This is a genomic window from Chelativorans sp. Marseille-P2723 (genome assembly GCF_902809845.1).
Lineage (GTDB): Bacteria > Pseudomonadota > Alphaproteobacteria > Rhizobiales > Rhizobiaceae > Chelativorans.
This window is the reverse complement of record NZ_CADDWI010000008.1, coordinates 388,114-503,456: the sequence shown is the minus strand read 5'-3', so window position 1 is coordinate 503,456 and position 115,343 is coordinate 388,114. Positions and strand designations below refer to the sequence as shown.

Here is a 115,343-nt window from a genome sequence, read left to right as displayed (position 1 = left end):
AAAGGAGAAGGTGATAAGAGTCCGCTTTCGAGCCTGACGGAAGCCTTCGCTATTCTCGTGGCCGCTGCACGCCCGAGATACTTTGTCATGGAGAACGTAAAGGGACTTCGTAACTCCGAGGTCTACCGACGAGCACGTGCGATTTTTGAGCGTGGCGGGTATGGTCTCACTGAAACTGTATTGAACGCTTCCTATTTCGGCACTCCACAGAACCGAGAGCGTCTCATCTTGGCCGGGTGCTTAGACGAGACAGACGGGTGGCTCCACGCATACTTGAACCAGTACAAATCTCGTGAACCCATGACGGTCGCGGATCTGTTGGGCAACGACTTTGGAACCCAGTTTGAAGATTTTGCCCTGGACCCAGAATGTTCAGACCTGGTGTCAAAGGATAGTTCCGAATACAAGAGTTATCGGTTGCGCAAGCGCGATCTGAAATGCTTATCAGAGCGAGACCCGAACACACGCTTTTACTACCGTTCACCCGGAGGCGCGGCCTCAGGAGCGATTCAGAGAACCGACAGGCCCTCCCCTACCCTTATCCGTACATCGACTGACCGGCTGTCGAAGAATTATCGGCCGACCGTTGGTGATCCTGTCGATCTCAGGAAGCTGCAGCAGCTGACGTTTCATCAGTTCTCGCGCCTCACGGGATACCCTGAGTGGTGGGATTGGAAGCTCCCCTCGCCAGAAGACGGGGGCTTGTCCGAAACCGAGGCTGCTCCAGTCGGCGGCAGCCGGCAGCAGATGCTGGCGAATTCCGTTCCTCCACCGCTGGCCCAGGCGATAGGACGCGCGATTGTCGACCATGCCAGAAGAATGGTTCCGGCCAATCCAATCGAACCCAAGGCGATTGCGGAAGCCGAGTGGAGGATGAAAGCTGTCGAACTCAAAAGGTACAAACGTTGGCTTGAAACTGCCAAGGGATTACGGGGCAAAGACATCAGTCAGGAACTTTCGGACCTCCGCGCCGCCAAAAAGCTTGTGCACGTGCGGAAACTCGGAAGCGCAGAAGAAGAGCTGAGGGCCTTTAACTCTCTGCCAGCGACAGCGGCAAATAGGATGTCCATCGTAAGGAGGTCACAACTGCGCAAGGCACTGGTGAACCTCGCGGAGTTCGAGCTGTTTCAAACTTACGTGCGCGCCGAACTCTTTCCTGACGACGATCTGATGTACGCTCGTGGTGCTTTTGCGGCAATGCTGGACCCGAACGTCCAATACGAGCAGATGGTCGAGAGCCTGCAGGAAGATGAAAAGCCGTTGCCGAAAACGTTTCTGCGTCAGTCTCAGCTTCCGGAAACATAGCGCAGGACCGCTGGTTGACGCCAAGGATCATGATCTCTGCACCCTGGGGTACGTACTCGCTGGGACCATGCGAAGCAGAATGCGCCAATTATCCATCAAGATGGCTTCCCCCGTCAGACCGTCACGGTCGATAGAGGCTAATGGTTTTCGATTGGACCGCCCTTCGACAACAACTTGTTACCTATCGGCGTCGCCGTAGCACGAGACAAGCTGACCGTGAACTCACGGCCATCGTCGACAATTCGCTGCGGTCCCCTTTGGGAAGCCGCCGCAAGCAGAGCATCGAAATGCACGCGGGCATCCTCGACCATCCAAGAATTCGAATCCTTTTGCTCAAGGCCTCTCCTGGATGGATTCTTTGCCATAGGAAATCCTTACACGCCTTCGCAGGATCGCGCGTTCTGAACTAGCAACCAAACTGGGACTGAGTCCCAGAACCGATGTTACTACGGATGTGGCGCGAGAGCCCATAGAAGAATTCGCGAAGCCTGCGAAAGCCGAAAGCCCATGTCGAATCCATTATTGATTTGGCCGCCGATAGGTGTAGTGGCTCGAGATCTATCCAGCCGCTTCGGAGCCCGAAGCGGTCGTTTATCTCATCTGTATGAGCCACACCAGCGCAGCCTTTTGGTTACAGGCGTGTAGTAGAGGCCTGCGAGCGTTTCACCTGCACGCTCATCCTCCATCTGCCATCGCATCACACGGTCGGTCTTGAACGCTCGCTTCGTCGCGGAACCTAGCTTAGCAATTTCCCATCCCTGTTTTTGCTTCTTTGAGACGTGATCCCATGCCTCCAAATATTCTCGCATGCGTGCTTCTACTGCACATCTCAACTCGAACGCGGCGTAGAAAAGGTACTTTGGATCGTTCTGTTGCAAGCAGCTTTCTGCTCGTTTGATATAAGCACGCGCCGACATCCCGTAGCTCATGGGAAATCCTCCTCGTTTGGGCTCCCACTGTAGCTGACTGCAATCTACCACCACCTTTGGGGTTAATGCGTCCACGGGCCGACGATCACTCAAGCCCCGGGCTGAACTTCAATACTCCGGAGGGCTTTCGTTCACCAAACGCAAGCCACTGAACCAGTTGGCTTGGAAGGTCGCGATACACGAGCCCGTTGCCCGACCCGAAACCGAAGCGGCTGTAAGTAGCGAGGATCGCCGATCAACACGCAGCCATCGGCCCTCATCTGCCGCAGCCGAGAGAGACCTTCCTTCACGAGGGCACTACCGATACCGGTTCTTTGAAGGTGCGGCCATACGGAGACCGGCCCCAAACCGAACCATCCATCACGGTGCCCGTCGACGAAGACCGGCGAAAACGCGATATGGCCGAGGAGCCCAGCATCACCCGTCGCGACCAGGGAGAGTGTCAAGTCTCCATCTTCCCGCAGAACGGTAATGGCATCGGCCTCGGTCCCATCGCTGAACGGCATCGGATCGAAAGCTGCCTTCGTCAGACGATATATGGTTTCGTAATCGCTCGGTGTCTCGGCTCGGATTTTCATTTGGCCATTTAGCACCGGAGTTCCCCATTTGCGAACGGCAACAAAGACCGCGACAGGGCCGACCGGCGCGCTCACCTCGGCTCCGGAATGAGGGAGCATTCTACGTCATGGTCGGGTGGAGAATTGCCGTTCGGCGAGGATGAGACGAACGGCGTGGTAGCGGACCAAGCGGTCGTCGCCACGCTAATCGCCGAATGACGTGTTCGGGGCCGTGAGCTGACTCGCCGCTTATGGGTGCCAAGTCGGCGAAGCAGACATTCGCCCAAGAGAGGTGCACACACTCTCGAGAAGATGGATTCGCAGTCCCAACGTAAATAACCCTTCTTCGACGCAAATATTTCGTTCATAATTTTTGATATTCTTTTCTTAAAATAGCCAACGCCAGTTCCCCTTCAAACGCATCGTCCTGACCCTGGACCAACCACCAAACTAAGATTATTGAAGCAAAAATGTGAGGGTTATTTGCTGATTTCATATAATTCAGAGCTTATACGGGATATTTGTTTTCATGCTTCCACTGCGATAGAATATTTGGGAGAGGAGGCGGCTATTTCTTTACAGGCGCGGCATTCTGATATTCAAGCGGCAAGCAATATATTTGAGCTGCTGGTCGGGCAGGTATCCGTCGATGGAAACCTGTGCACTCTAATAGTCCCGAATCTCCTTTCAATCGTGATGGCTCCCAATTATCCAGTTGCGGATGACGGCAGCCTGTACGATTGGTCAACGGTCGGACGGGTTAAGCTGATGGGGATCAATGATGTTAAATGATGGAACCGTTGAGAAACCGGACTGGGTGTCCCCGCCGGGACACACCATCGTAAGCATCCTCGAAGAACGCGAGCTAACAGTCGAACAGTTTGCCCACATAATCGGACATAGTGCGGCTGTGGCACAGAAAATCCTGGACGGTTCGCGTGCTATCGATGTGGATTTAGCGCGCCGCCTAGCGCGGGCCATCGGCGCTTCAGAAAACTTTTGGATGGCACGGGAACACGATTACCGGGCAAGCTTGACGGAACCAGAGAATGTTAGGGTCAGCAGTTTAGATGACCTGATTGGCGGGCTCCCGCTAAGTGATATGCAGAAATTCGGATGGATCGAGACTCCTCGATCCAGGGGCGATCAGATCGCAGAATGCCTGAATTTTTTCGGTGTTTCATCGCTCGCGCAGTGGCAAGGGCGATATGAGAATGCATTTCAACAAGCAGCCTATCGACGGTCGACAGCATATGCATCTTGCGAAGTTTCAACGACGGCCTGGCTCCGCCAAGGCGAAATAGAGACCCAAAATGACAAGGTATCGGACTGGTCGCCGAAAGCGCTCGAAAGCCAGATTCCTCAATTCCGAAGACTGACATGGTACAAGAGTCCGGAGCTATTCTTGCCGAAACTCAAAGCGGCCCTTGCCGAAGCCGGGGTAAAGTTCGCAATTGTCAGGGCTCCCAAGGGGTGCTCTGCGAGCGGTGCGGTGCGGATTCTGGCAGATGGAACGCCCCATATTCAGGTCAGTTTTCGCTACTTGTCCGACGATCAATTCTGGTTCTCGCTGTTCCACGAGATCGCGCATCTGCTTCTCCACTATGATAAAATGCCAATATTGGAGAACACTGAGCTAACGGAAGAACAGTGCGAGCAGGAAGCGAACGAGTACGCCGCCCAGGTCATTGTCCCAGTATCGTATCGTGAAGAATTGCTCTCGCTCGGTGGTTCACGATTTCCGATTATCGAATTTGCAAAGAAGGTCGGCGTAGCGCCGGGCTTGATAGTAGGTCAACTCCAGCATGAGGGCATCATAGGATTTAACCAGATGCAACGTCTCAAACGTCGCTTCCGCTGGACAAACTAGCCCCGGAAATAAATGTAGTCCGCCGGGCTTTTTTGCCAGTTGCACAGCGCATCTTCGATTGCCTGCGGGCTGACATCCATATGCTCGGCCAATTCCACACATGCGGTTTCGAGTTGCGCGACACTCAGGCCATTGCCGAACAGCAGACGCGCCCCCGCTTTCGGACCGGTCGATTGAGCGATGTAAGCTTTGTCGGGAAGGATCGGAGCGATCAGCAGATTACTGAGATTGCACAGAAGGTCGAACTTGCCTAGCCTGCCAAGCTTGGCAACCTGATCGAGTTCGCCATGGAGACATGCGAAAACATCTTTTGGATTTTGGCCGACCCGCTTCTGCACATCGCCAATCAATGCCTGATGGGAGCCATACGCAGCAATCCACTGAATGTAGGTTGCAACGGCATGACCGGTGCCCTTGGGGCCCGGTTTTAGAGTTTCAAACTTGCGGTGATTGCCAAAACGCCGGGAACGTCCGGCGCTGGTGACATGAGGGTAGTTCGCCTGTAGCCAATTTGAAATTGCCATAGGGTCTTGGCTCGCTGAGGCCCAATCCCAGACGCCGCCCTGCCCGAACCGGCCATAGAAGTCCTCGGTCAGATTCCAGCCATCGGTCTTGTGCTTCCCGAAGTGGGTCGCCAGGTAGACCAACCAATAGGCATCGTCTGTTCGTCCCGTCTTATGCAACGCGGCCGCACCGCCAAGAGGCTGGAAGCTCCCTGAATAAGGAGTATAAAGACTAGCTGACCCGGCTCTGATCGACGTTATACGAAGATACTCGATCCGGCGGATGCTGTCGACAAGTTGCGCAACCAAAACCGATTTGCGCTCAGGGCTATTCAGACCCACGAACGGGAATTGGGCATTGGGAAAATTATCTAGCAAATCGGAAATTTCGTCGGACTTTTGTTGGTCCTTAATTCTTAACGCCATCATCATCACCTAAATCGAGTTTGTCTTGAATCATTACGGGTGCTGGCGCTTTCGGCAACTTTTTTGGACGCTTAATAAAGAAGTTTCTGTAAAAATTATTATTTATATTCGAGAAGTTATCCTCAAGCGTCTTCTGCCCCCTTCTAAATCTTGAATCCGCGAGGCGAAGGAGTACAAGTGCCAAATCACGCCAGTATTCTGGCAGCTTTATCTGCGCCGCCGCTGTGGTCTTGCCGCTTCTGATCGACTGTTCGATATCGAGAAAAGCCTGAAGGTTGGCGAGCTGACAGCCGGAAGGCATTTTTGGCATCGCGAATGTAGGACTTTGGAATCCTTCATCGAGATAGGCGGAAACCTTGTCCTGGTCACGCTCATAGAGATGCAAACTCGTCGCGAAATGATGATATTCGCCGACCTGGATACCGAGGGAACGGGCAACAAGCTCTTGGATCATCGTGAAACAGAACACGTCATGGGGAAAGCCCAGATAGGCGTCATTGGATCGCATCATCGCAACGAGATGCAAGCGTTCACGTCTGCGAATAAATTGCAGGGCTATGGTGCAGGGGGCTTCCTCTTTCCCCGGTTCAAGATCGCTTGGCTCAAGAATGGAAATCACCGCGCGGCGCGTGTCAGATTTTCGCCGTAGCCGGTCGATCACTCTGTTAATCTGGTCGAATGAGCGGCCAAATTCACCTGTGCCAATAAGGCGAGGTCCATAGGCTTCTTCAAGCGACCCTTTGGCTCCTTCGGGAGGATAATCGGGCAAATAGAAGCGAATGAAATCTAGGTCGGCACTCCCAGCCATATACCAGCAAAATTCCGCCAGCGCTGAAATGAGTCTTCCGCGTGTTGCGGTGGCGCTGATTCGGGCGCGAGGGTCTTTAAGCAAAATCTTTTGCCCTAGAAGATCTTGTCCTTTTCCTTTGCTCGCTTCGAACGTGTCAGTGCTCTTCGAAAGCTCGCTGTAGAGCTTTCGCATTATTTCATCCAAGTACCGCCCTTCTATCATCATAACTCAGCAATTTAGCCGATAGGTTTGATTCGAAAAACTCATTCAGTCGTCGGCCTTCCGTATTAATCGGTGCAACCAGCAGTCGCTCTACAAGCCAAGCGGTCGGGATTGTCAGGCTACGATATGGCTTGGACAAGCCTCTTACGGCAGGGCGCGCGGGGCACCTATTTTCGCACTGAGTATCCGCTTCCAGGAGGCGAAGGTTATCAACTGAAGATAGTAATCAAAGTCGGATTTCCGCCTGTTCTGGTATTGGGTCCTCTCCGAAGAAACGTCCGCTTCCGAGTTGCCCGAGCGCGCTGACCTGAGGGCGCGTTGTGGACAAAGAAATATCTATATGTATCTGTCCGCGACTTGTCGGGCGTAACAAACCACGCGGTACCAGACAATTGCTCGTAATGTTCTACTTCCAGTGCCTGGCGTGGCGGTAGGCCCCGTCGGTTATAAGCCTCACTTTAAGGTGATAGCGATGTCGAGTAACTTCAGGCAAAGGGCGGAAGAATTCATCTCCGGCCCATTGAGCCGCGATGGGCTCGCCACGCTCCTGAGGGAGTGTGTCCTGGACGGAGGGTTGGAAGCGTTGACGTCCGTGTGCCGTCTCTACGAGGACATGTACGATGGCATTACCTTCAACATGGAGGTCAAGGGCCCGGCTGCCGCTGCTTTGCTAGCATGGAGAGAGAATGGGTTGCTCGCTTTGACGGAGGCTGCGAAGCGAACACCTACCGGAAAGAACTCGGGATTGGCAATGCAGTTTCTGGCAATGGCCGCTTCCGGCGATGTGTCAAACCGCCTCTTCCGGATCGATCCGATTGTCGACGAGAAGGTAGACGCCGCGGCAAATGCTCCGGCCGTTCGCAAATTGGCGAATACAATGCTTGTTGATCTCATCCTTTCGTTCGACGACGACGATGTCGCCTTACATGTCGGCACCACGCTCATGGGCTTTTCGTTTTCGCAGGCGAAAGCCGCCAAGCAATTGGTTACCGCAGTGTCTAGGCGGTGGATGGCCATGAGCACGCCGGTTCTTGATGAATTTGACGAGTTGATCAAAACTCGCCCATCCGATGAACCCGCGTTCCAAACGTTCTTGACTCGTCACCCGCAACTCCTCGACCCGCTCGCGCATGAGGTTTGGCCGCAGCCGAACCTGTTTGGTTACAGGGAGCCCGACTTCATCGTAAAAAGGGCGGACGGTACGTACATGGTGGTGGAGATCGAATGTCCCAGCAAAACACTGGTTACCGCTGGAGGACAAATCTCCGCGAGCGTGACTCACGCCGAACAGCAAGTAGCAGACTATCGACGTAACCTGGTCCGGAAGTATCCCGACATCAGGCTACATATGCCGGACTTTCAGGAGCCGGACTGCCTAGTCGTCATCGGCCTTGAACGCGATCTGAATTCCAATCAGTTGCAGGTTCTCCATGACGCGAACCAGAGCGGCAATCACCTGCGGATAGTCGGCTTTGACTGGCTTCTCGAAAGAGGGCGCACTATCGCTGCGAACGTGGTGCAGCACGGTGTGGAAGTTTCCGACTTGCGTGTAGTCTGATTATGTATCGCAAAAATTGTCCGTCTCAATCGGTGCAAAACCCTCGACTTCAGAACGAAGGCGTTCGAGTACGGATTGCACCCACTTCCTATGTAATCTCAGGAGAGCTTTACCGGGTTCTGGCATTTGGTTCGGATACCCACACTGACCGCTTTCGGGGACTGCGCCAACGGCATTGAATTGCTGAATTGTAAGGCGCGAAGCCGCCGTTCGTAAGGCGTGGCGGGAACGACCGGACCGGGCTCGAAGTGTGAATTCGAGCTCGCCGAACGAACTTCCGATCAGGGTCGACAGCGGTAATTCAGCTGCTCTCACTGCAGTCTCACAACCCTGCGCCCGGTCTCATGAAAGTGAGCTTGTCGCAAATAGTCCGAGCCCGCTCTCATTTGATCTGAGCCAAAGTGGATTTATGGTCAAATAATGTGAGCCAGAAACCGCTATGATTTCGCGCCCGAGCGCGGATGATCTCAAGCCACTACAGATAAGCAAAGAGGAGCCGGCCGGAAGTCATCCTACACCACGCGTCGATCAACCTCTTAGAAGCGAACGTTCGAAACCGCCGGAGCATGGCCGCGACTCCCGAGCATTGTCTCCACAATGAGGTTGCCGCGGCGCTCCCCTAATCCTATGCAACTAATTCACATGATGAAAAAGCCGGGAAGCATGTCACCTCAAGATCTTTCGAGATGACACCGCGTTAAGCACGGAATAGCCTCACACATGGTTTCGGGGGATTGGTCAGATACGGAGAATGACGCAGTTGTCGCGGCTTATTTCGCGATGCTCAGCGATGAGCTCGCTGGCCGTCCATTCAACAAGGCTGCCCAGAATCGATTGTTGCAGGAACAGATCGGACGCAGCCGAGGCTCGATCGAGTTCAAGCACTGCAACATATCTGCCGCCGCCAAGGGGTTCGGGCTGCCAATGGTCAAAGGCTACCAACCCCGGTTTAACTTTCAGATGTCTTTGGCCGAAGCGATCTCACGCTGGCTGGCTCGGCATCCTGAGTGGGAGGCTGCCCTACACAATAGGCAAAAACCGGGACTGGCAGAGGCTCCGCCACTTTTCATCGGCATTGCTCCAACGCTGAAGAACACTCCTCCGCCCGATGAACTTGTCCAGATGCAAACCGTCGCCCGCCGTTTCGATGTTGCCGGACGCGACGAACGAAATCGGACCTTGGGCCGTGCAGGCGAGGAAAGGGTCTTTCACCACGAGTGCAGCCAGCTTCGCCAGTACGGTCGCGACGACCTTGCCCGTCGAGTCCGCTGGGTATCGCAGGAAGATGGTGACGGGGTTGGCTACGACATCGCCAGCTTCACGGCTGACGGGCGTGAGCGCCTGATCGAAGTGAAGACGACCAACGGTTGGGAACGCACCCCCTTCCACATTTCGCGAAACGAGCTTGAGGTTGCCGAATCCCGTCGTGAGGACTGGTATCTCTTCCGCCTCTACGATTTCGCGCGTTCGCCCAAGGCCTTCGAGTTACGCCCACCGCTCGATGCCCATGTCTCGCTGACAGCAACCAGTTTCCAAGCCAGCTTCCAATGAACAAGCAGGCAGATCATCCCACGCGACATCACTTCGGACGCACGACAGGCATCGACTACTCCGGTGCCGAGACGGCCGAAGCCAGCCTCAAGGGATTGCGTGTGTATCAGACAGTTGGCGACGGTACCCCCGAAGAGGTTCCACCGCCGCCAGGCCCGAAGAAATACTGGACCCGGCGCGGACTGGCGGAATGGTTGATCGAGACACTGGATGACAGCGTACCGACCATCGTCGGGATCGATCACGGCTTTTCGTTCCCGATGCGGTACTTCGAGCGGTACGGGATTCCGCCAGATTGGGTCAGCTTCCTTGAGGACTTCTGCGAGCACTGGCCGACGGACAGGCAACATACTTATGTCGATTTCGTACGTGGCGGAGTGGTCGGAAACGGCGCTGCCCGGCTGGGTGAACGGCATTGGCGCAGATTGACCGAAGAAGCGACGGGCTCCGCGAAATCCGTGTTTCATTTTGACGTTCAGGGGTCAGTCGCCAAATCCACGCATGCTGGAATTCCCTGGCTGCTCCGGATCAAGGAAGCACGGCCAAGCCTTCACTTCTGGCCGTTCGACGGCTGGATCCCAGAGCCTGGTGTCTCGGTTATTTTCGAAGCCTATCCGCGGCTTTGGAGTGCAAACTATCCCGTGGAGGACAGAAGCTCCGATCAGCACGATGCCTATGCAGTTGCCCGTTGGCTCCAAGAGGCAGGCCGGAACGGGACGCTGCTTCGCGCGTTCCGTCCGCCCAAGCCTGAGCACGTAGCAATGACCGCGAGAGTTGAGGGATGGATTCTGGGCGTGGAATGGGCTCCGAAGCCAAGGAATCCGAAGGCCCGAAACAAAGCACCCAATCGCAATCGTAAGACGACCGAACCTGGTCACGTGAACCGGAACAAGCAAGAAGTGATCGCACGCACCGATCTGCCGGGCAGCGACCATAACCAAGTTGTCTATCTTCTGCGTTGCCAAAACTGCGACACGCGCCACGGAGCAAACGGCTCGGACATCTTCCAACGCCGCTGCCCGAACTGTGGAGGAGGTCGTCCGGGGCTCAGAACGGAATAATCGTTCCAGGCCGATTAACAGGATTTCTCGACTCGAATCCGTCATCTGCATTTGGTGTCAGGTGTGTCAGCTCCCCGGCCACGCTGATTCGTCAACTCGAGGGTGTTCGGCGTTCGCATTGCAGGGACGGATCACCTCAGCTGCGGCTGTCAAAATTCAATTGAGTAGCCCCTGCATGAGTATTTGTAGTTTCTTAACTACTTTTTCCAGAAAACAGAACTGGTGGGGAAAATAACTGGTCTCAAGGCACATTAAGGCCCGTTCTTAATGTTCATTCTAGACACATGCGTCCTCAGCAATCTGAAGCTGAAATATCCTGACCTCAATCTCGTGCGCTGGATTGACAATCAAGCGAGAGCAATATCCCTTCCGTTTTCCGCTGTATTCGAAATACAGCGGGGAATCACCATGCTGGAAGGTACGAATCCCGAAAAAGCATCAGAATTGTCCTCATGGCTCGATGACATACTTGCGTCTGATATTCCGTTCCTTGAAATGGACGCGAGAATAACCCGCCTTTATGCCCGAATGACTTGCGTTCCTGCCTTGCGACATCTTTGCGTACCGGCCTTGAATGCGAAGCGGTTGAAGCTTGGGCAGGATCTCGCGATCGCCGCCACGGCCATCGTCAAAGACGCCCCTGTCGCAACGATGAATACAAAGGACTTCCTGCGCATTCATCGGTATTTCACGTTGCCGGGCCTGTTCAACCCACAACAGGAACGATGGTTGATCCCACCCCGACAGCAAAAGCGAATCGAGGAAACTATCACCCTCCCCGAAACCGGGCATCTTCCCGCCGGATTTCGAATGTGCCCCGGTTCGGGTTGACAGGCCAGAAGTTGTTCTCTATCTGTTCATGTCATTATGAACAGGATGCTCATACGCCTCATACGTTGACCGGGTGCCGACACCGCTGACTGGCGGCGTCTCATACTTGTGTTTTTGCGTATGGAGTGTCCTGTGACCACTCTCCCCACCGCCAATCAGAATTTTCTTGCCTCCATCCGGGCCGAAGCAGCTCAACGTACGTTTCATCCCTACGGCACGGTCCGATGCCTCGGTGATCCATTGTTCCGGAACCAGGCGGCACGGAACCTTGGATGCCTGCTGGATGTCGACCGCGAGGTGATCTCCTGGACCTGTCTGCCTTTGGCGCTGGAAAATGGCAACGACGTTCACATCCCGGACTTTCTGGTCGAAAAGGACCACGGGCTGGTCGTCATGGACGTCAAACAGGCGAAGGCTCGAACTCCACCCCCATGGATCGCCCACGAGGTCGCAGCCCGAGGATATCGATATGCCTCCTTGGGCGCTGACGAGGTCAGCAGCGGCTACCGGCTGCGGAACGCCGTAGACCTCCTTCGATATTCCCGGTGGCACTGCCCTCTTGGAGACCGCATCCGCCTTCTGGCGGCGCTGGGCGAACACGGAACACTGTCGGTGGCCGATTGCTTTCCGGCGTTCCAGGAGACACGGCCGATAGCCGGTCTCTCCTCCCTGATCCTGAACCGCTTCGTCGAGGTGGATCTCGACGAAGCGTTGATCGGACCGGAAACCTCCGTCAGGCGCAGGCGCGGCTGACAACGTCCTTTCCCCCAAACTTGATAAGCCGGACCTTGTCCCGGGCGTATCCGGAGTCACTCCAATGAGCCGCAAGCGAAAACCCAAAGCACCGAAACAGCTGCGCAAACCAGCCGAGTTCCTGGCCTTCTGCTCGATTGTCCATTCGGTCAGGCAGGAGCAGGTCTTTCGTAAAGGCGAGCCGCTGGTCCTGGCGCTGCTTGTCCCCAATCCGCAGGATTTCGATCTCTACCACGAGGTTGTCCAGCGCGCATTTCATGGCTGGCAGCCGAACCGCCGGACGAAGACCGACGATGCCTGGATCGAGGCGTTTCAAGCCACACGAAGAAAATTCAACCGAAGCTACAATCTGCTGGAGGCGGCGGCCGGGCATGAGAAGCTCATCCTGTTGGCGGACTCCCGAGAGGCCCTCCCCGACGGCGTTGATGGCATTGCCGATGCGGTCATCCAAATTCAGAAACCCGACACGCGGCATGTCCGGGCGGCAGCGAAGCTTTTCTTCGGCCTGACAGTTACAGAGGAACAGGCTGCCCGGATCGCTGCGTTCCCCCTCCGGATCGTCGCCGCCGCATGGCGGAAAGGAAGGAGCATCACCCAAACCATTGAGGCCATGACGCGGGTCGCCGGTCCCAAGCGGAGCCTGGCATCAGGACCGACGTTGGACGATCTATGCGGCATGGGCGAAGCCGGCGATTGGGGAATAGAGCTTGCCAGGGATCTCGATGATTGGCGAGCAGGTGGTATTCCTTGGGGCGACGTCGATCGTGGAGCTCTGGTAAGCGGCCCGCCGGGGTGTGGCAAAACCACATATGCTCAAGCTCTGGCACGCACCTGCAATGTCCATCTTGTGGCAGGTTCGCTTGCCCAGTGGCAAGCCCGCGGTCATTTGGGAGATTTGCTGAAGGCCATGCGTGCGGCTTTCGCGGAAGCGGCGGAGAATGCACCTTCAGTCCTTTTTATCGACGAGATCGACAGCGTGGGCGACAGGGCCCGCTTTTCCGGCGACAGCGCCCAGTACTATACGGAAGTCGTGAATGGCCTTCTGGAGTGCCTCGATGGAGTGGGTGGGCGTGAAGGCGTGGTCGTGATCGCAGCCACGAACTATCCGGAGAAGCTAGATGCGGGTTTGGTCCGGCCGGGGAGGCTTGATCGGCATATCCGCATTCCCCTCCCCGATCGGGAAGCCCGCAACGGAATCCTGAGGTGGCACTTGAGAGACAATCTTGTCGGTGCCGACCTGTCCGAAGTCGTTGAACGAACCGACGGCTGGACGGGAGCCCGACTGGAACAGCTCTCACGTGATGCACGCCGTTGCGCGCGCCGTGCTCGTCGCCCGATGATGGTCGCGGACTTGGTGGCAGGGCTGCCGAAGCGGATTGCTCTTCCTGAAAAACTGCTCTGGAGATACGCGGTGCACGAATCCGGACACGCAGTAGTCAGGCATGTCCTGGAGATCGGCCAGCTTGAACATGTCTCCATTGCCAAATCGCTCGAACTCGGGGTAGACGCGCTGCAGTCCGGGGGCGGAATGTGCTTCAGCGAAAGTGCGTTTCCGGAAATGACAAAATCCAATCTCCTGAACAGAATCGCCATGCAGCTCGGGGGACTCGCTGCGGAGGATGTTATTCTAAGATCCCGCTCTGCAGGCGGAGGCGGGCGAGAGGGAGCTGACCTCCACCTGGCCACTATCGACGCGTTGCTGGTGGAAGCTTCCTTCGGCTTGGGAGAGCATCTCACCTATCTCGTGGGGATGACCGAAGACGACATGCTGTACCTGCTCCGAAAGGACATTGATCTTCGGCAACGAGTAGACAAATTGCTGTCCCGTGAATTCGAGAGGGCCAAGGGTATCGTTGCCGATCACCGGCCCGAACTCGAGAAGATCGCAGAGGAACTCTTGCGAAAGCAAAAGCTTTCCAGAGAAGAAGTCGAAGAGATTTTCGCGCGACAGCACCCCCCGAGACGAGTGACCGGCATCGAAAAGAAAATTGCTTAGGGAGGGCGGTTAATGCACATCCCTCTGGCGTCAGGCGAATGGGCCGCCCCTCAATCACGAACTAGGAAGGTCTCGATAGGGTGGAGAGCCGTCGGCCGCTGCAGCTCGCAGGAACGGCTGAGGTCGCCAAAAGCCGTCATTCCTGACACTCTTTTAATCCTGCCACTCGTTCTACGGCGTGAGTCGACCCGGTGCGGAAGTTCGTTCGCCCTTGCCGAATTCGCGCCCATGACTCATTGCTGCCGTTTACCCGTGAGCCAACCGGTGGACGGTATTGTGACAAACACGTGCTCCACCGGCAACAGGAGAGAGCAATGGACGTAAGTGAGTTCATCGATACCTACTCGGATGATCTAATTACTATCCACGAAGCTCGGTCCGCGGCGTACACACACCCACTTAGGGCTGACTACGCCTTCGCCGAGCCGCTTCTGGACGCTTCCTTTTGCCGCATTCTCGCCGTCTTTGTCGTCGGTGGAATCGAGGCGATGCTTAAGGCTTGGAATGAACGCGACAGTTTTGATGTGCTCAACAAATACTTCGCGCAGAACGTGCCGAATGGCGAGCGTGTCACAAGTCTTCATCAAGGCTTCTTAGACGCGGGCATTCAGGCGGATAGAAAAATCTTCGACGATTATCTTGCGATAAAGTACCTCCGCAACACAATTATTCATGGCCAATGGAAGGAGCATGAGAAGGACTGGCTCGATGCGCGCGGCTTTCCAAGCGACACCCGGAAGCTCACGAGGGCGCACCTCGACAAGATCGAGCACGTCAATCAGAACATGTTATTCTATATCGCACTGACGGGCCTAGCCGACCCGAATGCGCCGAAGCCCGCGAAGCTGATCAACCTCAACGAAACCATCACACGCCGTAAGGATGATACAGGGATTCTCCGAATTCGCGACATCGGACGCATTCTCTGGAATAACCTGGAAAGGATCGACGCCCATCTCTACGCCGCTATTGAGAGGACCGCCATCACCAAGCAATACGACTGGACAGCAGGGCGCTCGGAGGCCGAGTTTAGCACGCTTGGCCACGAGGAGCGCAAGCGGTTCTTTTACCTAGCCGCCCGCCATGCTGGCGAAGAGAATTACGGGCCTTTGGCGCAACATCGCGAATTAGCGAAAGAGGCGGTCGAGTTCTGGCGTGAGTACTGGCAGCGAACAATTGCTCCTCACGAGCAGGCAGTCAGGCCTGCACTCGAGGTGTTTGCAAGTCCTTATTTCAGGCCGGAAATGTCCGAGTGGTCCGTCATCGCGAATGTCCAAGAAGATGATGTCGCCCGTCGACTCGTGGAACAAATCCTGCCCGTTCAGGGGCCGTTGAACAGCGAGCAGATCGTTCAAGCCCTTCGCGCTGGTAAGGTTGCCTATGAGGCCATCCCTAACATTATGCCGGTTACCCTGTTCACGGTGCACTTGCCGATTGTAGATCCTCAGGACACGCCTACCTACCTACACGAAGCGGAACATGCCCTTGACGTGTTCCGGCTCAACTGCGCTTGGTATGAGTGCGTTGAGCACCGCCGTCGGTTCAAGGACAGCAACGGCCTTGGCTTCTATGTCCAGATGTACCGCGAGCTTGCCCAGCGGTCGCAGGGTGATGGATGAGGAAGCTAGGTGATGTCGTGCCTTTGGGAGCCGATCACCGACCACAACAGCATGCAAGACGGCAGTCAGCGCTGTCGCTGATGGTGAGCGTTATCGCGTGACACGATAGGAGCCGATCGTGGCGAGGCGCTCGCCCATAGCGTTCAGTAGGATCTTTGTCCCTATAAGCACGATTTCCGTCTCAGGAAGAATTGCCTCGCCAGGCGTGACGTAGCGGCTGCGATATGGCCGATCGTAAACGCTATCCAGAAGTCGCAGATGATCGAAATAGACCCGCCATCGGGTCTCAACATCCTCTTCGCCTCGTAAATCGAACCTACGTCGGACCTCTTCAGGAAGAGCAAGGTGATTTGTATTTGATATATGCAAATTGATGAATTTCACTTCATCGAAGCATGCCCGAGCGTCACAGTACAGTTTGTAGGTATCATGGCTGTACTTCTTGATTTCCTGCATGGATTTTCCGCAACCACGGAGCATGGTTTTCAACATGAGCTCAGTTGCCAAGCCGACGTTCTGCATAACTGGGCCGCAGTAGAACGGTGCATGATGATCGTTGATTTCCGAGAAGTTCAACTGTTCAGCAGCGCTGAAGTACGCACTCGCCCAGGTAAACAAACCCGTCACATCCATCTCGTCGCCGTCCTCGGCATTTGCAGGCCAACCTTTTGAGAACCCGATTGCAGCTGCCATTTCGCTCACGCCATACACTCCCCAATACGCTGTTTTCGCCACGGCCTTACTCTGGCGATCAATAAGCTGTCGCGCAGGTTTTCATATGGCCCTTATGGGCTCAAACGGCTGGATCACCCGAATGTCCGCTGACCGGTAGCAAAATGGGCTCGGGAGAGTCCGCGAAGCGCCACACACTCCAGCCATCCAACATTGCTCCGCGACTGTCTTGTATGGGTCGAGGGCAGAATTCAAACCGAGACAATACCCGACGGCTTCGCTCAGTCAGCCTTCTTTATCGGATGGCTGTTGGTAAGCGCTCCGGAAGGCACGAGTGATCGTCCCCGAAGAGCGAACTTTGCATTTTCATCAGCCATATGTTCCAATCTCATCGGGATTTTATGGAGGGGGCGATGGTCGAGAAGCCATCAATATTAGCCAGGGGTGAGCGTGCGCGGCTTTTCCCGGTTCTTGCAGAGACATCGAAAGAAGGCCGAACACTTTCAATCCTGCTCGCGTGCCTCGAAAGCGTCGATGAGTTCGGAAAATCTCTCCTTGCAGACTTCGGGCTCCGAGCAGGCACACGTGCGAAGATCAAGGCCTATACCGAGGTCGTTCTGAAGAAGGGTGGAGAAAAAGCGGCTCGGCCGGACGGTCTCCTCATCCTAAAAACCGGTTCCCGTACCTGGACCGCCCTCGTCGAAGCGAAGGTTGGGAACGCCGAGTTAACCCAAGAGCAACTGGACAGTTACCTCGATATTGCGAAGCTGAACGGCGTCGATGCGCTGATCACCATATCCAATCAATTTGCTCCCTTGCCGTCACATCACCCAGTGCAGATGAGCGCATCATCGCTGAAGAAGGCTACTCTGCTCCATTGGTCGTGGATGTATCTGCTCACCCAAGCCACACTCCAACTCGGCAATGATGATATCCAGGACAAAGAGCAACGTATCATTCTCAATGAAATGGTGCGTTTCCTGAGCCATCCAAGCGCCGGCGTGAAGAGCTTCGACCAGATGCCGGCGTCCTGGTCTTCCATTGCCAGTACCATCCAAGCTGGAGGAACGATCTCGCCAAAGGTGAACGAGGTCCAAGAGGTCGTCGGGGCTTGGTATCAGGAGACCCGGGATCTAAGCCTTATTCCTCAGCCGCCAGTTGGGCGAGGACGTCTCGGTGAAGGTTTCTCGGGCCCACGCCGCCGATCCGGCAGCTCGGCTAAAAGCGGATGCCCAGCACCTGGCGGCGGAACACTGTCTTCACTCAACGTTTGTGGTACCTAACACAGCCGCGGCCATCGACGTCGCGGCCGATTTCCGCAAGCGTGCCGTCTTCGCTTCCATGAAAGTGAATGCGCCAGCCGACCGAAAATCCACCAAGGCCCGCGTGAACTGGTTGATCCGACAGCTGCAGAAATCGAAGCCGGAAGACATCCACATCAGGCTTTTTGGCCCGGTCGAGGACCTTTTACACAACACCCCCTCACCGCTCTGCGCGAAGCCCCTGAGATCGCAGAGCAGAACGGAAAGGTGGCCACTTCGTTCGAGGTCGTCTTCGTGCGCGATCTAGGAGCTCGGTTCACGCAGCGGAAGAACTTCATTGCCGAACTTGAACAGGCAATTCCCGAGTTTTACGAGCGGGTTGGACAGCATTTGAAGGCATGGCAACCGCAGGCCCCCAAGGTGAAGCCCGATAGGAACGAACCCGAGAACGTCAGCACCGAGGCCCTTCGCGAGGATGCGGAAGCTGCGGCGGCGGATCGGAACATCCCTGCGGAGTGATAGGATCTATCCTGCACGGTATCCTTTCGGGTGCTCTCTAATACATTTGTCGGCTCTATCGTGCCTCGGGAAAAGCGGGATCCCGGTCACCACTCCATTGCCAATCAGCAGGTCCTGCAAAGAATCGTCGCAGCCCAGTTTGCGAAACAGCTCCCTGCTTTTCTCAGGCAACAAGGGCTCCAGGCAGCGGGCAACGGTATGGAGTACAAAAGCAAGGTCATACAGACAGCGATCGAGTTTCTTCCTCGAAGGAGCTGCCGTGTCATCGCCGTTTGCCTTCGCCAGCGACCACGGCTGAACATCCGAAACGTACTTGTTGGCCTCGGCCACCAGCCGCCAGATCGCGCCCAGCGCTTTGTCGAACCGGAACGACTCCAGGTGCTTTGATACCGTGTCGGGAAGCGCCCTAGCCGAGCGGCTGATACTATTCCCGGTTTCGTAATCGGCGAGTGGCTCTGGCACGACCCCATCGCAGTAACGCTCGATCATCGAAAGGACGCGATGAGCGAGGTTGCCCAGTTGACCGGCAAGTTCGGAATCGTATGCCTGTGCAAAGCGCTCTGACGAAAAGTCGCCATCTCCGGTGGAGCGGATGTGGCGCAGCAGGTAATAGCGCAGCGCGTCCGAACCGAGCTGTTGAGCGAGAGGAACCGGGTCGATGGCGTTTCCGAGCGACTTGCCAATTTTCTTGCCGTCCACGGTGACGTAGCCATGCACGAGAATACGCGTTGGAAGCGGCAACGCTGCCGATAACAGGATTGCCGGCCAGTAGATGGCGTGGAAGCGCAGAATGCCCTTCCCGATAACGTGCTCACGAGAGGAGGGGTTGAGCCAAAAACGAGAGAAGTCGTCGCCCCCTGCCCCGTAGTCCAAAGCGGTGAGGTAGTTTCCGAGTGCGTCGAACCACACGTACATGACCTGATCCGGATCGCCGGGTACCGGAACGCCCCATCCTCGCGCACGGGCCGCACTACGCGAAATGCTGAAATCCTCGAGGCCTTGTTCGATCCATCCAAGAATTTCGTCCCGACGCCACTCCGGCACGATCTCGATGGTACGGCGCTCGTACGCGTTACGTAGGTCCTTTTCGTACCTCGAAAGGCGGAAAAACCAGTTCTCCTCATCGATGTCCTCCGGAGGGATCCCGTGCTCAGGACAACAGCCGTCAATCAGATCCGCCGGCTTGTAGAAGGCCTCGCAACCGACACAGTAAAGGCCCCGGTAGGCACGTTTATAGACATCGCCGGCCGCTACACATGCCCTCCAAAGCCGCTCCGCCCCTGTCCTGTGCCGATCATGAGAGCTGGTGCGAATGAAATCGTTGAAGCTCAGCCGCAAGGCTTCCTTCAGCGAGAGGAACTTAGCCGCGTTTTCCGCCACCAGTTGGGGAACCGGAACTCCAAGCGCTTCCGCAGCCCGCACGTTCTTCAGGCTGTTTTCGTCGGTTCCGGTTTGAAACCGCACCTCGCATCCCGACGATCTATAGTGACGGGCCAACACATCGGCTTGCACCAGTTCCAATGCGAAGCCGATATGGGGTTCGGCATTCACATAGGGAATCGATGTTGTGAGATAGCGGACAGGTGCGTCCGATTTGCCCTGGAATGACATCTTCTGAACCCTCTCGATTACATGCGAGGCGGTTCCGAAGAATGAAAGGCCGCCTCGATTGAAGCGGCTTGGCGTTACTCTTAAAGGCCTGGAAAGATCACGTGCCCACGCATACCGCTTCTGTCTCCGACAGCGGCATCATTGTCGTGGCGATCTGCAGGAACGGCTTGTTCATGGCGGTCAATCTAGCCGGCTCGGGGCTGATGATCAACTAGGAACAATTGGAACTTCCAAACGACCTGACGTCATGCAGCGTCCCACACCTTGTTCAGGATCTGTGCGGCCAGTGCTGCCTTGTCCTGCGGGAGGAAACGCGCGTAGTGGTTGGCGACAGTCTCCGGCGTGTCCTGAATCGCATAGCTTGCCTGCTCATACGACCCGGTCTTCTTGAGAATGTGCGTGGCGAGAACATCGCGCACATTGTGCGGCCCGTGCGGGAGAAGACCCGCTATCGCGCCTCGCTGCGTGTATGGATTGTAGATCCCGTAGCGCTGGATAATGAGCCTCCAGGCCTCGTAGAACGTGTTCTGATCATATTCGGCCGTCTTGCTGGTTGCCTTCATGGTCTTGACGAAGAAGGTGCCGGGATCGGCTCCGCCGTTGAGGAGGCAGGCCCGGTGCCGATCGACGTACGCGTCAAGATAACGATAGAGTTCGCCGATATCCGGCAGGATCAGGCGGAACGGCTTGTCTCCGAAATAGGAAGAATGGGCGTTCTTGAAGGCAGCGGCTGGAATGAGTACTTCCCAGCCGTTCTCGCGTTCGCTCCAGCGCAGCTCACCCCGCTTCAGTTCGGCCAGTTGACGCTCGGACAGTGGCAAGCGGCCCTTCTGGCAGAACAGCAGCTGGCGCAGGTTCTTTTGTCTGGTCCCGAGGTGCAAGCCCAAACGGATCATCAGAAATGAGCGAACGGACTCGGCCGCAGCACGCGGATAACGCCGTTCGTCCGGCATCCTGTAAAGGATCTCGTCCGCGATCTTCTTGTATTCGCCAACGGGACTGTCAGTCTCCAGGATCGGAAGGATGGCTTCGAATGGATCCCTATGCACCCGGGCCACTCGCTGGACCTCCTTTGCACGAACACCGCAGTGCTTGTGACATCGGTCGCAGGCGGCATCCCAGTCCTGCCTGGCAATGTCGATATCCTGCGCGGTCACCAGTCTGCCGATAGGGCGAAGGCTCTCTACGAGTTCGTCAGTTTGTCTGATCCAGCCGGTTTCCACCCTCGTGAGCGCCATGGCCAGCCGCAGCATGTCGACTTCCCAAGCGGTGAAGAACCCGCGCCGGCGCTCACGCCACTGCAGGTACCAATCCCACACCGACGGAAACACCAGCAGCCCGAATGTCAACGACTGCAAGGGCACACCAAGCCCGCGGACTGCACTGCGGGAAGAGGCGACAAGAGCCCCAAAAAGCAGCCCCAAATGCTCAACCTTTTGCGCTGCGGTTTTCTCGCCCCATACGCCAGAGCGCTGATAGCCGAACGCCGTCAGGGTTGAAGTCTTGAAACGCAATAGATCGGCCATCTCCCCGCGCAACCGCGGTGGAGCAACAACCGTCGTGGTCGCCGGTTCAGTTTCCATGTCGTCAGGAAACTCAAAGTCCAGGTCATGCTGAACGTCTCCGAACTGCCGGATCGATGAGGCCCGCGTGGCCATATTCGTCAGAATGTCCGGGAAACGAACCGCATAGCGGTGCTTCATGGCGGCGGACTGATATCGGCGATAGTCGGTTGAGCCCGCAACGATCACTCTGCGAACCCATTCCAGAATTTCTTCCTGTTCGGATGCGGAACGGCGGTCGAAGTCATCTGGCAAATGCCACGCGATTCTCCGACGTTCGGATGGAGTGATCCCCGCTGGCTTATGGCCATGTGCCGAACGCGACGGGTCGGGAAGCTTCGCTTTGAAATAGCCCTCCGGAAGTCGGTATCGCCGCTCGATCCGCCCCAGTATCTTGAAGCTCTCCAGGCTCCGCGGTGCGCGGGTGCCATGCACCCATGTTATCAATGTCTTCCTGTCCAGGGTTTCGTCCGGCTTCACTACGGCTCGATGCAGATACCAATAGGTGTCCCCGTGTCTTTTCATGTGGAGCTCAAGGGCTTCATGAAATGCGGATGGATCCCGCCAGCTCTCCCAGAGCGGCTTGGGAAACTCGATGACGCCTCGCGGCCGGCGGCCCCTCTTCTTTCGTGGTTCCGACGCCGTTTCTTCAGACGTCACACATTGCGTGGTCCGGCTCTCCTGGCGATGCACCCCTCGCTTTGGGCGGTCACAAGACTTCTTGCGGGAGACTTTCTCTGTTGGTTTATCCGGCTGCCTGCTGTGCTTAATTGGAACAGGCCGTTTCGAAAGATACCGCACAATTGCCTCGAATCCGGGCTGCAGTACCGATCTCGCGACTTGCATATATTCCGCCTCTACTCCGCACTCCTGTTCAATGGCCAACCAATCCAGTCTGGCCCCTCGCCGCGGTGGCGTTCGAGGTGTTCGGACGAGCTCGAGCATGTAGGCATGCATTTTCTCCAGCTCTCGTGGCGGCAGAACTGGTGCGGCTCGCTGCCGAACAAAATCTGAGATCATGCGCGGAAACGAAGAAGTTGCGGCAACGTCTTTCATATGTTCCTGGAGTATATTCACCTGCTCCCGCGCAATGCGCGGAACCGAATGGGCTGGAGGGGGTGGAGAATCCAGCAGGAGTGAATTACCGGGCATCTCGCATCGTCCGGAACCGGCATCTTCAACTAATCCCCGGATTTCTCAACAGGTTTTGGTGTCGAAGGCGAAAGGGTTTCCAGCAACCATCAGCCACGTATGATCGACGCGGAATCAATCGAGGAGCGGGTTCATGCTGCACCACACCGCCGGCTCTTGGTGCACCAAAGCATCCAGCTTGTCGGTGCACTAGGCGCGGGATCGCTCGGAAAAGCTGCTTTGGACGAATCAGACGTCCGCGATTGACGAACGTTTCCAGAGATAAATGTCGCGTGTCGAGGGACCAGCTTTCACTTTCTTCCGACGAACGGGAACCGATAGAAAATGCACCTGCGATGGATCGGAACGGGAAAGAAGCGACGCGTTGCTGTCATCGGCCTCCGGCGTATTGAACCGCTCGATTGAGCCCTTTTGCAGCAACCCCAAGCTGCCATGTATGATGAACGCCACCAAATTCAATTGATAGCCGTCGATCTGCCTATATGTACGCGCGTGATTTGATGATTTGGCTTCACCAGAGGCTTGCTGAACGGGGCACGCTTGATCAAACGCAGAAGCGTTTCGAATGCCTGAGAGGATACGGTCTTCTTCCGCGAGGCCGCCAGAATGCTGGCGTCCGACTATCCAACGAACAGATTGCGAACGCCGTGCTCGCTTTCGCCCACCCTATGCCCGAGGTTGCTGGCCATGCCTCTCTCATTCTTGGTGGCTTGCGTCCAGTTGGGGGGCCGAAAGCATCATTCAGAAGTGCACCAAGCTTGAAAGATGTGGTTGCCGCACTTATCGGAGCAGGAGATGCCAATTCTGATCTTTTACGTCTGACCTTGTCCGTGGAGCAGGATTTCAAGGGCGACGAATACGCAGGCGTGCTTTACTTTAGAGAGAACGGTCAAGTGAAGCCAGTCTCGTTCGTCTCCAAATACGCCCACAGCCTTTTCGGATCTGGAGCAGAAGAAGGTTACGATCACGAGCAACTGGACAAGCTGACTGCTGTCCAAAGGTCGTTGGGTTCAAGATTCTTCCGAGACCTATCACGAGAGGTCTCAATCTCGCGACATCTAGACCGCCCCCTCAAGACCGATTGGCGCGAATATGAGACCGAGGAGGAGAAAGCCGAGTTTTGCCGGAAGCTCGGGGCCCGCCAATCATCACGGTTTTTGAATTTGCGTGTGGACGCACAGGTCACATGGCCAAAAGACCCAACACGAATGAAGTTTGGGGGGCACCATCTGGTTCTCTTCCCGAAGACAAAAGATCATTCGCATTCCATTAGTATCGATCTCGCTCATGAGCGCCTATCCGCAGACGATGCGCGATCACTAATGAACCGCATGTTGAGCGTGATGAGCTGGTGCGACAACCGGCCCGCGTCTTTACATGAAGGCTGGTCCGGCAACCCTGTTCCAGTGCGGGTACCTAGGCAGAATTTAGCATTCACGACAATGCACGAGTGGCATTTCTATCGGACTCTCCCAGACAATCAAGATCTGTTGCGATGCTTGGCCTACTACCGCGATGGCTTAAACGCTTACTCAGTAGGATTGGCAAGTCATGCAGTCCTTAGCTTCTTCAGGGTTTTTGAGACCCGCTACGACGACGGGAAAAAGGTGAAGAACTGGGTCAATATTGTCTTCTCCAAGATCGAGCCGTCCATCTCAGAAGGTGCATTGAAAGCCTTCGAGTCAGATCGGCAATCGGAAGGCGTAGATGTTGGGACGTATGTCTATCGTAACTGCCGTGTCGCGACTGCACATGCAGCACGAGACGTGCCTTCCGACCCTGATGGAACTGAGGAATCTCGTCGTCTGCTGAACGCATCACAAATCATGCAGCGACTTGCTCGATATTTCATAAAGCAAGAGTTCAGATTCTCGACTTCATATTTGACGGATGATCCCGGGTAGTCGGGAACTTTCCTTGGCAGGCTGCCGTACACCGTCGGAATGTCGGTGATCGCCCGCATACTTTGCTTGGCAGACGTGGCGGGTGGGCCTTACCCGCCTTGAGGTCAATTTCCGGCAATTCTTGTCGAGTACTCTGGCGGGGCGGCGCTGTTGGCTTGTTCAGCCTTCTTCGGTACATGGTGAGCTTATCTCTCAAGTCGATGTTTTGGTTCGTCCGCTACTGTGCCGTTCGGAGATTCTCTTGGCCATCTCCGTGCGAAGGCGCGGATCCGCAGGCCGGACGTTACCCCGGCGGCTATCAACTCTGGCCAGCCGGCGCGCGTCGCCGGACGGTCGTTGGCGTGGCTTCAGAGCGCTTCACCAGGAGCGATGACGCTCCTCCGCGGACCAGCGACGCATATGGTGTTCGCATATTTGGCGGCAACCTGCTTCTTCTTGATGTCTGATCATGTACCAGTGACCAATCGAGCGAGCCAAGGCGCAGTGTCCGCCCACCGTCCTTTTGGAAACGGGGAAGGAAGTGACTTCCTCCTCTACGGGTGTCGCATGAAGACTGCACGAATGAAGCCCTCGTCGTCTCGATCACGGAGCAGGCTGAAGTCGCAGAACTGGACACAGGAAAGGTTTGCGAGGTTTATCAGGCTCGATACGACCTCCAGAATCGGGAACTCGCGACCAGGGCCGACATAAAGGCAGTGAGTACCGCCTTGCCGACCCCACGCCCACGAAGATCCGGCCGGATCATAAAATCGATGTATCCTTGCCCCGATTCGTCAAAGTCCACCTGGATTTGGCCGTCCAATTCGCCGCTGTCACCCAACGCAATCCACGCTTCCCTGCCCAAGCCGGAAACGTGCGAGAACACTCATCTGTGGGGTAGGAGATTCGGCAGCATGAAGGCTGGACACTACTGTGACCGAACGGACACAGTACCATGGTCAAGAACGTCGCGCCGGTTTCGGGATCTTGATCTTCGTCTCTGCTGCTGACATAAGCCGCCTCCCGACGCGCGCCGTCGGCAACACAGGACCGGAATACATGATGAAGCTCATATCGATAGTTGAGCGGGACGACCGCACGGCGAAGGCCTAAACATCGGTGTGTGTTCAACGCCGATGTCCAGCATCGGCGTCCGGATCGTCCTTTCGACAAGCAAATCATCAGCTTTGAAAGGACAGCTTCATGAGCGAACGGCTTTTTCTGAATCATCTCCATGATCGTCGTGCGGGCATTGCCCTGGCGGCGGGAAACATTCCCGCGGCAATGAGCTTCCTGCGCCCTGACCATCTGTTCACGGGCCGCGTGATCGAGACCTCGGGAGGAGGGTGCGAAATACCGTGCCTTCCGCGCGAACGAGGTTCTGAGCATGACCCAAGTTTGGGTGCCGCCCGGAGAGTCTAAAGCTTCCCGACGCTTCGATTGGAAGACGAACGCGTCCGCACGCGCAAGCGTCGCGAATGCATCATCGAACCGCAAGATGATCGCTGAAAGCCTGCTTGAGGCCAAAGCGATGACTGTTCTGCTGGCCAAGCGAGATGTCCGCGAAGTCTGGGAGCAACCGAAAGCCGTCTGGTACGTCGACCTGGACGGGGTGGAACGCAAACACACGTTTGACCTGCTCGCGGTGTTCGAGAGCGGCTGCCGGGTGGCGTATGCCGTCAAGCCTTCGAGCCGCGTCAGACGAACCCGCCTCGACCTCGAGATCGAGCTGATCCGCCGACAAAGCCTGGTTGGCGTTGCGGACAAAGCGGTCATCCTCACCGAGAGGCAGATCTCCCGCGCACGCGTGTACAACGCCGAACAAGTGCTCAAGGCACGGCGGATGCGTAACGAGCAGGATTGCGCAGAGCTTCGACGCATCGCCTCCGGCATCAACGGCCTGGTGCGTGTCTACGATCTGCTCAAGGCAACTCCGGACCCAGGCCCCGCCAGGACAGCTTTTTGGTGCCTGATCGATGAGGGTGTCCTCGAACTGGTCGCACGCGACCCTCGGCACACGCGCATCCAGGACGGCTCGATCGTGCGTGTGAACCATGAGCTGCTCGCGCAAGGATAAGGAGATTCAAATGAGCAACACAACCACCTCGCCCGTTGGGGCGAATGTTCCGACCGTTCCCTTCTATCGTTTCGGCCGGCACGATCGCATCACGATCGGCAACACCGCATACGTCTACGGCGGTGACAGCGGTGACGGGCATTTGTTCCGCCGTCACGACGACCTCGAACTCGTGGAGCATTTCTCGCATGAGCAAGTCTACCGGAAGATCGCCAACGGAGAACTCGTCGTCGACAGGGACTGGTTTCAGGGTTCTGACGCTTATGTTCGCGCCAAACATGGCGAGTTGCAGGTCACGGATCTCACCGAGAAAGCCCAGGATATTATCCTGTGGCGGCATTCGCTGATCCATAATTTCTTCCAGCTGGAAGCCGAGGGCCGTTTTTCCCGCTCAGATGAAAGCCTCGCCGCATACATGCGTGCACGGCAAATGGAACTCGATGACGCCGAGGCGTGCGCAAAGGGCAGGAAACCTCGCGGAGGAACCAAAGAAGTGCGGCGAGCTGCCGTATCGCCGCGCACATTCCGTCGCTGGTTGAAAAGATACGAGCAAGCCGGGTTTGACGCCCGTTCTCTCCGAGACGGATACCGGTATCCCGGCACGCGCCCGTCGCGTTTCACGGCCGAGGAAACTGAAATCCACCGCAAGTGGGCGGCGGGCTATGCCAGTTCGAACCAGCCATCGAAGGCCACCCTATTCAGCGACATGAATGCGGAACTCGTTCTGCTGAACAAGGAACGGGCGTTGAAAGGCCTGAAACCTCTCCGTTCGCCGAGCCGGCGCACCTTCGAAACCATGATCGACAAACTCGACCACTTTTTCGTGCTGGCCGGAAGAAAGGGCAAGGACTACGCAGCAAGAAAGCTTCAGATTACCCAATCAGGCGTCGACGTCGACCGTCCACTGCAGCGCGTGGAGATGGACGAGTACGAGGTCGAGTTGATGACGATTCTCATGGATATCGGCGTCTGGGAAACCCTTTCCGAGAAAGAGAAAGAGGCGATCAAACCTGCCCGTGTCTGGCTCTCGATCGCCATCGACGTTGCCACGCGGTGCATTCTGGCGATGCGGTTCATCGACAAGCCACCGTCGGCGGAGTCATCCATCGTCACGTTGGAAATGGCCGTTCACGACAAATCGCACATCGCCGATGCAGTGGGAGCCGAAACACCCTGGGAAATGCACGGCACGCCGGAAAGTATCTACACGGACGCAGGTGCAGCCTATGTGGCCAACTCTTTCAAGGCGACAGTGCTGGCGCTGACCGGCAACGCTGTCATCCCGCCATCGGGGAAGCCGCACCTGAGAGGGACGGTGGAGCGGATGTTTCTGATCATTCGCCAGCGGTTCCTCGTTTGGTTCTCCGGTCAGACATTTGCGAATGTGGTGGTCCGGGGTGATTACGACTCGGAAAGCAACGCGTCCATCTCCGTGGAGGAACTGAACCGCCTTCTCGTCCGCGCCATCGTGGATGCTTATCACAACACGCCGCATACGGGCCTTGCCGGTGAAACGCCCCGCAATGCCTGGCTACGGATGACGCAGCGGAACCCGGTCATTCCACCGCCAGCTCCCTTTATCCGTCGGAGCATCTTTGGGGTCCACTGCGAGTGCCGGGTCGGCAGCAAAGGCGTCCGTTTCCTCGGGATCCACTACCAATCTCCCCTCCTCCAGCAGATCCGGGCATCGAAGGCGAACCCTTCTGTCCACATCCGCGTGAATCGTTTCGACCTTGGCGAGATCTCCTTCTGGCATGAGGAAGAAGGCGGGTGGGCGGTCGCCCGGGCACGTTTCGATGGCTTTCAGGGTGTCAGCATCTGGGAATGGGTTGAAGCTGTCAAACACCTTTCCCGTGTCCATGCCTATAACGCCCGCGTGCCGCAATCGGTGGTCGCCAAGACAATTTCCGAATGCCGTGCCTATGGCGATATGGCTGCACAACGCGCCGAACTTGGTTCTCCGGTAATGAACAGCGAGCACTTCCGCGAACTCGAGCGGGCCCACTTCCGTACTTTCGAGATGATGGAAGACGGTGAGGTGCCTGCATCCGAAGCTGGCGACGTCGTCGCCCTCCCGGAGGACAGTAGGGATTACCCGATCATTGACGACCTTAATCCCGATGACGATCGCGTGCGCGCCGCACCGGTGACGCCGGAACCGCAACCGTCCCCTTACGCGATGGACGTCGAACCCTCCGCCGATGATGACGACGGATCCGATGAAGCCGGTCGCGCTGACGACTGGTCGTTCGACGACTGATCGTTCGACGACTGAGAAGAGAAAGGAACGAGCGTACGGCGCGATGGGTCGGCTCTGGTGGTCATCGGAGATTCCGGAGCGGGTAAGACGACACTCCTCAAACGTATCGTCGCGAACAGAGCCGAATTTCAGCCCTACCAGGACCGCTATGGCATCTCGACATCTCCCCTGATCAGCGTCGTGGCCCCCTCCCCTTGCACGCTGAAGCAATTGGGGCGGGAAGTACTTAGGGCGTTGGGATATCCCCTCTCCCGAGAAATCAAAGAACACATGGTGTGGGAGCTCGTCCGTCAGCAGATCCGGATTCGCAAGGTGATGTTCATTCACATCGATGAGATGCAGCATGCCGTGAACACGCTGAACGACACCGAACGGCAAAAGCTGTCGGATACAATCAAGAACGTCATGCAACAGCCGGACTGGCCTGTGTGTTTCATCCTGTCTGGTATTCCGACACTCGCGCGCCTGGTCTCATCCGATGTGCAGCTGATGCGCAGATCCCGCATCTTCGAGTTCAGCAACCTGGAATTTGCGAAAGACGCCGTCTCCGTACGAAAAATGATCGAACACATGGTGACAAAGCACGCCGAAATGCAGCTCGCCTCGGCCCTGCCAGACGAGTTCATCCACCGCCTGCTCCACGCCGCCTACGGCCGCTTCGGCGTTGTAATTCAACTCGTCCGCGGCGCGATCGAGCAAGCGATGTTCGATGAAGCTGCAGGCGGACAGGTGAAGGCGAGACATTTCGCGGCGGCTTACAGCCGCTTCTCCGGTTGTACTGAGGACGAGAACGTATTTCTTCGCGCCGACTGGCAAATGCTTCAGCCTTCGGCTGCTCTTGTCCGAGATCGTCCAGCCGAAGAGGTCTCCCCTGCCCCGAAACGCCGCCGAAAGGTTTGAGGAGACGGACATGACCCAGTTAACTATCAGAACCCGTCTTCATTCCGGCGAAACCCCGGCAAGCTTCTGCTCCAGACTGGCGGCCATGAACGGCCGCCTGAAAGCACGCCACTTCTGCGCCGATCTGGGCTTCAACTTTCAGGACGTGGTGGATGGCCGTGACGCTGCCCTCTCGAGACTTGCATATCTGGCAGACATCGACGTGAGTTCTCTCAGAGACAGCGCGATCCTGAAAACGGCGGACGGGTACCAAGTCGACGGCCAGCGGATGACGCGGAACCTGATGATCCGCAACCGCCTGCGTTTCTGTCCCGAATGCCTGGCTGAAGACATGCGCCGCCAGGATGAGCACCCCCTGGCACGGGCATGGGGCCGCAGGAAATGGCTGATCTCGTTCATCCGGACATGTGACGTCCACAACGTGTCGCTTGTCGAGTGCTCCGTGCAGCAGGAGCCATCCATGATCCACGATTTCGCCGCCATGGTGCAGGCGGACCGCCGGGAGATCCCCGACGCGGCCCAGCATTCGGTTGCGCGCGAGCCGTCGGCTTTCGAACGCTATCTCCACGACCGGATGACCGGACGCGTCGGTGCATTCCCCTTCCTCGACGCCCTGCCCTTCTATGCCGCCGCGAGATTCACCGAGTTGTTGGGTGCCGTGGTGACGCGCGGCCTCAAGGCTCCGATCCGTAGTTTTAGCGGTGACGACTGGTGGGAGGCTGGAGCCGCCGGATTTGTAGTTACCTCCGGTGGGGAGGATGGAATCCGTAGCTGGCTGTCGAAGATGCAGGCCGCATTCAAGGGCAAGACCGGAGATGCTGGTGGACGGGCACTCTACGGTCGGCTGTACGAGGCGCTCGCACATGATTCCGACGACAGCGCCTACGATCCGGTTCGAAAGCTGATCCGGGCGCACGCCATTGACACCCTTCCCCTTGGTCCGGGAGACGAGCTCTTCGGTCCGATCACTGATCGACGCTGGCACTCTGTACAATCTGCGTCCAAGGAATTCGGCGTGCACCCAAAGCGCCTGCGAAAGCTTCTCATCGAAGCGGATGTCCTCTCCAAGGATACTGCGACGCTGGCCAATGCCCGCATCATGCTCGATGCTGAGGAGATCGCGGAATTTGTTGCGGAGATCAAGGACACCGTGTCCGCGAAGGAGGCGCAGGAACTCGTCAACGCACCACGGGTTCACTGGGGCATCCTGGTCGACCGGGGTTACCTTGCACCCCACGTCAAGGCGGGAGCCAAACATGGCCTCCAATTCCGGTTTCGTCGCGAAGATATCAGCGTGTTTCTCGACCGATTGCTGGCGAACACGAAGCTGTTGACGGGCCAGGAACCCGAGTTGTGCAGCATCCCTCAGGCCGTTCGGAAGGCGAACTGCAAGGCTGTCGAGATCCTGGATTTATTGCTGGCGGGCAAGCTGGAGCGTGCTTTCCGCGATCCCGACAAGCGCGGCTACATGACAGTGCTCGTCGACCCGACCGAGCTTCGCGAAAAGACGATGCTCAAAGACCACGGCGGACTGTCGCTCCGGGAGGTCGAGCATCGCCTGGGGACGAAGACGCAGGTAGTGAAAGCTTTGATCGAGCATGGGCACCTCCCTGCGCGCACTGCGGTGAACCCAATCAATCGGTGCCCGCAGACGATCGTCATGCCGGAGGACCTGGCTCGCTTCCAACGATCCTATGTCTCCCTCATGAATCTCGCCAAGGAGCGCGGAGAGCATTTTGCCAGCACCAAAAAGGAGCTTGAGAACCGTGGTGTCGAGACTGCATTCGCGGCCGATGTGATCGGGGCGCGGTTCTATACACGAGCCGAACTCCAGTAAGTCTTCCTATATACGGGATATCAATTCAGCGCCTCGGCAATGCCGGGGCGCTTTCTTTTTGGCCACTTCCCTCCCCGCCGCTCAAAACACCCGACTTTGGGACATCGCCAAGCTGCCATTGCGGACAAACCGCATTGCCGGTTTCCAACATATATCTAATGTTTTCAATGTTTTAGTGAAATGTTTGGGACAAACTATGCTCGCCTTCACAACGTGATGGGTTCCCCGGGCGTGTTGCTGAAGCCGGCTAACACGTTGCTGCGCAGATGGATTTCATCAGCTTGCGGGCCGCGTTACTGCGGCCTGCAAGCGTGATGCCGAAACAACCTCTACACGACCCGCAAATTCCGGATGGGCTTGCCAGGCGTTAGTGCTTCGGTGGCCTGGATGATGCCTCGCGCGTCGATGCCGTAGTGGCGGTAGAGGTCGGCAATCGAGCCAGTCTGCCCGAAATGCTCGATACCGAGCGAACGCGTGCGATGACCGTAGACGGAACCAAGCCAAGCGAGCGTCGCGGGATGACCGTCAATCACCGTGACAATACCGCAATGCGACGGAATCTCGGCAAGCAGACGCTCGATATGACTTGAGGCGTGTACAAGGCCGCCCTCGCGCGCACGTTGCGCCGCCGTCCATCCGGCATTGAGCCGGTCAGCGGAAGTGATCGCAAGAAGCCCGACATCGCGTCGGTCCTCAGCCATCATCCCCACGGCCTCGATCGCCTCTGGGGCAACCGCGCCAGTATAGGCAACGATGACCTGCGCATTTGGACCGGGCTTTCGCATCCAGTAACCACCATTAATGATATCCCGTTCGAGCTGCGGCGTGATCTCGCGCTTCACCTGCTCGATGGTGCGGGTCGAAAGACGCAGATACACCGAGCCGCCGGTCGCATCGCGCAGCCAGGAAAGCTTGTCAGGCTCCGCCTCGCCCGACCGCTGCATGTATTCGAATGCCCAGCGCATCATCACTGAAAGCTCATCAACGAAGGCTGGCTCAAAGCTGGCGAGACCGTCCTGTGCCATGCCGATCAGCGGGGTTGCGATCGACTGGTGCGCGCCGCCTTCCGGCGCAAGCGTCACGCCGGACGGCGTAGCGACCAGCATGAAGCGGGCATCTTGGTAGCAGGCGTAGTTGAGCGCATCGAGACCCCGCTCGATGAACGGATCGTAGAGCGTACCGACAGGCAGGAGGCGTTCGCCGAAGATCGAGTGCGACAAGCCGAGCGCCGAAAGCATGATGAAGAGGTTCATCTCGGCAATGCCAAGCTCCATGTGCTGGCCCTCGGGCGAGAACGACCAGTTGTAGGTCGAAGGGATCCGCTCGGCCTTGAAGATGTCTGCCGTCGTCTCCTTGGAGAACAGGCCTCGCCGGTTGACCCAAGCGCCCAGATTGGTCGAGACGGTGACGTCCGGCGAAGTGGTGACGATGCGTTCGGCAAGCTTGTTATCAGACCTTGCGATCTCGTGCATGACGAGGCCAAAACCCTGCTGCGTAGACATGGAGGGCCGTGCGCCAAATTCCAGCTTGTCTGGCACGGGAATGGCGTCGGCGGTGTAGCGGCGGCGGCCCTTCGCGGCGAACGGCACCGATTTGAGGAACGCGGTTAGCGCGTCGTCCGGAACGGCCAGCCCTTCGAATTTATCCCATTCGTGGCCATCGCGTATGTTCATGTTCTTGCGCAGCGTGTCGATCTGGGCTGGAGCAAGGAGCCCGGAATGGTTGTCCTTATGCCCCGCGAGCGGCAGGCCGAAACCCTTGATCGTGTAGGCAATAAAGCACACGGGACGGTCATGCTGGCGTGCAGCCTCAAAGGCCTCCAGAAGCGAGGGAAGATCGTGGCCGCCGAGATTGCCCATAAGCGCGGCGAGTTCTTCGTCGCTGCGTGATTCGAGGAGACGTGTCACATCACCCTGATCACCAATCTCGTTCATCAGACGCTCGCGCCAGGCCGCCCCACCCTGGAAGGTCAACGCTGAATAGAGTTGGTTTGGGCAAGCATCGATCCATTCGCGTAGCGCTTCGCCACCAGGCTCGGCAAAGGCCGCCTGCTGCAGCTTGCCATGCTTGAGCACAACGACATCCCAGCCGAAGTTGCGGAAGATCGCCTCGAAGCGCGCCCACAGCCCCTCGCGCACGATGGCATCGAGGCTCTGGCGGTTGTAGTCCACCACCCACCAGGTGTTGCGAAGACCATGCTTCCAGCCTTCCAGCAGCGCCTCGAAGATGTTGCCCTCGTCCATCTCGGCATCGCCGACAAGCGCGACCATCTTGCCCTCGGGCATGCCGGTCTTCCACCCCTTCGCCTTCACATAGTCCTGAACCAATGAGGAGAATAAGGTCTGCGCGACGCCGAGCCCGACCGAGCCGGTCGAAAAGTCGACATCGTCGACGTCCTTGGTCCGCGAAGGATAGGATTGGACCCCTTGGTAGCCGCGAAAGTTCTCCATTTTTTCGCGGCTCTGATTGCCGAAGAGATACTGGATAGCGTGGAAGATCGGGCTCGCATGGGGTTTGACTGCGACCCGGTCCTCGGGCCTGAGCGCGTGGAAATAGAGCGCGGTCATGATGGTTGCGAGCGAAGCAGATGAGGCTTGATGACCACCAACCTTTAGCCCGTCGCCGTTATCGCGCAAATGGTTCGCGTTGTGGATCATCCATGTGGCCAGCCACAGCACCTTACGCTCCAGCTCGGCCAGCATCTTCAGGTCAGTCATAGCGGTACTCCCATTTCGAAAACAGAGTACGTCAGAAACTGAGGCTATTCAGACCAATCTTGCCTATATCTCGGCCTTATATTAGCTTGATCAGCTAATCTACGAACTAGAATTGGGTAAACCGTGCCAACTCCAAAACTTGACGCCATTGATCGGAAGATCCTGCGGGCATTGCAGGAAGACGGTAAGATCTCGATCGGCGAGCTTGCGGAGAAGGTTGGCCTTTCCCCCTCCCCCTGCGCGCGGCGTGTAAGGCTGATGGAAAAGGCGAGCATCATTAAAGGCTATGCCGCGATTATCGACCAGAAGAAGGTCGGTCTGCCCATCAGCGCCTTCGCCTCAATCAAGCTGGAACGCCAGCGGGAAGAAGACCTCGATCGGTTCGAAGCAGCGGTCTCCCGTTGGCCGGAGGTCCTTGATTGCTATCTGATGACCGGCCAGCGCGATTACCTGATGCGCATAGTTGCTGCGGATCTGGAAGAATACGAGCGCTTCATCAAGGACAAGCTCACCCGGCTCGACAATGTTGCCTCGATCGAGACCAGCTTCGCGCTAGGACAGGTAAAGCGGTCGGAGCTGTTTCCGTTACGCTGACACGGCGGCAACCGTCTAGAGTGCCTTGACTATCATGCGTCTGAGAACTTGCGAACCGCTTCATTGCTACAGAAGCACCGCTTTGCCGCCATTCCTGCCGCGGATCCAACGATGAAGCCCGCAAAGCCATCGAGCCGCGACGTACGCCGCCGCCCGGCCGTCGACGCCCGGTTCGCGAATCGTCGCGCGTGCAACCAGCAGATCGCGCTCGACACACCAACGCCGTACCGCGCTCCCGCCTGACGGCCAAGGCTCCTTCGCACGCATCCTTCAAGACACGAGGTGCTGCCAGATACGCCAGCCTTTGAAACTTCCACCTAGCAACCCCATATGGCAGCGACAGTTGCAAGAGGGTAGATTTGTAGCTGATTGAGGACCGTTCAGGACGGGGTTGCATGCCCGGCTCAAACAGGTTAAGGAGCGCCAACTCGTCAGGCTTGCCTGGTGGGCATACCGGTAGACCGCAAATGCAGTCCTGCCGCTTGGCCGGGTGATTAGCTCAGTTGGTAGAGCAGCTGACTCTTAATCAGCGGGTCGCAGGTTCGATCCCTGCATCACCCACCAAAGAGCCTGAGTTTCCCTATTCCGGGCAAATTCTAGCGTAACCCTGGTCCGCGGGGACTCTTGGGATGATGAAAGGCAAGGCATGCGCCTGCCTGCTGATCCATAAGGAAGGCCGTTCTTTAAAGCTATTCTCGCCGATCCAACGCGATGCAGGATGAAGCTTGAAACCACTGCTGGAAAGCATGAAGGCTGCCAGACAAAAGAAAAGGAAATACTGGGGTGATAAAATTTAACAACAGCGAGGCGCTGGCCATTCTGAAGTGGATGGTTCGTACGCGGCTCATGGAGACCATGTACGAACCTGATCCGAGGAAGGCATTCGACCGCAAGATCGAGGACGATTTTGCCGAGTTGATGGAAGCGGGGGTGATCACATTCGCGGAAGTCACTGATGGGGAAGAAGGGGTCATCGCAGTGAAGCTGCACCGGGACGACGAGCGTTTTGTGTTCAGGGCAGCCGTTGTCGACGGACAGATCAAGATCGAGCGCCGGGCCCTTTCCCTTTAGTTCAGCGTCGTGAAAATCCGGGTTCGGGAAGCGCTCATCCTGAGCTATCGAGCCACAAGGCCACCGCGCTGGAACATGCAGGCAGATGAGCGGTTGGGCCTCCGGAAAAGGAGGACCCGGCCATGGCCCGATGTGAAATGTGCGGCAACGAGTATGACAAGGCATTCACCGTTGAAATGGGCGGTGAGCGCCGCGTCTTTGACAGCTTCGAGTGCGCGATTCATATGATGGCGCCTCAATGTGCGCATTGCGGCTGCCGGGTGATCGGACACGGGGTCGAAAAGGACGGGACCATCTTCTGCTGCGCGCATTGCGCCAGCCAGGAAGGCGTAGAAGGGCTGCGGGATCGTACCTGAGGATCAGCCCTGTTCCTCGCAGTGGATCGGCCCATCTGCAAGCCGTGCGCCTCGACGCGACGAGGACGCAACCGACGCAACGCCCCATGAACGTCATCGCTTTCCAGTGCCCGTGCAGCACCTTTGCTCTGCTGCGGAGCGCTGGTCCATCCACGACTTCGACGAATTTGCATTAGAAGAAACCTTCCGATGATTAACACCACGGGAGCGTGTCTTCTTAGTTCTTCTTCCAGTTCGGGTCATCATCGCGATCCTTGGTGAGCAACAAACCGTCCACTCCGCGTGGGGCAGATGGCGAATGAGCCCTGACTCCTTGACCTTTTAGGCTGGCGCGCTGACGGAGCCAGCCAGAGTTTTAATAGCCTCGTCTCTGCTCGACTTCGTGGTCGGGAGCTAATTGAGGAGATGGCAGGATCGGTACTCCTGCTACCGGATTGGCCCCGATGGACTTCGCGCGCACATTTGTTATGTCTGCCGGCAAGTCGAATCCCGTTGCAGGAGTTGCGTAATGGCGGAAAAGATCCGCATTGGAATCGTAGGTTATGGCAATCTAGGCCGCGGGGTCGAACTGGCAGTGCCAAAGAACCCTGATATGACGATCGTGGGTATTTATACTCGCCGGCCACCCGAACGCATTGCTCCTTTTTACGCAACGACAGCCGTCCACGGCATGACAGAGCTAGCCGCCCACCAGGATCGCATCGACGTGCTCATCCTTTGCGGCGGCTCCAAGGAGGATCTGCCCCGCCAGGTGCCCGAACTGGCAGCCTCGTTCAACACGGTCGACAGCTTCGATACGCATGCACGCATTCCGGAATATTTCGCGGCGGTAGATGCGCCCGCACGAGCGGGCCAGCGGACTGCCCTGATCTCGGCAGGATGGGATCCTGGCATGTTCTCTATCAACCGAGTCCTGGGCGAGGCCCTGCTACCCGATGGTGCCACCTATACCTTCTGGGGTGATGGGTTGAGCCAGGGCCATTCCGAGGCGATCCGAAGATTGCCGGGCGTCGCGGGAGCCGTGCAGTACACCCGCCCGATCAACGAGGCGGTTGACCGCGTCCGTAGCGGTTCACGACCGGCGCTCGCCACCCGGGAGAGGCACCGGCGTGAGTGTTTCGTCGTACTGGAGGAAGGGACAGATCCCGAGCGCGTGCGGGATGCCATCATCACAATGCCTCACTATTTCGACGAGTACGACACGACGGTGCACTTCATCACCGCAGAAGAACTGGAGCGCGACCATAGCCAGATGGTGCATGGTGGATTTGTGATCCGCAGCGGCAACACCTCGCCGGAGAACCCGCAGGTCATTGAGTACAGCCTCAAGCTCCAGAGCAATCCTGAGTTCACTGCCAGCGTCCTGGTCGCCTATGCCCGCGCCGTCCATCGCCTGCATGCAATGGGAAGCTATGGCGCGCATACCGTGTTTGACGTTGCGCCGGGGCTCCTGTCGCCTATGAGCGCGAACGAGTTGCGCGCGGAGTTCCTGTAGCGGCATTGCCCCCCGCTTCCCGCGAACTGTACCTGCAAGTTCTCGCCTTCCGATATGCCCGACATGCCGCGAGCGGTGCGGCCGGCATGCTACACCTGCCGCGGCATGTGCGGCGTTCCAGGTTTGCATTCGAGCATAGCGCGCGGCCAACTTCATCTGTCAGCCACATCGCAATAGGTCATTTCCAGAAGCGGATCAGCGTCCACTCCGCCTGCTTTGACGCCAACTCATATGGAAGGGAACTAGCGCGAGCTGTCATCAAACCAGACTTCATCAGGCAAAGCCTTCGAGGCGGTCGAAGGATAGAAGTAGAACATAACGTCATCCATGCCGAAGCTGCCGTGCCCGAACCCCGACGAAGATACTTCGGGACTATAGGCTTCCCGAAAGACGCTGTCTGGAAGATCCCAGTCCATCGGGATTTCTTGACCGGTTCGGCCGGATCAACGTTTCATTATCCAAATAGGTTAGCGCGCAGAAGGCTTGAAGAAAACCGCTACTGGCACCCGTATCTGCAATGCACAAACCTGGCACGCATGAGGCGAGTTGGCTTCGGCGATGACGGGATTTGTAGGCTTCAACGTTGGCGTTGAGGCTGCTTGCGGCATCCTGTAATTGAGGCGGTATGGCGGGGGCCTCGTGGCTGTTACCGGCAGCCCGCCGTCACAGGGGACAGCAATGCCTTCGATCTTTGGCAGCTATGTGATCTTCGCGGCCGCGGCTCTTTGCGAGATCGCCGGGTGCTTTGCCTTCTGGGCCTGGCTGCGGAACGGGCAGTCGGTCTGGTGGCTTATTCCTGGCATATCCTTCCTGATGGCCTTCGCCTGGTTGTTGACGCTCGCTCCAAGCGATTATGCGGGACGTGCCTACGCGGCCTATGGCGGCATTTACATCGTCGCTTCACTGGCCTGGCTATGGGCTGCGGAGGGCAATCGCCCGGACGCCTGGGATCTGGCTGGTGGGTCGCTGGCTCTTGTTGCCGCGGCGGTCATCCTCTTCGCGCCAAGGGCGGGGTAATCTTACGTGCGGGAGGTATGTACGATGGCCGCTCTCTCAACCCTCCGCAATGCCAATGGTAGAAACGTAATGTACGTGCCCCACGTCCTGATCGAGAGGCCGCAATCAGCCTTTCCTCGGCCGTGCCACACTCACGAAGTGGCTGCCGCCGCAGGGCCATATCTGCTCAGGTTCTTGCGTTCGTCGACACTGGAAAATCGTCCCGCCTCGGCGCTATGAGTGTTCGGCAGCTTTGCTCCCGGCTGTTTGACGGAGGCGCTGTCTGCGCCTTCAGCCGGCGGCCTTTGTCTTCCGCCCCTTGGTCTTGGGCTTTTCGGCCGCCGCTTCAGCAGCTTCCTGCGCTTCCTTTTCCAGTCTTGCTTGGCGAAGCCGCTCTGTCTTAGCGTCGCGCCTGCGCGTTTCATCCTCCACGATCGCACGGAAAGCTCTGTCCGTCGCGTCAGCTTTCGTTTCGGCGCTCGTGCCCTTTGGCTTGAAGAGCGTGTCTTTCGTTACCATTGAAATCCTCCACGCTGAGGGGAAAGTGGGACGGGACCCGTACCCTCCTCAGGCTTCACCAGCCGGTTGGGACGCATCCGCAATCAGAGGCCGGAGGCAAGCTCAGGACCTTCTGCGGGCAAGCCAAACGTCGCTGAAATGCCGATCCGCAGGATCGCTCCTCATAAAACTAGGGCGAGCGTTGATGTAATCAACCGTCAACTTCAAAGGCAGTGCTCAACCGGCCGCCCGACCCGCTCGCTGGCTAAGCCATTGCCACCACATAGCTTCATTGCCGTGAAACACGTTAAGGTCGATTTTCCCATCCACACCATGGCCAAGACCGGAGCCTGAATATTGCCAGAACACCCAGTCGCGCCCCGGATAGACCTTTGAGGGGTGCGCGGCGACCGAGCGCAGCCAGAAGGGATGGTTCGGAAACGCTCCTTTCAGATTATCACGGTAGAAGTCGGGCGGAGTGTATATGATCGGGCGCTGGCCATAGTGCCGCTCCACGCGATCCATGAAGATCTGCATCTTCTTCAGAACCTCCTCGCGCGGAGGACGGCGCTTGCAGTTCGACAAATGGTTCCATTCCACGTCGAGGACGGGTGGGAGAGCACCCGGCTCTTTCGGAACATTGCGTATGAACCAGTCGGCCTGCTCGGAAGCCGGCCGGCACCAGTAGAAGAAGTGATAGGCTCCACGTGGAATGCCAGCCCTGCGTGTGGCTTCCCAGTTCCGGCGGAACATCGGATCGAGATGATCCCCCCCATCGGTTGCCTTGATATAGGCAAAGTTGGCCCCCTGCTCTTTCAGCTTCACCCAGTCGATCTCGCCTTGCCAACGCGAGACGTCCACGCCATGCACAGCATGTTGCTGCGGCGTGATCCGGCCAAAATTGACGGGTTTGGCATCGCGGAAGCGGCTTCTGTGGATCCTGCCATTTGCCGGCGGACGTGGGACAATCATCGCCACCTGCTGAAGCGCCTGGGCGTCAGCCTGGTCAGGTTCGGCAAGTGCTGCAATCACACTTTCCACATCCATGGGATAGCCTACGCTCGCACCCGCGCTGCCCTGCACCGGCGCGTCGGGACGAATGATTGAACTCGTCACCTCACCGGAAGGCTTCGAAATCTGCAATCCGTCTATCATTGATCTGTTCGAACAGCCGGATAAACTCAGGCACGCAACAAGAAGAACCAGGAGCGGAGGCGTACGCATGGACAACCTGTACCGGATGCACGGGACTGGCGCGGGTGGCGCCGGGCAGCTCGAACTTTGATCCTTGGCAGGAAATAGACAAGAAAGTTTAAATTGTTTTGTTAACAACTACCCCCGCTTCGGGCAGACGAAGCAACGTCATTACAGAAGTTGCCGATTGAGGTAGGCGGAAAATCAATCCGCTTCATTCTGCTAAGGATATTTTGGCTTGTTTAGCCAGTGGAAATCTACCCCGGTCAGCGGTAGAGAGTAGCACCTTCCGCATATTGCGGACGAAGAGCCGCCACGATCCAAGGAAAGCACGGTCATGACAACTTTGGCTGCGGGCGCAGGAGCGCCTCAGGTCAATTCCTGGCTTGTCGAGGCCCGCGCCACTCTGGCGCTGGCTTGGCCGATGATTCTGACCAATCTGGCTCAGACCGCCATGACCGTAACGGATGTCATGATGCTGGGCCGTCTCTCGCCCCAGGCCATGGCTGCCGGTACGCTCGGCCACAATCTCTACTTCCTGCCAATGATCTTCGGCCTCGGCCTCGTCGGTGCCGCCTCGCCATTGATGGCGAGCAGCTTGGGCCGGCGTGTACAATCCGTAAGAGAGGTGCGGCGAACCGCACGCCAGGCTCTTTGGCTTGCCGTGGCCGTGACGTTGCCCATCTGGGCTGTTCTCTGGCATACCGAGGAAGTTCTTCTCTTCATGGGGCAAGATCCGGCGTTGAGTGCGGCAGCCGCCAGCTACATGCGTGCGTTGCAATGGGCAATGCTGCCCTATCTCGGCTACATTGTGCTGCGTTCCTTCATCTCAGCCTTGGAACGGCCGGGGTGGGCGCTCGTCATCGCCTTTTCCTGCGTAGGCTTCAATGCGCTTGCCAATTGGATGCTTATCTTCGGCAATCTTGGCATGCCGCGCCTAGAGGTAACCGGCGCAGGGCTAGCGACGACGGTTTCAAGCCTGCTCATGTTCGCCGGCATGACGGTAGTGGTCGTTACCGAGCGGCAGTTCAGGCGTTACCGAATCTTCGGCCGCTTCTGGCGGTCTGACTGGCCGCGTTTTCGCAAGCTTGTTCGCCTTGGCCTGCCGATAGCCGCAATCCTAACCTTCGAGGTCTCGGTCTTCAATCTCGCCGCGCTGCTGATGGGATTAATCGACACCGTATCGCTTGCCGCTCACGCGATCGCCGTCCAGATCGCTTCGGTAAGCTTCATGGTACCGATGGGGCTGGGACAAGCCGTCACCGTGCGGGTTGGCCGCGCCTTTGGGGCGCGCAATGCTGTAGCCGTCACACGTGCCGGCTGGACGGCTTTCATCATGGGCGTGAGCTTTATGGCTTTCATGGCGCTGGTGATGTTCTTCGCGCCGCGCCTGCTCATTGCCGGCTTCATCGATCTCAATGATCCGCAAAACCAGAAGGTCATTTCACTGGCAACCACCTTCCTGGCATTCGCCGCATTCTTCCAGATCGCCGACGGTGCGCAAGCGGTGACATCCGGCATGTTGCGCGGACTGCACGATACCACTGTCCCGATGATCTATGGCGCGATCGGCTATTGGGGAGTTGGCCTGCCTCTGGGCATCGTTCTAGCCTTTCACCTGGGTTTCGGCGGTTCCGGCATCTGGATTGGGCTTTGTGCAGGGCTGTCGGTGGTGGCCTGTCTCCTGATTTGGCGGTGGTTGGGGCGCACAACGCTGCCGCCGGTGAGCTGAAATTTTCATGTATCGGCTGCGGTCGGCTCCAGCCCTCACCTGCGCGCGTACACGACTCATGTTATGACGTTCCAGGTGGATCGATTGATTGCAGTAAGAGCATGGGAACGAAGCTGAACCCGATGATTAAGCGTCTGTGGCTGATGGCAGGGCTAACCTTGGCGGCGGGGCCTCAGGCCGCAAGAGCTGAAGCTGCCTATCTGGACGACCGTTCGTCCCCCGAGGTGCTGGTTCGCTCGCTCTACAATGCAATCAACCGCAAGGAATATGCCCGCGCATATGCCTATTTCGGAACGCCGCCCGCACAGAGCCTCGATGATTATAAAAAAGGTTATGAGAAAACGCAGAGGGTGGAAGTAACCACAGGTGCTGTGACCGCAGATGGAGCGGCTGGCAGCATCTTCTATGGGATCCCGGTAGCAATCCGCGCCTATGGCACCGACGGGAGCGAGCAGGTGTTTAAGGGATGTTACACGCTGCGCTTCATCCAGCCTTCCGTCCAGACAACGCCCTATCAGCCGCTCCAGATCGAGAGCGGTAGGTTGGAGGCCGGGGAGCTGAATGAACCGCTTGAGATGCAGCTTCCTGCAAACTGCGGCAATGGCGAAGCACTGCCCGCGCTGCCCCTTGAGGAACGCGCAAAGCGCCTGTTCGACACGGTCTATGAAGATGAGTGTCCTGACAGGATGATGGAGACGGCGGACGAGCCGCAAAGCCATGCGATCCGCTTCAACTATGCCTATGATGGGCCGGAGGAAGAACCGAGGGAAGCGCATCTGTTCCGCTTCTTCTGCTCACGCGGTGCCTATAACGAAAGGCACGCCTATGTTCTCGCAAATGATTTCGGCGAGCTTTCCCCCTTGCAGTTCGCGGTGCCAGACCTCGACATCCGCTACGAAAACGATGATCCCGACGCTGCCGTGGAGGAAATACTGATCGTCGGCTACAAGACCGAGGGTCTGCTTGTGAACTCCTCGTTCGATCCGCAGGAGTTGACGATATCGTCCCGCGCAATGTGGCGCGGCCTCGGAGATGCTTCGTCGAACGGCGTGTGGATGTTCCGCTCGGGCTCTTTTTCCCTCGTCCGCTATGAAGTGGATGCTTCCTATGACGGGAAGATCAATCCTGAAACCGTGCTGGACTATCTGACCGGCCCTTGACGCCGCGTGTCAGCATCCAGTTGAGCGTGTCCCGCCAGTCAGTCATGCGGATGGGCGTACCGTGCGTGCCTGTCTCGAAACGGACGAAGCGTACGGGATAGCCCGGTGCAACCTTGCGGATGCGCGCGTACAGTGCTTCCTGCGTTTCGACCGGAAAGACGGTATCACGGCTTCCATGTCCGAAAAACACCGGCACATTCCGCCTGAAGGCTGCGGAGGTGAGGAAGCCTTCATCCGGAAACGAGCCTAGCAGAAGCAGCCCGCCAAGCCGGGGCGCCAGCTTCGCATTCCTCGCAAGCCGCCAGCACAGTGCCCCTCCCATCGAACCACAGGCGATAAAGATCGGAGCCTGGGGCGAACGGGCGGTATAATAACTCAAGAGTTCAGCCACTTCTCGTGCACCCCGCGCACCGAAATCGGAAAAATCCGGCGACAGGTATAGGCCCCCATTGCGCGCCATGAGATTCTTGATGCGGTTAAAATTTCCTCCGAAAGAATAGTCGTTCATGCCTTGATGACGGTTCCCGCCTTGGCCATGGAGATAGACCGTGATCGCGATCGCTCCTTCGGCTTCGCCCACGGCATGATGCGCAATTGAGCCCGCCTCGCTGCGAACTGCAAGATCACGCTGCAGGCGGCGTATGCCTAGCGACAGGTAGCGGCTGTGCGCCCTGCGCTCCGGCACTGCGTCGCGGCCGTTTATGTCGCGCTGCTCGCGGTAGTCGACAATGCGATAGGCGCCGCCATCCCGCTGTTCGAGCACGGGTGGATAGGCAAAGAGGCGGTCCTTGAAGGGAGCAAGCTCCCAGGTCTGGGCCGGCGAAGCGCTGAAGGCCAGGCCAAGGAGCGCCGCCCACATCAACCATGCACGCAAAGCGGCCTCATTCCTGCCCGACAAGCGCGCCGCGCGCGAGCTCCAGCGCCTCCGGCGTATCAACATCGAAACTGGCGGCACAGCCAATCTCGACATCAATCACTTCAAGCGCCGATGCCTCGATGATCTGCCGCGCACCGACATCCCCTTCAAGCTGCTCAATTTCCGAGAAAAGCACGCGCGGTAGAATGACTGGATTGCCCCGCTTCCCATTGTGCGTGGCACGCACGACTGCCTTTCCGCCTGCTTCGACAAACGTCTTGATCAGCAGATCCAGATCGGCCGTGGAGATGCCCGGCATGTCTGACAGCGCGATCAGCACACCATCGGCGGAGGGTGGCACATTGCGCACGCCCACCTTCAGCGAGCTGGCAAGCCCGCTGGCGTAATCAGCATTTTCCGCCTTGCGCAGGCTGAGCCCGGACAAAGCACGGCTGACGGCGGCAGCTTCATGACCGAGCACCACAACAGTGGCGGCCACGGCACAGTCCAGAAGACGCTCTGCGGTACGCCGCACAAGCGGCTTTCCCTCAAATTCTACGAGCAACTTGTTGGCAGGCGCCATGCGGCGGGATTGACCAGCAGCGAGCAAAACCGCCCATACCTTTGGAGACATGTTGCGGCTGAGCGTCTCTCGCGGTTGTGGCCGGGTGGGGATCTCCATCAGCAGCCCACCCACACCCATGCCGCCGATCTCCTCCGGCGTTACGTCAAGGCCGGCCACGAGGCGGTCAAGAACCCAGTCGAAGCCATTGAGCTTGGGACTTCGCGCACACCCCGGAACTCCCATTACCGTCTTGCCATCGAATGTCCCCAGCACCAGCAGATTGCCAGGGTCGACAGGCATGCCGACACGTAACACCTTGCCGCCCGCGCGCCTGATCGCAGCCGGTATGACGTCGTCTTCGTCGCAAACTGCCGAAACGCCAAAGATAAGAAGCATGTCGGCGTCTGCAGCCTGCGAACGGATGGCTTCCGCCACCGCTTCCTCCCGGTGCGGCGGGCGCAGCTCCGCAACGATCCTGCTGCCTGAGCGTGATAAACGCGCTTTGGTCATGCGCGTGGTCTTGTCCAGCACGCTCATCTTCACGCCGGGCAGAACGGTCTGTACAAGGGCGATACGACGCGGCAGAAAAGGCTGCACGGAAAAAGCCTCCATGGCGCGACACGCGGTCTCGGCCTGCGCTATGAGATTTTCCGGCACCGCAAACGGAATGATCTTGACCGTTGCCACCATCTGCCCCGCCTCAACCCTGGCGTAAGGAGCGAGTGTGGCTATGGTGATTGCTGGGTCGATGCGGTTGATAGCGTCGATCACCCGCGGCTCGACCATGAAGATCCCTGCTTCGGTGGCATGCAGATTTACACGGCCGGTAGATGGTGCCCGCGTTTCGACATGCACCGTTCGCAATGCGCGGGCGACACGGTCAGCAGCGAGATTTTCATCCAGGTCGTCGGGATCGAGAACAGCCGCCACCACCTCGCGGATGCCTGCCCGGGCAAGTGCCTCCACATCCTCTGCCGTAAGGCGGTGTGCCTTGCGCAGGCGCAAATCTTCCGCCACCATTGCATGAGCGAGAATGGCGCCCTTCGCCTCCTCCACGGCAACGGGACCGAACTTCATGCTGCTTTTCCCCTTTCAGCGCCAACCCCGCGTGAGCGCAGCGCCTCGATTATCTCCGCTAGGACGGCAACGGCAATTTCCGCCGGACTTGCGGCACCGATCGCCAGGCCGATCGGCGCCCGGATGCGCCCGATCGAAGCGCTGGAAATTTCTGCTGCTGTGAGGCGCTCCACGCGCCGGGCGTGGGTTTTCCGGCTGCCGAGCGCCCCAATATAAAAGCAATCTGCCTTCAGTGCCGCTGTCAGAGCCGGATCATCGATCTTCGGATCATGGGTAAGTGCTGCCAAGGCGCAGTAAGCATCAAGGGGTTCTCTGGCAAGAACGTCCTCCGGCCATTCGGCATCGAGCCGCACATTCGGGAAGCGCTCTGGCGAAGCAAAGGCGGTACGCGGGTCGATGATCTGCAGGTCGAAACCGGCAATGGCCGCCATGGGAGCCAGCGCCTGGCTGATATGGACAGCGCCGATCATCACAAGCCGCGGTGGAGGCAGATGCACATTGAGAAAAAATGCGCGGCCATCCACTTCCCTCGTGCCGGACTTGCCGGAGCGGAAGGCGTTTGCAACCGCATCGCCCAATGCTCCGTCAACGGCATCGCCCTCAACAATCACACGGTCACTGCCGTCACCCAGATCGGTGAGCAGGATTGCCGCCCGGCGTTCCCGGCGGCACTGGTTGAGCTTCGTTAGGGAATGAGGGTCCATGATGTCAGCCCAGCCGCTCCACATAGACCTTGATGCGTCCGCCGCAGGAAAGACCGACCTCCCATGCGGTTTCATCGGCGACGCCGAACTCGAGCAGGCGCGGCTTGCCATCGGCTATCACGTCCGCTGCCTCGGTCACCACGGCGCCCTCCACACAGCCCCCGGAGACGGATCCTTCAAAGAGGCCATCTTTATTGATCACAAGATGGCTGCCAATGGGCCTTGGGGCCGACCCCCACGTCTCAATGACAGTCGCGATAGCAACCTCCTTGCCGTCCTTCAGCCACTCCTCCGCGATCGTCAGAGGGTCCTTCGGCGGCGCCGATTGCATGGTCTGGGACATATCCGCTCACTCCGATTCTGAACCGATACTGTACACGTGCCAGTATCATCATGAGGCAACTCGCTTGCCAATCCCCGTTCCCGGCCGGCCGCTGCGCAACCTTTGCAGCGGTGAAGCAGAAAGCGCAGCGCAAAGGTCGGACATGGCTTCCAGCGTATGCACCGGCCTCATCTCGTCCACATGCGGTAACATTGCCCGAACGCCCCGCGCCCGGGCTTCGAAGCCTTCGAAACGCAGCAGTGGGTTGAGCCAGATAAGCCGGCGGCAGGATCGCCTCAACCGCGCCGTTTCCTGCGAAAGAGTGTCGGTGTCGTCGCGTTCAAGGCCGTCTGTGATGAGAAGCACCACCGCGCCTTGTCCGAGCAAGCGGCGCGACCACAGGCGGTTGAAGGTGCCGATGGCCTCGCCGATGCGCGTGCCGCCGGACCAGTCTTCGACAGCGGACGCACACTCTGCCAGCGCCTCGTCCGGGTCGCGGTTTTTCAACTGCCGGGTAAGGTTGGTAAGCCGCGTGCCGAAGACGAAGCTTGAAACGCGGCGGCGGTTCTCCGTCAGCGCATGCTGGAAGTGCAGGAAAATGCGCGTGTACTGGCTCATCGAGCCGGAAATATCGGCTAGCACCACAAGCGGCGGATATACCTGCCGCGGTGAGCGGTAGCACGGAACGATGAAATCGCCTCCGGTGCGCAGGCCAAGACGCATCATGGCCCGCGGGTCTATACGCCTGCCGGACGGATCGGTACGGAAACGGCGCGTAAGAACCCGGTCGTCCGGCAGGACAAGCTCGGCAATCGCCTGTCGGGCCTGAACCAATTCCTCAGCCGTCATCTGTGCAAAGTCCTTCTTGCGCAGCACCTCGCGCGAGGAGATCGAAAGGCGGGCTTCGATCTCGACCTCCTCGTGGAGGTTCTCCTTACGATGCTGATTGTCGAGCAACGCTTCGCTTACGCGGCTTTGCGCCGGGCGCGGCTTCTCCTGCGCCCCTCGCGCCGGAGCGACTGGGGAAAGCATGGCGAGCATTTTCTCGATCAGTCCGCGCGAGCGCCAGAAAAGCCGAAACGCCTCGTCGAAGACGTTATGATCCTCATGCCGGGAGACTAGCACCGCATGAAGCGTCCAGTAGAAGTCCTCGCGCGAGCCTATACCGGCCGCAAGCACAGCTTGAATCGCGTCGGTAACGGCGGCAGGCCCTATGGGCAAGCCCGCCTTGCGCAAGGCTCTGGCAAAATAGACGATATTATCGGCAATCCGTCCCTGCGGATCGCCCTCCCGACTCACCTCATCGGCGTGGCCCATAGATCTATCCGACCGCCGCCAATTCGGCCTTGACTTCCTCCAGTATCCTGTTGCCTTCACCCTCCTGGACCTTGGCGATGTCGTCCTGGTACTTCAGGAGCACACCCAACGTGTCGGAGATCGTCTCAGGATCGAGCGCCACCTTGTCGAGCTCGGTAAGCGCATTGGCCCAATCGATCGATTCGGCCACGCCGGGGACCTTGAACAGGTCGATCTGCCGCAGCTTCTGGATATAGCTGACCACCTGGCGCGACAGCCGTTGGTTGGCATGCGGAACGCGCCGGCGCACAATCTCCAATTCGCGCTCAGCATCGGGATAATCCACCCAATGATAGAGGCAACGGCGCTTCAGCGCGTCGTGGATTTCGCGGGTGCGGTTGGTGGTGATGACTACGATGGGCGGCTCTTCTGCCCGGATGGTGCCAAGCTCCGGAACGGTCACCTGATAGTCCGAAAGGATTTCTAGAAGATAGGCCTCAAATGCTTCGTCGGTGCGGTCAAGCTCGTCGATCAGAAAGACAGGTGCTGCGCCTGCCTTTCCCGCAAGCGCCTCCAGCACCGGACGCCTGATAAGGTACTTCTCGGAAAAGACATTGCGCTCCATTGCGCTGCGATCGCTGACGCCGGCGGCCTCCTCCATGCGGATCTCGATCATCTGGGCCGCATAATTCCATTCGTACACAGCGGAGGAAATATCGAGGCCCTCATAACACTGCAGCCGAATGAGCTGGCGACCGAGAGAGGATGCAAGAACCTTGGCGATCTCCGTCTTGCCGACTCCCGCCTCGCCTTCAAGAAACAGGGGCCGCTGTAGCCTCAGGCTGAGAAACAGCACAGTCGCAAGCGCCCGGTCGGTAACGTAGTTTGCGCCCGAAAGAAGCGCGACGGTTTCGTCTATGCTCTGGGGAAGTGGGCGGGGCTGTTGCGGCATGAAGCCTCCCGGATTACAACACGCGGTAGCCACGGTCATGATAAAGGAGCGGCCGCAGCTTATCTCCAATACGCAATCCCGTCACCCTTCCGAAATAGATGCGATGGGTTGCAAATTCCTTCGTATCGATGATGCGGCAGTCAAAGACGGTGAGCGCGTCGACCAGTGTGGGGGCGCCGCTAGACAGCGTCTCCCACTCGCCAAGCGCGAAACGCTCTTCCTGCGGCAGGCCGGAAAAACCCGAAAAGGCGTTGGAGATGTGCTCCTGCCCTGCGCTCAACGTATTGAGCGCAAAGATCCCATTCTTCAGAAAGGCATCGTTTCTAGGATTTTCCCGATTAAGGCACACCAGAACGGTAGGAGGGTTATCCGACACCGAGCAGGCAGCAATCACGGTCACGCCACGTCGGCCATGGGAACCGTCCGTCGTGACAACATGCACGGCACCCGCAAAGCGAGCCATGGCATCACGATAATCCTGTGGCGCTACGTCGTTAGTCTTCAGCAAATCAGTCCTCGCCGCACCGATATAGGTTTTATGCATCCGCATACAAGCGCCTCATAGCGTGTTGCGCCTTGCCCTGCTACCATTTACGAGTCTCCTCTGGTGAAGTGGAGGAAAACAGGATCACAGCATTTTCGAAACACCTCATCCGTGTATTTCTTGCGATGCTTGCTCTCGCATCAGCGCTTCCGGCACAGGCTCAACAGCAGACCATCGGCGTTGCGGCGCCGCTTAGCGGCAACTTCCGCCTGCTCGGCGAACAATGGGTCCGTGGCGCAGGCGCCGCCGCGCAGCAATTTGCAGGCATCGAACTCGTCGAGGCGGATGGCGGCTGTTCGGAAGAGCAGGGAGCTGCAGCGGCACAGACGCTCGTCGACTCGGGTGTGTCCATTGTTATCGGCTTTCTATGTACGCCAGCCATCGCAGCCGCGATGCCCATTCTTGCGGATGCAGGCATTCCCGTTGTCTCGCCAGTCAGAACCAGCAGCCTCACCAACGAGCGCTCCCGTTCCGGTTGGCCGGTCTACCGGCTGGGACCGCGCGATGACGATGAACGGAGAGCGGTCGCCGAAATCCTGGTGCGGCAGTGGCGCGGCGTCTTCTTCGCCATCATAGACGACGGCACGATATACGGCCGCGAACTAGCAGAGACGCTGCGTAGAGAAGCGGAACTTGCGGGACTGAGGCCGGTCTTCTTCGACACCTTTCGTCCCCAGCTTGAAAATCAGATTGGTCTTATGGGCCGCCTGCGGCGAGCGGGTGCAACCCATGTCTTTGTCGGCGGAGACCGAGCAGACATCGCTATAATGGCGCGTGATGCAGCGTCCATGGATTATGAGGTGACATTTGTCGGCGGCGAAGCGCTGCGTGCGGACGATGGACCCGAGCCGCTTCCGGCAGGCGTCCTGATGGTGGGGCTGCCGGAATGGCAGGAGATCGCAAGGCCGGAAGTTGTGGACCGGCTCCGCGAAGCGGCAATCCTGCCGGAAGGATACGTGCTTCCGGGTTACGCCGCTCTTGAAGTCGCTGCCCAGGCCACGCAGAAAGCGGCAGCGGAAAGTCTTGCCATCGATGACGTCCTGTCCGGCCAGTCTTTCGAGACCGCCATCGGCACGATCCTGTTCGATAAGGGGGGCAACCTGGACCGCAATTTTTACCGGCTCTTCCGCTACGACGGAGAGCAATTCGTAGAGGTGGAGTAAGTGTTCCGGACGGGGCCGAGGAACCTGATTACAGACGTGGCCGGCCTGAAGGTCGGCAACAGCAGAGACGACCGGTTGAAGTCGGGCGTCACTATCGTCCTTTGTGAGGAGCCGGCGGTCGCCGGTGTTCAAGTGCTGGGCGGGGCGCCCGGCACGCGCGAGACGGATCTGCTGGCACCGCAAAATCTGGTCGAAACCGTGGATGCGGTGGTGCTTGCGGGCGGCTCGGCCTTCGGGCTCGACGCGGCCTCGGGCACGCAGGCCGCATTGCGCGAAGCTGGAAGAGGTTTCGCCGTCGGCGGGCAACGTGTGCCGATCGTACCTGCCGCCATCCTCTTCGATCTCGTCAATGGTGGCGACAAAGACTGGGGCCGCTTTCCGCCCTACCGCGAACTGGGCTATGAAGCCACCTTGGCTGCGAGGGAGGATTTTACCCTCGGCTCCGACGGCGCGGGTACGGGCGCGACGACGGCGACGCTCAAGGGCGGACTCGGTTCCGCTTCTACCCGGCTTGAGAACGGTATTACTGTAGGAGCGCTGGTGGCGGTCAATGCCGTAGGCTCTGCCACGGTGGCCGATATGCCCCACTTCTGGGCCGCTCCCTTCGAGGCTGGCAACGAGTTCGGCGGTCTTGGCCTTCCCGCGCCAATGCCTGCCCAGGCTCAAGATCCGGTAACAAAGCTCAGGCGGCTTCCGTCCGGCCCGGGCGGTAACACGACCATCGCTGTGGTCGCGACCGATGCAAAACTATCAAAACCTGCTGCTCAACGGCTTGCCATCGCAGCGCATGACGGATTTGCACGCGCCATCTGGCCCGCGCACACCCCCATGGACGGCGATTTGGTCTTTGCGCTGGCGACCGGACGCAGCGAAAGCGAACTCGAGCTGGATACAACAATCGAGCTTTACGCTGCTGCGACAGCGACCATGGCACGAGCCATCGCCCGAGGCGTCTATTCCGCGCAGAAAGCCGATGGAGACATCATGCCCACCTTCCGCGACCGCCACGGACTCTGATAACCTTAGTTACGGCGAGGGAAAACTTCATGCGGGAATTCCGCTTCGCATTGTTCCTGTTTGCCTTCCTCCTTGCGCCGCTGGCCACTCGGGCCGGAGATATGGCTGCGGTGGAAGTTCTTGGCTTCAGTTCAGACGGAAGCATTTTCGCTTTTGAAGAATATGGCATTCAGGACGGTTCGGGCTTTCCCTACGCGAACCGCTTCTATATCGAGACGGCAACGGATAGCTTTGTTGCGAACACGCCCATCCGAGTCCGGCTCGATGATGAGCGGGCGAGGCTGGAGGAGGCAAGGGACCAGGCGAAAACCCGCGGCCAAAGAATCGTCGCGGACGAAGAACTCAGACGGAACATCGGTTTCCGGGCTGGCTGGAACGCTGTGACGGAGCTATCAGCGGACCCGCATCGCATGATGGTCAATCCTCGGCCGATCATGCCTCCGCTCGATGAGGCGCTGGAATTCCGTCTGGAGGAGCTTGTGCTTGGCGAGCCGGAACGATGCCGCCATTTCGGACCGGTGGCTGGCTTTCGCCTCCTGCGCGTCGGCGCCGCTGCTGGCGAGGAAACGCGGATCGTTCACGAAGATTCGAGCATACCCTCAAGCCGCGGTTGCCCGCTCGGCTATCGCATCGCTGGCATCCAGACCTTCCACCCTGAAGGGTCCGCGCCCGTTTACGCCGTCCTCATAGCAATCCGGCAAGTGGGGTTTGAAGGTCCAGACCACCGCTTCCTTGCGGTGACCGGCAGGTTGTAACATTTGTCTTCCTCCACGTTCAAACGGACGAACGGCTTTGTCACGTGGCTGCGCCGCGCTGCGCCTTCCGCACGTGAGCTGTTTGGCGGAACTGTGCTCTGGACAGTGCTGATGGCAGCAAGCGCTTTTTCCGGGCTTGCCCATTGGGCGACGCTCTCCCACATCGCGGCATTGCTGGTGCTCTACATGGCAGGTGGTGCCCTCGCCTTTCCCATCGCCTTGCTGGCAGCAACGCTTGTTTCAGGCACCAAGGGCTTCACCCAGCGTTTCGCCACATTCTTCCTCGCGCTTGCAGTGGCGACGGGAGCCGTGACCGCTGCCCTCTTCGCGCTTGAATACCGCGCCTATTACGCACAGTGGCATGCCGGGCCGTTCTCTTTCGTCTGGATCCTACAGTTCGTCTTCACGCTGGCGAGCGCCGCTTATCAATTTGCCGTAATCGGCCTGCGGCTCTATTTTCCGATCGGCCTTTTGGGGCTCTTCGCCGCCAGCATTTGGTTTGCCGCGCGCCCACGTTGAGCTTTAGGGGCCGCTCTGATAGGAGGCTCGCAACTCTCCACAAAGCAGGCAAATCTCATGATCCCGCGTTATTCCCGCCCCGAAATGGCAGCGATTTGGTCGCCCGAGTCGAAATTTCGCATCTGGTTCGAGATCGAGGCTCACGCAGCCGATGCCATGGCGGAGCTGGGCATCGTACCGAAGGAGGCAGCCCAGAAGATCTGGGAAAAGGGCGCCAAGGCCACCTTTGACATAGAGCGCATCGACGAGATCGAGCGCGAGACAAAGCACGACGTCATTGCCTTCCTCACCCATCTTGCCGAGATCGTCGGGCCGGAGGCGCGCTTCGTGCATCAGGGCATGACATCGTCCGACGTGCTGGATACCTGCTTCAATATACAACTGGTGCGTGCAAGCGACATACTGCTTGCCGATCTCGATCAGCTTCTTTCGGTGTTGAAGAACCGCGCCTACGAGCACAAGGACACGATCACCATTGGCCGAAGCCATGGCATTCATGCCGAACCTACGACCTTCGGGCTGAAACTGGCTCAAGCCTACGCGGAATTTGCCCGTTGCCGTGATCGCTTAACGCGCGCTCGTGAGGAGGTGGCGACTTGCGCCCTTTCCGGCGCGGTGGGGACGTTTGCCAATATCGACCCGCGTGTTGAAGAGCATGTAGCGAAAAGAATGGGGCTCAGCCCCGAGCCCATTTCGACCCAGGTCATACCGCGCGACAGACATGCCATGTTCTTCGCCACGCTCGCTGTTATCGCCTCGTCGATTGAAAGGCTGGCAACCGAAGTGCGCCATCTGCAGCGCACGGAAGTGCTAGAGGCGGAAGAATACTTCTCGCCGGGCCAGAAAGGTTCGTCGGCCATGCCGCATAAGCGCAATCCCGTCCTGTCGGAAAATCTTACGGGCCTTGCTAGGATGGTACGGGCATACGCGATTCCGGCCCTCGAAAATGTCGCCCTATGGCATGAGCGCGACATCTCCCACTCCTCGGTGGAGCGCATGATCGGCCCTGATGCCACCGTGACGCTCGATTTCGCGCTTGTCCGGCTGACCGGTCTCATGGAAAAGCTCGTCGTTTACCCTCAGAACATGCAGCGCAACCTCGACCGATTCCGCGGGCTGGTCCATTCGCAACGTGTCATGCTGGCGCTGACGCAGGCGGGCGTGAGCCGTGAGGACGCCTACAGGCTGGTTCAGCGCAACGCGATGAAAGTTTGGGAGAAAGGGGCAGATTTCCTGGAGGAACTGCTCGCCGACGATGAGGTGCGCGCGGCGCTCCCGGAAGCAGAGATCCGGGAGAAATTCGATCTGGCCTATCATACCAAGCACGTTGATACCCTCTTCAGGAGGGTGTTCGGGGAGGACTAACCTCCCCAAATCAGGCTCCAGACGAAGGCACAAGGCGAATCGCAGTACCCCATGGATCCTCCAGAAGCCTTTCCTCCCCGGCTTCTGACGAGTGCAGTTCGATCCATGCAAGGCCCGTCCGGGCGGGATCGCGACGGCCCGCGCCGCGGCTGTGCCAGGAATTTGCGCCGACATGGTGGTGATAGCCGCCTGAGGCGAGGAAGACAGCCTGCGGCCCATATCGCGCCATGACGTCGAGGCCGATTGTCTCGTGCCACCACCTTTCGGCTTCTGCCGGATCACCCACACGAAGGTGGACATGGCCGATTACCGTTCCGTCAGGTGCGCCTTTCCAGGGATCGTCGCCCCCCTCGGCGAGCAGATCTTCGAAATTGAGCCGCAAAGTCTTCATGGAGACTTCATCGCCTTCCCAGAGCCACTGCTCGCGCGGCCTGTCGGCATAGATCTCAATGCCGTTTCCTTCAGGATCGGTCAGGTAGATGGCTTCGCTAACCAGATGATCGGAAGCACCATCAATCGGGAGTGGCTCCTCCACAGCACGTCGCGCCCATTGTGCAAGGGCCTTCCGTGAAGGCAGCAGGAAAGCCGTATGGAACAGGCCCGCTTCGCGCGGATTGTCGGGTTTTGCATCCGGGGCAGCCTCGATCGTCAGAAGATGACGGCCACCGGCACCCAATTGGATTGAGCCATTGCTCCGACCGAGTTCGTCCAGTCCCACCACAGTACGATAGAACTGGGCGAGCGCGTCGGCGTCTCGCGCCTTGAGAGCGACCGAAGCGATCCTGACCGGCGTCGCGGCGGCGAAGGGAAGATGGGTCATATCTGAGCTCCTGAAAACCCGGTCTCAAGGACACGGGAAATGCTTGTGCACCCAATTTGATCCTGCCGAGCTAAGTGTACAAGCGCGTGGAAAGAGAACACGTTGTTTACCAATCGCGATCTCCCGCGACCTGCTGCCCGTGGGTTGATCCAGCCGGAGCCAACCGCTAGATGCGCGATCATGAAAGTAAAGGACGCCGACATCCTCATCATTCCCGGCTACACCAATTCGGGGCCGGATCATTGGCAAACCCGGTGGCAGACCCGCATGTCCACCGCGCGCCGCGTGGAACAGGCCGAATGGTCAAAGCCCCGGCGCGAGGATTGGGTTCAAAGTGTTGCGGATGCAGTGAACGCGGCGGAAAGGCCCGTCATCCTCATTGCCCATTCGCTGGGCGCGGCATCGGCAGTTCATGCGGTTCCGCTGTTCCGCAAGAAAGTAGCCGGAGCATTTCTCGTCGCACCGCCAGAAGTGACAAACCCGTCGATTAGGCCGAAGCATCTTCTAACCTTTGGCCCCTACCCGCGCGCGCCCCTGCCCTTCCCGTCCGTGGTAGTGGTAAGTCGCAACGATCCCTTCGGCAGTTTCGAAGCAGCCGAAGAGATTGCTTTCTGCTGGGGATCCCAGTTTCTCGATGCCGGAGAGGCTGGGCATATCAATGCTGAGTCGGGCTACGGGCCGTGGCCAGAAGGAACGCTCGCTTTCGCCCGCTTCCTGTCGAAGCTTTAAGGGCCCGTTAAGGAGCTGCCGCCTCTCTTCATTTCGAGGCGATTACTCGCTCTTCACCTGCTCCACCGCTTCCGCGAGCAACTCCACCATCCTGTTGCGAATGGTTTCATCGGACGCGTCAACATTGGCCGCGTCAAAGTCCTTCCGGATCTTCTGGAAGACGTCCTCATGGCCGGGTTCCTTGAGATCTGCCCTGATCACTTCCTTCGCATACTCTTCCGCAGCCACCCCCGATTTACCCAGCTTTTCGGCAGCCCATAATCCGAGCAGCCTGTTGCGGCGAGAAACGGCCTTGAATTTCAGTTCCTCATCGCGAACGAACATCCGCTCGAATGCTTCCTCACGCTCTTTCATGCTGCTCATCGATCGAAACTCCGGCTTATGCGCCGCCGCAAAGCAGGACGGCGGTTGACAGCGATAAGCGTTAGAGACCAGAAGCGTTGCGAAGCGTCAATAGAGCGCTCACATGGCGGACAGAATCCGTTGAAGCGGGGAATTGCAGATTGAGATGAGGCAACGATTAGGCTAGAGAGCGCGGGAGCCATCTGGCCCTCCATCTTGTCGAGTCGGCCCATGAACATCACCTTAAAGGCCGGCACCAACACCAGAGAAAGCTATGAACCGTCGCCGCCGCATTTATGAAGGCAAGGCCAAAATTCTTTATGAAGGGCCTGAGCCCGGCACGCTGATCCAGTTCTTCAAGGACGATGCCACTGCCTTCAACAAGAAGAAGCACGAGATTGTCGATGGCAAGGGCGTCCTCAACAACCGGATTTCCGAGTTCATTTTCGAGCATCTGAACCGGATGGGCGTCCCCACCCATTTCATTCGCCGGCTCAACATGCGCGAGCAGCTCATCAGGGAAGTGGAGATGATCCCCCTGGAGATCGTCGTGCGCAATATTGCCGCAGGCTCGCTGGCAAAAAGGCTTGGCCTTGAGGAAGGCACGGTTCTGCCGCGTTCCATCATCGAGTTCTACTACAAGGCAGACGCGCTCGACGATCCGATGGTGTCCGAAGAGCACATTACGGCTTTCGGATGGGCGAGCCCCCAGGAGCTCGACGATATCATGGCACTCGCTATTCGCATCAACGATTTCCTCTCCGGCCTTTTCCTCGGAGTCGGCATCCAGCTCGTAGACTTCAAGATCGAATGCGGACGCCTTTGGGAAGGAGATATGATGCGCATCGTCGTGGCCGACGAGATATCGCCCGACTCCTGCCGGTTGTGGGATGTTTCCACCCGTGACAGGCTGGACAAGGACCGCTTCCGCCGCGACATGGGCGGGTTGGTGGAGGCCTATCAAGAAGTCGCGCGAAGGCTCGGCATCATGAACGAGAACGAGCCGATCAAGCCCACCGGCCCGGTACTTGTGTCATCCAAGCCCAATGGCGAGACCAAACATTAAAGCGAAAGCCAAGGGAGACTGATCGACGTGATCAAGGCACGCGTCACCGTCACATTGAAGAATGGGGTGCTGGACCCACAGGGGAAGGCAATAGAGGGTGCGCTTGCAGGGCTGGGATTTTCTGGCATCGGCTCTGTGCGCCAAGGCAAGGTCTTTGACATAGAGCTCGATACGGCTGACAAGGCAACGGCGGAGGCCGATCTGAAGGAGATGTGCGAGCGTCTGCTGGCGAACACCGTGATCGAGAACTATAGCATCTCAATCGAGTGAGGTAGCGGCGGCCTGTCTCGGGAAGGATCGCACGGCGGAATTCTTGAAAGATGCAACGGAAAATACCTCATTCGATGGATTGGACGAGGGTGGCGCCGGAGCCTGTTCCATCCTGGGCCGGTTGATGTGTGATGTTTGCGACCTTAGTCCCTGCGCCATTTGGAACGGTTCGAGCAGCAAGCACCGGCTTCATTTGCGAGAACTTACAGTAACCTACAAACCGAACCCCACGATCTGAGCGCATGAAATCCGCAGTAGTCCAGCTTCCCGGCCTAAATCGAGACCGCGACATGATAGCCGCTTTGAGGTTGGTTTCAGGCAGGGAACCCCTCATCGTCTGGCAGACCGAAACCGCATTGCCTTCCGGCCTTGACCTCATCATCATTCCGGGTGGCTATTCCTATGGCGACTATCTGCGCTGCGGAGCGATCGCTGCCCGCACACCGGTGATGCGAGCGGTGGCGGAGATGGCGAAGAAGGGCGTGCTCGTCATGGGCGTCTGCAACGGCTTTCAGATCCTTATAGAGGCCGGCCTGCTGCCGGGCGCATTGCTTCGCAACGCTTCGCTAAAATTCGTCTGCCGTGAGGTCAAGCTTCAGGTATCGAATGCCGGCACTGCTTTTACCCGCGCCTACTCGTCCGGCCAAATCATCCGCTGTCCCGTGGCGCACCAGGACGGCAACTATTTTGCCGATCCTGAATCGCTGGCCCGTATCGAAGGCGAGGGTCAGGTGGTTTTTCGCTACGCGGAAGGAACGAACCCCAACGGCTCCGTCAACGATATCGCGGGGATCGTCAATGAAACCGGCAATGTGCTGGGGATGATGCCGCATCCAGAAAACCTGATCGAGACCGCCCACGGAGGCACTGATGGGCGCCCGCTATTTGAAGGCATTTTGGGAAAAGCTGCGTGAGGCGGAGAGGATTCCGGTTGCCCTTCACAAGGGGCTTGCCCTGCACTCTTCCTTTCGCGGCGATTTGCATCCCTGCCCTACTGGCGGGTTGCCAAAGCAATTTCCCGGCAGCGCCGTCATCACAGGGCGCGGAAGTGTCGGCCAGCGTCCGCACACTGCAACGCATCAACGAAGCAGGTGCAAGGTGCTGGATGCGTTCAACGGATCGTGATTTCCGTAATCTCACCCTGATTCCAGAACTGGATACAACGGCAGGCAGACCTCGCATTCTGGTTTTTGATAAGGGCAAAGCAGGCGGCTTGCCGCTGATGGTGATCGAAGCGAGCGGCACGCCCGCCGGGGTTGAAACCTACGGCCCGCTCGCTGGAACTCCGGCCGGTCAGCGTATGACAGCCGACATCGGGCGCTGGTCCCGCGGTGGGCTTACCTGCCGCAGCTGATCAAAGGATGCAGGGCACAAGGACAATGACTATACCCAACACCATTCCCATCACAGAAGATCTTGTCGCCGCACACGGCCTGAAGCCGGAGGAATACCAACGCATCCTCGATCTGATCGGGCGGGAGCCGACCTTCACAGAGCTTGGCATCTTCTCAGCCATGTGGAACGAGCACTGCTCTTACAAGAGTTCCAAAAAGTGGCTGCGCACACTGCCCACATCCGGCCCGCAGGTGATCCAGGGTCCGGGCGAGAATGCAGGCGTTGTGGACATCGGTGACGGGCAGTGCGTCGTCTTCAAGATGGAGAGCCACAACCACCCCTCCTATATCGAGCCTTATCAGGGGGCCGCTACGGGCGTCGGCGGAATCCTTCGCGACGTCTTCACCATGGGAGCAAGGCCAATCGCAGCCATGAACGCGCTGCGTTTCGGCGCTCCGGATCATCCCAAGACGAAACATCTGGTGGCCGGGGTGGTGGCGGGAATCGGCGGCTATGGCAACGCCTTTGGAGTTCCCACCGTCGGCGGCGAATTGAATTTTGACGCGCGGTATAACGGCAACTGCCTCGTCAACGCCTTCGCTGCCGGCCTTGCCCGCACGGACGCCATTTTCTACTCCAAGGCCGAAGGCGTCGGACTGCCGGTTGTCTATCTCGGCGCCAAGACCGGTCGCGATGGCGTGGGCGGCGCCACGATGGCATCTGCGGAGTTCGATGAGGGCATCGATGAGAAGCGTCCGACCGTGCAGGTGGGCGACCCCTTCACCGAAAAATGCTTGCTGGAGGCTTGCCTTGAACTGATGGATATCGGAGCCGTCATCGCCATTCAGGACATGGGTGCTGCGGGCCTAACCTGTTCGGCGGTTGAGATGGGGGCGAAGGGCGATCTTGGCATTGAGTTGAACCTGGACAACGTTCCGGCGCGCGAGGAGCGCATGTCAGCCTACGAGATGATGCTGTCGGAGAGCCAGGAGCGCATGCTCATGGTCCTGCGGCCAGAAAAGCATGAGGAGGCCGAAGTCATCTTCCGCAAATGGGGGCTGGACTTCGCCGTCATCGGCCGCACGACGGATGATCTCCGCTTCCGCGTTCTGCATCAGGGCGAGGAGGTTGCCAATCTTCCCATCAAGGAACTCGGCGACGAGGCGCCGGAGTATGATCGGCCATGGCAAGCGCCCTCTCCGCTTGCGCCCCTTGACACCGCGAGCCTGCCTCAGACAGACGTTGCAGCAGCCCTCCTGAAACTCCTCGGCTCGCCCGATCTTTCCTCACGCCGCTGGGTCTGGGAGCAGTACGACACGCTCATTCAGGGAAACTCTTTGCAAATTCCCGGCGGCGATGCCGGCGTTGTCCGCGTCGAAGGCCACCAAACCAAGGCTCTCGCCTTTTCATCCGACGTCACTCCCCGTTATTGCCAGGCCGACCCATATGAAGGCGGCAAGCAGGCCGTGGCTGAATGCTGGCGTAATCTCACAGCTGTCGGTGCGGAGCCGCTGGCTGCCACCGACAATCTGAATTTCGGCAATCCCGAGCGGCCCGAGATCATGGGGCAGCTCGTGCGTGCCATTGAGGGCATTGGAGAGGCTTGTCGAGCGCTTTCCTTCCCGATCGTCTCGGGTAACGTATCACTCTACAACGAGACTCTGGGAGAGGCCATTCCGCCCACGCCGACCATCGCCGGCGTTGGTCTCATTCCCGACCGGGCAAAAATGGCCCGCATTGCATTTACGGAGGAAGGGCAGACGATCCTACTGGCGGGAGGCCCGCAGGGCTGGGGCTCTCATCTCGGCCAGTCGGCGTATCTGCGCGACATCTTCAAACGCGCCGAAGGCACGCCGCCGCCGGTTGACCTTGAGCACGAGAAGCGGGTGGGAGATTTCGTTCGCTCCCTTATCCGTAACGGTAAGACCAGTGTCGTCCATGACATTTCCGATGGCGGTCTGGCAGTGGCCCTTGCCGAAATGGCAATTGCGTCGGGTATTGGAGCCAGGATCGACGAACCGCCTGCAAACGCAGACGCAGCCTTCTTCGGTGAAGATCAGGGCCGCTACGTGCTGGCGTGTTCTCTTGGAGACGGAGTGCTGGACGAGTTGATAGCGCAAGCGCAAAAAGCGGGGGTATCCCTCATCCGGATCGGCGTTACGGGAGGCAACGAATTGAAACTCGGCGAGGCACATGCCATATCCGTTGCTGAACTAGAAGAAGCCCATGAGGGTTGGTTCCCAAGGTTCATGGACGGACGGACCGGCTGAACGGGCGGATTTACAGGGGAGACGATCATGGCTATGAGCGCCGGCGATATAGAGCGCCTTATCAAGGAGGCCATTCCCGACGCCAAGGTCACGATCCGCGATCTGGCGGGCGACGGAGACCATTATGCGGCGGAAGTTGTGTCGGAAAGTTTCCGGGGTAAGACGCGTGTCCAGCAGCATCAGATGGTTTATGAGGCGCTGAAGGGAAATATGGGCGGTACGCTACACGCCCTGGCGCTGCAAACCAGTGTTCCTGAACCGACGTCCTGACGTGCAGCCAGCCGCAGACGACGCGATGCAAATCGTGCGTCCTGCCTAGCGAAGGGTAATAGTTTCCCTCACTGCATTGCATGGGGCGCTCCCGTGCAATAGATATTGATCACACTGCTTACAATGTCGGGCCTTGAACCCGTCAATGAAAGGACAAGCGATGAGTGGTATCCACGAATTCATCGACAATGAGGTGAAGACGAACGACGTCGTTCTCTTCATGAAGGGCACGCCCGGCTTCCCGCAATGCGGCTTTTCTGGTCAGGTGGTGCAGATACTCGACTATCTCGGCGTCGACTATAAGGGCATTAACGTGCTCGCCTCTGACGAGATGCGCCAGGGCATCAAGGATTACTCCAACTGGCCGACCATACCGCAGCTTTATGTGAAGGGCGAATTCGTCGGCGGCTGTGACATCGTCCGCGAGATGTTCCAGGCGGGTGAATTGCAGTCCTTTCTGGAGGAAAAGGGCGTAAGCGCCACCGCTGCCTGAAGCCCTTCTTCGGTCCGGTTCTCCAGATCGGGCTTGTTTTCGACGAGCTGAATACGATTGTTTATGGATGCGTCGGTTTGCGGCCGACGCATTTTGTACCCCATTGTCCTTTTGAACACACAGGCATTTCGTAGCCTTCGATTGCCTGTACGCGCATTCTCCCCGGAGTGAAATGATGAGCGACGCTACTGCACGTGATCCCGGTTTCACTACGGGGATCGGCAAGGGCGAGTTCATTGCGCTGGCAGCAGCTCTTATGGCACTCAACGCCATGGCCATTGACGTCATGTTGCCGGGACTTCAGGAGATCGGCGCCGCGCTCGGGGTCGAGGACCAGAACCATCGCCAGTTTGTCATCACGGCCTATGTGCTTGGCCTCGGGGCCGCTCAGCTCTTCTACGGCCCGATTTCGGACCGCTTTGGCCGTCGGGGGCCGCTTCTAGTCGGGCTCATCTTCTACGCTGTGACGGCCTTTGCTGCCGCCTTCGCGCCGAGCTTTGCGGTTCTTCTGGTGCTGCGATTCCTCCAGGGTGTCGGAGCGGCCGCTACCCGCGTGATCGCTGTCTCTGCAATCCGCGACGTCTTTGGCGGCCGCCAGATGGCAGAAGTGATGTCGATGGTCATGATGGTGTTCATGATCATTCCGGTCATCGCGCCAAGTCTTGGCCAGGCGGCGATGATCTTCGGCGACTGGCCGATCATTTTCATCACGATGGGCGTCATGTCGCTCGCTATCACCATATGGGCGCTGTTGCGCCTTCCGGAGACCCTAGCGCCTGAAATGCGCCGAGCCCTTTCACTAAGCTCCATCGCCGAGGGTTTTGGTTTCGTTCTTACAAACCGCGTTGCGCTTTGCTATACTCTTGCATCGACAGCCATCTTCGGTGCCCTGTTCGGCTTCATCAACTCGGCGCAGCAGATTTATGTCGAGATCTATGATCTGGGTGACTGGTTCCCGCTTCTCTTCGCCATTGGCGCAGGGCTGATGGCGATTTCCTCCTTTACCAATGCGCGCCTGGTCGGCCGCCTCGGCATGCGCCTCCTGTCGCACGGTGCGCTGATCGGCTTTCTCACCGTAAACGGAATCTGGCTGGCGCTGACGCTGATCAGCCCGGTTTCCTTTCCTGTATTCTTTGTACTGTTCGCGCTGTCCATGTTCCAGTTCGGCTGGGTCGGCGCGAATTTCAACGCCATCGCGATGGAACCTTTGGGGCATGTGGCAGGAACAGCAGCAGCAATACAGGGCTTTGTAACGACACTGGGCGGCGGAGTTCTGGGAGCCCTGATCGGTCAGGCATTTGATGGAACGCTGACGCCCCTTGCTGCCGGCTATTTTGGCGTTGCCGCGATTGCACTTGTCTTCGTTCTAATAGGTGAGCGTGGAAAGCTTTTCCGCCAGACCGTTCCAGCGCGGACCACCGATTAGACTAGGATCGTGTCTTCATTTCATGAAAACACTGAAACGACCCAAGCCCCTGATTTCGCGCTAGTACACGAGACGCAGCCTTCGCTTTTCTGGAATTGCTAAGGGCTTGAGGGGACTTCCGGCTACTCACCCGACGCTGCGCCGGAGGAGCTGGACAATTCCTGCTCCAGCGCCTCGGCCATGGCGCTCAGCATGACGAAAGTCGATGCCGCACCCGGATCTATATGGCCCAGCGAGCGCTCGCCCAGTTTGCTGGAGCGTCCTTTGCGTGCTGCGATCTTCGCTGTAGCGTTCATGCCTTCTTCGGCTCCCCTGGCGGCGGCTTTCAGGCAGGCGAGCGCAGAGCCCCCTTCCCTCAACGCACGTGAAGCCGCTTCTGCTGCTGGCACCCATGCATCTACCATGGTCTTGTCGCCCGGCTCCGCCTTGCCGCGCTCGCGGATGCCTGCCGCCGCCGCTTCGAGGAAGGCCACCAGGGCGGCGGCATCGAGCCCGATACGACCGCTGGCGCTGGCTCCGGCCCGCAGAAAGGCCGTCGCATATAATGGCCCGGACGAGGCTCCCACCGCGTCCAGAAATGCCTTCGCCATGCGCTTGCAGACCGCCTCGATATCCTCTTCGGCGGTGACTTCATCCAGCGCACGGTCAACCGCTGCCCAGCCAAGCGCCATGGTGACGCCATGGTCGCCATCACCGATCACGCCGTCGAGTTCGCTGAGCCAGTCCTTCCTGGCAAGGATTGCTGCTGCAACATTGCGAAACATGGCCCGGAAAATCTGCGGCGTCACCTCGCCGCCCGGACGTTCGCCCTGCGCAGCGCCTTCACCGGCACTTTCGGAACGCCGCCCGGGATGGGTTGAAGATGCCCGGTGTTCTGGCCCGGAGGATCGGCTGACGCGCTGCCCACTGGTCACGGAACCCACCTGAAGGGCCGCCGTGTGACAGGGATGGTCGAGCAGTGTTTTCAGTTCTTCGTCAAGCTTGAGAAGCGTGATCGACGCGCCCGCCATCTCCAACGACGTGACATATTCGCCTACGAAGGAGTGATAGATCTGCACCTTCTTCTCGTCCAGCCTTTGCTTGGTACGCCTGTGCAGCAGGTAGAGCTCCATCAGGGAGGTAGAGCCAAGCCCATTGACCAGAACGGCAACCTCGTCGCCCGGGGAAAGGGTAAGTTCGGCAAAAATGCGGTCGAGCAGTTTGTCCGTTACGCTATCAGCGCTTTCCAGCGGCTCACGGCCAATACCCGGCTCGCCATGAATGCCCATGCCGATTTCCATCTCGTCCTCGCCGATGGAGAAGTTCGGCTTCAAGGTTTGCGGCAGCGAGCAGGATCCCAGCGCTACCCCCATTGTAAAGGTCGAGCGGTTCGCCTTTTCGGCTACCGCAACGACTTCCTCCAGGCTCGCCATTCGGTCGGCTGCAGCACCGGCTATCTTGAAGACGAAGAAGTCGCCCGCAATGCCACGGCGTTCATGAGCCCGTTCGGTTGGCGCGGAGGCAACGTCATCCGTGACCACGACGGTACGTACCGCAATACCCTCCGCTGCGGCCTCCTCCGCGGCCATGTCGAAATTCATGACATCGCCCGAATAGTTCCCGTAAAGGTAAAGGACGCCCGCACCGCCATCCGCAGCCCGAGTGGCCTCAAGAATTGGCTCCGGCGAAGGAGACGCAAAGACATTGCCGACGGCGACAGCGTCGGCCAGCCCTCGTCCAACATAGCCAAGGAAGGCTGGCTCATGGCCCGAACCTCCGCCGATAACAATCCCCACCTTCCCCTCGCGGGGGCCATCCACCGCAACCAGCGCGCGCCCGGTCTGACCATGGCGCGTCACAAGGTGCGGGTGCGCGCCAAGAAAACCTTCCACCATCTCGAAAATGATGCTGTCGGGATTGTTGATAAGCTTCTTAGTCTTGGTCACGGGATCGTCCTGCGGCTTTACGGAGGAGCCGGTCTCGCCGGCGCTGGAAACAGACTTGGAACCTGGCTCAGCTTGCCTGTTTGAGAAGCTGGACGCTCTTCTTCATGTCTTCAAGAACAAACTCATCCGTCTCCTCGAACGGATAAATGACTTCAAGAAGATAGGTTTGATCCGCCAAGTGATGCCGCTTCCAGAAATCAGCCAGCCCGTCGAGCGTGACAATGCCGTCGCGGGTGAAGTTCCAGTGCCGGTCCAGCATGCCATCCGTCTGCTGGATGTGAAAGGCGGCGATGTATTCCCCACAGACGCGCATCCAGTGGTCCATATCGGCCTCTTCCTTGAAGAGGGGCTTGAACAGCGCATGGCCCCAGTCCACGAGCAGGCGGACGGGAACCTCGGTGGCGCCGTCAAGATCCTTCATCAAGCGCAGTGAATCGGCCGCCGAAGACGGAAACTCGGTTGCCAGGGGAACCGGCTCGACCATCAGCATGGAAAGACCGCTCTGCTTGGCATGGCGGGCAAGATCGACGAACGTCTCCAACGCTTGCTTGTAGATTTCTTCGCGGCGGGCGGGATCGAGTGCGTCATCGGCAGAGTAGGAGCCAAAGGGCATGCCGGCGGCAGGCACCTCCATCGCGGCGGTCATGTCGATGGCGCGCTTGAGATGCTCCTTGCCAAGAGCGCGCAGTTCCGGCGTCGGCGCCAGAAAGTGATTATAGGTGTAGGAAGCAAGGCCGCCAAAGCTGCTCTCGATTGTCACGCCCGCTGCCTTGAAGCCACGCGCATAGTCAGCAGCGATGCGGTCGCGCTCCGCAGCCGGCCACCATGGATCCACCAGATCCCAACTGAACTGGGCGTAATCAAGACCGAGGTCCTCCTTCACCAGGCTTGCAAGACGGCCGCCGCCCAACCACCGCTTGACCGCGAAACAAAGGTTTACGCCAAGTTTCATGTGAACCTCCTGTGATGAGACTTCGATGTCATCGGTCTTCCCGCCGGATGTAGCGGCGTGAGATCGAGTCGAAGGAAATTGCAAGAACCACGATTGTTCCGCTGACAAGGCCCTGCCAGTAAGGAGATACGCCAAAGAGAACGATAATGTTCTCGATAGTTGCGATGATGGCCGCACCGAATATGGCGCCGAGCGGCGTGCCGATCCCACCTGTTGTCGCAACCCCGCCAATGACCGCGGCCGCGATTGGCGGAAGCACCCAGGTGTCACCGATTGACGGCTGAGCTGTCCCCAATCGCGCCACCATCAGGATTCCGGCAAGCGCCGACAGAAAACCTGCCAATGTGAATATAGCGACGCGGACGCGATCGACCTTGATGCCAAGCATTTTTGCGGCAGCCGTGTTGTTGCCTACTGCGTACATATAGCGTCCGAAGCGCGTCTTGAACGTAATGAAGGTGGCGATCGCAAGCGCCGCAAGCATGATCAGAAAGGGTACGGGTATGCCGAAAAGGCTGCCGCGCCCAAGAAACTGGATTTCCGTGGGAATGTTGGTGATAGCCACGCCCCTGGTGAGCACCAGGGTCACGCCCCCGTAAATCCCAGCCGTGCCGATAGTCAGGACCAGAGAATGGAGGCTTAGAGTGGTAACCAGTGCGCCGTTGATGAAGCCGAGCGCTGCCCCCATTACAAGGGCCAGCCCCATGGCTACTGCCGGGTTGATCCCGTAATTGACCATCAGGATGCCCGAAATTACCCCGCAAAGGCCACCGATGACACCCAACGAAAGGTCGAGTTCTCCTAGAATCAGAAGCATCGATTGCCCGATTGTCACCAGTCCGACAAAGGCGAGTGAACGGGCCACAACCGACATGTTGTAACTGGAAAGGAAATAGGGAGAAAGAAATGCGGAAATAGCAAATATGATGAGAAAGGCCACGATCACGCCAGCAAGCTGGTTCGTGGCAAGACGCGTCAGGAAATTAGGCTGCATTCTTTTTCTCCGCACCAAAGATCGCCCCGACAAGCGTCTCGTTTGATGTCGCTTCCGCGTCGAAGTCGCCGGTTACTCGCCCTGAATACATCGTAATGATACGGTTTGCGCATTTGCGCAGTTCCTCCATCTCTGAGGAAATGAGAATGATGCCTACACCGTCCTCGGCCAACCGTTTCATGATCTTGTAGATCTCGGCTTTGGTTCGGACGTCGATGCCCTTTGTGGGCTCGTCGAAGATGAGGACGCTCGGGCGTGTAGCCATGGCACGGCCGATGATCGCCTTCTGCTGATTTCCGCCAGACAGGAACATGATCTTCTTTTCCATGTCGGAGGTCTTGATGTCGTAGGCGTTGATGATCTCCAGAACCTTGGAGCGCTCGCGTGAGGTGGAGATGCCAAACTTGGACAGCGTCTCATCCAGGATAGCGATGCCGATATTTTCCCTCAGGCTAAGCAGCGGCAGAATTCCGTGAAGCTTGCGCTCCTCGGAAAGATAAAGCACGCCATTCTCGACCGAATAGCTGGTATCTCCCAGCTTCCAAGACTTGCCGAGCACCGTCACGCTCCCGGCAGAAGGCTTGCGGAAGCCAAACAAAGTTTGCATGACTTCCGAGCGGCCGGCTCCAACAAGACCGGCAAACCCCAGGATCTCGCCACGCTTCAGAACGAATGAGACATCTTCGAAGCGGTAGCCGCTCAGGCCGCGCACCTGCATGATCGCCTCGCCCGGACCGCCAGGCGGCAAAACAGGCCGGAAATTCTCGCCAAGCTTCAATTCCTCGCCGGACATGGCGCGGATCAGCCCTTCCTCATCCGTATCGGCCATGCGGCCGGATGCGACCTTCCGGCCGTTTCTGAGGACGGTGTAATCATCACCGATGGCGAAGCACTCCTGCATCTTGTGCGAGATGAAGACGATTGCATGATCGCCATCACGAAAGCTGGAGATCACCCGGAAGACACGGTCAACTTCCGCCTGCGTGAGCGAAGAGGTCGGCTCGTCCAGGATCAGCACTTTCATGCGCTTGTTGGTGGAGGCGCGGGCGATCTGCAAAAGCTGCTGGTCGGAAACCGAAATATTGCGAACAAGCTCGGTCGGGCGCGCCGCAATGGCAAAACGGTCGAGATACTCCTGCGCCTTGCGCTGGATTTCCCGATGATTCACGGTAGCGCCGCTGAAGCCCGAGCGCTCATATGGAATGAAGAGATTCTCCGCAACGCTCAGGTGCGGGAAAAGACTGAGCTCCTGCGGCACATAGGCGACGAGGTCAAACACCTCCGGATGCTCTGCCGTATCGCGCCCGTCTATCCTAATGGTGCCGCGGCTTGGAGTATCTGCGCCGGTGAGAAGCTTCACCAGCGTGGATTTGCCGGCGCCATTCTCTCCGGCAAGGATGTGAACCCGCCCCAATTCAAGATCCAGATCCACATCGTCGAGAGCAGTCACGCCGGGAAAATCGCGCCCTATGTTGCGAACTTCGACAAACGCCATTGCTGTCCTCGATGATCCGGACGGATCGTTCCTGTTGTGAACTGGCTCTCCCAGCATCTGCCGAGAGAGCCTTTCCGTTAAAGCTGCCGCTGGATGGACAGCCTGTTCTGGTCAGACATCGTCCTGGGTGATAACCGCGATGCCGGTATCGATGTATTTGGGCGTCTCGATGCCCAACGCCTTCTGCCACATGGTCATGACTGACCAGTAGCCCTGCATCTCCGGCTTGGTGGAGGAACTGCTGTCAGCGACCCCGTCGCGGATGAGCTGCAGCATCTCTGGAAGGTCGTCGAGACCGACGAGGAGCACCTCGCCCACCTTCCCGGCTTCCTGAATGGCCTGGCCGATACCAATAGGCCCTGCGGCATCGCAGGCAACCCAGCCCTTGAGGTTCGGGTGAGCCTGCATGATGGCCGCCGCCTGCTTCTGCGCAGTTTCGATATCGTCATTGTCGATGCCTGTAGCAACGACGTTGATGCCTGGATGCTCGTCAAACACCTCCTGGTGGCACTCGGCACGTATTGCGTGGTTCGGAGCGCTGGGGACACCCATCATGATGGCCACGTCGCCCTCCCCCCCAAGCAACTCGACCAACCGACGCGCGGCAATCTTGGCCTGCTCGCAGAAATCATTCCCGATACTGGTCAGCTCCATACCTTCCGGCGGAACCGAGTCAAAGATGGTCACGGGGATCTCCTGGCCGACCGCCTCTTCAAGCGAAGCCCGGTTGCCAGATGCATCGAGCAGGTCGATGGCAATGCCGTCCGGACGCGTGGCTATCGCGCTTTCCAGGATCTGGTTCTGCTGCACGACGTCTGCCTGCTGGGGAGCACTGTAATCGATCTGAACATCGGCTCCCGTGAGAGCCTTGATAGCGGCTGCCGCCTGCTGGGCGCCGTCATTCACCTTATCAAACCACGGGTGCACCACCTTGGGGATGATCACGAAGCGGTAGCTGTCCTTGGTATTCAGATCGGCCTCCTGCGCCATGGCTGCGCCAGTCCCGATCAGTGCCGTCGCAAGCAACGACATCACCAGTTTCTTCATCGTTTCCTCCAAAATTTTGGCACCGCCGCGCGGGCCGGGGTCAAATTGTGTCCAGTGCGGGTGCGGGACGCCCCCCGGAACGGTCAGACGTCAAACTCCGACAACACCATAATAACATATGTAAATTGAGAATTACAAGATCATAGCGGAGGCTGCGAACGGCATCAGGGAACGCAGAAAAGCCGCAAGAAGCGGCTTGGAACGAAACCTGTTTTTCGGGATTTCAGGATGTTGAGGCGATCAATCAGCCAGCAAAGAACGCGCTACTGCCTCGTCCGTAACAAGCCGGTTCACATAACGCCCACGCAAAATCGCACGGATGATCTTCAGCTTCCTCATCCCGCCCGAGGCGAGGATGGAGACCGGCTTCTCCCGCAGCTTGGCCGGTGGAAGTGCCATGATGCAGTAATTGACCGGGTGCGAGACGATGCAGCCATCCTCGTCCATGAAGCAGCCGAGCACCTCGCCGACGCTGCCGAGCGCCTTGAGTTCTTCCAGACTTTCACCCACGACCTTGATTGGAACGACTGGGGAGCGGTCGGAAAGATCGCCGCAGGACACCAGCGCGATTTCTGCTTCCTCCGCCCGCCGCATGACATCGTCCAGCTCATGTGTAAGAAGGGCGTTGCGACTTTCCGGACTTGGGCAGTAGATCGGTGCTGTCAGATAGTGACATTCGGCGCCAAGAACTTGTGCCAGTGCGGTCGACACCTCGAAGGTGTTGACGCCTGAACCATGGGTGACCCCGCCCATCAGCCCGACGACCCACGAAGTGCGCAATCGCTTCTCACCCAGCCTGCGGGCACTGAAGCTCAACGTGCGTCCCCACCCGATGCCGATCCCTTGGCGGCCGGGAAGAAGGGATTCAAGTAACAGGCCGGCCGCTTCACCTATCGCTCGTTGCTGCTGGAGATAGTCGGGAACGGACGGCACAACCACCGCATCCTCAAGGCCATATCGATCCTTAAGACTGTCCGCCAGTTCGATGCATTCGATGAGCGGCAGGCGGATATCTATGAAGACCGACCCTTCCGCCCGCGCCTGCCCGATCAGCTTGTTTACCCGCAGACGCGTGATTCCCAGCTGGTTGGCGATTTCTTGCTGGGTCATCCCCCCAACGAAGTAGAGCCACGCAACGCGTGCGCGGAGCTGTTCCGTGTCGAGATCGCCCGGAAATGCGTCCATAGAGATCTGTCTGGCAGTGCTCACGAACCGGCCTATTCCAAATTGGTGTGATTCGCGCGCATGGCTTCAGGCAATATTCCGAGGAGGTCGCGGAGTTTCAGAATCATGATCTCGAAAAGAACATACTGAGTACCTTCATACAAGGAGCCCATGGGGAGTACCGAGGTTTCGGTCCCCTGATCGTCCGCCATGGTCTGGGCTGGCACCGGCAGCATATGGGTTGCCGCCCTCGGGCAGCGGCCATTCGGCTGTGCGGTCACGCAGAGCGTCTCGGCGCCAGCCTGGCTCGCCGTGTTCATCAATGCTTCGACGGTCGAAAACCATCCAGGCCCAGCGGAAACGATCAACAGGTCCCCTTCTCCCAGGGGAGGAGTCGTCATATCACCGACCACCGAGGCATTCAGTCCAAGGTGATAAAGCCGCATTGCGAATCCCTTGATCTGCAAACCCTCGCGCCCCACGCCATAAAGTGCGATCCGGCGAGCCTTCGCAATTACCTTTACGGCGTTGTCGACCTGTGCCTCATCGAGCTTATCGAAGACTGACTGCAAATCGGCAAGCGCCCTTGCATAAAGCGTCGGCATGGCCGCTCCTCCTTCCCTCGATCTTCAGTTCCTCAGTTCACGGTATTTCGCGTCGAGCTCCTCGATTGCGGCGACGTTGGCCGCTGAACGCCCTTCGACGTCGAAATGGGAGCGAAGCCAGGCATCGACGATTGATTTGGCCAGCTCCGGCCCGATCACCCGCGCACCCATGGTGATGATCTGGGCATTGTTACTGAGTTGTGCCCGTTCGGCCGAATAGGTGTCGTGCGTCTGCGCGGCACGAATGCCGGGAACCTTGTTTGCTGAGATAGCAACACCAATGCCTGTCCCGCAGATGAGCACGCCACGATCGTAACGGTCATCGAGAATGGCACGGCAGACGCGCTCGGCAATTCCGGCATAAAATTCGTCTGCACCGTCATCCCGCTTGCTGAGATCGGCAACTTCCACACCCTCCGCAGACGAGAGATGTTCTAGTACGACCTTGACCAACGGCTGTCCCGCGCCGTCACCGGCGATAGCGATTCTCATGGCATTCTTCCTTTCGAATGATGGGCGGCAACGATCCGCACGATGTCAATGAAGCCTTCTGCCGACCAGGCATAGCGGCCGACGAAGAGACCATCGACTTCCTGCAACGCCATGAGCGTGCCGGCGTTGCTGCGATCAACCGAGCCGCCATAGATGATGCGTATGGCCGCGGCCGCAGCCGAGCCATGGCGTTCTTCGATGGTTGCGCGGAGCCCCCGGTGCCTTTCCAAGACATAGGCCGGGTCGGCTGCAGCCTTCTGCCCGATGGCCCATCGCGGTTCATAAGCAAGGATGATCCGCGGAAGATCTTCCGGGCTAACCTTGGTTAAAGCCATTGAAAGCTGGCTTCCCAGCACTTCCTCTGCCCGTCCTTCTTCCTTGTCCTCCACTCCTTCACCAAGGCAAAGAATGGGTTTGAGGTCGTTCTCAAGCGCTGCTGCGACCTTGAGCCCCACGGCCTCGTAACTTTCACCAAAATACTGAAACCGCTCGGCATGACCGAGTGCGACATGGCTGCAACCCACGTCCCGCAGCATGCGAGCGGATATTTCCCCGGTAAAGGCCCCATGCTCGGCCCAATGCATATTCTGGCCACCGATTGCGATACCCGTCCCGCTGAATGCCTCGTGTGCGGTGACAAGCCCGGTGAATGGCGGCAGAACGAAAAGCTCAAGCTGTGTTGTATCGACGTCCGCCAAACCTTTCCGTACCGCAGCGGCGTAATCGGCGATGTCGCTTCGCAGATGGTTCATTTTCCATCCGGATCCAACAATGGGCATGCGGGGCGAAGCTGTCATTTTCTTTCCGGAGTATTATACGCCCTCAAGAATACATATGGAATATGGAATTTACAATTATATTATGCGCTCCGCTTCGGAATGCCAGATAGCCGGGCGAAATCCGCTGGGTCCGCGGGACGCCTGGACCGTTTCACTCACGAGCAGTGTACCTTCCCTCTGGCCGTCTCCAACGAGTTAGCGCTGCCATTGTCCCGGAACCGCAGCCATAAAAACAGAAAAGCCGGGCGAAACCCGGCTTTTCTTGTAGATCGTTGGTGAGACTGTTGGCGCGGTCAGTTGATCGCGTCCTTGAGCCCTTTTCCGGCCGAGAATTTCGGCACATTGCGCGCCGGAATCTGGACTTCCGCACCCGTCTGCGGGTTGCGGCCGGTTGTGGCCTCGCGCCTTGACACGCTGAAATTGCCGAAGCCTACAAGGCGCACGTCACCGCCGCTCTTAAGCTCGTTCGTGATGACAGAGAAGACCGCATCTACGGCCGATTGAGCATCCCCCTTCGAAAGCCCGGCTTTCTCGGCAACGGCGGAGACTAGTTCGTTCTTGTTCATAAACAACAAACCCCTTCCTGATGGTAGCCGGATGATAGACTCAGCCGGCAGGAACGGCAGTCTATGTAGAACTTATCTGCTCACCAAGCGGGAAATGCCCGGGAATGCTGAAAAAATGGCGGTTTTGCGCGGTTTTCAAAAGGAAAAGCCGGCCATAAATGGCCGGCTTTGTCTTTGAGCATGCCGAACTCAGTGCGCTATCGTCTGCTGCCCTGCGTCGTCTGCTGCATCAATGGCCGGTGCCGGCGCGTCGACGGGCTCTACCCATTCGATTGGCTCAGGCATGCGAACCAGCGCCTGCTCCAGCACCTCACCCACACGGCTCACAGGAACGATCTCCAGTCCGTTCTTCACGTTCTCCGGGATGTCCGCCAGATCCTTGGCGTTCTCCTCGGGGATCAGCACCTTCTTGATGCCTCCGCGAAGCGCAGCCAGCAGCTTCTCCTTTAAGCCGCCGATAGGCAGGACCCGTCCGCGCAGCGTAACCTCGCCGGTCATGGCAACATCCTTGCGCACCGGAATGCCCGTCAGCACGGAAACGATGGCTGTTGCCATAGCGACGCCGGCTGACGGCCCATCCTTCGGCGTAGCGCCTTCCGGCACATGCACGTGGATGTCCCGCTTGTCGAAGATCGGCGGCTCGATGCCGAAATCGACTGCCCGGGAGCGGACATAGGACGCCGCCGCCGAGATCGATTCCTTCATCACGTCGCGCAGGTTGCCGGTCACTGTCATCCGGCCCTTGCCAGGCATCATAACGCCTTCGATAGTGAGCAGTTCGCCGCCCACTTCCGTCCAGGCAAGCCCGGTGACAACGCCCACCTGGTCCTCGCCCTCAGCCTGTCCGAAGCGATAGCGCGGAACGCCCAGATAATCGGCAAGGTTCTCTGCCGTCACCTCGACCGACTCTTTCCCGGTCCGCAGGATCTCGGTCACTGCCTTGCGCGCCAGCTTCATGAGCTCGCGTTCCAGGTTGCGCACTCCGGCTTCCCGCGTATAGGTGCGGATGATGGCTTGCAGCGCCTCATCGGAAACCGAGAATTCGCTCTCCTTCAGCGCGTGCTCACGCACGGACTTGGGCAGAAGATGCCGCTTGGCTATCTCGATCTTTTCGTCCTCGGTGTAGCCGGCGATGCGGATGATCTCCATCCGGTCCATCAGGGCCGGCGGAATGTTGAGGGTGTTCGCCGTCGTCACAAACATCACGCTGGACAGGTCGTACTCGACCTCCAGGTAGTGGTCCATAAAGGTCGCGTTCTGCTCCGGATCGAGCACCTCCAACAAGGCGGACGAAGGATCACCGCGGAAGTCCATCCCCATCTTGTCGATCTCATCGAGCAGGAAGAGGGGGTTGGACTTCTTGGCCTTGCGCATCGACTGGATGACCTTGCCGGGCATGGAGCCGATGTAAGTACGCCGATGCCCACGGATTTCCGCCTCGTCGCGCACGCCGCCTAACGCCATGCGCACGAACTCGCGGCCCGTTGCCTTGGCGATTGACTTGCCCAGCGAGGTCTTGCCCACACCGGGAGGGCCGACAAGGCACAGGATCGGTCCCTTCAGCTTCTTCTGTCGGCTCTGAACCGCCAGATACTCAATAATGCGCTCCTTGACCTTCTCCAGCCCATAATGGTCTGCATCCAAGACCGTTTCGGCAAAGTCCAGATCGTGGCGCACCTTGGAATTGTTCTTCCATGGAATGGAGAGCAGCCAGTCCAGATAGTTCCGCACGACAGTGGCTTCCGCCGACATGGGCGACATGGACTGGAGCTTCTTCAGCTCAGCTTCCGCCTTCTCGCGCGCCTCCTTGGAGAGCTTCGTCTTCTTGACGCGCTCTTCCAGTTCGGTGATCTCGTTGCGGCCGTCCTCGCCTTCGCCCAGCTCCTTCTGGATGGCCTTCATCTGCTCATTCAGGTAGTACTCGCGCTGGGTCTTCTCCATCTGCCGCTTGACGCGGGAGCGGATGCGCTTTTCCACCTGGAGGACGGAGATCTCCGCCTCCATGAAGCCCATGGCCTTTTCCAGGCGCTCGCGCACAGACAGCGTGGCCAGCATCTCCTGCTTTTCGGGAATCTTGATAGCCAGGTGTGAGGCGACCGTATCGGCCAGCTTGGAATAATCTTCTATCTGGCTCACCGCGCCGACGACTTCGGGCGAAATCTTCTTGTTGAGCTTTACATAGTTCTCGAAGTCGGCGACCACCGAGCGGGCAAGTGCCTCGATCTCGATCTGGTCCTCCTCCGGGTCCTCAAGAACCACGGCACCAGCCTCGTGAAAGTCCTCGCGCTCAGTAAAGTTGGAAATCCGCGCACGCGCAGCGCCCTCGACCAACACTTTCACCGTGCCGTCGGGCAGCTTCAGGAGCTGGAGCACATTGGCCAGCGTACCAACGTCATAGATTGCGCTTGGCTCGGGGTCGTCGTCCGCAGCGTTCATCTGTGTCGCAAGCAGAACCTGCTTCTCTGCCTGCATTACCTCTTCCAACGCCTTGATTGACTTGTCCCGTCCGACGAACAGCGGGACAATCATGTGCGGGAACACGACGATGTCGCGCAGAGGCAGTACCGGGTACAACGCTTCGCCGGACGTCTTGTTCTCTTCTGTCATTTCTTCAGCCTTTCAAGCCGCAGCCGCTTTAAAGCCAGCCGCGGATTACACTGTTAGGGCCTCGCTTAGAAAGCTTGCCGACTGCAACGCAACCCTGGAAACGAAACCCGCCACGCTTGATACCTAAGTGGAGGTGAAGGAGGCCAATATCAAGAGCGCAAGGAAGCACGTTACGACATCTCGCAACGGTGGAAACTTGTGGTCTCCACCCGTCAATGCCGAGGCCCACGGTTTGCACGACAGGCTGCATCACGCGCTGACACTGCCCTTTTCCTTCTCGCGCTCCGCGTAGATATAGAGCGGCCTTGCGTTACCCTCGACCACCTCTTCCGAGATCACGACTTCCTGAACGCCTTCCAGTGCCGGCAGTTCGAACATGGTATCGAGCAGGATGGCTTCCATGATGGAACGCAGACCACGGGCGCCCGTCTTGCGCTCGATTGCCTTGCGTGCGATTGCCGTCAGCGCATTCTCATGGAACGTCAGCTCTACATTCTCCATCTCGAACAGACGCTGGTACTGCTTGACCAGTGCGTTCTTCGGCGCTGTCAGGATCTGAACAAGAGCGTCTTCGTCCAGGTCCTCCAATGTCGCCAAGACGGGAAGACGGCCCACAAATTCGGGTATCAGGCCGAATTTCAGCAGATCCTCCGGCTCCACCTGGCGCAGAAGCTCGCCCGCGCGCCTGTCCTCGGGAGAGGAGACAGTCGCGCCGAAGCCGATGGAGGTCTTGCGCCCGCGGTCGGAAATAATCTTCTCAAGCCCCGCAAAGGCTCCGCCGCAAATGAAAAGCACGGAGGACGTGTCCACCTGCAGGAATTCCTGCTGGGGATGCTTCCTGCCACCCTGCGGCGGGACGGAGGCGACCGTACCTTCCATGATCTTCAGCAGTGCCTGCTGCACACCCTCGCCCGACACGTCCCGCGTGATCGACGGATTGTCCGACTTGCGCGAGATCTTGTCGATCTCGTCGATATAGACAATGCCGCGCTGGGCGCGCTCGACATTATAGTCGGCCGCCTGCAGCAGCTTCAGGATGATGTTCTCCACATCCTCGCCTACATAGCCAGCTTCAGTGAGGGTCGTGGCGTCGGCCATCGTGAACGGCACGTCGATGATGCGCGCAAGTGTCTGCGCCAGCAGCGTCTTGCCGCAGCCCGTGGGACCGATCAGGAGAATGTTCGATTTGGCCAATTCCACATCGGGGTTCTTGCTTGCGTGCGCCAGCCGCTTGTAGTGGTTGTGGACGGCCACGGACAGGACACGCTTGGCATAGGACTGGCCGATCACATAATCGTCCAGTACTTTCAGTATCTCCTGCGGCGTGGGAACGCCCTCGCGCGACTTCACCATCGAGGACTTGTTCTCCTCGCGGATGATGTCCATGCACAGCTCTACGCATTCATCGCAGATGAAAACCGTCGGGCCGGCGATCAGCTTGCGCACCTCGTGCTGGCTCTTGCCGCAAAAGGAGCAATACAGCGTGTTCTTCGAGTCTCCGCCGCTGTTGCTGATCTTGCTCATATTTCAGGTCCTTTCAGTACATTGGCGCCCCACACGGGCCGCCACGCCGGAAGTGCGAAGGCAGGAGATTGGTTCCCACCTCTTCGTCTTCAGTCCGAACGAAACACAAATCGGAAAGCGCGGCAACAATTCTCATCCCCAGCCCAACCCTATGTGTTGAAATTCAACATAGGCTTAACCTGGAGCGCTTGCCAGCGCATATAGCGCCACACGTCCTTCCGGACACCACAGGGCAGTGCAATCTTCCTGAAAGCTCGGAAGCTGATCCCGGTTTTCATCTCGGCTGCAAGAAGCAAAAAATCGTGACCCAATTGCGGCTGGCCGATGTTGCCAGCCATCGAGGACAAGCCCTGCTTCAGTCAGGTCGAAGCTACGGTTTCGATCGCCTCGCGCGAGGAGATCACCTTGTCGATGAGGCCAAACTCCTTCGCCTCCTCCGAAGTCATGAAGTGATCGCGATCGAGCGTCCGCTCGATAGTTTCGTAATCCTGCCCCGTATGACGCACATACACCTCGTTAAGCCGGCGCTTCAACTTGATGATGTCTTGCGCGTGGCGCTCGATATCGGATGCCTGACCGGAAAAGCCGCCGGAAGGCTGATGCACCATGATGCGCGCGTTCGGCGTGGCAAAGCGCATGTCCTTGGCGCCTGCGCACAAAAGGAGCGAACCCATGGAGGCCGCCTGGCCGATGCACAAGGTGGAGACCGGCGGCTGGATGAATTGCATCGTGTCGTATATTGCCATTCCGCTCGTCACCACGCCTCCCGGCGAATTGATGTAGAGGGCGATCTCCTTCTTTGGATTTTCCGCCTCCAGGAACAGGAGCTGTGCACAAACGAGGGAGGCCATGCCGTCCTCGATCGGCCCCGTGATGAAGATGATCCTCTCCTTCAGCAGTCGCGAGAAGATGTCGTAGGCGCGCTCGCCCCTATTCGTCTGCTCGACGACCATCGGCACAAGATTCAGCGCGGTCTCGACTGGATTGGCCATAAGAATACCTTTTCTCCGGATGACGGCGCCCAAAGAGAGCACAATGGCGCCGATTCTCTTTTTATCGCCGATATAGGACCACCCCTCCGCCTCGTGCAAGAGCGCGAGCGCGACAGCGGCTGTCTACCACCAGCGTTTGGGTTCGAAACGGCCTGCCGCCTGTTCGATGACGTGTGCCGTGCGGAACAGCATTTCCTCGTCGAAGGGGCGGCCAATGATTTGCAGCCCGAGCGGCAGCCCCCGCCCGTCGAGACCGCCCGGCACGGCGATTGCCGGAAGGCCGGCCATGTTCACCGTAACGGTGAAGATGTCGTTCAGATACATCTTGACAGGGTCGGTCCCGATGTCCTGGTCGCCGATCCCGAAAGCGGCAGAGGGCGTGGCCGGCGTCAGGATGGCGTCTATCCCAGCTTCGAACGCTTCCTCGAAGTCGCGTTTAATCAGCGTACGTACCTTTTGTGCGCGCAGGTAATAGGCGTCGTAATAGCCTGCCGACAGAACATAGGTGCCGATCAGGACGCGCCGCTTCACCTCGTTGCCGAAACCTTCGGCGCGCGTCTTCTCATACATTTCGGTAATGTCACGCCCAGGAACGCGCAATCCATAACGCACGCCGTCATAGCGGGCGAGATTGGATGAAGCCTCAGCAGGCGCGACGATGTAATACGCGGGAAGCGCATATTTCGTATGCGGCAAGGAGATGTCCACAATCTCCGCCCCCGCATCGCGCATCCATTCGATGCCTTTCCGCCACAACGTTTCGACGTCTTCGGGCATTCCGTCGATGCGATATTCCTTGGGTACCCCTATCCTGAGGCCCTTTACGGATTGGCCGATCGCAGTCTCGTAATCGGGCACGGGAAGGTCCACCGACGTTGTGTCCTTCGGGTCGACCGATGCCATGGACTTCAGCAGGATCGCCGCATCGCGCACATCGCGCGCGATCGGTCCGGCCTGGTCGAGGGAGGATGCAAAGGCGATAGTGCCCCAGCGCGAGCAACGCCCATAAGTGGGCTTCATCCCCACTGTCGCAGTGAAGGCGGCAGGCTGCCGGATCGAGCCGCCGGTATCTGTCGCCGTTGCGCCCGCGCAGAGCCAGGCTGCTACCGCAGCCGCCGAGCCGCCGGACGAACCGCCCGCCACCAGATCCTTGTTGTCACCCTCCGCGCGCCATGGATTGACCACTGGGCCATAGTAGGAAGTTTCGTTGGAGGAGCCCATGGCGAACTCGTCCATATTGAGCTTGCCCAGCATGACGGCGCCATCCGCCCAGAGATTGGCCGTAACCGTGGATTCATAGGTCGGCTTGAAGCCGTCGAGTATGTGGCTCGCGGCCTGCGTGTGAACGCCTTCGGTAGCGAACAGGTCCTTGACGCCAATCGGCACGCCTTCAAGCGGCCGCGCTTCGCCTTTGGCAAGGCGCTCATCCGAAGCCTCCGCCATTTCGCGCGCCTTGTCCGCAGTAACGGCGATATAGGCATTGAACCTTTCATTGGACGACCGGATGGCCGAAAGATATGCCTCCGTCAGTTCCACCGCAGTAAATTCCTTCGCCGCCAGCCTGGCGCGAATTTCGGAGATGGTGAGCTTGGTAAGGTCGGTCATGAAAATGTCCGTTCAGGCAGCCGCCGGTTAAGCATCAAAGGTCATTCGCGGAATGGAGGATCACTTGGCGCACGGAACGTCAGTGGCAGGCATCCTATTCCACCACTTTGGGTACGAGGAAGAAGTTCTCGCCGGTCTGAGGGGCGTTGGCCATGATGTCTTCAGCCTTGCCGCCATCCGTGACGGCGTCCTGACGCATCTTCAGCGCGATGGGAATGACCGATGTCATGGGCTCGACGCCGGTTACGTCAACTTCGTAGAGCTGCTCGACGAAGCCGAGAATTGTGTTGAGTTCACCGGTCGTCCGGCCCGCCTCCGCGTCGTCGATGGCGATCCTCGCCAGTCTCGCCACGCGTTTAACCGTTTCGGTATCAACGGACATGCAATCTCCTTGCAAAGGAAAATCTTTGGCCGAGCGCTATAGTCGCCCCCGGCAACTGGTGCAACAGCATTGGCGGAATGCCTACACCTCCACCGACTCGCCTCGCTTCGGGGTAATCACCTTCGTATCGGTGCCCTCCATTCCAGCAATGAACTTGTCCGCGTTCTGGTCAAGGGCCGGGAACGTTCCGTAATGGCATGGGATCACTGTCTCGAAGCGGAAGAAACGGCGGCAAGCAAGAGCCGCCACGGCACCGCCCATTGTATAGCGGTCACCGACCGGCACAATGCCTACCTGAGGCTGGTGCAACTCCTGTATCAGCGCCATGTCGCCGAAGATATCCGTGTCGCCCATGTGGTAAAGCGTCTTGTCCCCAGGGAAATGCAGTACGAATCCGACCGGATTGCCCAGATAAATGTTGCTGCCGTCTTCCTTGAAGAAGGAGGACGAATGATGCGCGAGCACGAAAGTAGCAGTGAAGCCGCCGCAGTCGACCGTCCCGCCGAAATTTCCTGGGTTGACGTTTTCCACACCCTGATTCGAAAAATAGGTGCCAATTTCGGCGTTAGCGACAAGCATCGCGCCTGTCTTCTTCAAGATAGCGAGCGCATCGCCGATATGATCACCGTGCCCATGGGTAAGCAAAACATGGGTGACGCCCTCCGCGGGCCCCTCCCAGCCGCCGTCCCATGTTGGATTTCCCGAGAGGAAAGGGTCTATGAGGATCTTTGCCTCACCGGTCTCGATTTTGAATGCGGAATGACCGTACCACGTCACTTTCATGTACAAATCCTCAATTGTCGATCCGCCGAAGGATAGAACGGCGCGGCAGAGTGTCAAAGACGGAGAACCGCCTTGGGTGTTCTTTCTATAGAGGAGCTTGCAAAAACGCTACCGGAAGGCCGCCCGCTCGCCGGGCTCGACCTCGGCACAAAGACCATCGGCGTTGCCATCGCCGATCTCGGCCTCTCCTTCGCCACCCCCCGGGCCGTAATCGCCAGGAAGAAATTTTCGCAGGATGCCGAGGCGCTGCTAAAGCTGCTTGCCCGCGAGAATATAGGCGGAGTGATTGTCGGCCTGCCCATCAATATGGATGGCACGGAAGGCCCGCGCGCCCAATCCACCCGAGCCTTCGTCCGCAACCTGCTTCCACGAACCGACCTGCCCTTCGCCTTCTGGGACGAGCGCCTTTCGACGGCGGCAGCCGAAAGGGCGCTGATCGAGATGGACGTATCGCGCGCCAAACGTGCGGCCAGGATCGATTCGGCCGCCGCCGCCTTCATCCTCCAAGGTGCGCTCGACCGGCTCCAGGCGCTGCGGGCGTCAGCGCGCAACTAGCGCCCCAAATTCACTTACATTGCGTCGGGGTAAAGCATGTCGACGATTGCGGAAGCATCGTGTCGGGCGTCGAGCATCCCGTAAGTGCCGCGCCATTGACCCGCAAGCCGTGTCTCGATGAAAGCGTCCGCAACCTGCCCTACCCCCAAGCGGCGCAATTCCGCTGCCGCGGCTGCGAGCGCCATCTGCTCCACCAGAATACGCGCCGAGCCCTCGTCGCTTTCGCACACCCGCATCGCCGCCTGTAGCACGGCAACCGTACCCGGGCCTGCCTCTCCCAGATCCTCGCCAACACCAGCGAGCACTTCATCGAAGAGGCCGCGATTTCGCGACAGCACGCGCAATACGTCGAGCGCCATCACGTTTCCGGAGCCTTCCCAGATGGCATTGACGGGTGCCTCCCTGTAGAAGCGGGCGAGCGGCGCCTCCTCCACATAGCCGTTGCCGCCCAAACACTCCATCGCTTCATAGGTGACCGCCGGCGCTATCTTGCAAACCCAATATTTGGTAACCGGCGTCATGACGCGAGCATAGGCCGCCGCCGCACGGTCACCCGCCGATTCATCGAAGGCTCGGGCAAGTCGGAACGCGAGCACCGTCGCCGCCGCCACATCGAGTGCCAGATCGGCCAGAACGCGGGTCATCAGCGGCTGGTGGACAAGAGACTTGCCGAAGATCATCCGATGACGCGCATGGTGCACGGCTTCGGCAAGCGATGCGCGCATCAACCCCGCAGAGGCGATGGCGCAATCGAGGCGCGTAAGCGTCACCATGTCCATGATGGTGCGTATGCCTGCGCCAGCTTCTCCAACGAGATAGCCCAGCGCACCTTCGAACTCCACTTCGGCCGAGGCGTTGGAGCGGTTGCCGAGCTTGTCCTTCAGGCGCTGGAAATGGAAACCGTTGCTGCTGCCATCATCGCGAAGCCTGGGCAGGAGGAAGCAGGAAAGTCCTTCCTTTGCCTGCGCCAGCACGAGAAACGCATCGCTCATTGGCGCAGACATGAACCATTTGTGCCCCGTGACGCGGAAAAGCCCGTCGCCGGCCGGTTCCGACATTGTGGTATTGGCTCGCACATCCGTGCCGCCCTGCTTCTCCGTCATGCCCATCCCGAGCGTGATGCCTGCCTTCCAGCCGATGGCGCGATTGGTATGGTCGTATTTCCGTTCCGTTACCTTCGGCATCCAGGCCCGAAAAAGCTCCGGGCTCGCCATCAATGCTGCAAGAGCGGCATTGGTCATGGTGAGCGGGCACAGATGGCCGCATTCCAATTGTGCGGTGAGATAGAAACGCGCTGCCCGCACTTGGTGCCGCTGGCCCTTTTCCTCGCTCCCGTCCTCCCATATCGAGGAGTGCAGCCCAGTGCTTACTGACCTGCGCATCAGCGCGTGGTAGGCGGGATGGTATTCCACAATACCAAGACGGTGACCGTAGCGGTCGTGGGTTTTCAAGACCGGCAGATGCGAATTGGCAAGCCGCGCCAGATCGAGCGCTTCCTGTGCGCGGACGAAACGGCCAAGCACCTCCAGTTCCCCGCGCACTGGATCGGCGAACTGCGCACCCAACTGTAAAAGCAGCGGGTCGGAACGCCAAGCGTTTGTCCCGCTGATCGGGGGCGGCTGATTCAACACCTCGTGATTCATGCAACAGTCCCCTAAACGCTGAGAGCTTTGAGCCGGTTTCTCGCATGAACTGCGATAGTTCAAGGTAGACTTTTTTTGCCCATGATGAAAATGGCTGGAAGAAGGGGGTACACAGACTCCTGCGCTTGCGGCCGGCGAACAGGGCGCTTATAGCAACTACCTGATATGAGCGACACTTCCAGCTTTCCCCTTTTCCAGCACCGCCACCTGCTTGGCATCAAGAATCTTTCACCCGCCGATATCAATCTGCTCCTCGACCGCGCGGATACAGCAGTGGCCATTTCCAGGCGACCGCAGAAGAAGCTTTCGACGCTGCGCGGGCGGACGCAGATCAATCTCTTCTACGAGGCTTCCACGCGCACCCAGTCTTCCTTCGAGCTTGCCGGCAAGCGGCTTGGAGCAGACGTCATGAACATGTCCGTGGCAAGCTCCTCCACGAAGAAGGGGGAGACGCTGCTCGACACCGCCATGACGCTTAACGCCATGCGGCCGGACATTCTCGTCATACGCCATTGGGCAGCAGGCGCTGCGGCGCTTCTGGCGCAGAAAGTCGCCTGCTCTGTGATCAACGCAGGCGACGGCGCGCACGAGCATCCGACGCAAGCACTGCTCGACGCGCTGACCATCCGCCGGGCGAAGTCACGGCTTGAAGGCCTTGTGGTGGCGATCTGCGGCGACGTTCTGCATTCACGCGTGGCACGGTCCAATATCTACCTGCTCAACGCCATGGGCGCCCGAGTTCGGGCTGTGGCCCCCTCTACACTGCTTCCGGCCGGTATAGGCCAGATGGGAGTAGAGCCGTTCACACGGATGAGCGAGGGTCTGGCGGGCGCTGACGTTGTGATGATGCTCAGGCTTCAGCGCGAGCGCATGTCCGGCAGCTTTGTTCCATCGGTTCGCGAATATTTCCGCTTCTACGGTCTCGACGCGGAAAAGCTGAAAGTCGCGAAGGATGACGTTCTCGTCATGCATCCGGGGCCTATGAATCGGGGTGTCGAAATTGCGTCGGAAGTAGCTGATGGCCCGCGCAGCGTCATTCAGGAACAGGTCGAAATGGGGGTGGCAGTGCGTATGGCCGTGATGGAGGCGCTGCTCGATCCGCGACGAGACGGGAGCCCAGCATGAGCATCACCGTCTTTGACAATGCCCGCATCGTCGATCCTTCTCAGGGTCTGGACACACTGGGCGCCCTGATTGTCGAGGGCGCAACGATCCGAGCCTCCGGACCGGCTGTGCGCAACCAGGGCTTCCCCGAAGGGGCAAAGGTGGTCGACTGCGCAGGTAAGGCTGTTCTCCCCGGCCTTGTCGATGCCCGTGTCTTTATAGGCGAGCCGGGCGCGGAGCATCGTGAGACCATCGCCTCCGCAAGCTGCGCGGCCGCCGCCGGCGGCGTCACCTCGATTATCATGATGCCTGACACGATACCGGTGATCGATGATGTCGCGCTGGTAGAATTCGTTCTGCGGACGGCCCGCGAGACGGCTCTCGTCAACGTTTTTCCTGCTGCTGCCCTGACGAAGGGGCTTGCCGGCCGCGAACTTAGCGAGTTCGGCCTGTTGCGGGACGCCGGTGCCGTCGGGCTTACGGAAGGCCGCAAGACCATCGCCAGCCCGGTGATCATGCGCCGGGCCCTGACCTATGCGCGCGATATGGGACTGGTGGTCGCCCACGCGACGCAGGAACCCGAATTCACCGCAACTGGCGTCATGAATGAGGGCCTTCTTGCAAGCTGGCTTGGCCTGCCTGGCCTTCCGCGCGAGGCCGAGGCAATCCCACTTTCGCGCGACCTGATGCTGGCGGCGCTCACCAAGGGCCGTTACCACGCGGCCGAGATCTCGACCTCTATGTCAGCCGCCGCCGTGCGGCGCTCTAAGGATGAGGGCGCCGCGGTCACCGCTGGCGTAAGTATCAACAATCTCTGCCTGAACGAGAACGATGTTGGCGAATATCGTACGTTCTTCCGCCTTCTGCCGCCGCTGAGGGCCGAGGAGGACCGGCTGGCGATGGTCGAGGCCCTGAAGGATGGCACTGTCGACATCATCGTCTCCTCACACGATCCGCAGGACGTCGATACGAAACGACTGCCCTTTGCCGAAGCGGCGGCGGGCGCTATCGGGCTGGAGACGCTGCTTGCCGCAGCACTGCGGCTGCATCACTCAGGCGACGTTCCGCTGCTGCGCCTGGTAGATGCGCTGTCCACTGCCCCGGCACAGCTTTTCGGGCTTCCTGGGGGAACGCTAAGAACCGGAGCTCCTGCAGACCTCATCCTCGTCGATCTTGACGCACCCTGGATCGTGCGGGAGGCCGACATACAGTCACTCTCCAAGAACACGTCCTTTGAAGGTGCGCGAATGCAGGGTAGGGTATTGCAAACCATGGTTGCAGGCCGCACAGTATTTTCTGCCTGAACCAGTCGAGGAGCGCCGAGACAGAACATGACGGCCCTACCCTATGCCGCCGCTGCCCTCCTTATGGGCTATCTTCTCGGCTCGATCCCCTTCGGCCTGCTTGTTACACGGCTTGCAGGGGCTGGCGACGTCCGGCAGATCGGCTCAGGCAATATTGGCGCAACAAATGTTCTGCGTACGGGCCGTAAGGGCCTTGCTGCCTTGACCCTTCTGCTCGATGCGTTGAAAGGCACTGCGGTGGTGGTGGTCGCGGGTGCCTGGGGAAGCGAATTTGCCCTGGCCGCGGGGCTGGGTGCCTTTCTCGGCCATCTCTTTCCGATCTGGCTTGGCTTCAGGGGCGGCAAAGGAGTAGCGACTTATCTCGGGGTGCTCCTTGGCCTTTCCCTTCCCGGCGCACTTGTCTTCGCTGTTACCTGGCTGGCGACGGCCTTGGCCACCCGCTATTCTTCATTATCGGCGCTGGTGGCTACAATTATTGCGCCCGTCGCGCTCTTCCTCTTCGCGGATATCCGCGTCGCCGTGCTCTTCAGCTTTCTCAGCCTGCTTGTCTTCATCAAGCACAGGGCAAATATCGCCCGGCTTCTGGAGGGCAGCGAAGCGCGTATTGGGGCCAAGGGTTGAGCATGGAGCCGGAAGCCGGGGTGGGGCGGCACCTCGATGACCGCCAGCGGCTCGCCTGGTTGCGCCTCATCCGCACCGAAAATGTCGGGCCGAGCAGTTTTCGCGCCCTCATCAACCGGTTTGGCTCGGCCGAAGCCGCGCTTGCGGAACTGCCCGAACTTGCCCGCAAGGGCGGTGCACGCTACATCAAGATCTCCTCACAAGAGGACGCCGAGATGGAAATGGAAGCGGTTTCCCGGATGGGCGCCTGCTTCATTGCATTAGGCGAACGCGAATATCCCCCGCTTCTGGCCGCGGCCAACTATCCTCCGCCGCTGATCGCTGCCAAGGGCAATCTGGAGTTGCTGCGCCAGCCGATGGTGGCGATGGTCGGCGCTCGCAACGCTTCGTTGGCAGGTATCAAGATGGCGGAGCGGCTGGCACGGGAAATCGGCGGCCAGAACTATGTGATTGCTTCCGGTCTTGCTCGCGGGATTGATGCGGCGGCGCATCATGGCAGCCTCGAAACGGGAACCGTCGGCGTTCTTGCGGGCGGCCTGGGCAAGCCCTATCCGCCCGAAAATAGACCTCTTTTCCAGCAGATTTCCGACACTGGTGTGGTGCTTTCAGAAATGCCCTTCGGCTGGGCCCCGCGCGCCCGGGATTTTCCGCGGCGCAACCGCATTGTCGCGGGCCTTTCCTACGGGCTTCTCGTAGTGGAGGCAGCCGACCGGTCCGGCTCCCTGATAAGCGCCAGGCTTGCCAATGAGATGGGAAGGCTGGTCTTTGCCATACCCGGCTCGCCACTCGATCCCCGCGCGGCCGGAACGAACAAGCTTCTCAAGCAGGGCGCCATTCTCGTCACGAATGCCGATGATGTGCTTGAAGCATTGTCGCCCATCGTCGGCAAGCCATTCACCACCGATGGAATCGAGGAAGACACCGCGGAGCTTTCAGACGCGCCAGCGCCGGATGACGATGAGCGCGCCCGTGTTTTGGAGGCACTCGGTCCCACGCCAGTACTTGTCGACGAGATCATCCGGCATACAGGGATGCATCCCGCCCGGGCTCATCTCATCGTGCTCGAACTCGACCTGGCAGGCCGTATCGAGCGCCATTCAGGTGGCGCGGTTTCTCTTTTGACAAGCTAGTTCTATCAGATCAGCCCGATGATCGGGGTTGAGGATATCGCTCGCCTCCACGCAAGCCAACTCGATGAAATATGCGAGCATGTCGCATTGTTCAGCTTTGGCCATCGCACGAAGTTGACCAAGCATGGCAAGGATATAGTCGATGGCTTCTTCGTGTTTGTTCCGTTGCCTCTGACCCATACCGCCGCATTCTCCCCATTCCCGTGATCCACGGAGTTAGAGCGGTTCATTCTTTGTCTGAATCGGTTGGGGTTCCCATCGGGTCCTTTTTGTGATTCAAGATGTTGGCTGGAGAGGAGGCCAGCATCTTATGACAGCACCTCTTTCCAATGATCTTCGCAAGCGCGTGATTGGAGCGATCGAGGCCGGGGAGAGTTGCCGGTCGACGGCCGCCCGGTTCGGTGTCTCGGTTTCTTCGGTGGTGAAGTGGCATCAACGTTATCGTGCGACGGGCTCGGTCGCGCCGGGCAAGATGGGCGGCCACCGAAAGCGGGTGCTCGAGCCGCACCGGGCGTTCATCGTCGAGCGCATCAATCAGGTGCCGCATTTGTCGCTGCACCGGCTCAAGGATGAACTGGCTGCGCGCGGGGTGAAGGTGTCGCACAATGCCGTGTGGCAGTTTCTGCAGCGCGAGGGGCTTCGGTTCAAAAAAAACACTGTTCGCCCTTGAGCAGGCGCGGGCCGACATAGCGCGCAGGCGTCAGCGCTGGCGTTCCTTTCAGGCGAGCCTTGACCCGCACCGGCTGGTTTTTATCGACGAAACCTGGATCAAGACCAACATGGCGCCCCTGCGCGGCTGGGGACCACGCGGCAAGCGCCTGCGCGGCTTTGCCCCGCACGGTCACTGGCGCACGCTGACCTTCGTGGGCGCGCTGCGCTGCGATGGGCTGACAGCACCTTGCGTCTTTGACGGACCAATCAACGGACAGTGCTTCCGGGCCTATGTTGAGCAGCAGCTCGTGCCGGTCCTCAAACCCGGCGACATCGTCGTTATGGACAATTTGGGTTCCCACAAGTCGGCCACCGTCCGAGCTTCAATCCGGGCGGCCGGCGCCAGGCTCTGGTTCCTGCCGCCCTATTCACCAGACCTCAACCCGATCGAACAGGCCTTTGCCAAGATCAAGCACTGGATGCGCCATGCCCAGAAACGAACCGTCGAGGACACATGGCGTCACATCGGGCACCTCGTCTCAACCATCGAACCCGGCGAATGCGCAAACTACCTCGCAAACGCCGGATACGCTTCCGTCAAAACATGAAAGACTCTAGCGCAATCTTTCTGCATCCGTATGATCACACCCCTGCCCTTACTGTAGTGATATGCCCCTACTGCCTATAGCGGACGGCAACATAATTGAATATAATATTCAAATAAATACTCGGGCAGGTCAGTGCCGCAGCCCCTCTCAGCTTGCGGTTGTATTTTCCTTTTGCTTCAGACGCGTTTACCCTTGACCGCAGGGAAAAGCACAGCCATGTGACTGGCTGCCGGACCCGCTTCCGGGCATCTCACCGCGGCGAAAAGATCGCGGCCTCAAATAAGGTATTGCCAGCATATGGATGTCGTCATCGTCGAATCGCCAGCCAAGGCGAAAACAATCAACAAGTATCTGGGTAAGGATTATAAGGTTCTTGCCTCCTTCGGCCATGTGCGTGACCTGCCGGCCAAGGATGGTTCCGTGCGCCCGGACGAGGACTTTGCGATGTCCTGGAGCGTCGACAGCCCGTCCGCAAAGCGGCTCAACGACATTGTAAAGGCGGTGAAGGATGCGGATGGTGTTATTCTTGCCACCGACCCGGACCGCGAAGGTGAGGCAATCTCCTGGCATGTTCTGGAGGTGTTGCGTCAGAAGCGCGCACTGAAAGACAAGAAGGTAAGCCGTGTTGCCTTCAATGCCATCACCAGGAATGCTGTCCTGGAAGCCATGAAGGCTCCCCGGGAGATTGATGCGTCGCTGGTCGATGCCTATCTGGCGCGGCGCGCGCTCGACTATCTCGTTGGCTTTACGCTCTCGCCCGTGCTTTGGCGCAAGCTGCCAGGTGCGAGATCGGCAGGTCGTGTGCAGTCTGTAGCGCTTCGTCTGGTATGCGACCGCGAGGGGGAGATCGAGCGCTTCATCCGTGAGGAGTACTGGCAGATCGTAGCCCTCCTGGACACACCTCGCGGTGATACCTTCGAAGCGCGGCTGACTGAGCTGGAAGGCAGAAAGCTCCAGAAGCTTGATATCAAGAACCAGGAAGAGGCCAGCCGCATCAAGACGCTGCTGGAGGGCGCGTCGTATCGCGTCCTTTCAGTGGAGGCTAAACCAACGCGGCGCAATCCGGCGCCGCCCTTCACCACCTCCACGCTCCAGCAAGCTGCTTCCTCCCGGCTTGGCTTTTCTGCCGCACGCACGATGCAGATCTCTCAACGTCTGTATGAAGGGGTAGACATCGGCGGGGAGACTGCGGGTCTCATTACCTATATGCGTACGGACGGCGTCCAGATGGCACCAGAGGCGGTGGAGCAGGCGCGCTCGGCGGTCGTCCATACCTTTGGTGAGCGCTACCTGCCCGCAAAGCCGCGGCATTATTCGACCAAGGCGCGAAACGCACAGGAAGCGCACGAAGCTATCCGACCGACAGACTTTACCCGCACGCCCGATCAGATGCGCAAATATCTGGATGCGGACCAGGCGCGCCTTTACGAGATGATCTGGAAGCGCAGCATCGCCAGCCAGATGGAGGCGGCGCAGATCGAGCGCACGACGGTCGAGATCGACGCGGCGGACGGGAAAGCGCGTCTCAGGGCAGTCGGTTCCGTTGTTCGCTTCGATGGCTTCCTTGCCGCCTATGCGGAAGTGAAGGACGAAGACAGCCAGGACGAGGAAGATCGAAGCCTGCCTGTAATGAGTCCTAGCGAAACGCTTACCCGCAAGAGCATCAATGCCACCCAGCACACCACCGAGCCGCCTCCCCGTTATTCGGAAGCGACGCTGATCAAGAAGCTTGAGGAACTGGGAATCGGCCGTCCTTCGACCTACACGGCAATCCTGAAAACGCTGGTCGACCGCGATTACGTGACGATCGACAAGCGCCGGCTGGTGCCACAGCCTAAGGGCCGGGTGGTTACCGCATTTTTGGAAAACTTCTTCCAACGTTACGTAGAGTACGATTTTACTGCCGATCTGGAAGAGAAGCTGGACGAGATTTCCGACGGCAAGCTCGCCTGGAAACAGGTACTGCGGGATTTCTGGTCGGATTTCTCACGCGCCGTGGAAGACATCAAGGAGCTCCGGGTCACGGATGTTCTGGAGGCGTTGAACGAGGAGCTTGCTCCCCTGCTCTTCCCGCCGCGCGAGGACGGCACGGACCCGCGCATCTGTCCCAAATGCGGCTCCGGCCGGCTGTCGCTCAAGATGGGGCGTTACGGCGCCTTTGTTGGATGCTCCAACTATCCCGAATGTGGCTATACGCGGCAACTCGGCGAGAATGGCGAAACCGGCGAAGCTTACGCCGTCGATGGTACGAAAGTGCTGGGCAACGATCCTTTAAGCGGTGACGAGATCACGCTTCGTTCCGGCCGATTTGGCCCCTATGTCCAACGCGGCGAGGGGAAGGAGGCAAAGCGTGCCGGCCTTCCTAAGGGCTGGACACCAGAAAGTATCGACCTTGAACGTGCTCTGGCGCTTTTGTCCCTGCCTCGCGACGTGGGAAAACATCCCGAAACCGGCAAAATGATCTCCGCCGGGATCGGCCGCTATGGTCCCTTCCTACTGCACGATGGTGCTTACGCAAATATTGAATCAGTCGAAGATGTGTTCTCTATAGGTCTCAATCGTGCGGTCACGATCATCGCGGAGAAGCAGGCAAAAGGACCCCGGGGCCGCGCCAAGCCCGCCGCGCTGAAGGAGTTGGGGGAACATCCCGACGGCGGTGTCATTACCGTGCGTGACGGCCGCTATGGCCCTTATGTGAATGTCGGGAAGGTGAACGCCACCATCCCCAAGGAAAAGGACCCAATGTCTCTGACGCGCGAGGAAGCACTTGAACTGATTGCGGCGAAGGCAGGCAAGACAGGGAAGAAGCCAGCGCGCCGTGCCAAGACGGGGAGCTGACGACTTGGCGCGGGGCAAGGCAATCCCTGATCCGGCGAGCCGGAGCAAGGCCGCTGAACTGCCTTCCCGTGAAGATGTGCTGCGCTTCATCTCGGACAATCCGGACCGCTCGGGCAAACGCGAGATCGCCAAAGCATTTGGGCTGAAGGGCGGCGACCGCATCTGGCTAAAGGACATGCTTCGCGCGATGCAGGAGGAAGGTCTCCTGACGAAGAAGCGGCGGCGCCTCATGCCACCAGGCAAGCTGCCGCACGTGGTGGTGCTTGAAATCTTCTCGCGCGATGCCGGAGGCGGGCTGTTGGCGCGGCCGACCGATGTGGACGAGGCGGAAGGTCCTGTACCCTTGGTCTCCATCCGCCCGCAAAGGGCGGGACGTTCGCCCGCCGCCGGCATAGGTGACAGGGTGCTTGCTCGCGTCTTCCCGAGCGAAGAGGAAACCGGCCCGTCCTATTCCGCTCGGGTCATGAAGGTTTTCGAGAAGCGCCGCCGTGCGGTGCTCGGCGTCTTCCGCGAGATGCCTGATGGAACCTTCCGGATCGAACCGGTGGAGCGGCGCCAGCCGGAACTCATGGTGGAAGAGGCTCTTCGCAATGAGGCACGCCACGGCGACCTTGTGGAAGTCGAGGTGGTTTCGCAAGGCCGCTATGGCCTGCCACGTGCGAAAGTCCTGGAGGTGGTTGGATCAATCGACAGCGAAAAAGCGGTTTCGCTGATCGCCATTCATACACACGAAATCCCGCATATCTTCCCTGGAAGCGTGATCAAGGAAGCAGAAGCGGCCAGGCCCGCAACGATGAAGGGGCGCGAAGACTGGCGCAAGCTGCCGCTCATAACCATCGATCCTGCTGATGCAAAGGATTTCGATGACGCCGTCTATGCCGAAGCTGACAAGGACGAGAAGAATCGCGGCGGGGTGATCGTCACCGTCGCCATTGCCGATGTTAGCTGTTACGTACGGCCAGGCTCAGCGCTTGATCGCGAAGCATTGAAGCGCGGCAACTCGGTCTATTTCCCTGATCGCGTCGTACCGATGTTGCCAGAACGCATCTCCAACGACCTGTGCTCTTTGCGCGAGGGGGAAGATCGCCCCGCATTGGCCGTGCGCATGCGCTTTTCGGCTGCGGGCCGGAAGCTCGGGCACTCCTTCCACCGCGTGATGATGCGGTCGGCGGCACGGCTTTCCTATGAGCATGCGCAAGCGGCAATCGACGGCAGGCCGGACGAGACGACCGCACCATTGCTGGAGACGATCCTTCGTCCGTTGTGGGATGCTTACGGTGTGCTGAAAAATGGCCGCAGCGCGCGCGAGCCTCTTGAGCTCGAACTACCTGAACGTAAAATTCTGCTGAAGCCAGACGGCACCGTTGACCGCGTCATTGTGCCACCACGGCTTGATGCGCACAAATTGATAGAAGAATTCATGATTCAGGCCAACGTCGCTGCGGCAGAAACCCTTGAGGCTGCGAGCCAGCCCTTTGTTTATCGGGTTCATGACACACCCTCGCTGGCCAAGCAGGAATCGCTGAGGGAGTTCCTGGCCTCGCTTGATATACCGCTTGCACGTGGCGCTGCCCTGAAGCCTTCACAGTTCAACGCAATCTTGGCGAAAGTCGTCGGATCGGATCACGAGCAACTCGTCAGCGAAGTGGTTTTGCGCACTCAAAGCCAGGCTGTTTACACTACCGAGAATATCGGCCATTTCGGTCTCAATCTCCGCCGCTATGCGCATTTTACGTCGCCCATCCGCCGCTACGCGGATCTAATCGTGCATCGTGCTTTGATCACCGCACATGATTTCGGCGATGACGGATTGCGCGAAGAGGATGTGGAAAGGCTGGAAGAGATTTCCGCGCTCATCTCCGCAACGGAGCGGCGTGCGATGGCAGCCGAACGCGATACGGTGGATCGGCTCGTGGCGGAGCATCTATCCGGCCGCAAGGGAGAGGTGTTTTCCGCCCGGCTTTCCGGTGTCACCTCAGCGGGTCTCTTCGTCCTTCTTCCCGAATATGGCGCAGACGGTTTTGTGCCCATTTCTTCGCTGGGCGATGACTATTACGTCTATGACGAAGCACGGCATGCGGTGATCGGCCAGAAAAGCGGCCGAGGATACCAGCTTGGCGATACGGTAGAGGTGCGTCTCGTCGAAGTGGCGCCGCTTGCAGGCGCCATGCGTTTCGAGATGGTAAGCGAACCTGTCCGACTACCCGGATCAATGAAATCGCTACATAAGGCGAAAAGGACCCGGGCCAGGGGCGGGAAGGAAAAAGGCGCAAGCCGGCGCAGGAGATAACGATGGAAGAACAGGTTTTCGGCGGTGGGGCAAGCAAGCCGGGTCAGCGGCATGTTTTGGAAGCGATGAGGCGCGGCTTTCTCAGCCGTTGCCCCCAATGCGGCAGGGGACGTCTGTTCCGCGCCTTTCTCAAGATCAGCGACCGCTGCCCTGACTGCGGCGAAGAGTTGCATCACCATCGTGCGGACGATCTTCCGGCCTATCTTGTCATCGTCATCGTTGGCCATATCGTTGTGGGCGCCTTCCTTGGCGTCGACGCGGCGACGAACTGGTCGTACTGGTTCCATCTTGCGATATGGGCACCAGCGACGCTCCTGTTTTCCCTACTTCTCATAGGTCCGGTAAAGGGTGCCGTCGTCGGGCTGCAATGGGCGCTGAGAATGCACGGATTCGGCGGTGAAAGGGACATTCTTGAAACGCATCCCGAGCTGTGAAGATGCCCGGAAGAATCAAGGATGGCCTTACACGGGCCGAGGTAGACGCAGCCGAATCCCGTGATTTTGCCCTTGGTCCCGGCCCGCTTCGTCCACGCGATGCTGCTACTCTGATCCTGATTGATAAGAGGAAAGGCGAGCATTTCGTGCTGATGGGCCGGCGGCACCGACGGCACGCCTTCATGCCGGGACGCTTTGTTTTTCCGGGCGGGCGGACGGACCCTTCGGACAGCCGGGTTGCCGTTGCAACCAACCTGCATCCCGCCGAGGAAGCAAAACTGGTAGGCCACGGAGCATGCGTGACTGCTACCCGTGCAAGGGCAATCGCCCTTTCTGCGATTCGGGAAACCTATGAAGAGGCAGGGCTGCTGCTGGGCCGAAGGATGCCGTTTGCCAGCCGAAGCCCGCATTGGCAAGGGTTTGTCGAGCATCGCATAGGCCCAGCGCTTGACGGTTTGCGCTTCGTGGCAAGAGCCATCACGCCCCCTGGACGGGTACGCCGTTTCGATACCCGCTTTTTTGCGGCCTGGCGCAGCGAGGTGGCCGTTGAACTGGATCAGGGCGGGCCGACAGACGAACTGGAAGAGATTTCCTGGATTCCCATACGCGAGGCGATGGAGTTCGAGATTCCGGCGATCACCCGGACGGTGCTCGGTGAACTGGAAGAGCGGCTTTCCGCGGATGGTGCCCTCAGCCCGGGGCATCCCGTGCCGTTCTATTCGATGCGGCAAGGCCGTTTCCAAAGAGCTGTCCTATAGGCAGTAAAGGCCCTGCGGACTTGACTTTCCGCGCTTTGTCTTTATGTCTGCCGCAAGTTTCCGCGCACCCGTTTCAGCTAGGACGGGCCGCTTTCAGCCACCAGAACAACGGACGAGTATCATGGCTAAGGCAACGACCATCAAGATCAAGCTCCAGTCGACGGCCGATACCGGCTACTTCTATGTTACCAAGAAGAACAGCCGCACGATGACCGAGAAGATGACGCAGCGCAAATACGATCCAATTGCGCGCAAGCACGTCGAGTTCAAAGAAGCCAAGATCAAGTAAGCCTGTTACGCGGGTTTGACGTGACGGCGCCGAGGCGCCGTTTTCATTTGCAACGCTGAGACCCGCTTTGAAAAGCTCAGCAGTAGGATGCAATAGCATCATTTCAGCATTTCACAAAACGCTGAGGGCGATCTAAGTATTTGTCTTAGCTATCTTTATGGAAAGCCGACATCTGCTTTTCCTGGAATGCGCGCGCCTTTACCCGAGCATCCTGCGCTTTAACCGAGCATCCTGCGCCGGGCCCCTGACGATTTCATCAGCCAATAGCTCCAATGATTTCAGCACAGCCCTGATAAATGGGGCCGGTCGGCTATTCTGGCAGCGGTACGAGGAGGCCACTTCGCCAGCGCCAACCGGCCGACCCCACGGACCCAGGAGATGCGGCGGACCTGAGCATCATGGGGTTTCTGTTACGGGGTTTCACCTGCCTCGTGTGTTCCCCGTCCACCTTTGGTTGCGACAGTTGCGCAACTCACAACGAAAATCAACACTTACTTAACCATCACTGTCAAAAGTGTGCCTTAAGGTAAATGACTTTACGAAAACTTTCTGAAATGTCAGGCAGCCGACGCGGCGACCCGGTTCCGGCCGCACAATTTTGCCTGATAGACGGCGAAATCGGCTCGTTTCATCAGCGCTTCGACTGAATCGGCCTCCCATTTGGAGGACACTCCAAGGCTGGCAGTCACCGTGACGGAACGCCGGCCGTCCCCGATCGGAAACGGTGCCCCAGCAATTTCCGTGCGAATACGTTCGGCTACCTTTTTGGCAACTGCCAAATCGGTTTCGGGCATCACGATGACGAACTCCTCGCCGCCGTACCGGCAGACGAGATCGATACCACGCAGATTGCGGCGCAGGCGTGAGGCAAACTCCCGCAACACGGAGTCCCCCACATCATGCCCCCAGGTATCATTGATAGCCTTAAAGCGATCTATATCCGCGATCATAACGGACAATGGTCGTTTGCGGGCATCTGCCCGGTCGAAGAGGCTTTCAAGATGGCTGTCGAGATATCGGCGGTTATGAAGGCCCGTCAACGGGTCGGTGACCGCCATTTCAACGGTCCTGGCAACACTCGAACGCAGGCCGTCATTATAGCGCTTGCGGCGGATCTGCGTTCGCAAGCGTGCGATAAGTTCCTGACGCTCGACTGGCTTTAGGACGTAGTCGTTGACCGCCAGTTCCAGCCCTCGGATGATCCGTTCCTCATCTTTATCGCCGGCAAGTAGGATAATCGGCACGAGATGCGTGCTTTCCATCGCCCGCAGGCGGGAACATAATCTAAGTGGGTCCTGCCCGAGCGCCATTGAAACGATGATGGTATCATAACTGTGGCTAGAAGCGCGGACCAGCGTGCTCGCTGCATCATGCGTGACATCGAGATCGAAATGATCGCGCAGGATGTGTCGGATCTGCCGGGCATGAACCGGGTCCTCCTCCACGAGAAGCACGGTTGGGATGTCGTCCTCCCCTGCCCTCTTTTCAAGGAGTTGCTCTACGCCGATATTGCGCGTCGTTGCGGCTCTCAGGCGCAACTCGTCCGTCAGTGCTTTCAGCCGCGCCAGGCTCTTCACCCGGGTAAGGAGCTGCAGGTCATTCACGGGCTTGGTGAGAAAATCGTCGGCACCCGCCTCTAACCCCCTTACCCGGTCAGCGGGCCGACTGAGCGCCGTGATCATAATTATCGGAATGTGCGTTGTAGCAGGACTCGCCTTCAGCATGCGGCAGACCTGGAAGCCGTCCATGCCTGGCATCATCACATCGAGGAGAACGACATCGACCTTGCTCAGTTCGCAGATCTCGATTGCATCGGGACCATTTGATGCGGTTACCACATCGTAATACTCGGCCAGAAGCCGTGCTTCCAACAACTTCAGATTCGCCGAAACGTCATCGACGACGAGGATGCGCGCAGTCATGGCCCGCCGCCCCGTCCATGACACGCCGCCCCCCGGCTCATTACGCTTCTCCGAGATAGGACTTGATCGTTTCCAGAAAGCTGGGGACCGAAATAGGTTTCGAGATATAGGCCTCGCACCCCCCCTGGCGGATACGTTCCTCGTCGCCCTTCATGGCAAAGGCAGTGACGGCAATCACGGGAATGGTGTGCAGTTCCTCGTCCTCCTTGAGCCACTTGGTGACTTCCAGGCCGGAGACTTCCGGCAGCTGGATATCCATCAGGATCAGGTCCGGACGATGATCGCGCGCAAGATCCAGAGCCTGTAGGCCATTGCGCGTGCGTACCGTTTCGTAGCCGCTGGCCTCAATAAGGTCGCGGAAGAGCTTCATGTTCAGCTCGTTATCCTCGACGATCATCACCTTTTTCGGCATAGATACCCCGTACCGACTAAAGCGCCCCGAAGACGCGCGCTCTCGTGGTGCGCCCTACCCGCTTGTTGCATGAATTCTTTTACGAAAGGGAAATTGTAGCGGTCGAATTTGCAGGTATCCTTTGCGCTATTGCGCCTTCGGGCGCTTGCTCCTATGCCATATTACAGCATCACATGCGAAAAGCGAAATATGAGGAGCCGGCTCCATGTCACCGGAAGAGGCCGAAGCCATCGGCGTGAGGGCGCTTGGTTTCATCGCATCCGACCCGCAGCTTCTGCCACGGTTTCTTGCAATCACCGGCATTGAAGCGGGCGAAATCCGCAGGGCGGCCAATGAGCCGGGCTTTCTTGCCGGTGTCTTGCAATTCGTGCTCGCGCACGAGCCAACGCTGCTGGCCTTCAGCGAGGCGGCTGGCGTCGAGCCCCCGGATGTCGCCGCCGCCCACAGACAACTGCCTTTTGGCGATGACGGCTGGGATATTCAGCCATAGCAGGTCTCATGTTCCGGCAGCTCCGTCATGGCTAGCACCTTGCCGCCCGGCATATGCCGCGACTGCCGCTCCCGGCCGGCGGCGGGAGAGCGGCGTTGCCGCCATTGCGGTAGTCCGCGCATCATCCAGCACGGGGAACTGGAGCGGCTGGCGATCGCCCATATCGACTGCGACGCCTTCTATGCAGCCATCGAGAAGCGCGACAATCCTGCCCTGCGGGACAAGCCGGTGATCGTGGGAGGGGGGAAACGCGGCGTGGTCTCTACCGCCTGTTACATCGCCCGCATCAGGGGCGTGCGCTCGGCAATGCCCATGTTCAAGGCATTGGAGGCTTGCCCCGAAGCCGTGGTCATCAAGCCAGACATGGAAAAATACGCGCGCGTCGGACGGCATGTACGGGAGATGATGCTGGCTCTCACGCCGATGGTGGAGCCGCTTTCCATCGATGAGGCGTTTCTCGACCTTTCCGGGACGGAGCGACTGCACGGAGCCCCACCCGCCATGGTGCTGGCCCGATTCGCGGCGCAGCTCGAAGAGGAAATCGGCATCACCGCTTCTATCGGCCTTTCCTATTGCAAATTTCTTGCAAAGGTCGCCTCGGACCTCAACAAGCCGCGAGGCTTCTCGGTCATCGGCCGGAAGGAAGCGCTCGCCTTCCTGGCAGAGCGGCCAGTCTCCATAATCTGGGGTGTAGGCGAGGCTTTCGCTGCCACGCTCGCGAATGACGGCATCCGCACCATCGGTCAGTTGCAGCGCATAGAACGCGCCGATCTCATGCGCCGCTACGGCACCATGGGCGACCGGCTCTACCGGCTCGCGCGCGGGCAGGACGAGCGGAAGGTGAAGCCCCGTGAAGCGGCCAAGAGCGTTTCCTCCGAGACGACCTTCGACCGCGATCTTTCACAGTTGGACGACCTGCTACCAGTCCTTCGGGCGCTTTCAGAGCGCGTTTCCGAACGGCTCAAGAAGGCGGGGATCGCGGGACGGACCGTGGTGCTGAAGCTGAAGACCCGCGACTTTCGCATCCGCACCCGCAACCGCCAGCTCAGCGACCCAACGCGGCTTGCAGACCGGATCTTCGCTACCGGCCTCGACATGCTCAAGCGCGAAGCAGATGGCACCTTCTTCCGCCTCATCGGCATCGGGGTAAGCGATCTTACCGACGCGGCAAAAGCCGACCCGCCCGACCTTGTCGATACTCTTTCCCATAAGCGGGCGCTGGCCGAAGGCGCGATCGACACTCTGCGGGAGAAATTCGGGCGGCAGGCAGTGGAGACTGGCTATACCTTCAAGCGTGCAAGACACCAGCGGACCGAGCCTTAAGTTGGGTAAGGGTCCAAACCTTTGTTCCAGCAAGGTTGATCGTTCCCCCACGAAGGGCTTGCCGGCCCAAGGACAGCCGGTTGCCGCCCGTGGCTCTATGCTCTGTTGCGGAAGCCCTTTATGAATGGCTTATCGTACGCTTTTAGATCGTTTCAGGATCTCATCGAAGCTATGATCCGAACCTTTGTTTTCGCAACTCCGGACGGAAACCGGTATCCACCTTTCCTGAAATTGCTCTAGGAGCCTGTGATGCTGCAACCCGTCCCCGAGGTCGAAAAGCGCAGGCCGGACGACAAGGAGGCCTGGCTGCGGCTTGGCATATGCATACTGCTCGGCACCATCGCCGGCGTCGGCATGTGGGCCTTCGTCATAGCCCTCCCGAATGTGCAGGCGGAATTTTCGGTGGTGCGAGGCGAAGCCTCCCTTCCCTATACCTCGATGATGGTCGGTTTCGCGGTAGGAAACGTCATTATCGGCCGCTACGTGGATCGCCTAGGAATCGCCATCCCCATGGCTGCGGCGGGTGTCTCCCTCGGTCTCGGCTTTATCCTTTCCGCTTTCGCCCAATCGCTCTGGCAGTTCGTTTTTCTGCAGGCACTTGTCGGGCTTGGCGCATCAACGGCCTTTGGCCCGCTGATCGCGGATATCTCCCACTGGTTTGAGCGGCATCGCGGGGTGGCGGTGGCGGCTGCCGCGAGCGGCAATTACGCTGCCGGCGTCGTCTGGCCGACAATGATGAAGTTCATGTTGCCGGACATCGGCTGGCGCATGACCTTCCTATGCATCGGCCTGTTCTGCATCGTCACGATCGTACCTATGACGCTTCTTTTGCGCGCTCGACCGCCCGCACCCAGCGCCGGGAACCTGCCGAGAAAGAGAGGCATACGCCAACGGCCGGACTCACCTCCGTTTTCGCCAGCCGTTTTACAAAGCCTGCTCGTCGTCGCCGGCCTTGCCTGCTGTGTCGCCATGTCCATGCCTCAGGTGCACATCGTTGCCTACTGCATGGACCTTGGCTATGGCGTCGCTCGCGGGGCGGAGATGCTTTCGCTGATGCTGGCCGGCGGCATCCTCAGCCGACTGGCGTCGGGTGTTCTTGCCGATCATATCGGCGGCGTTCGTACACTCCTCATCGGTTCGGTACTGCAAGGCTTATCCCTGCTGCTCTACATTCCCTTCAACGGGCTGACCTCGCTTTATATTGTTTCGCTGGTATTCGGGCTGGCGCAGGGCGGCATCGTACCCTGCTACGCCATCATCATACGCGAATATCTGCCGGCCCATGAAGCCGGGCAGCGCGTCGGCATCATCATCATGGCAACCATCGTCGGAATGGCCGTTGGCGGCTGGATGTCCGGCTGGATTTATGATCTCACCGGCTCCTATCGCGCCGCCTTCATCAATGGCATCGCCTGGAACATCCTCAACGTGACAGTGATGCTGACGATCCTCCTTCGCTCGCGCAGAACAGCTGCGACCGTGGAGGCTTGAATTTCATGCGGAGCACGGTTGGCGCGGGAGATCAAAGCAGCCCGTACCACCATGTGGCGAGGCCGAGAAAGGCGAAGAACCCTACCACATCCGTAATTGCCGTCAGGAAAACCGCCGAGGCAACGGCGGGATCAGCCCCGAGCCGGGAAAGGAGCAGCGGAATCAGGATACCGGCAAGGGCCGCGACGAACATGTTGATGATCATGGCAGAAGCGATGATGCCGCCAATGGTGACGCTGTCGAACCAGATACCGGCGATCAGGCCGATGAGGGTTGCAAAGACAAAACCGTTCAAAAGGCCAACACCCAGCTCACGACGGATAATGCGGCCTGCATTGTAGATGCTGAGATCGCCGGTTGCGAGCGCGCGCACCGTTACGGTCATGGTCTGCGACCCGGCATTGCCGCCCATGCCGGCAACGATGGGCATCAGCACAGCCAGCGCCACCACCTGCTGTATGCTGGCATCGAACAGGCTGATGACAGATGCGGCGAGAAAGGCCGTAACCAGATTGACCATCAGCCACGGCACGCGCGAACGCCCCGCCGCAAGTACGGAGTCGGATAGTTCCTCATCGCCCACGCCGCCCATGCGCAGCAGGTCTTCCTCCGCTTCCTGAGTAATGACGTCCACCACGTCGTCAATGGTCAGGACGCCGACCAGGCGTTCATTCTCGTCGACCACGGCCGCGGAAAGCAGGTCGTACTGCTCGAAGATCTTCGCCGCCTCCTCCTGGTCCATGGTAGCGGGAATGGCGTGGCGCGTCTCGCGCATGATCTCCTCGACCTTCACCGAACGTTTGGTCCGCAATATCCGGTCGAGGTCGACGGCGCCGACGAGGCGGAAGGTCGGGTCTATGACGAAGATTTGTGAGAAGGAATCGGGAAGGTTCTGATCCTCGCGCATATAGTCGATGGTCTGCCCGACGGTCCAGAACGGCGGCACGGCAACGAACTCCGTCTGCATCCGCCGCCCAGCGGTCTCCTCTGGATAGTTGAGAGAGCGGCGTAGCCTTACCCGCTCGGTGAACGGGAGCTGCGCAAGAATCTGCTCCTGATCCCTAGGATCGAGGTCTTCGAGAATATAGACGGCATCGTCGGAATCGAGTTGCTGGACGGCTTCGGCGATCTGCTCGGGCTTCAAGCTTTCCACAATGTCGAGGCGGATGGCCTCATCGACCTCCGTCAGGGCGGTAAAGTCGAATTCCGCACCCATGAGACTGACAAGCGACCGGCGTTGCTCGGGTGACAATGCTTCCAGAAGATCGCCGATTTCAGACTGGTGCCGCGAACCGACATCGGCTTTGAGGGCAACCGTGTTCCCCTCGGCAATGGCTGCGCCGACATGCGCGAGAAAGGCAGCAGAGACCGCGCCATCCTCGCCATAGATCCCATGCATCGGCATCTCGGTGGGGCCGCTCTCATTCGCCTGCGTTTCCGGCTCGCTCAAGGGGCCCTCCTGCATTCAAACTGGCACGGCACGGTCCGTGCTGGAGCAAATACGTTTGCCGCCCCCACAACCGCATAAACGACTGTTTTTCAACGCAGTTGCGTTGCGATAGATCCTATCGTCTGCCGCAATTACCTGTAGCGCGGCTCGAGGCGGAACACAAAGCATGTCGCGCACCAGCCGGAAGTTTTAGACAACTGCCTGCCCCACAACGCGCAAGTGCGAAAATCATTCCGGCCGCAGAGCAAGCTTCGGCACCGACTCCACAAGCGTCTGGGCAGTGGCAGACTGCGGGTTGCTGATCACGGACTCGGTTGGGCCCGTTTCAACGATTCGTCCCTCATCCATGATGGCAACCCGATGAGAGATGATTCGTACGGCGGCAAGGTCGTGGGAGACGAAGATGTAGGAAATTCCTTCGGCTTTCTGGATGCCAGCCAGGAGTTCCAAGATTCGGCCTCGCAGGGAAACGTCAAGGGCGGAAACCGCTTCGTCCAGAACGATGAGCGAGGGCCTTGTGGCAAGGGCGCGGGCGATGGCGACGCGCTGCCGCTGACCGCCGGAAATCTCGTGGATAGCGCGGCGGGCAAGCTCAGGCGACAGGCCCACGCGCTCCAGAAGTTCATCGACAAGGTGCGGCCTTTCGTTGCGGGTTGCCAGAGCGTGGATGCGCAATGGATCTGAAAGAACACCACCGACCGTCGCCCTCGGGTTGAAGGCGGAAAGCGGATCCTGAAAGACCATCTGCACATGGCGGCGGCGCGCACGCAACCGTCTTCCACCAAGCGCCAGCCAATCTTCCCCGTCGATCTCGACGCGGCCCGAATCGGGAGCGATGAGGCGAAGCACCACGCGGGCAAACGTCGATTTTCCACTTCCGGAGGGGCCGGCAAGGCCAAGTGTCTCGCCACGTCCAAGCGCTAGCGAAACGTTGTCCAGCGCTTTGACGATCCGGCCATGGCTTCTAAACGTCTTGCTAAGCCCCTCCGCCTTCAGGACGAGCGCTGTCATCAGCCGGCCTCAATTAGCCGCGGCGAGGTAAAATCGATGTGAGAATTGATCAGCATCCGCGTGTAAGCGTTTGCGGGTCGTGACAAAAGCTGCGGTGTAGGACCTGTCTCCACAAGCCTGCCGTCGCGAAAAACAGCGATTGCATCGGCCAAACCTGAGGCAAGCGCGATATCGTGGGTGATGAGGATGAGGCTCATACCCTCATCCCGTACGAGACGGTCGAGCAGACGAACAATACCGGCCTGCACGACCATGTCGAGCGCGCTCGTCGGTTCGTCGGCGATCAGGACAAGCGGATTGGCGGCGATGGCTGCAGCGATAGCGATACGCTGACGTTGTCCGCCGGAGAACTGGTGCGGATAAGCGCGAAGGGCCGCCTCGGGATCAGGAATCCGAACCCGCTCCAGAAGCTCGAGCGCACGCTTCTTCGCGGCGCCGCGGCTAAGGCCGAGATGCCGTCGCGCACCCTCGCTCACCTGCTCACCGATGGTGAGGACGGGGTTGAGACTCGATCCAGGGTCCTGGAAGACGTAACCGATGTCGCGCCCGCCAACAGGCGAACGGTCGAGGCCAGGCCATGCGATGCTGCCCTCAACCACGGCTTCGGGCGGAAGAAGCCTCGCAAGCGCAAGCGCAAGCGTCGTCTTGCCCGAGCCGCTTTCCCCGATGACGGCGAGCCGCCCGCCAACGGCAACGTCGAGATCGACAGTGCTAAGTGCGTGAGTGGCCGCATTCCGCCTGCCATAAACGACGGACAGATCGCGAACCTGAAGAAGCGGCTTGCTCATTGCCTTATCCTGCGCCTGGCGAGCGCCTCCACGAGACCCTCACCGAGCAAGTAGACGCCAAGCACCATGGCAACAAGCCCGAGGCCCGGAACGATGGAAAGGAAGGGCGCCGTGCGCAGCACGTTGCGGCCTTCGGCGATCATCGAGCCCCAGGTGACGATGTTGGGATCGCCAAGACCCAGGAAGGAAAGGGCCGCCTCCGTCAGGACGGCACCCGCAACGATGACCGAGACGAGGGCGAGCACCGGCGGCAACGCGTTGGGCAGCACCTCCTTGAAGGCGATCTCCAGAGGGTGCATCCCGATCACCCAAGCGGCGGCTACATAATCGCGCTCGCGGATCGAAAGCACTTCGGCACGGGCAAGACGCGCCGGACCCGTCCAGGCGCCAAGCGCGATTGCAAGCACGATGAGCGGCAGCGAAGCACCCATGACGCTGACGAACGCAAGTGCCAGAAGAAAACCCGGCACGATCTGGAAAGCATCGACCACGCGCATCAAGGCCTCGTCGAACCAGCCTGAAGAGAAGCCTGCCAGCGTGCCCACAATCGCACCGGCCAGAATCGCCACCACTGCCGCGGAAATCCCGACAAGCAGGGAGGTGCGCGCGCCATGCATCAGCCCCGCAAGCACGTCGCGGCCAAGCCTGTCCGTTCCCAGCGGGAAAGCAGGGTCAGCGAAAGGGGCAAGGAGCGGGCGGCCGACGATCGACAGCGGATCGCGCGGGAAAAGGTAGGGCGCGGAAAGCGCCATCGCCAGAAGACATGTCGTAAGAACCAATCCCGCCACACCCTCTGGGGAGCGAATGAACCGGGCGGCGAACTCCCTCATGTGCGCCGCTCCCCCTGCCCTACCCGCGGATCGAGCGCCGCATAGGCCAGGTCGATCAGGAGGTTGACCAGAATGACCAGTATGGCGCTCATGACGATGATGCCCATGAGAAGCGGTGCATCGCGGGCCGCGACAGCCTCCTGGGCAAGCCGTCCGAATCCCGGAATGGCGAATACGCTCTCTATTACCACGCTGCCGCCCAGCATGGCGGCGGCCTGAAGGCCGAGCATGGTGACGAGGGGAAGAAGCGCGTTGCGCGCAATATGTCTTAAGACGATGCGCCGGCGTGCAAGCCCTTTCGCACGCGCCGCCAGAACGAAATCCTGTCGCCAGATCTCCGCCATGCCCGCTCGCATCATGCGCAGGAAAAGTGCCAGATAGATGAAGCCCAGCGCACAGACCGGAAGCACCAGATGGCGCGCGATATCGACCGCGCGGTCAAAGCCGGACTTGCCCGATGCAATGCTCTCGATACCGGCAGTGGGGAACCAACGAAGCTGCACGGCAAAAAGGAGAATGAGCACAAGTCCGAGCCAGAAGCTTGGAACAGCGTATAACGCAAGCGAACCCACCGAAAGAAGCCGGTCTACACCGCTGCCCGGCCGCGCGCCAGCGACGATACCAAGCAGGCTGCCGAGCAGGAATGCCAGCGCCGTGGCGCTGCCCATCAAAAGAAGGGTGTTTGGCAACCTTTCCAGAATGACGTCAAGGATCGGCCGGTTGAAGGCGACGGACCAGCCCAGATCGAACCGGGCAAGAGCCGAAACATAAAGCCAGAGCCTGCTCCAGGCCGATTGGTCCAGCCCATAGGTTTCGCGAAGATTGCGGGCAAGTTCGGCGTCTCCTCCGCCCAGCGACACCAGATACGCGTCGACGGCATCGCCGGTAGCCGATTCGAGCAGGAAGAAAGTGCCGGTGACAACGATCAGCAGCACCGGGATGCTGCTGAGCGCGCGCCTTCTGACCAGCTTCAGGGCCCGATGCATGGGAGGGTCAAAAAGCTTTTCACATCAGGGTTCGAGAGCCGTGTCGGCCCAGTTGGAAACCACCCAGCGCGGATTGTTGCCAACGTTAAGCACCTTCTCGCTGGCCACGGAGGTAAAGCTCCATTCGGCCACGTTGATGAGCGGCAGTTCCTCAACGACGAGACGCTGGAATTCGTTGTAGAGCGCGACGCGTTCGGCGGTATCCACGGTGGTCGCCGCTTCGTCGATGAGGGCATCGAGTTCGGGATTTTCGTAGCCGCCCTGATTCGAGAAGGGCACGCCATTGGGTATGCCGGAGCGGACGAGGATCGTGGTGGAGATTGCCGGGTCGTCGCGGAAAACCGGTGGGCTCACCGTGATGTCGAAATCATGATCGGTGTAGACCGCCTTTATATGCGCCGGCGTGTCATTGTTGATCAGTTCTACCCGGATGCCGACTTCAGCCAGTGCCTGGCGCAGATAGTCGCCGAACTGGCGCGTCTCGGCGAAGAAGGGGGCGGGAAGCAGCCGTAGGGAGAAGCGTGTTCCGTCATCGCCGCGCGGATAGCCCGCCTCGTCAAGCAGCGCGTTCGCCTTCTCCACGTCGAAGTCGTAGACGGGAACGTCCGGATTGTAGAACTCCGGTGCATTCTTCGGCACGGGACCGGTCGCCGCGGCGGCATAGCCGAGGAAGATCGTGTCCACCACGAAATCCTTGTCTATTGCGTGAGCGATCGCCCGTCTTACGCGCCGATCGGCCAAGGCTTCGTTACGATGGTTGATCTCCACCACGAGCTGGTAGGTTAGTGCTTCATATCCTTCCGTTATCACCTCAAGCCCGGGCACTTGCCCGATGCGTTCCAAATCCACCAAGGGCACTTGCGAAAATGCAGCAAGATGGATTTCACCCGCCTCAAGCGCAGAAGCCGCCGCAGATCTGTCTGGCAGCACCCGGAAGATGATCTCGTCGAGCTGCGGCTCGCCTTCGCTCCAGTAGTTCTCGTTCTTCACCAGCCGGTAGTATTCGCCCGGCCTGTACTCGGCAAACTTGAAAGGCCCGGTGCCGACAAGCTGGGTGTTGGTCGGGTTGGTGGCGATGTCCTTGCCTTCATAGATGTGCCGGGGCAGAACGGCGGTAACAGCCGGCATTGCCTTCATGATCATCTGCGGCGGGGTAGGCTCGGAGAACCTGAAGATCGCTGTATGCTCGTCCGGGGTTTCCACATCCTCAAGACTGGAGAAGACGATGCGGCCGAGGTTCTGCAAAGGCTTCCAGACCTCAAGGGCGGAAAAGGCGACGTCAGCCGACGTGAAAGGTTCGCCGTCATGCCAGGTGACACCTTCGCGCAGATTCACGGTGAAGGAGAGGCCGTCTTCAGAGCCCTCCCAACTGGTCGCAAGTCGTGGCTCCAAGCCATCTTCGCCTTCATAAGATGCTTCCGCAAGCGGCTCTATCACCTTGCTGGAAATGAAGAAAACACCGTTGGAAGCCACAACAGCCGGATTGAGATCGCGCGGTTCTGAATCGGCCGCGACAACGAGCCGGCCTCCTTCGGGAGCTTCCTGCGCGGCAGGAGAAAGCGGAAGGATGGCAAGCCCGATCGTCAGAGCGACCGGGTAAAGAAGCGCCCGCCTGGAGAGTGAAAAGCGGAACATGGAAGACCCCTTCATCTTGGCGTTGAAGCACATGGATTGCGATAGTTCCCTGCGCTGGCCATTCTCGCTTGGTTTGCATTTTCACACCGCGTTGAATGTAGCAAAAATTGACCTGCCAGAGCCAAAGTTTTTCTGCTTCTCGGCTTTCTGAAAAATAATGCCGGCAAAATAGCTGCCTCTTCATTCGGCGTCGCCATTGATCACGGCCATCGCCGCCTCCATGCCCGTTCCAAGCGCAGCCTGATGGCCCAGCGAAGACAGTGCGCCGACATAGGCGGAAAGCGCGGCAATAGCAAAAATGGGCTGTGCTGCCGGTCCCATATGTCCGATGCGGGTGAGCTTTCCTTCCGTCGCACCACGCCCTCCGGAAAACAGGACGCCATAGCGCTCCCGCGCGATCCGCCGCAAAGATTCCTCGTCAATTCCATCGGGTACGCGGATGGCAGTGGTCGTGGGCGACGCAATCCCGTCGCAGGCGGGCCAGAGCGAAAGCCCCATAGCGCGGATGCCCGCCCGCGTAGCCCGCGCCGTCAGCGCGTGACGTTCCCAAACGCGCTCCGGGCCTTCTGCGAGATAAAGGTCGAGCGCAGCTTCCAGCCCGTTGATCTCGGCTATTGACGGTGTGAACGGGAACGGTCTTTCGGGCGACCAGGCTTGTTCCCAGTCAACGATGCTGAGCGCCGATCCGCGGGGTGCCATCCTGTTGGCCTTCATCTTTAGCCAGGCGCGATCGCTCACCCCCAGGAGCGTGAGCCCCGGGGTTGCACCGAGGCATTTTGCAGCCCCCGTAACATAGAGATCGGCATGGCATGCCCTGGGATGAGTATCCATCCCGCCAAAAGAGGAAACGGCATCCACGATGAGGTATGCGCCATGAGCAGAGACAAGCGCGCCAATTTCGTTGACAGGATTGAGGGTGCCTGAAGGGGTATCATGATGGCACACGCTAACCACGCTAATTTCGGGATGCTGGCGCAGTATTTTCGCCACGTCCTGTGGATCGATAGCCTCATTATAGGGCACTTCGATCTCCAGAAGATTGGGCGAATAACGTCTTGCCCAGCCGCCAAAACCCTTTCCATAGACACCCGACACGAGATTCAGAACCGTGTCACCCGGCTCGATCAACGAAGCCGCCGCTGCCTCAAGTCCCAGCACCGGCTCGCCCTGCAGGATCACGGGACGCTCCGAAAGCCGCATTGCCTGACGTGCCTTTTCTACTACCCTTTCATAAAGAGCCTGAAAAGCCGGGTCGTGATCATAGAGAACCTGGCGTGAAAGGCGGCGCAAGACCTCCGGATATGCCTCAACCGGCCCGGTTGTCAGCATGATGACAGGCTGCTCATGGCTGCGATAGTGCATTCCTTCCTCCCCGTCATGCCGGCACAAGACCAGTTGTAGCAGAATTCAGCGGCTTGGCTGCTCCTCCTTTCCCCCGCTGACAAGAAAGGACTTGAACGCGGCCTGAGAAAGGGTTGGCTGCCGGTCGCGGTGGACAATCAGCACGAACTCACGCGGCGGAATGTCGAAAGGCAGTATGCGGACCGTGCGCCTTTCCAGTGCGGTGGCAGCCGCCAGCTCGGATATGATCGTCGCGCCCGCGCCTGCTTCGACGGCATGAATGATGGCTTCATTGCTGGGCAGGACAAGAAAGATCGAAAGATCATCGATAGATCCGCCCTGCTGGGCCATCAGGTCTTCCAGCACCTCCCTTGTACCCGAACCGCTTTCGCGCACAACCCACTTCAATGTAGAAAGGTTCACCTCCCCTTCCGGCAGTGCGTCGATGCCACCCAATCCGGCCGCTGTGACCAGCATGAGCCTGTCAGTACCAAGCGCAACACGCTTCAGAAGGTCGGCATGAGTTCGTCCTTCCACAAGGCCAACATCGGCCGCCCCATCCAGAACCGCAGCCTCAACCTGACGCGTGTTGCCGATGCTGACATCGAGGCGGACGGCCGGATGGCGTTCATGAAACGCCGCCAGGCGGCGCGGCAGCCAATAGCTGGCAATGGTCTGGCTCGCCGCGACAGACACGCTTCCGGCGATGGTCTGGGCCACACTTTCGAGCGCCTGACGCGCCGTGGCCACCTGCTCCAGAACAGCCCGGGCCTCCGGCAGAAAGCGGGCGCCCGCGCGCGAAAGCTCGACGTTGCGCCCCACGCGGTTGAAAAGTTTGACTCCGCTTGCCGCTTCCAATGCCTTGATCGCGGCCGAGGCGGCGGACTGGGAAAGGCCAAGAGCTTCTGCCGCTCGCGTGACATGTTCGCGCTCAGCTACAGCGACAAAGATCCGCAGTTGGTCAAGATTCATAAATGATCGCGTCAAGAGATGAAAGTTACAATATACATCTATTAGACGGATCGATTTAAGTTGACCATGTTAGAACTTGATTGGGGGGTTGAGAGTTCATGTCTGCCTGCCGCGTCGGACACATTCTGAAAGCGTTCACATTGCGTCTGAAAGAGGCAACTCTTGCGCGGCTGTTACCGCCGGGAGATTTGCTGCATGCCGGGCCCATGTACGAAGGCACTTGCCAAGACGCACGAACCGAAGCGAGCGGCAAACCGTGAACGCTGAACGCTTTCGCGGGGCGAACTCCTGGCCGTCGCAGCGACCCCTGGAAAATACCCGTGCACCTATGGAAGGTGACGGCGTCGAGACCTCGGCCAGGGTTGGGGAGCGCGTCGAACGGACCACCTGCTACATGTGCGCTTGCCGCTGTGGCATCGAGGTGCATCTGCAGGACGGCAAGGTGCGCTACATCAACGGCAACCGGGATCACCCGGTGAACCGCGGCGTGATTTGCGGCAAGGGCGCCGCTGGAATCATGCAGCATTATAGTCCGGCCCGGCTCAGAAAGCCGCTTTTGCGTACCGGTCCCCGCGGGTCCGGCGAGTTCCGCGAGATCGAATGGGAAGAAGCGCTGTCAATCGCCACCGAGCGGCTTGGCCGGATCAGGGCGACGGACCCGAAGAAGCTCGCCTTCTTCACCGGGCGCGACCAGTCGCAATCGCTGACAGGATGGTGGGCTTCGATGTTCGGCACGCCCAACTTTGCCGCCCATGGGGGCTTCTGCTCGGTCAATATGGCGGCAGGCGGGCTCTACACGATTGGTGGCTCCTTCTGGGAATTCGGCGAGCCTGACTGGGAGCATACCAAATATTTCATGCTATTCGGCGTGGCTGAGGATCACAGTTCCAACCCGATCAAGATCGGCCTCGGCAATCTCAAGCGGCGCGGCGCAAAGATCGTTTCGATCAATCCCTGCCGCACGGGCTATAGCGCCATTGCCGATGAGTGGGTCGGCATACGCCCCGGCACGGACGGGCTTTTCGTTATGGCCCTTGTCCATGAGCTTCTGAGATCCGGTAAGGTCGACTTGGATTATCTGGCTCGTTACACAAATGCTCCGGCTCTTGTCATCAGCGAGAAGGACGCAGCGGATGACGGGCTCTTCCTGCGGGACGAAGCGGGCGAAGTGGTGGTCTGGGACAAGAAGCGGGGCGGACCAGCCCCGCTGGGTGCGACGGGCATTGTGCCCGCAATGGCCGGCTGGGTGACGGCAGGCGGGCGCAACTGCGTACCTGTCTTCCAGCTTATTGCTGAGCGTTATCTCGATCGCGCCTATTCCCCGGATGTGGCCGCACCGCGTTGCGGCGTGCCTGCGGACACGATCCGCCGCATTGCGGCCGAACTTGCTCATGTCGCCTTCGAGGAAGCCATTGAACTGCCAGTGTCGTGGACAGACTGGACCGGACGGCAGCACGTGACGATGAAGGGACGCCCCGTCTCCATGCATGCCATGCGCGGCATCTCCGCCCATTCAAACGGCTTTCACACCTGCCGCGCCCTCCATCTGCTGCAGGTTCTGATCGGCTCCGTGGATGTACCGGGAGGCTTCCGCTTCAAGCCGCCCTATCCCAAGCCGGCTCCGCCCGGCCCGAAGCCGGCAGGCAAGGACGGCGGCCGGCCGACTGAGCCGCTCGGCGGTATGCCGCTCGGCTTCGTGTCCGGGCCGGAGGACCTGCTGGTCGATGATCAAGGCAAGGCGGTGCGCATCGACAAGGCGTATTCGTGGGAGGCGCCGCTTGCCGCCCACGGGATGATGCACATGGTGATCCGCAACGCCTGGGCGCATGATCCCTACGCAATCGACACGCTCTTTCTCTACATGGCCAACATGGCCTGGAACTCGTCCATGAACACGGCCGAGACCATTACCATGCTGACCGACCGCGACGCGCATGGCGAATACCGCATCCCCTTCATCATCTATTCCGACGCCTATTATTCCGAGACCGTGCCGTATGCCGATCTTGTCCTGCCGGATACGACTTATCTGGAGCGGCATGACTGCATCAGCCTGCTCGACCGGCCGATCAGCGATGCCGACGGACCGGCCGATGCCATCCGCCACCCGGTGGTGGAGCCCGATCGCGACGTGCGGCCGTTCCAGACGGTGCTGATCGACCTTGGCGCACGTCTCGGCCTTCCGGGCTTCGTGAAGGAAGACGGTTCGGCCAGATACCGCGATTATGCGGATTATATCGTCAATCACGAACGCTCCCAGGGCATAGGCCCTCTTGCAGGCTGGCGCGGCAGGGATGGCGCTTACTACGGGAAGGGAGAGCCTAACCCGAACCAACTCGAACGTTACAAGGAGAATGGCGGCTTCTGGCACCATCGACTGGCGGACGATCAGCGCTATTACAAGATGGCCAACCGCTCCTATCTGGAGCTTGCCACCCGGATGGGCTTCATAGCCAAGCCCGAGCCTGTCATCTTTCAGCTTTATTCGGAACCCTTGCAAAAGTTCCGGCTCGCCGCCCGAGGCCACGGCCCGGTGCTTCCGCCGCCTTATGAAAGGCGGCGCATCGAAGCTTATTTTGACCCCCTGCCCTTCTGGTATGCGCCTTTCGAGGAAGCGGCAATCAGGCTGGATGATTTCCCCCTGCATGCACTCACCCAACGGCCGATGCACATGTATCACTCCTGGGGATCACAGAATGCCTGGCTGCGGCAGATTACCAGTCAGAACCGCCTCTTCGTGCACCGGGAGACGGCAGGGGCGCTTGGCCTTGCCGACGACGACTGGGTGTGGATCGAGAGCGTGAACGGGCGCGTGAAGGGGCAGGTGAAACTCGTTGAGGGCGTCAACGCGCAGACCGTCTGGACGTGGAACGCCATCGGCAAGCGCAAAGGCGCCTGGGCCCTGAAGGAGGATGCGCCCGAGGCCAATCACGGATTCCTGCTCAACCACGCTATCGGCGACCTCTTGCCTGCCTATAGCGACGGCAAGCGTTACTCCAATTCTGATCCGGTGACCGGACAGGCCGCCTGGTTCGATCTCAGGGTCAGGTTGAGAAAATGCGCGGCCGGAGAGGAAGGCCTTGCGGCGCCCCGGTTCGACGCATTGCCGCTGCCGCCAGGGCTCGATGAAGGGCCTGACAAGCTTTCCTACGGCTCCAAATTCCGCAAGGAGCGATCCAGATGACTTCCTATCCCGCCCATACCGACAAGCAGCTTGGGCTTGTCATCGACCTTGACGCCTGCGTGGGCTGCCACGCTTGCGTGACCTCCTGCAAGGAGTGGAACACGGGCGGACACATGGCGCCCCTCACCGATTTTTCGCCCTATGGCGCGGGGGCGGACGGGGTGTGGTTCAACCGCGTTCACTCCTACGAGCACGAGACGGAGAGCGGATGCCGGACTGTGCATTTTCCGCGCTCCTGCCTTCATTGCGCCGAGCCAGCCTGCGTGACGGTCTGCCCCACAGGTGCCTCCTACAAGCGCCAGTCTGACGGCATCGTTCTTGTCGATGAGGACAAGTGCATCGGCTGCAAGCTATGTAGCTGGGCCTGTCCTTACGGTGCGCGCGAGTTTGACGCTGATGTGGGCGTGATGAAGAAGTGCACGCTGTGCATCGACCGCATCTATAATGAAAACATTCCCGAGGAGGACCGCATACCGGCCTGTGTTGCTGCCTGTCCCACCAGCGCGCGCCATTTCGGCGATCTAGGGGATCCCGATTCGTCCATTTCGCGCCTGGTGGAAGAGCGCGAGGGTATCGACCTGATGCCGGAACTTGGCTATCGGCCCACGAACAAGTACCTGCCCCCGCGCGCCTATTCAGGCAAAGGTGCCGCCGTTTCCGCTCCTCCACTTGAGGCCGCGTTCCCGGAAGGTGGGTTCCTCGCCTGGGTCGATCGCGTACTTTCCCGGTAGAAAGCCTTGCATCCTGCCTATTCCATCATCTTCTTCACCACGGCGTCGGGCGCGGGCTATGGCCTCCTTGCCCTTTTGGGCCTTGGCGTCGCAGCTCCTGGCGCCATCCTGCCGGAAGGCAGGGCTTTCGGGCTTGTATCCCTCGGCCTCGCCATCGGCCTCGTTTCGGCAGGGCTCCTCTCGTCAGCGTGGCATCTGGGTCGACCTGAACGGGCGTTGTGGGCCTTTACTCAATGGCGCTCGTCGTGGCTTTCGCGCGAGGCGGTGGCCGCGGCATCGACCTATCTGCCGACTGCTGCCCTGGCGGCTGGCTGGGTGCTTCTCGGGCGCCTGGACGGCTGGGTGGCGCTTTCCGGCTTTCTTGCGGCCACAGGCGCGCTCATCACCGTTTGCATGACGGCAATGATCTACGCCTCCCTGAGACCGATCGCGCAATGGCACAACCGCTTCACGCTACCGGCCTATCTGGTCTTCTCGATCATGTCCGGATTCGTGCTGCTCAATGCCCTTCTTTGGATATTCGGCGTCGGATCGCCATGGACGTTTTCTCTTGCGCTGCTTGCAATCCTTGCAGGCTGGCTAATCAAGATTGCCGCCTGGCGCAGTGTTGACGCAAGCGCCCCGCCCGCCAGCGCGAACACCGCCACCGGGCTTCCCGGCGGAACGGTCCGCTCACTGGAGTGGCCACATACAGAGGAGAACTACCTTCTGAAGGAGATGGGCTACCGGGTTGCGCGCAAACATACCCGGCGCCTGCGTGGCATCGTGCACTTGCTGGCCTTCGCTTTGCCGTCATTCCTTCTTGCTCTGTGCCTTGTACTTCCCGCGCCAGCGGTACTCGTTGCTTCGGTGCTCGCCGCCTTTTCTCAACTCGCCGGATTGCTGGTGGAGCGCTGGTTATTCTTCGCCGAGGCAAGGCATACGGTAACCCTTTATTACGGCTATTAGGCCGTGGTGATTCCCTG

At 59.1% G+C, this 115,343-nt stretch carries 102 protein-coding genes, 1 tRNA gene and 1 pseudogene (1 of these 104 running past the window's edge); 56 read left to right on the top strand and 48 right to left on the bottom strand.

Features of this window, described 5'->3' with window-relative positions; translation table 11 throughout:
- A protein-coding gene (locus HUS57_RS04285) for a DNA cytosine methyltransferase (protein ID WP_173931671.1) crosses the window boundary here: on the top strand, positions 1–1,305 show its 3' portion. Its footprint begins 354 nt before the window's first position; 1,305 of the gene's 1,659 nt are visible here — the last part of the coding sequence; the start codon falls outside the window, past its left edge; its stop codon occupies positions 1,303–1,305.
- Positions 1,306–1,901: 596 nt separating this feature from the next.
- Here the strand turns inward: HUS57_RS04285 and HUS57_RS04280 are convergent.
- Positions 1,902–2,234 (bottom strand): hypothetical protein, encoded by a 333-nt coding sequence (locus HUS57_RS04280; protein WP_173931670.1) that lies wholly within the window; start codon positions 2,232–2,234, stop codon positions 1,902–1,904.
- An 85-nt stretch (positions 2,235–2,319) separates the two neighbouring features.
- Positions 2,320–2,812 (bottom strand): annotated as a pseudogene (locus tag HUS57_RS04275) (N-acetyltransferase).
- Between the two features lie 462 nt (positions 2,813–3,274).
- Here HUS57_RS04275 and HUS57_RS04270 point away from each other — a divergent pair.
- Positions 3,275–3,583, top strand: a complete 309-nt coding sequence (locus HUS57_RS04270) for a hypothetical protein (RefSeq protein WP_173931669.1) — start codon at positions 3,275–3,277, stop codon at positions 3,581–3,583.
- On the top strand, positions 3,570–4,661 hold the full coding sequence (locus HUS57_RS04265) for an ImmA/IrrE family metallo-endopeptidase (RefSeq protein WP_173931668.1): 1,092 nt from the start codon (positions 3,570–3,572) through the stop codon (positions 4,659–4,661). Before HUS57_RS04270 ends, HUS57_RS04265 begins: the two co-directional genes overlap by 14 nt.
- Here HUS57_RS04265 and HUS57_RS04260 read toward each other — a convergent pair.
- Together HUS57_RS04260 and HUS57_RS04255 are read right to left on the bottom strand one after the other, a co-directional pair.
- On the bottom strand, positions 4,658–5,590 hold the full coding sequence (locus tag HUS57_RS04260; protein WP_173931667.1) for a hypothetical protein: 933 nt from the start codon (positions 5,588–5,590) through the stop codon (positions 4,658–4,660). The genes HUS57_RS04265 and HUS57_RS04260 overlap by 4 nt on opposite strands.
- Complete coding sequence (locus tag HUS57_RS04255) at positions 5,574–6,572, bottom strand: thymidylate synthase (RefSeq protein ID WP_173931666.1); 999 nt, start codon at positions 6,570–6,572, stop codon at positions 5,574–5,576. The genes HUS57_RS04260 and HUS57_RS04255 overlap by 17 nt, the downstream gene beginning before the upstream one ends.
- 781 nt (positions 6,573–7,353) lie before the next feature.
- Between HUS57_RS04255 and HUS57_RS04250 the strand changes: the two genes are divergently transcribed.
- From HUS57_RS04250 to HUS57_RS04215, 7 genes are all read left to right on the top strand, one after another.
- Positions 7,354–8,160 (top strand): Shedu anti-phage system protein SduA domain-containing protein, encoded by an 807-nt coding sequence (locus tag HUS57_RS04250; protein ID WP_210256052.1) that lies wholly within the window; start codon positions 7,354–7,356, stop codon positions 8,158–8,160.
- Between the two features lie 720 nt (positions 8,161–8,880).
- Positions 8,881–9,711, top strand: a complete 831-nt coding sequence (locus tag HUS57_RS04245) for a DUF3883 domain-containing protein (RefSeq protein ID WP_173931664.1) — start codon at positions 8,881–8,883, stop codon at positions 9,709–9,711.
- Positions 9,708–10,772, top strand: coding sequence for a hypothetical protein (locus HUS57_RS04240; RefSeq protein WP_210256051.1), 1,065 nt, complete (start codon positions 9,708–9,710; stop codon positions 10,770–10,772). Before HUS57_RS04245 ends, HUS57_RS04240 begins: the two co-directional genes overlap by 4 nt.
- A gap of 267 nt (positions 10,773–11,039) precedes the next feature.
- A complete protein-coding gene (locus HUS57_RS04230; protein ID WP_173931663.1) occupies positions 11,040–11,603 on the top strand; it encodes a hypothetical protein in 564 nt (187 codons plus the stop codon).
- Positions 11,604–11,735: 132 nt separating this feature from the next.
- On the top strand, positions 11,736–12,356 hold the full coding sequence (locus tag HUS57_RS04225) for a hypothetical protein (RefSeq protein ID WP_246727731.1): 621 nt from the start codon (positions 11,736–11,738) through the stop codon (positions 12,354–12,356).
- Between the two features lie 64 nt (positions 12,357–12,420).
- Complete coding sequence (locus HUS57_RS04220; protein WP_173931662.1) at positions 12,421–14,352, top strand: AAA family ATPase; 1,932 nt, start codon at positions 12,421–12,423, stop codon at positions 14,350–14,352.
- 314 nt (positions 14,353–14,666) lie between these two features.
- Positions 14,667–15,971: a hypothetical protein gene (locus tag HUS57_RS04215; protein WP_173931661.1), complete on the top strand. Its 1,305-nt coding sequence runs from the start codon at positions 14,667–14,669 to the stop codon at positions 15,969–15,971.
- Positions 15,972–16,061: 90 nt separating this feature from the next.
- Here HUS57_RS04215 and HUS57_RS04210 read toward each other — a convergent pair whose 3' ends face one another.
- Complete coding sequence (locus HUS57_RS04210) at positions 16,062–16,673, bottom strand: hypothetical protein (protein WP_173931660.1); 612 nt, start codon at positions 16,671–16,673, stop codon at positions 16,062–16,064.
- A gap of 383 nt (positions 16,674–17,056) precedes the next feature.
- Between HUS57_RS04210 and HUS57_RS17800 the strand changes: the two genes are divergently transcribed.
- Positions 17,057–17,926 (top strand): hypothetical protein, encoded by an 870-nt coding sequence (locus HUS57_RS17800; protein ID WP_210256050.1) that lies wholly within the window; start codon positions 17,057–17,059, stop codon positions 17,924–17,926.
- A 246-nt stretch (positions 17,927–18,172) separates the two neighbouring features.
- Positions 18,173–18,424 (top strand): hypothetical protein, encoded by a 252-nt coding sequence (locus HUS57_RS17795; protein ID WP_210256049.1) that lies wholly within the window; start codon positions 18,173–18,175, stop codon positions 18,422–18,424.
- A gap of 6 nt (positions 18,425–18,430) precedes the next feature.
- On the opposite strand, the gene metG is transcribed toward HUS57_RS17795, so the two are convergent.
- Together metG and HUS57_RS04195 are read right to left on the bottom strand one after the other, a co-directional pair.
- On the bottom strand, positions 18,431–20,035 hold the full coding sequence (gene metG / locus HUS57_RS04200) for a methionine--tRNA ligase (protein WP_173931659.1): 1,605 nt from the start codon (positions 20,033–20,035) through the stop codon (positions 18,431–18,433).
- A 245-nt stretch (positions 20,036–20,280) separates the two neighbouring features.
- Complete coding sequence (locus HUS57_RS04195) at positions 20,281–22,653, bottom strand: hypothetical protein (RefSeq protein WP_173931658.1); 2,373 nt, start codon at positions 22,651–22,653, stop codon at positions 20,281–20,283.
- A 578-nt stretch (positions 22,654–23,231) separates the two neighbouring features.
- Between HUS57_RS04195 and mauJ the strand changes: the two genes are divergently transcribed.
- From mauJ to HUS57_RS04170, 5 genes are all read left to right on the top strand, one after another.
- Positions 23,232–24,653 carry a methylamine utilization protein MauJ gene (gene mauJ / locus HUS57_RS04190; RefSeq protein ID WP_173931657.1) on the top strand — a complete coding sequence of 474 codons (1,422 nt, stop codon included), beginning with the start codon at positions 23,232–23,234 and terminating at the stop codon, positions 24,651–24,653.
- 1,477 nt (positions 24,654–26,130) lie between these two features.
- Positions 26,131–26,709 carry a hypothetical protein gene (locus HUS57_RS04185; RefSeq protein WP_173931656.1) on the top strand — a complete coding sequence of 193 codons (579 nt, stop codon included), beginning with the start codon at positions 26,131–26,133 and terminating at the stop codon, positions 26,707–26,709.
- Positions 26,710–26,719: 10 nt separating this feature from the next.
- Positions 26,720–28,969 carry a Mu transposase C-terminal domain-containing protein gene (locus HUS57_RS04180; protein ID WP_173931655.1) on the top strand — a complete coding sequence of 750 codons (2,250 nt, stop codon included), beginning with the start codon at positions 26,720–26,722 and terminating at the stop codon, positions 28,967–28,969.
- 54 nt (positions 28,970–29,023) lie between these two features.
- Positions 29,024–29,869: an ATP-binding protein gene (locus HUS57_RS04175; RefSeq protein ID WP_281409287.1), complete on the top strand. Its 846-nt coding sequence runs from the start codon at positions 29,024–29,026 to the stop codon at positions 29,867–29,869.
- A 10-nt stretch (positions 29,870–29,879) separates the two neighbouring features.
- A complete protein-coding gene (locus tag HUS57_RS04170; RefSeq protein WP_173931653.1) occupies positions 29,880–31,706 on the top strand; it encodes a TniQ family protein in 1,827 nt (608 codons plus the stop codon).
- A 329-nt stretch (positions 31,707–32,035) separates the two neighbouring features.
- On the opposite strand, the gene HUS57_RS04165 is transcribed toward HUS57_RS04170, so the two are convergent.
- Positions 32,036–34,423: a transketolase gene (locus HUS57_RS04165; RefSeq protein WP_173931652.1), complete on the bottom strand. Its 2,388-nt coding sequence runs from the start codon at positions 34,421–34,423 to the stop codon at positions 32,036–32,038.
- 123 nt (positions 34,424–34,546) lie between these two features.
- Between HUS57_RS04165 and HUS57_RS04160 the strand changes: the two genes are divergently transcribed.
- From HUS57_RS04160 to HUS57_RS04140, 5 genes are all read left to right on the top strand, one after another.
- Positions 34,547–35,017 (top strand): Lrp/AsnC family transcriptional regulator, encoded by a 471-nt coding sequence (locus HUS57_RS04160; protein ID WP_173931651.1) that lies wholly within the window; start codon positions 34,547–34,549, stop codon positions 35,015–35,017.
- Positions 35,018–35,505: 488 nt separating this feature from the next.
- Positions 35,506–35,581 (top strand) — tRNA-Lys (locus tag HUS57_RS04155).
- 219 nt (positions 35,582–35,800) lie between these two features.
- The gene (locus HUS57_RS04150; RefSeq protein WP_173931650.1) at positions 35,801–36,088 is read left to right on the top strand and encodes a hypothetical protein; all 288 of its coding nucleotides are present in this window, start codon (positions 35,801–35,803) and stop codon (positions 36,086–36,088) included.
- Between the two features lie 122 nt (positions 36,089–36,210).
- Positions 36,211–36,444, top strand: a complete 234-nt coding sequence (locus HUS57_RS04145; RefSeq protein ID WP_173931649.1) for a hypothetical protein — start codon at positions 36,211–36,213, stop codon at positions 36,442–36,444.
- A 508-nt stretch (positions 36,445–36,952) separates the two neighbouring features.
- Positions 36,953–37,939: a diaminopimelate dehydrogenase gene (locus HUS57_RS04140; protein ID WP_173931648.1), complete on the top strand. Its 987-nt coding sequence runs from the start codon at positions 36,953–36,955 to the stop codon at positions 37,937–37,939.
- 242 nt (positions 37,940–38,181) lie between these two features.
- Here HUS57_RS04140 and HUS57_RS04135 read toward each other — a convergent pair whose 3' ends face one another.
- The gene (locus HUS57_RS04135; protein ID WP_173931647.1) at positions 38,182–38,355 is read right to left on the bottom strand and encodes a DUF5996 family protein; all 174 of its coding nucleotides are present in this window, start codon (positions 38,353–38,355) and stop codon (positions 38,182–38,184) included.
- Between the two features lie 262 nt (positions 38,356–38,617).
- Here HUS57_RS04135 and HUS57_RS04130 point away from each other — a divergent pair, with 262 nt between their 5' ends.
- Positions 38,618–38,956, top strand: a complete 339-nt coding sequence (locus tag HUS57_RS04130; RefSeq protein WP_173931646.1) for a YnfA family protein — start codon at positions 38,618–38,620, stop codon at positions 38,954–38,956.
- Between the two features lie 270 nt (positions 38,957–39,226).
- On the opposite strand, the gene HUS57_RS04125 is transcribed toward HUS57_RS04130, so the two are convergent.
- Positions 39,227–39,454, bottom strand: a complete 228-nt coding sequence (locus HUS57_RS04125) for a hypothetical protein (RefSeq protein WP_173931645.1) — start codon at positions 39,452–39,454, stop codon at positions 39,227–39,229.
- A gap of 216 nt (positions 39,455–39,670) precedes the next feature.
- The gene (locus tag HUS57_RS04120) at positions 39,671–40,657 is read right to left on the bottom strand and encodes a GH25 family lysozyme (protein ID WP_173931644.1); all 987 of its coding nucleotides are present in this window, start codon (positions 40,655–40,657) and stop codon (positions 39,671–39,673) included.
- A gap of 307 nt (positions 40,658–40,964) precedes the next feature.
- Here HUS57_RS04120 and HUS57_RS04115 point away from each other — a divergent pair, with 307 nt between their 5' ends.
- Positions 40,965–42,359, top strand: coding sequence for an MATE family efflux transporter (locus HUS57_RS04115; RefSeq protein ID WP_173931643.1), 1,395 nt, complete (start codon positions 40,965–40,967; stop codon positions 42,357–42,359).
- 101 nt (positions 42,360–42,460) lie between these two features.
- Positions 42,461–43,519, top strand: a complete 1,059-nt coding sequence (locus tag HUS57_RS04110; protein WP_246727730.1) for a DUF1176 domain-containing protein — start codon at positions 42,461–42,463, stop codon at positions 43,517–43,519.
- Here HUS57_RS04110 and HUS57_RS04105 read toward each other — a convergent pair.
- Genes HUS57_RS04105 through HUS57_RS04075 form a run of 7 tightly spaced genes read right to left on the bottom strand, consistent with a single transcriptional unit; the run spans position 43,479 to position 49,799 of the window.
- On the bottom strand, positions 43,479–44,378 hold the full coding sequence (locus HUS57_RS04105) for an alpha/beta hydrolase (RefSeq protein ID WP_173932268.1): 900 nt from the start codon (positions 44,376–44,378) through the stop codon (positions 43,479–43,481). The two genes, HUS57_RS04110 and HUS57_RS04105, sit on opposite strands and share 41 nt — an antisense overlap.
- Before the next feature lie 22 nt (positions 44,379–44,400).
- Complete coding sequence (locus HUS57_RS04100; RefSeq protein WP_173931642.1) at positions 44,401–46,017, bottom strand: molybdopterin-binding/glycosyltransferase family 2 protein; 1,617 nt, start codon at positions 46,015–46,017, stop codon at positions 44,401–44,403.
- The gene (locus HUS57_RS04095; protein WP_173931641.1) at positions 46,014–46,721 is read right to left on the bottom strand and encodes an XdhC family protein; all 708 of its coding nucleotides are present in this window, start codon (positions 46,719–46,721) and stop codon (positions 46,014–46,016) included. Before HUS57_RS04095 ends, HUS57_RS04100 begins: the two co-directional genes overlap by 4 nt.
- 4 nt (positions 46,722–46,725) lie before the next feature.
- Positions 46,726–47,064: an XdhC family protein gene (locus HUS57_RS04090; protein WP_173931640.1), complete on the bottom strand. Its 339-nt coding sequence runs from the start codon at positions 47,062–47,064 to the stop codon at positions 46,726–46,728.
- A 48-nt stretch (positions 47,065–47,112) separates the two neighbouring features.
- Positions 47,113–48,360: a VWA domain-containing protein gene (locus HUS57_RS04085; RefSeq protein ID WP_173931639.1), complete on the bottom strand. Its 1,248-nt coding sequence runs from the start codon at positions 48,358–48,360 to the stop codon at positions 47,113–47,115.
- A gap of 4 nt (positions 48,361–48,364) precedes the next feature.
- Positions 48,365–49,291 carry a MoxR family ATPase gene (locus HUS57_RS04080; RefSeq protein WP_173931638.1) on the bottom strand — a complete coding sequence of 309 codons (927 nt, stop codon included), beginning with the start codon at positions 49,289–49,291 and terminating at the stop codon, positions 48,365–48,367.
- A 13-nt stretch (positions 49,292–49,304) separates the two neighbouring features.
- Positions 49,305–49,799, bottom strand: coding sequence for a flavin reductase (locus HUS57_RS04075; protein WP_173932267.1), 495 nt, complete (start codon positions 49,797–49,799; stop codon positions 49,305–49,307).
- 161 nt (positions 49,800–49,960) lie between these two features.
- On the opposite strand from HUS57_RS04075, the gene HUS57_RS04070 reads away from it, so the two are divergent.
- The 5 genes from HUS57_RS04070 (at position 49,961) to purB (ending at position 54,654) form a co-directional block, all read left to right on the top strand.
- Positions 49,961–50,998 carry a branched-chain amino acid ABC transporter substrate-binding protein gene (locus HUS57_RS04070; protein WP_173931637.1) on the top strand — a complete coding sequence of 346 codons (1,038 nt, stop codon included), beginning with the start codon at positions 49,961–49,963 and terminating at the stop codon, positions 50,996–50,998.
- Positions 50,999–52,015, top strand: a complete 1,017-nt coding sequence (locus HUS57_RS04065) for a P1 family peptidase (RefSeq protein ID WP_173931636.1) — start codon at positions 50,999–51,001, stop codon at positions 52,013–52,015. It begins immediately after the preceding gene.
- 29 nt (positions 52,016–52,044) lie between these two features.
- Complete coding sequence (locus tag HUS57_RS04060) at positions 52,045–52,770, top strand: DUF2259 domain-containing protein (protein WP_173931635.1); 726 nt, start codon at positions 52,045–52,047, stop codon at positions 52,768–52,770.
- 111 nt (positions 52,771–52,881) lie between these two features.
- Positions 52,882–53,289: a hypothetical protein gene (locus tag HUS57_RS04055; RefSeq protein WP_246727729.1), complete on the top strand. Its 408-nt coding sequence runs from the start codon at positions 52,882–52,884 to the stop codon at positions 53,287–53,289.
- A gap of 57 nt (positions 53,290–53,346) precedes the next feature.
- Positions 53,347–54,654: an adenylosuccinate lyase gene (purB, locus tag HUS57_RS04050; protein WP_173931634.1), complete on the top strand. Its 1,308-nt coding sequence runs from the start codon at positions 53,347–53,349 to the stop codon at positions 54,652–54,654.
- Between the two features lie 10 nt (positions 54,655–54,664).
- Here the strand turns inward: purB and HUS57_RS04045 are convergent, their stop codons facing one another.
- On the bottom strand, positions 54,665–55,474 hold the full coding sequence (locus tag HUS57_RS04045) for a VOC family protein (protein WP_173931633.1): 810 nt from the start codon (positions 55,472–55,474) through the stop codon (positions 54,665–54,667).
- Positions 55,475–55,654: 180 nt separating this feature from the next.
- On the opposite strand from HUS57_RS04045, the gene HUS57_RS04040 reads away from it, so the two are divergent.
- Positions 55,655–56,203 (top strand): alpha/beta hydrolase, encoded by a 549-nt coding sequence (locus HUS57_RS04040; RefSeq protein ID WP_173931632.1) that lies wholly within the window; start codon positions 55,655–55,657, stop codon positions 56,201–56,203.
- Positions 56,204–56,245: 42 nt separating this feature from the next.
- Here HUS57_RS04040 and HUS57_RS04035 read toward each other — a convergent pair whose 3' ends face one another.
- The gene (locus tag HUS57_RS04035; RefSeq protein WP_173931631.1) at positions 56,246–56,566 is read right to left on the bottom strand and encodes a DUF1476 domain-containing protein; all 321 of its coding nucleotides are present in this window, start codon (positions 56,564–56,566) and stop codon (positions 56,246–56,248) included.
- A gap of 253 nt (positions 56,567–56,819) precedes the next feature.
- On the opposite strand from HUS57_RS04035, the gene purC reads away from it, so the two are divergent.
- The 8 genes from purC to HUS57_RS03995 all read left to right on the top strand — a co-directional run bounded on the left by purC (position 56,820) and on the right by HUS57_RS03995 (position 63,675).
- Positions 56,820–57,611, top strand: a complete 792-nt coding sequence (purC, locus tag HUS57_RS04030; protein WP_173931630.1) for a phosphoribosylaminoimidazolesuccinocarboxamide synthase — start codon at positions 56,820–56,822, stop codon at positions 57,609–57,611.
- A gap of 27 nt (positions 57,612–57,638) precedes the next feature.
- Positions 57,639–57,881, top strand: coding sequence for a phosphoribosylformylglycinamidine synthase subunit PurS (gene purS / locus HUS57_RS04025; protein WP_173931629.1), 243 nt, complete (start codon positions 57,639–57,641; stop codon positions 57,879–57,881).
- A 242-nt stretch (positions 57,882–58,123) separates the two neighbouring features.
- A complete protein-coding gene (gene purQ / locus HUS57_RS04020; RefSeq protein WP_173931628.1) occupies positions 58,124–58,795 on the top strand; it encodes a phosphoribosylformylglycinamidine synthase subunit PurQ in 672 nt (223 codons plus the stop codon).
- A 191-nt stretch (positions 58,796–58,986) separates the two neighbouring features.
- On the top strand, positions 58,987–59,235 hold the full coding sequence (locus tag HUS57_RS04015) for a hypothetical protein (RefSeq protein ID WP_173931627.1): 249 nt from the start codon (positions 58,987–58,989) through the stop codon (positions 59,233–59,235).
- Positions 59,236–59,260: 25 nt separating this feature from the next.
- Positions 59,261–61,486: a phosphoribosylformylglycinamidine synthase subunit PurL gene (purL, locus tag HUS57_RS04010; RefSeq protein WP_173931626.1), complete on the top strand. Its 2,226-nt coding sequence runs from the start codon at positions 59,261–59,263 to the stop codon at positions 61,484–61,486.
- Between the two features lie 27 nt (positions 61,487–61,513).
- Positions 61,514–61,756 (top strand): BolA family transcriptional regulator, encoded by a 243-nt coding sequence (locus HUS57_RS04005; RefSeq protein ID WP_173931625.1) that lies wholly within the window; start codon positions 61,514–61,516, stop codon positions 61,754–61,756.
- 160 nt (positions 61,757–61,916) lie between these two features.
- On the top strand, positions 61,917–62,249 hold the full coding sequence (gene grxD / locus HUS57_RS04000) for a Grx4 family monothiol glutaredoxin (protein ID WP_173931624.1): 333 nt from the start codon (positions 61,917–61,919) through the stop codon (positions 62,247–62,249).
- A 175-nt stretch (positions 62,250–62,424) separates the two neighbouring features.
- On the top strand, positions 62,425–63,675 hold the full coding sequence (locus HUS57_RS03995) for a multidrug effflux MFS transporter (RefSeq protein ID WP_173931623.1): 1,251 nt from the start codon (positions 62,425–62,427) through the stop codon (positions 63,673–63,675).
- A gap of 122 nt (positions 63,676–63,797) precedes the next feature.
- Here HUS57_RS03995 and dhaL read toward each other — a convergent pair whose 3' ends face one another.
- The 16 genes from dhaL to HUS57_RS03915 form a co-directional block, all read right to left on the bottom strand.
- Positions 63,798–65,600: a dihydroxyacetone kinase subunit DhaL gene (dhaL, locus tag HUS57_RS03990; protein WP_173931622.1), complete on the bottom strand. Its 1,803-nt coding sequence runs from the start codon at positions 65,598–65,600 to the stop codon at positions 63,798–63,800.
- A gap of 67 nt (positions 65,601–65,667) precedes the next feature.
- On the bottom strand, positions 65,668–66,552 hold the full coding sequence (locus HUS57_RS03985; protein WP_173931621.1) for a TIM barrel protein: 885 nt from the start codon (positions 66,550–66,552) through the stop codon (positions 65,668–65,670).
- 28 nt (positions 66,553–66,580) lie between these two features.
- Positions 66,581–67,546 carry an ABC transporter permease gene (locus tag HUS57_RS03980; RefSeq protein ID WP_173931620.1) on the bottom strand — a complete coding sequence of 322 codons (966 nt, stop codon included), beginning with the start codon at positions 67,544–67,546 and terminating at the stop codon, positions 66,581–66,583.
- The gene (locus tag HUS57_RS03975) at positions 67,536–69,041 is read right to left on the bottom strand and encodes a sugar ABC transporter ATP-binding protein (protein WP_173931619.1); all 1,506 of its coding nucleotides are present in this window, start codon (positions 69,039–69,041) and stop codon (positions 67,536–67,538) included. Before HUS57_RS03975 ends, HUS57_RS03980 begins: the two co-directional genes overlap by 11 nt.
- Before the next feature lie 111 nt (positions 69,042–69,152).
- Positions 69,153–70,088, bottom strand: coding sequence for a substrate-binding domain-containing protein (locus HUS57_RS03970; protein ID WP_173931618.1), 936 nt, complete (start codon positions 70,086–70,088; stop codon positions 69,153–69,155).
- A 240-nt stretch (positions 70,089–70,328) separates the two neighbouring features.
- Positions 70,329–71,297, bottom strand: coding sequence for a sugar-binding transcriptional regulator (locus HUS57_RS03965; protein WP_246727728.1), 969 nt, complete (start codon positions 71,295–71,297; stop codon positions 70,329–70,331).
- An 8-nt stretch (positions 71,298–71,305) separates the two neighbouring features.
- A complete protein-coding gene (locus HUS57_RS03960; protein WP_173931617.1) occupies positions 71,306–71,857 on the bottom strand; it encodes an SIS domain-containing protein in 552 nt (183 codons plus the stop codon).
- A gap of 24 nt (positions 71,858–71,881) precedes the next feature.
- Positions 71,882–72,349: an RpiB/LacA/LacB family sugar-phosphate isomerase gene (locus tag HUS57_RS03955; RefSeq protein ID WP_173931616.1), complete on the bottom strand. Its 468-nt coding sequence runs from the start codon at positions 72,347–72,349 to the stop codon at positions 71,882–71,884.
- Entirely contained in the window at positions 72,346–73,128 is a 783-nt protein-coding gene (locus HUS57_RS03950) for a triose-phosphate isomerase (protein ID WP_281409286.1), read from the bottom strand. The genes HUS57_RS03955 and HUS57_RS03950 overlap by 4 nt, the downstream gene beginning before the upstream one ends.
- Positions 73,129–73,421: 293 nt before the next feature.
- The gene (gene hupB / locus HUS57_RS03945) at positions 73,422–73,694 is read right to left on the bottom strand and encodes a DNA-binding protein HupB (RefSeq protein WP_173931614.1); all 273 of its coding nucleotides are present in this window, start codon (positions 73,692–73,694) and stop codon (positions 73,422–73,424) included.
- Between the two features lie 189 nt (positions 73,695–73,883).
- Positions 73,884–76,301, bottom strand: coding sequence for an endopeptidase La (gene lon, locus HUS57_RS03940; RefSeq protein WP_173931613.1), 2,418 nt, complete (start codon positions 76,299–76,301; stop codon positions 73,884–73,886).
- Between the two features lie 249 nt (positions 76,302–76,550).
- On the bottom strand, positions 76,551–77,825 hold the full coding sequence (gene clpX / locus HUS57_RS03935) for an ATP-dependent Clp protease ATP-binding subunit ClpX (protein WP_173931612.1): 1,275 nt from the start codon (positions 77,823–77,825) through the stop codon (positions 76,551–76,553).
- A gap of 359 nt (positions 77,826–78,184) precedes the next feature.
- Entirely contained in the window at positions 78,185–78,817 is a 633-nt protein-coding gene (locus tag HUS57_RS03930) for an ATP-dependent Clp protease proteolytic subunit (RefSeq protein ID WP_173931611.1), read from the bottom strand.
- Positions 78,818–78,940: 123 nt separating this feature from the next.
- A complete protein-coding gene (gene gatA / locus HUS57_RS03925; RefSeq protein WP_173931610.1) occupies positions 78,941–80,422 on the bottom strand; it encodes an Asp-tRNA(Asn)/Glu-tRNA(Gln) amidotransferase subunit GatA in 1,482 nt (493 codons plus the stop codon).
- Between the two features lie 94 nt (positions 80,423–80,516).
- A complete protein-coding gene (gene gatC / locus HUS57_RS03920; protein WP_173931609.1) occupies positions 80,517–80,804 on the bottom strand; it encodes an Asp-tRNA(Asn)/Glu-tRNA(Gln) amidotransferase subunit GatC in 288 nt (95 codons plus the stop codon).
- Between the two features lie 81 nt (positions 80,805–80,885).
- Positions 80,886–81,587: a metal-dependent hydrolase gene (locus HUS57_RS03915; protein WP_173931608.1), complete on the bottom strand. Its 702-nt coding sequence runs from the start codon at positions 81,585–81,587 to the stop codon at positions 80,886–80,888.
- 72 nt (positions 81,588–81,659) lie between these two features.
- On the opposite strand from HUS57_RS03915, the gene ruvX reads away from it, so the two are divergent.
- Positions 81,660–82,142, top strand: coding sequence for a Holliday junction resolvase RuvX (gene ruvX / locus HUS57_RS03910; RefSeq protein ID WP_173931607.1), 483 nt, complete (start codon positions 81,660–81,662; stop codon positions 82,140–82,142).
- A gap of 14 nt (positions 82,143–82,156) precedes the next feature.
- Here the strand turns inward: ruvX and HUS57_RS03905 are convergent, their stop codons facing one another.
- Positions 82,157–83,785: an acyl-CoA dehydrogenase family protein gene (locus HUS57_RS03905; protein ID WP_173931606.1), complete on the bottom strand. Its 1,629-nt coding sequence runs from the start codon at positions 83,783–83,785 to the stop codon at positions 82,157–82,159.
- 165 nt (positions 83,786–83,950) lie between these two features.
- On the opposite strand from HUS57_RS03905, the gene HUS57_RS03900 reads away from it, so the two are divergent.
- Genes HUS57_RS03900 through dprA form a run of 4 tightly spaced genes read left to right on the top strand, consistent with a single transcriptional unit; the run spans position 83,951 to position 87,944 of the window.
- Positions 83,951–84,910: an aspartate carbamoyltransferase catalytic subunit gene (locus HUS57_RS03900; RefSeq protein WP_173931605.1), complete on the top strand. Its 960-nt coding sequence runs from the start codon at positions 83,951–83,953 to the stop codon at positions 84,908–84,910.
- Entirely contained in the window at positions 84,907–86,193 is a 1,287-nt protein-coding gene (locus HUS57_RS03895; RefSeq protein ID WP_173931604.1) for a dihydroorotase, read from the top strand. Before HUS57_RS03900 ends, HUS57_RS03895 begins: the two co-directional genes overlap by 4 nt.
- A gap of 27 nt (positions 86,194–86,220) precedes the next feature.
- Complete coding sequence (gene plsY, locus HUS57_RS03890) at positions 86,221–86,814, top strand: glycerol-3-phosphate 1-O-acyltransferase PlsY (protein WP_173931603.1); 594 nt, start codon at positions 86,221–86,223, stop codon at positions 86,812–86,814.
- Positions 86,815–86,816: 2 nt separating this feature from the next.
- Positions 86,817–87,944 carry a DNA-processing protein DprA gene (gene dprA / locus HUS57_RS03885; RefSeq protein WP_173931602.1) on the top strand — a complete coding sequence of 376 codons (1,128 nt, stop codon included), beginning with the start codon at positions 86,817–86,819 and terminating at the stop codon, positions 87,942–87,944.
- On the opposite strand, the gene HUS57_RS03880 is transcribed toward dprA, so the two are convergent.
- On the bottom strand, positions 87,912–88,124 hold the full coding sequence (locus HUS57_RS03880; protein WP_173931601.1) for a hypothetical protein: 213 nt from the start codon (positions 88,122–88,124) through the stop codon (positions 87,912–87,914). The two genes, dprA and HUS57_RS03880, sit on opposite strands and share 33 nt — an antisense overlap.
- Before the next feature lie 130 nt (positions 88,125–88,254).
- Here HUS57_RS03880 and HUS57_RS03875 point away from each other — a divergent pair.
- The 6 genes from HUS57_RS03875 to rpmG all read left to right on the top strand — a co-directional run bounded on the left by HUS57_RS03875 (position 88,255) and on the right by rpmG (position 95,812).
- Positions 88,255–89,203, top strand: a protein-coding gene (locus tag HUS57_RS03875) for an IS630 family transposase (RefSeq protein ID WP_173931600.1) whose coding sequence is annotated in 2 segments (ribosomal slippage) — positions 88,255–88,590 and positions 88,592–89,203 — 948 coding nt in all. Because the reading frame shifts where the segments join, the coding sequence is not laid out codon by codon here.
- A 297-nt stretch (positions 89,204–89,500) separates the two neighbouring features.
- Entirely contained in the window at positions 89,501–92,041 is a 2,541-nt protein-coding gene (topA, locus tag HUS57_RS03870; protein WP_173931599.1) for a type I DNA topoisomerase, read from the top strand.
- The gene (rnr, locus tag HUS57_RS03865; RefSeq protein ID WP_173931598.1) at positions 91,980–94,331 is read left to right on the top strand and encodes a ribonuclease R; all 2,352 of its coding nucleotides are present in this window, start codon (positions 91,980–91,982) and stop codon (positions 94,329–94,331) included. Before topA ends, rnr begins: the two co-directional genes overlap by 62 nt.
- A 2-nt stretch (positions 94,332–94,333) precedes the next feature.
- Entirely contained in the window at positions 94,334–94,765 is a 432-nt protein-coding gene (locus tag HUS57_RS03860; protein WP_173931597.1) for a DUF983 domain-containing protein, read from the top strand.
- A gap of 2 nt (positions 94,766–94,767) precedes the next feature.
- Entirely contained in the window at positions 94,768–95,523 is a 756-nt protein-coding gene (locus tag HUS57_RS03855; RefSeq protein WP_173931596.1) for an NUDIX hydrolase, read from the top strand.
- Between the two features lie 121 nt (positions 95,524–95,644).
- The gene (rpmG, locus tag HUS57_RS03850; protein WP_173931595.1) at positions 95,645–95,812 is read left to right on the top strand and encodes a 50S ribosomal protein L33; all 168 of its coding nucleotides are present in this window, start codon (positions 95,645–95,647) and stop codon (positions 95,810–95,812) included.
- Between the two features lie 557 nt (positions 95,813–96,369).
- Here rpmG and HUS57_RS03845 read toward each other — a convergent pair.
- The gene (locus tag HUS57_RS03845) at positions 96,370–97,734 is read right to left on the bottom strand and encodes a PleD family two-component system response regulator (protein ID WP_173931594.1); all 1,365 of its coding nucleotides are present in this window, start codon (positions 97,732–97,734) and stop codon (positions 96,370–96,372) included.
- Between the two features lie 40 nt (positions 97,735–97,774).
- On the bottom strand, positions 97,775–98,146 hold the full coding sequence (locus HUS57_RS03840) for a response regulator (protein ID WP_173931593.1): 372 nt from the start codon (positions 98,144–98,146) through the stop codon (positions 97,775–97,777).
- Positions 98,147–98,351: 205 nt separating this feature from the next.
- Between HUS57_RS03840 and HUS57_RS03835 the strand changes: the two genes are divergently transcribed.
- The 3 genes from HUS57_RS03835 to HUS57_RS03825 all read left to right on the top strand — a co-directional run bounded on the left by HUS57_RS03835 (position 98,352) and on the right by HUS57_RS03825 (position 101,450).
- Complete coding sequence (locus HUS57_RS03835; protein ID WP_173931592.1) at positions 98,352–98,636, top strand: DUF3572 domain-containing protein; 285 nt, start codon at positions 98,352–98,354, stop codon at positions 98,634–98,636.
- Positions 98,637–98,663: 27 nt separating this feature from the next.
- Positions 98,664–99,959: a DNA polymerase IV gene (locus HUS57_RS03830; RefSeq protein WP_173931591.1), complete on the top strand. Its 1,296-nt coding sequence runs from the start codon at positions 98,664–98,666 to the stop codon at positions 99,957–99,959.
- Positions 99,960–100,208: 249 nt separating this feature from the next.
- Positions 100,209–101,450: an MFS transporter gene (locus HUS57_RS03825; protein WP_173931590.1), complete on the top strand. Its 1,242-nt coding sequence runs from the start codon at positions 100,209–100,211 to the stop codon at positions 101,448–101,450.
- Positions 101,451–101,481: 31 nt separating this feature from the next.
- On the opposite strand, the gene mgtE is transcribed toward HUS57_RS03825, so the two are convergent.
- The 8 genes from mgtE to HUS57_RS03785 form a co-directional block, all read right to left on the bottom strand.
- Complete coding sequence (gene mgtE / locus HUS57_RS03820; RefSeq protein ID WP_173932264.1) at positions 101,482–102,855, bottom strand: magnesium transporter; 1,374 nt, start codon at positions 102,853–102,855, stop codon at positions 101,482–101,484.
- A 273-nt stretch (positions 102,856–103,128) separates the two neighbouring features.
- Positions 103,129–103,911 carry an ATP-binding cassette domain-containing protein gene (locus HUS57_RS03815; RefSeq protein WP_173931589.1) on the bottom strand — a complete coding sequence of 261 codons (783 nt, stop codon included), beginning with the start codon at positions 103,909–103,911 and terminating at the stop codon, positions 103,129–103,131.
- A complete protein-coding gene (locus tag HUS57_RS03810; RefSeq protein ID WP_173931588.1) occupies positions 103,911–104,699 on the bottom strand; it encodes an ABC transporter ATP-binding protein in 789 nt (262 codons plus the stop codon). Before HUS57_RS03810 ends, HUS57_RS03815 begins: the two co-directional genes overlap by 1 nt.
- Positions 104,696–105,529 (bottom strand): ABC transporter permease, encoded by an 834-nt coding sequence (locus tag HUS57_RS03805; RefSeq protein ID WP_173931587.1) that lies wholly within the window; start codon positions 105,527–105,529, stop codon positions 104,696–104,698. Before HUS57_RS03805 ends, HUS57_RS03810 begins: the two co-directional genes overlap by 4 nt.
- Positions 105,526–106,515 (bottom strand): ABC transporter permease, encoded by a 990-nt coding sequence (locus HUS57_RS03800; RefSeq protein WP_173931586.1) that lies wholly within the window; start codon positions 106,513–106,515, stop codon positions 105,526–105,528. The genes HUS57_RS03805 and HUS57_RS03800 overlap by 4 nt, the downstream gene beginning before the upstream one ends.
- A 24-nt stretch (positions 106,516–106,539) precedes the next feature.
- Complete coding sequence (locus HUS57_RS03795; RefSeq protein ID WP_173931585.1) at positions 106,540–108,150, bottom strand: ABC transporter substrate-binding protein; 1,611 nt, start codon at positions 108,148–108,150, stop codon at positions 106,540–106,542.
- 180 nt (positions 108,151–108,330) lie between these two features.
- Entirely contained in the window at positions 108,331–109,512 is a 1,182-nt protein-coding gene (locus tag HUS57_RS03790; RefSeq protein ID WP_246727727.1) for an alanine--glyoxylate aminotransferase family protein, read from the bottom strand.
- 45 nt (positions 109,513–109,557) lie between these two features.
- Complete coding sequence (locus HUS57_RS03785; protein ID WP_173931584.1) at positions 109,558–110,463, bottom strand: LysR substrate-binding domain-containing protein; 906 nt, start codon at positions 110,461–110,463, stop codon at positions 109,558–109,560.
- Positions 110,464–110,719: 256 nt separating this feature from the next.
- On the opposite strand from HUS57_RS03785, the gene HUS57_RS03780 reads away from it, so the two are divergent.
- The 3 genes from HUS57_RS03780 to HUS57_RS03770 are packed head-to-tail and all read left to right on the top strand — an operon-like array spanning position 110,720 to position 115,326.
- Entirely contained in the window at positions 110,720–113,647 is a 2,928-nt protein-coding gene (locus HUS57_RS03780) for a molybdopterin oxidoreductase family protein (protein WP_281409279.1), read from the top strand.
- The gene (locus tag HUS57_RS03775) at positions 113,644–114,378 is read left to right on the top strand and encodes a 4Fe-4S dicluster domain-containing protein (protein WP_173931583.1); all 735 of its coding nucleotides are present in this window, start codon (positions 113,644–113,646) and stop codon (positions 114,376–114,378) included. Before HUS57_RS03780 ends, HUS57_RS03775 begins: the two co-directional genes overlap by 4 nt.
- A 6-nt stretch (positions 114,379–114,384) precedes the next feature.
- Positions 114,385–115,326: a DmsC/YnfH family molybdoenzyme membrane anchor subunit gene (locus tag HUS57_RS03770; protein ID WP_173931582.1), complete on the top strand. Its 942-nt coding sequence runs from the start codon at positions 114,385–114,387 to the stop codon at positions 115,324–115,326.
- The last annotated feature ends 17 nt before the right edge of the window (positions 115,327–115,343 follow it).

Coding starts and splice junctions, on each gene's coding strand:
- HUS57_RS04280 (WP_173931670.1), bottom strand. CDS start 2,234: ATGAGCTACGGGATGTCGGCGCGTGCTTATATCAAACGAGCAGAAAGC.
- HUS57_RS04265 (WP_173931668.1), top strand. CDS start 3,570: ATGATGTTAAATGATGGAACCGTTGAGAAACCGGACTGGGTGTCCCCG.
- HUS57_RS04260 (WP_173931667.1), bottom strand. CDS start 5,590: ATGGCGTTAAGAATTAAGGACCAACAAAAGTCCGACGAAATTTCCGAT.
- HUS57_RS04255 (WP_173931666.1), bottom strand. CDS start 6,572: ATGCGAAAGCTCTACAGCGAGCTTTCGAAGAGCACTGACACGTTCGAA.
- HUS57_RS04250 (WP_210256052.1), top strand. CDS start 7,354: ATGCAGTTTCTGGCAATGGCCGCTTCCGGCGATGTGTCAAACCGCCTC.
- HUS57_RS04245 (WP_173931664.1), top strand. CDS start 8,881: ATGGTTTCGGGGGATTGGTCAGATACGGAGAATGACGCAGTTGTCGCG.
- HUS57_RS04240 (WP_210256051.1), top strand. CDS start 9,708: ATGAACAAGCAGGCAGATCATCCCACGCGACATCACTTCGGACGCACG.
- HUS57_RS04230 (WP_173931663.1), top strand. CDS start 11,040: ATGTTCATTCTAGACACATGCGTCCTCAGCAATCTGAAGCTGAAATAT.
- HUS57_RS04220 (WP_173931662.1), top strand. CDS start 12,421: ATGAGCCGCAAGCGAAAACCCAAAGCACCGAAACAGCTGCGCAAACCA.
- HUS57_RS04215 (WP_173931661.1), top strand. CDS start 14,667: ATGGACGTAAGTGAGTTCATCGATACCTACTCGGATGATCTAATTACT.
- HUS57_RS17800 (WP_210256050.1), top strand. CDS start 17,057: ATGGTCGAGAAGCCATCAATATTAGCCAGGGGTGAGCGTGCGCGGCTT.
- metG (WP_173931659.1), bottom strand. CDS start 20,035: ATGTCATTCCAGGGCAAATCGGACGCACCTGTCCGCTATCTCACAACA.
- HUS57_RS04195 (WP_173931658.1), bottom strand. CDS start 22,653: ATGAAAGACGTTGCCGCAACTTCTTCGTTTCCGCGCATGATCTCAGAT.
- mauJ (WP_173931657.1), top strand. CDS start 23,232: ATGTACGCGCGTGATTTGATGATTTGGCTTCACCAGAGGCTTGCTGAA.
- HUS57_RS04185 (WP_173931656.1), top strand. CDS start 26,131: ATGATCGCTGAAAGCCTGCTTGAGGCCAAAGCGATGACTGTTCTGCTG.
- HUS57_RS04180 (WP_173931655.1), top strand. CDS start 26,720: ATGAGCAACACAACCACCTCGCCCGTTGGGGCGAATGTTCCGACCGTT.
- HUS57_RS04170 (WP_173931653.1), top strand. CDS start 29,880: ATGACCCAGTTAACTATCAGAACCCGTCTTCATTCCGGCGAAACCCCG.
- HUS57_RS04165 (WP_173931652.1), bottom strand. CDS start 34,423: ATGACTGACCTGAAGATGCTGGCCGAGCTGGAGCGTAAGGTGCTGTGG.
- HUS57_RS04145 (WP_173931649.1), top strand. CDS start 36,211: ATGGCCCGATGTGAAATGTGCGGCAACGAGTATGACAAGGCATTCACC.
- HUS57_RS04140 (WP_173931648.1), top strand. CDS start 36,953: ATGGCGGAAAAGATCCGCATTGGAATCGTAGGTTATGGCAATCTAGGC.
- HUS57_RS04135 (WP_173931647.1), bottom strand. CDS start 38,355: ATGGACTGGGATCTTCCAGACAGCGTCTTTCGGGAAGCCTATAGTCCC.
- HUS57_RS04130 (WP_173931646.1), top strand. CDS start 38,618: ATGCCTTCGATCTTTGGCAGCTATGTGATCTTCGCGGCCGCGGCTCTT.
- HUS57_RS04125 (WP_173931645.1), bottom strand. CDS start 39,454: ATGGTAACGAAAGACACGCTCTTCAAGCCAAAGGGCACGAGCGCCGAA.
- HUS57_RS04120 (WP_173931644.1), bottom strand. CDS start 40,657: ATGCGTACGCCTCCGCTCCTGGTTCTTCTTGTTGCGTGCCTGAGTTTA.
- HUS57_RS04115 (WP_173931643.1), top strand. CDS start 40,965: ATGACAACTTTGGCTGCGGGCGCAGGAGCGCCTCAGGTCAATTCCTGG.
- HUS57_RS04110 (WP_246727730.1), top strand. CDS start 42,461: ATGGGAACGAAGCTGAACCCGATGATTAAGCGTCTGTGGCTGATGGCA.
- HUS57_RS04105 (WP_173932268.1), bottom strand. CDS start 44,378: ATGTGGGCGGCGCTCCTTGGCCTGGCCTTCAGCGCTTCGCCGGCCCAG.
- HUS57_RS04100 (WP_173931642.1), bottom strand. CDS start 46,017: ATGAAGTTCGGTCCCGTTGCCGTGGAGGAGGCGAAGGGCGCCATTCTC.
- HUS57_RS04095 (WP_173931641.1), bottom strand. CDS start 46,721: ATGGACCCTCATTCCCTAACGAAGCTCAACCAGTGCCGCCGGGAACGC.
- HUS57_RS04090 (WP_173931640.1), bottom strand. CDS start 47,064: ATGTCCCAGACCATGCAATCGGCGCCGCCGAAGGACCCTCTGACGATC.
- HUS57_RS04085 (WP_173931639.1), bottom strand. CDS start 48,360: ATGGGCCACGCCGATGAGGTGAGTCGGGAGGGCGATCCGCAGGGACGG.
- HUS57_RS04080 (WP_173931638.1), bottom strand. CDS start 49,291: ATGCCGCAACAGCCCCGCCCACTTCCCCAGAGCATAGACGAAACCGTC.
- HUS57_RS04070 (WP_173931637.1), top strand. CDS start 49,961: ATGCTTGCTCTCGCATCAGCGCTTCCGGCACAGGCTCAACAGCAGACC.
- HUS57_RS04060 (WP_173931635.1), top strand. CDS start 52,045: ATGCGGGAATTCCGCTTCGCATTGTTCCTGTTTGCCTTCCTCCTTGCG.
- HUS57_RS04055 (WP_246727729.1), top strand. CDS start 52,882: ATGGCAGCAAGCGCTTTTTCCGGGCTTGCCCATTGGGCGACGCTCTCC.
- purB (WP_173931634.1), top strand. CDS start 53,347: ATGATCCCGCGTTATTCCCGCCCCGAAATGGCAGCGATTTGGTCGCCC.
- HUS57_RS04045 (WP_173931633.1), bottom strand. CDS start 55,474: ATGACCCATCTTCCCTTCGCCGCCGCGACGCCGGTCAGGATCGCTTCG.
- HUS57_RS04040 (WP_173931632.1), top strand. CDS start 55,655: ATGAAAGTAAAGGACGCCGACATCCTCATCATTCCCGGCTACACCAAT.
- HUS57_RS04035 (WP_173931631.1), bottom strand. CDS start 56,566: ATGAGCAGCATGAAAGAGCGTGAGGAAGCATTCGAGCGGATGTTCGTT.
- purC (WP_173931630.1), top strand. CDS start 56,820: ATGAACCGTCGCCGCCGCATTTATGAAGGCAAGGCCAAAATTCTTTAT.
- purQ (WP_173931628.1), top strand. CDS start 58,124: ATGAAATCCGCAGTAGTCCAGCTTCCCGGCCTAAATCGAGACCGCGAC.
- HUS57_RS04015 (WP_173931627.1), top strand. CDS start 58,987: ATGCGTTCAACGGATCGTGATTTCCGTAATCTCACCCTGATTCCAGAA.
- purL (WP_173931626.1), top strand. CDS start 59,261: ATGACTATACCCAACACCATTCCCATCACAGAAGATCTTGTCGCCGCA.
- HUS57_RS04005 (WP_173931625.1), top strand. CDS start 61,514: ATGGCTATGAGCGCCGGCGATATAGAGCGCCTTATCAAGGAGGCCATT.
- grxD (WP_173931624.1), top strand. CDS start 61,917: ATGAGTGGTATCCACGAATTCATCGACAATGAGGTGAAGACGAACGAC.
- HUS57_RS03995 (WP_173931623.1), top strand. CDS start 62,425: ATGAGCGACGCTACTGCACGTGATCCCGGTTTCACTACGGGGATCGGC.
- HUS57_RS03985 (WP_173931621.1), bottom strand. CDS start 66,552: ATGAAACTTGGCGTAAACCTTTGTTTCGCGGTCAAGCGGTGGTTGGGC.
- HUS57_RS03980 (WP_173931620.1), bottom strand. CDS start 67,546: ATGCAGCCTAATTTCCTGACGCGTCTTGCCACGAACCAGCTTGCTGGC.
- HUS57_RS03975 (WP_173931619.1), bottom strand. CDS start 69,041: ATGGCGTTTGTCGAAGTTCGCAACATAGGGCGCGATTTTCCCGGCGTG.
- HUS57_RS03970 (WP_173931618.1), bottom strand. CDS start 70,088: ATGAAGAAACTGGTGATGTCGTTGCTTGCGACGGCACTGATCGGGACT.
- HUS57_RS03960 (WP_173931617.1), bottom strand. CDS start 71,857: ATGCCGACGCTTTATGCAAGGGCGCTTGCCGATTTGCAGTCAGTCTTC.
- HUS57_RS03955 (WP_173931616.1), bottom strand. CDS start 72,349: ATGAGAATCGCTATCGCCGGTGACGGCGCGGGACAGCCGTTGGTCAAG.
- HUS57_RS03950 (WP_281409286.1), bottom strand. CDS start 73,128: ATGCCCATTGTTGGATCCGGATGGAAAATGAACCATCTGCGAAGCGAC.
- hupB (WP_173931614.1), bottom strand. CDS start 73,694: ATGAACAAGAACGAACTAGTCTCCGCCGTTGCCGAGAAAGCCGGGCTT.
- lon (WP_173931613.1), bottom strand. CDS start 76,301: ATGACAGAAGAGAACAAGACGTCCGGCGAAGCGTTGTACCCGGTACTG.
- clpX (WP_173931612.1), bottom strand. CDS start 77,825: ATGAGCAAGATCAGCAACAGCGGCGGAGACTCGAAGAACACGCTGTAT.
- HUS57_RS03930 (WP_173931611.1), bottom strand. CDS start 78,817: ATGGCCAATCCAGTCGAGACCGCGCTGAATCTTGTGCCGATGGTCGTC.
- gatA (WP_173931610.1), bottom strand. CDS start 80,422: ATGACCGACCTTACCAAGCTCACCATCTCCGAAATTCGCGCCAGGCTG.
- gatC (WP_173931609.1), bottom strand. CDS start 80,804: ATGTCCGTTGATACCGAAACGGTTAAACGCGTGGCGAGACTGGCGAGG.
- HUS57_RS03915 (WP_173931608.1), bottom strand. CDS start 81,587: ATGAAAGTGACGTGGTACGGTCATTCCGCATTCAAAATCGAGACCGGT.
- HUS57_RS03905 (WP_173931606.1), bottom strand. CDS start 83,785: ATGAATCACGAGGTGTTGAATCAGCCGCCCCCGATCAGCGGGACAAAC.
- HUS57_RS03900 (WP_173931605.1), top strand. CDS start 83,951: ATGAGCGACACTTCCAGCTTTCCCCTTTTCCAGCACCGCCACCTGCTT.
- HUS57_RS03895 (WP_173931604.1), top strand. CDS start 84,907: ATGAGCATCACCGTCTTTGACAATGCCCGCATCGTCGATCCTTCTCAG.
- plsY (WP_173931603.1), top strand. CDS start 86,221: ATGACGGCCCTACCCTATGCCGCCGCTGCCCTCCTTATGGGCTATCTT.
- dprA (WP_173931602.1), top strand. CDS start 86,817: ATGGAGCCGGAAGCCGGGGTGGGGCGGCACCTCGATGACCGCCAGCGG.
- HUS57_RS03880 (WP_173931601.1), bottom strand. CDS start 88,124: ATGGGTCAGAGGCAACGGAACAAACACGAAGAAGCCATCGACTATATC.
- topA (WP_173931599.1), top strand. CDS start 89,501: ATGGATGTCGTCATCGTCGAATCGCCAGCCAAGGCGAAAACAATCAAC.
- HUS57_RS03860 (WP_173931597.1), top strand. CDS start 94,334: ATGGAAGAACAGGTTTTCGGCGGTGGGGCAAGCAAGCCGGGTCAGCGG.
- HUS57_RS03855 (WP_173931596.1), top strand. CDS start 94,768: ATGCCCGGAAGAATCAAGGATGGCCTTACACGGGCCGAGGTAGACGCA.
- rpmG (WP_173931595.1), top strand. CDS start 95,645: ATGGCTAAGGCAACGACCATCAAGATCAAGCTCCAGTCGACGGCCGAT.
- HUS57_RS03845 (WP_173931594.1), bottom strand. CDS start 97,734: ATGACTGCGCGCATCCTCGTCGTCGATGACGTTTCGGCGAATCTGAAG.
- HUS57_RS03840 (WP_173931593.1), bottom strand. CDS start 98,146: ATGCCGAAAAAGGTGATGATCGTCGAGGATAACGAGCTGAACATGAAG.
- HUS57_RS03835 (WP_173931592.1), top strand. CDS start 98,352: ATGTCACCGGAAGAGGCCGAAGCCATCGGCGTGAGGGCGCTTGGTTTC.
- HUS57_RS03830 (WP_173931591.1), top strand. CDS start 98,664: ATGGCTAGCACCTTGCCGCCCGGCATATGCCGCGACTGCCGCTCCCGG.
- HUS57_RS03825 (WP_173931590.1), top strand. CDS start 100,209: ATGCTGCAACCCGTCCCCGAGGTCGAAAAGCGCAGGCCGGACGACAAG.
- mgtE (WP_173932264.1), bottom strand. CDS start 102,855: ATGCCGATGCATGGGATCTATGGCGAGGATGGCGCGGTCTCTGCTGCC.
- HUS57_RS03815 (WP_173931589.1), bottom strand. CDS start 103,911: ATGACAGCGCTCGTCCTGAAGGCGGAGGGGCTTAGCAAGACGTTTAGA.
- HUS57_RS03810 (WP_173931588.1), bottom strand. CDS start 104,699: ATGAGCAAGCCGCTTCTTCAGGTTCGCGATCTGTCCGTCGTTTATGGC.
- HUS57_RS03805 (WP_173931587.1), bottom strand. CDS start 105,529: ATGAGGGAGTTCGCCGCCCGGTTCATTCGCTCCCCAGAGGGTGTGGCG.
- HUS57_RS03800 (WP_173931586.1), bottom strand. CDS start 106,515: ATGCATCGGGCCCTGAAGCTGGTCAGAAGGCGCGCGCTCAGCAGCATC.
- HUS57_RS03795 (WP_173931585.1), bottom strand. CDS start 108,150: ATGTTCCGCTTTTCACTCTCCAGGCGGGCGCTTCTTTACCCGGTCGCT.
- HUS57_RS03790 (WP_246727727.1), bottom strand. CDS start 109,512: ATGCACTATCGCAGCCATGAGCAGCCTGTCATCATGCTGACAACCGGG.
- HUS57_RS03785 (WP_173931584.1), bottom strand. CDS start 110,463: ATGAATCTTGACCAACTGCGGATCTTTGTCGCTGTAGCTGAGCGCGAA.
- HUS57_RS03775 (WP_173931583.1), top strand. CDS start 113,644: ATGACTTCCTATCCCGCCCATACCGACAAGCAGCTTGGGCTTGTCATC.